This is a genomic window from Gluconobacter japonicus (assembly GCF_002723975.1).
Taxonomy (GTDB): Bacteria; Pseudomonadota; Alphaproteobacteria; order Acetobacterales; family Acetobacteraceae; genus Gluconobacter; species Gluconobacter japonicus.
On sequence record NZ_BEWO01000003.1, the window covers coordinates 57,672 to 173,014 of the forward strand.

The following is a 115,343-nucleotide window of genomic DNA, read 5'->3' on the forward strand; positions in this document are numbered from 1 at the left end:
TAAAATATACGGAGAACCAAGATGGCAGCTTCATTGGTTAGTGTGAATGCAGGGGTCGCTACGGTCTACAGTTCGGGTGACCTCTCTGCTTTAGCTGGCGTTTCTGCACTCAGCTCTATTGTTGTCACAAAGAACAGCAATACTCCGGCGGGAGACAATGTTGTCGTAGACCTGACAAGTGGGCTGGCTGGCGTAAGCGCCCTTTCATCCGTCACTGTCCAGAATGGAGCAACCGCTAAGGTGGGTGGTGGTCTGCTCGATGCTGGTGTCGGGACATCCGTAACCGTTAACGGCGGCATTCTTGACCTTCAGGGCAGCGTGATTGGGGTCAAAGCTTTGAACGGTGTTACCGTAGGGCCCGCAGGAGGGGAGATTAAAATTGAACCGACCGGCCTTAGCGTAGGCGTTCTTAATCTTCCCGTCACATTCGTTGATGCCAACGGCAATACTACCACCACCATCCCAAAGAATTTTGTGATGGATTTTCCAAGTTCTTCGTCAATACCAGCCACCTATAATTCTCTGACAAACACAACAACAATTGGCGATGGAATTAGTTTACTTGGTATTGTGGGGGCTGGCCGTACTATAACCCTTTCAGGGGACCCATTTGATCTAAAGGCAACAGGAAGCCATTTTCCTTTCACAACATATTATAGCAAATCTTTCACCCAGTCAGACGGCAGCGGCGGTGTCATTACCTGCTATCTCGCAGGCAGCATGATCCAGACCCCCGATGGCGAAAAAGCCGTTGAAACCCTTCAGTCGGGTGACCTTGTCACAACATACCGGGATGGCCAGGAAACTGTGGCTCCCCTCGTATGGACGGGCAAAGCCCGCGTTACAGTCGATGCAAACCTGCCTGATGATACCGCAGGCTACCCAGTCCGGATCATCAAAGACGCACTTGCAGATGGCGTTCCTTCACGTGACCTGCTCGTAACCGCCGAGCATTGCCTTTTCCTGAATGGCGCCTTCACACCCGTGCGGATGCTGGTCAATAGAAAGTCTATTTTTTACGATCGCAGCATCACCAGCTACGATTATTTCCACATCGAGACCGAAGCACACGCCATTATCAAGGCAAACGGCATGTTAACGGAGACGTATCTCGATACAGGAAATCGATACAGCTTCCGTCAAGGCGGAACAGTGATCCATCTTGGTAGCAAGCCTCTGAGCTGGGACACAGATGCAGCAGCACCGCTTTCCGTCTCACAAGACAGCGTGCAGCCTCTTTTTCGTCAAATCTCCGATCGCCTGCCGCTTCTTGGTGTTTCCAAGAGTGCACACCAACAGAACCTCGTTCAGGATCCTGACTTCCATCTCGTGACCAATACGGGCGTGGTCATACATAAGACACGTGAAGTTGGCGGCCGAATCATGTTCATGATCCCAGCCTCGGTCAAATCTGTTCATCTGGTTTCCAGAGCAAGTTCACCACATGAGACGATCGGTCCCTTCATGGACGACCGTCGCAAACTCGGCATCTGCGTCGGAGACATCACGTTCTATGACTCCGGGCGTTCGATCTGCTTGACGGCCCTGAACGACGAGCATGCACAGAATGGCTGGTACGGACGTGAAGCGGGCGGTCGCCGGTGGACGAACGGAAACGCTCTGCTCGTTCTCAACAACAGACAGCCGAACAGCTTGGGCATGCTGGCCATTGAGGTGGTCGCTGGAGGCCCGTATCTGGCAGACAGCAAACAGGAAGCTGATCTGGTAACTCTGTCAGCCTGATAGTCCCAGACGATAATGCCGGGGGCCTCTTTCCCCCGGCATTTTTTTAGTCAATCCGCAAAAGGATAATCGGTATAACCATGCTCTCCACGGCTGTACCAGGTTGTCATATCATCCGGCTGCAAGGGTAATCCCTTGGCGAAGCGGATCGGAAGATCAGGATTCGAAATAAATTTGCGACCGAAGGCGATTGCATCAGCACGACCCTGCTGAACCTCCTCTTGTGCGGCTTCGAAAGTATAATCCTGATTCAGAACCAGCGGTCGGCGAAACGCCTTCCGGATTTCCGGGGACAATTTGGGCTGGTCCGTACTTCCGAAGGTTCCTTCCGGACCAACTTCACGCAGCTCAAGCCACGCCACCCCTAAACGCTCAAGCTCTGCAGCAGCCGGGACGAAAACAGTTTCAGGCGCTGAGTCCAGACATCCCTGCGTGTCTCCATTGGGAGAAAGGCGAACACCGGTTTTTTCCGCACCAATCGTCGCGATAATACGACTCACAACCTGCGACAAAAAACGAATACGGTTTTCGGGCGAGCCGCCATACTCGTCAGTGCGATGGTTCGTCCCATCCCTCAGAAATTCATCAATCAAATAGCCATTGGCCGCATGAAGCTGAATACCGTCAAAGCCCGCCCTGATTGCATTCCGCGCTGCCGTTTCATAATCCGACACTATCCGCGAAATGTCCTCCAGTTGCAGAGCTCTGGCTGTCTCGTATGGCATCTTTCCATCATATGTATGGGCATAGCGTGGGGCCGTCGTGGCAGAAGGTGCAACCGGCTGTAACCCCGTCACTGACGAATGGACCATCCGGCCCATATGCCAAAGCTGACAGACAATACGGCCGCCCTTGTCATGAACAGCTTTTGTAATCGGCTTCCAGGCCTCAACCTGTTCATCAGACCAGATTCCCGGTGCATAGGGCCACCCCAGTCCTTCCCGGGAAATGCCAGTTGCTTCGGAAATGATGAGACCTGCGCCTGCCCGCTGCTCGTAATACTTTGCCATGATCGGCGTTGGCACAGCATCACGCCCCGCACGAGCACGCGTGAGGGGAGACATGAAAATGCGATTTTTGGCTGAAAAGTCACCAAGTTCAATGGGATCAAAAAGATCGGGCATGAAAGGGTACTCCTTGATCGAAACTTCTATAGTTCGATAGCGATCGAACTATAGAAGTGTTGCGTCAATTCTACAAGGAAGGGATAAGACGCCGTATGCCCTGCCATGACTCGCCTGATTTGGAAAAACTTGACCTGATAACGGTCCTGCGCGCCCTGGCAGATCCTGTGCGCCTGGACATTGTCCAACGACTGTACGTACTGGGCGAAGCGAATTGCGCTGCCCTGATCGGATCACGCCCTAAATCCAGCATGTCCCATCATTTTCAGGTCCTAAGGGAGAGCGGTATTCTGCACACCCGGATCGAAGGTGTGCAGCACCATAATTCCCTGCGCCTTCAGGAACTGGAGATCCGCTTCCCGGGCCTCATGGATTCCATTCTGAAGAACACCGAAGCAGCTCAGTTGCGGCGCCAGACTTCTTCCTGAACAAAGACGGCAAATGTCAGCCAGACAAAGAATGGGATCTGAAGCTTTGCAGCACAACGATCCACCTTTTTGGCAGTGCAGATTGACGCTCCAGACGTCACAACCAAACCAATACAGATCGCAAGACCTGCATCAAGCCGACGTTTACGGAAAACGGCAAACGGAAACCCTGCCACACCCGCAACACAGATCGCCCAGAGACATAGAGCCAGCGTCCGCTTGCAAGACGTTTCCGCTCTGAGCAAGCGATAACCCGACCACGCCAGAAGACCGTCAAGCAATGTCCAGACGACAGCGTAAACAGGAGCTGGCGGCGAAAACGCTGGCTTGTTCAGATGATGATACCAGCGTCGTGTTGAGCCGTCTTCGACAGGGCTGATTTCCCGTCCGAAATACTGCGCGCCGAAAACAGTTGCTGTTGCCAAAGCGGCGTCAAGGATGCGTCCCATAATCTCTGTCCCGATATAATCTCGAACATGGGAAACGCATCAGCGCCTGGAATGTTCAGGGAACTCCTGCCACAGCCCCGAAATCAAGCTCCGCCGCCACATTCCCAGCTTCCGGATTCCACAGCAGAACGCGCTCAGCTCCAGGCCTGCCAAGGGTCACAGCCATCATGCCATCCCCGCGCGCCGTCACGCTGAGAATATGCTCCCCCTCCCCCAGCGGCAAAGTCAAACGAGCCGGCCCCTTTGGGGCCTGCGTTTCAAGAGCCGGGCCATGGTGCGGATGCATGGCACGGTAGCCAATCACGCCAATCATGACGGCAACCCCCACGACAATCATGACACCCATAATGATGACGGCCGCAAACAACGCTTTTGAAGCCCCTGACTCGCTGCCCGCCCGATCCTCGGCTAAACCCTGATTCATGTCAGATCCTGAAACCCCGTTCCGCCTTGTTGTTGATGCCAGTGTGGCAGGCCAGCGCGTAGATCGCGCCCTTGCTGACGCCATCGGCACGATTTCCCGCTCCCGGGTCAAGACCCTTATCGAAGAGGGACATCTGGCCCGCAACGGACAGATCGTTCGCGAACCTTCCGATATACTGCGGGAAGGAATGGATCTGATCCTTTCCTTCCCCACCCCGCTCCCCGCCCGCCCGATGGCCGAGGATCTGCCGCTCACGATTCTTTATGAAGATCGGGATCTGATCGTTCTGGACAAACAGGCCGGCCTCGTCACGCATCCGGCTCCGGGCAATGAAACCGGTACTCTGGTCAATGCCCTCCTGGGCCATTGCGGCGAAGGTTTCGAAGGCATTGGGGGCGAAAAACGACCGGGAATCGTACATCGTCTGGATAAAGATACGTCTGGACTGATGGTCGTCGCAAAGAACGCCATGGCGCATAATGCTTTGTCTGAAGCCTTCGCAGCCAGAGATATAGACCGCGCCTATATGGCTCTGGCCTGGGGCCTCCTACCCGCGTCTGGCGAGTTCGACGGCGCCATCGGACGAGACAAAAAAGACCGCAAGCGCATGGCTGTCGTACAGTCAGGCGGAAAACCTGCACTGACCCGCTTCAAGCTTCTGGAACCCATTCATACGAGCGTATCGCTCATCGAATGTAAGCTGGCCACGGGACGGACGCACCAGATTCGTGTTCATCTGTCTCAGGCCGGACATCCGCTTCTGGGAGATCCGGTTTATCTACGTCGTATCCCTGCTGCGGCACGCGGGTTGCCACAGGATGCAAAGGATGCTGCTCTGGATTTTCCAAGGCAGGCCCTCCACGCAGCTCGACTCGGCTTTATCCATCCCCGGACCAAACAGCCCCTTTCTTTCGAAACTGCCCCCCCTCAGGATTTTCAGGACTTGAAAAATCGCCTAACAGGCTCAACCTTTAAAAGTTCTTGACCTTTTCGGCTGAACCTGTCATAAACTGAATTATCCGACGAGTTGACGCGCCGCCGGAACGGATCGTACCACCGTACGTCGCCCAATTCGGGGGCAAACGGCTGGGGACGTGATAGTCCTTCCCAATGCGTCACCTGGGTGTGAGGAACCTTCCTGCCGCCAGTTCGTATGAGTCATCACCTCATCGAGCCAGGCACACCCCGGGCGAAAGGAGTCGAAGACCATGGCATCTCCAGCTGTCATTTCTGTAGGTCCTGAAAACAACCTCACCCGGTATCTTCAGGAGATTCGCAAATTCCCCCTTCTGACCCCACAGGAAGAGCTTGATCTCTCCCGTGCCTGGCGGAAGAACGAAGACACCAACGCCGCACATCGACTGGTCACATCTCACCTGCGCCTCGTTGCCAAGATCGCCATGGGCTATCGCGGCTACGGATTACCGGTGAATGAACTGATCAGCGAAGGCAATATCGGCATGATGCAGGCCGTCCGTCGCTTCGATCCAGAGCGCGGCTTCCGCCTCGCAACTTACGCGATGTGGTGGATCCGTGCCGCTATGCAGGAATACATCCTGCATAGCTGGTCACTGGTAAAAATGGGTACGACCGCCTCGCAGAAGAAGCTGTTCTTCAATCTGCGTCGCCTGAAGGGGCAGATGCAGGCAATTGACGACGGCGATCTCAAGCCAGAGCAGGTCAATTCCATCGCAACGACGCTCGGCGTGCCTGAGCAGGATGTTGTGTCCATGAATCAGCGCCTCTCCGCACCGGACCATAGCCTGAACGCTCCTTTGCGCATTGACGGCGAAGGGGAATGGCAGGACTGGCTGGTAGACGACACGGAAAACCAGGAACAGACTTACGCGGCTTCTGAGGAATTCAGTGGGCGGAAGGCTCTTCTGGACCAAGCGATGATGACCCTGAACGAGCGTGAACGTCACATTCTGGCAGAACGTCGTTTGAAGGAAGAGCCATCAACGCTCGAAGATCTGTCTCACCATTACAATGTTTCCCGTGAGCGGATCCGGCAGATCGAGGCCCGTGCGATGGAAAAGCTCCAGAAAGCCATGGCTTCCGAAGTGGAACATCGCCGTCGCGAGAACGGCCTTCAGAACTAACTGACCATTTCCTTTTCTCGGTAAAAAAGGCTGCCAGCATTACGCATGGCAGCCTTTTTTATAAGCTGTTTGTGCCCTGATGAAAAAAATCCAAACGAACGCTCGTAAGCACAATTTTATAAAATTGTCTTATTGAATTATTTTTTACATTCAAGAAACGCGTTTTCCAGATAGTTACAAACAAATATACAAGGAAATGATATCGCTGATAAAATTGTATGCAGACATCATATTGGCCATTTTGATTTATGTTTGAACGCCACAAGACACTTATACTGAATTTTATTTTGGTCGGGTTTATTTTCGTCAGCAGGCTTCAGACATTCGGCAATCCCCTACTCCATGTTGATGAAGAATTTTATCTTTTTGGCGGTGGACGCCTCTTACACGGAGATCTGCCCTATCTTCAGGTCTGGGACAGAAAGCCGTTCGGGATCTTCCTGCTTTATGCCGTCTTCCACCTTTTCGGATCTTACAGGGTTCTCGCTTATCAGGCAGGCGCTATGGCAGCGGTATGGGGAACCGCATGGCTTCTGTTCCGTATGGGGAAAACTATCGCTCCTGCGACAGGAGCATTCGTTTCAGCACTTCTGTATGTCGCGCTCCTCAATCTTTCACAGGGCGAAGGCGGTCAGACGCCCGTTTTTTATAACCTTCTTGTAACTGCAGCAGTCGCGCTCGTTCTGCGTGGTATTACACAGCCAGATAGAAAAAACCCGGACAGACACCCCCTTCTCGGAATGCTTCTGTTCGGCCTCGCCATGCAGTTGAAATATACTGTGGTCTTTGAAGGTATTTTCGTTGGGCTCTATAGCGTTGTCTGGAGTTGGCTAAAATGCCGATCCTTGTCGAAAACGCTTCAAAAATCCGTATTATTTGCAGCTGCAGGTCTTCTGCCAACATTTGCTGTCTTCTGTTTCTACGCGGCTATCGGGCATAGTTCCGAATGGGTTTTTGCCAATCTGGAATCCATCTTCCTACGTGGCCACGGACCCAGTGAAGAAACTTACCATCTGCAGTTACGCATGCTGAGAGCCATTTTGCCTCTCATGATCGGACTCATCGCAACAGGCTTCCTTGCATATAAAAAAGCTTCCGATCCTCAATATCTTTACCTCATGCTCTGGGCCTGCGTTGCATGCTTGGGAGTCCTGGTTTTCGGGGGTTGGTACCCTCATTACGCCCTTCCCCTCTACGCTCCTCTGGCGTTGACCTCCGCTCCTTTATGGCGATGGAAAGAGGGACGAGCATGGGTGGTTGCCCTCCTCTGCGTTATTTCATTAACAGGGCAGTACAGCCTTCGAAAACATCGCCTTGAGAATGGAAATCGACAGACGTTTCAGGCGATGCTGGGTGTCATGAGCCAAAAGCCCGGCTGCGTCTTTGTCTATCAGGGACCGCCCGCACTCTACGACACTCCTTACTGGTGCCCTCTGACAAACCACCCTTTTCCAGGACATTTCCACGAAAAAATCGAAGCCCATGCAACAGGCGTAGATGTCATGCAGGAAACCCACAGGGTTCTCGCAGCAAGGCCAGAATATATTGTTACGGAAGATCCATTACCACTTCAGGAAAATCTCCTCGTACGAAAAGAAATTTTCCTGGAAATCACTGCAGACTACAAATTAGCTTATAAATTCCAAGGTCTAAATCATTCGATTTACATTTACCGCCACACCTGACCGTAGCCGATCTTACTGCGAAAGTGGAACGGCCAGTGCCAGTCCTCCGGCGACTGTGCCTGCGCCTTTTCGATGTTGGTCTGCATGATTTTCTGCTGCCGCGTCGTCAACTCGACCGACCTTATCCGAAAAGAAATCAGGTTTGAGATACGCGTCCGACTGAACCGCATCCCGAGGACCTTCAATATTTTCGTCCGGCAACGGGGCTGCGCCAAAACTTGAAGACATCTGCTCCGCCACCATACTGGCCCGATGCTTCTCCAGACCTCGCATAAGCGCAGCACCTTGTCTGGGGTCAGCGGAAACCGTCTGAGACAACGAGGCGTCAAAAGGATGCGCAAAAGCTGAAAGCGGCTGTTTCGGCGATACCCCCGATGGCACAGAATCTGCTGCCAGCGCGTTGCACGTTCCCGTTGCCATAATCAGCACGGGGAAAGACCTCATCAGGACAGTGAGCAGGCGCATCAAGCGGATTCCAGCAAAGCGAAGGGCTGGATATCAGTGTGCGGAGTCAGACACCAAAATTACAATTGAAAAAGTTAGAAAGTTTCATGACGTCACGAAACGTGATCGGTACACATGGCAAGTTTGGATTCCTTATGTAAAGCCTGCTTGACATTTTCACTCAAAAAGTAAAGCATCCTTTACATTAAAGGGAATGAGAGATGCTCTACGGTCGACGATATCTTATTGAACTTGGCAGTGCTGTGACCCTGTATGTGGTGTTGCTGTTTGGAGCCAATTACCTGGAACGCGCACTCCATCCTGCGTTCCCCGCAAGAATGGTTCTGGCGCTCACACCCATGCTAGGAGCTTTAGCCGCAGCATCCGCCATCATGCGTGCAATCTGGCGAATGGATGAATTGCAACGACGCATTCAGCTGGATGCGATCGCAATGTCTTTTCTGGGAACTGCCCTGCTAACTTTTGCTTGGGGCTTCGCTGAAAGTGCTGACCTGCCTCATCTCAGAGCTTTTGCGGTCTGGCCGATTATGTGCGCGTTCTGGGGGATCAGTGGCATTGTCGCTCAAAGGCGTTATCGGTGAACAATTGCCTCAAAGAACTTCGGGCGGAACGCAGCTGGAGTCAGGCAGATCTGGCCTCAGCACTGGATGTTTCAAGACAAACGGTCAATGCTATCGAAAAAGGGCGCTATGATCCGAGCCTCCCTTTAGCTTTTACGATCTCGCAGCTTTTCGAGCGCAGAATTGAGGAAATTTTCTTTCCGTAAGGCCAAGGCAAAAAAAGCGGGGAGGTTACACTCCCCGCCTTCTGATAATCAGTCCAGACCGAGTTGCTGTCCTGTCGTACGAAGCACTTCGATACCCGGAAGAATTTTGCCTTCCAGCCACTCCAGAAACGCACCGCCAGCCGTCGAGACATAACTCATCTGGCCAGCCACACCGGCATGACGCAGAGCAGAGACCGTGTCACCACCGCCTGCAACCGTGCGCAGCTTGCCGTCCTGTGTCAGACGGGCCGCTTCCTGTGCAACCTCAACAGTTGCGCGATCAAAGGGCTCAATCTCGAACGCCCCCAGAGGACCATTCCAAACCAGCGTCTTCAAAGTCGCCAGACGTTCGTTGATCAGTTCCACCGTGCGCGGACCGGCGTCGAGAATCATGGCATCGGCCGGAACTTCACCAATCAGGCACACTTCGCTCTCGGCACCAGCCTTGAACTCACGCGCCACAACGGCATCAACCGGCAGAACGATTTCACAGCCCTTTTCCTGCGCAAGATGCGCAATCTTACGGGCTGTTTCGTGCATGTCCGCTTCCTGCAGAGACTTGCCCACAGCAATGCCTTCCGCCGCCAGGAACGTGTTGGCCATCGCACCGGTGATGAACAGCGTGTCCACCTTCTCGATGACGTTGCCAATCAGATCCAGCTTCGTGGAAATCTTGGAGCCACCAATGATGGCACCAACCGGACGTTCCGGGTTTTCCAGCGCGGCCGACAGAGCAGAGAGTTCGGCCTGCATCAGCCGCCCAGCGAAGGACGGTAGATCATGCGCCACACCTTCTGTGGAGGCGTGGGCGCGATGAGCCGCTGAGAACGCATCATTGACGAAAATATCGCCATTTTCTGCGAGAGCCTTGGCGAAAGCCGGATCATTGGCTTCCTCACCCGCGTGAAAGCGCGTGTTTTCCAGAACCAGCACATCGCCATCCTTGAGGGCAGCAACAGCCGCCTCAACGGTTGGACCAACACATTCAGAAACGAAAGCCACTGGCTTGCCCAGCACTTCGCCAAGCTTCTCGGCGATTGGGTGCAGAGACATACTCGGAACGACCTTGCCCTTCGGGCGGTCGAAATGGCTCAGGACCACAACGCGCGCGCCTTTGCCGGCGAGTTCACTGATGGTCGGGGCAACGCGCTCGATGCGCGTGGCGTCAGTAATGACGCCGTCATGCATCGGCACGTTCAGATCAGCCCGGACGAGCACGCGCTTACCGCGTGCCTCCAGGTTATCGAGCGTGCGGAACACCATGGTTCAGAGGCTCCCGAAAGCGGCGGCCGTATCCGCCATACGGTTGGAGAAACCCCACTCATTGTCATACCAGGCGCAGATGCGAACAAGCTGGCCACCATCGACCAGAGCCGTCTGCGTGGCGTCGAACGTGGAGGATGCCGGAGAATGGTTGAAGTCCGTGCTCACCAGCGGGTCCGTGTTGTACTCAAGGATCCCCTTGAGCTTGCCTTCGGACGCAACGCGAATGGCTTCATTCACGGCCTCAGCGGAAGCCGGAACGGTCTTCGGTACGAAGTCGAGGGAGACGAGAGAGACGTTCGGCGTTGGAACACGAATGGCTGTACCGTCCAGCTTACCCTTCAGGTGCGGCAGAACCAGACCAACAGCCTTGGCAGCGCCCGTTGACGTCGGGATCATGTTCAGAGCCGCTGCGCGGGCACGACGCGGATCCTTGTGGAGCGTATCCACCGTGCGCTGATCACCTGTGTAGGAATGGATCGTGACCATGTAGCCACGCTCGATGCCGAATGCTTCATCCAGAACGGACGCAACAGGTGCAAGGCAGTTCGTGGTGCAGGAGGCGTTGGAAATCACCTTCATGTCCGGCGTCAGAACGTCGTTGTTCACACCGAAGACGATGGTCGCGTCCACATCCGTTGCCGGAGCGGAGACGATCACACGCTTTGCGCCAGCTTCGAGCAGAGCAGCAGCCTTTTCACGCGTCGTGAACAGGCCCGTGCATTCCATGGCAACATCAATGCCTTCGAACGGTACCTTGGAGGGGTCGCGCTCGGCAGACACCGTGATCGGACCATAAGTGCGACCATTCGCTTCGATGATGAGCGTATTGCCTTCCGCGCGGACCTTGCCCGGCAGGCGACCATGAACGCTGTCATGACCCAGCAGATGAGCGTTTGCTTCTACCGAACCCAGATCGTTGATGGCTACGACTTCAACGTCCGTACGACCACTCTCGATGATGCCGCGCAGAACGAGACGTCCGATACGTCCGAAACCGTTGATTGCGATTTTTACCGCCATGCCTGCCTACTCCGCTATTCTGACGAAAGGGCATCATCCATAGCATCGCTACAAAGAAGCAACAGGGGGTTGGCACAGTTTTTCATGAACTTGATGCGCTTAATCTTGCCCAAACCGTCCGTTCCTGCGACGGTCCCGCACAATATGGCTGCAATTCTCCGCAATTTTCGTTCCTTTCGAGGCATCATGGCTCCACGTGCCCTTCTTCTGGCGGGAAGCATCCTGCTGGTGACTCCCCTGCTGGCTGGCTGCAAGCTGATCGATCAGCGCACGTTCAACCCGCAAGCCAGCAGACCACCCAAGCCGTATGTTCCACCAGCGCCCCCTGCACCGAAGCCCAAATCTCCCTTCCTGCAGATTGAGGGCGGGACACCCGAAGCCGAATATGGGCCTACCGTGGACAAGGCCGTGAAGGCGGCACTCGCCCGCAAGGAGAATGTTCTGTTCATTGTGCAGCTTCTGGTTCCGCTACAGAGCGATCCCGCAGCGCAGGCCAAGGCCATGACAGAAGCAACTCAGGCAGATCTGGAACCCGTCGCCCATCGGATCAACACGGCAGGGGCACAACCAATCCAGATCGAAATGCACGCTGTGGCAGACGGCTCAGTCACGCACCCTGTGGTGCGCGTCGACGTTCGCTAACACGCCAGCGCAAGAGTTTTCCGGCCTGATACTCCACACAGCCTGATACACCTGCCTCGGCCTTTCGAGGCAGGCGTTATCCAAAGACAGATGGGGCTTTCCAGAAATCAGAAAAACCTTGGGAGCAGCCATCCCAGTAGCAACCCTAATCCCAGCAAGATCAGAGCATTTCTGAGCCTTGTTCCCAGAGCCGGACCAGGGGGCGCCACCGCCATGGATGCAGCGCTTTCCCGCAGGGCGACAATTTCTTCCTGCTGAGCGCGTGCTTCTTCCTGCTGTTGCCAGAGGCGACCGCTCATCCTGCGAATATAATGCCCCGCATCAGCCGGCGTCGTGGCAGCATGGTCGACGAGACGCTCGGCCAGCGTCCGGTTGGCGGTGTGTCCCACACCCAGAACCCGGTGCGCCTGACAGGTGGCCAGTGCTTCCAGAACGAGTGGATGCTCAAACACCGCAAATTCTGACATATCTCCGCCACCACGGATCAGAACAATAATGTCTTCCCGACACGTCCCAACGGCATCAGCAATCCGATGCGGGTCCGTCATGGCTACCGGCAAAGACCGAATACGTTCTGATCGCCAGCCGCCTCCGAGCCCCTGAAGAAAGTCTTCCGCCACAAGAGCATTGGATGAGGCAGAGTGAATGAGCAGAAGTCTTGCCTCCCGCCGCTCAGGATACGGATGGAACTCCCAGCTCAATCCCCGAAGAACATCCAGAAGGGACTTTTCAGCGCGATCAACCTTCTGTCGTCCGGGATCGTAAGGGTCAACCGCCAGCGCTTCAAACCGAAGAGCCACCTGCCCCCTGAGATGTCGCGCCCTCAAAAAGCCCGTCACCCGTACATAGTCGCCTGCGCGAACATCTGCCGCAGCCAGAATGGATTTGGTCGCCTCAAGCGCAATAGAGGTTCCAAGTTGCGGGTCGATTAAGGGAAGCTGATAGTATTTCCGGTAAGCATTCGGCGCCACATCACCCAGTTGCCCGGCAACAACAAGCGGAAAGCCCCACTCTTCAAACTGGCCACAAATCTCGTCCAGACGGGCTGTGAACAGATCCTGAACCTGAAGAGGGGACAGGACCGGCAGGCTGGCCATATCGCCAGATGCAGAATCAGTTCGGGTGCGTCTCGGAAAAGCGTCCATCCGGCACCATATGGAGTAAGAACAGATGTTCTCACAGAGGGTGAAAGCGCCCTCACAACATTTTTTTTGCGTATTTTCAGAAGGTTGATCCGTCTTGAGCGTTTCTTCTCCCGAAGAGCTTCTCCTGAGACTTCAGAAATCCCGGTTCCGTGCCCGGTTCCACCTCGATGAACAGGCGCAGCAATATCTGGAAAGCCGTGGGCTTGATGCCGTCATGGAGCATGGCGCGACATTCATCCGCGATCGTCTCGCTCCGGCTTATCCTGCGCAGGATGGGAAACAAACGCCCATGCGTGGCCACCCCATTTTCATTGCCCAGCACGCCACCGGGTCATGCTGCCGTGGCTGCCTTTCAAAATGGCACGGCATCCGCTCCGGCAAGTCTCTGACCGAAGACGAACAGCAGGCTATTCTGGCCGTTCTTCGCGCCTGGATTTTGAAGGATACAGGCGCGGACGTTCCATTGTCGCCAGCTCAGGGGGCGTTATTCTGAAGGCTTTTAGCCCGGGGCAGAAAGCGCTCTGCCAGAAGAATTACTATAATCGCAAAGGCACCCATCTCAATCTGTGAGCGCGTCTCGGGCTGAATCATCATGGCGATAATCGCCATGGCAATCAGGGCCAAGGCAACATAAGCACCAACAGGCTTCCGGGGCATGATCTTCAAGCGCCCCAACACAAGAAGCGCGTTATTGAACAGCATGAAACCGCCCGTCAGGCTGACAAGAACAGCAAAGATCAGACCCGGCGACAGAACAGCCGTTGCTGCAACAAAAATGGATGACCCTACACTCGCCAGAAGGGCACGACGGGGAAGCTGCGTTTTAGGTTCGACGACCAGAAAAGTGGATGGTGCATCGCCTGTCTCTGCAAGCTCATACAGAATACGGGACGTCACATAGATGCCGGAGTTCAGGCTGGATAGCGCAGCAACAAGAATGACGACCCCCATAGCTAGCCCGGCAAAGGGAACATGAAACCGGTTCAGCACCAGCAGAAACGGGGACTGTCCCGGCACAATATCTGTCCATGGGACGAGGCACAGGATGAGCGAAATGGTAACGAGATAGAAAACACCGATCCGCAAGGGAATGGTGCGGGTCGCGCGCGCGATATTCCGCTCCGTATTGTCGGATTCAACCGCAGCCACCGTCGCAATTTCGCTTCCGCCCATGGAGAACAATACGGTTGGAATAACCGCCAGAAGAGCAAGAAGGCCGTGCGGCAGAACACCGCCATGACTGAACAAATTCTCCTTCACGGGAATGGAATGAACTCCAAGCGCCCAAAAACCGATCCCGCTGAATACGATGATGGCCAGAACCTTGATGGCTGAAAACCAGTACTCGAATTCGCCATACCCTTTGACGGACAGAAGATTGACAGCCGTCATGGCACCAAGAACCAGAAGTTCCAGAACGGCATAGGGAACGGGAATATAGGGTGTGAGCATAGACGTGACAGCAATCGCTTCCACACCAATGACCGTCACCCACGTCAGCCAGTATGTCCAACCCGCCACGAAACCAAAACGATCTCCAAGAGCGTGACGGATCTGCCCGAGAAACGACGCACGCCCTGGCGTAACAGACGCCAGATCCCGCATCATGCTGTTGACCAGCCAGACCAGAAGTCCCGCCAGAACATATGACACGATAACCGCCGGGCCACCCATTGAGAGAGCGGCTGATGAGCCGATGAAGAAACCCGCACCGATCACACCACCCAGAGCAATCATGACAATATGCCGTGTTCTCAGGCTTTGGGCGAGCTGGTCCGGTTCAGTCATGAAAGATCCCTGTCAGTAATGTATCAGACCGGAAGATCCCTGTTATCCGCCAGGGTTTCCATGGTCATGTATGAGGTAATGGCATCCAGCTCGACCTTGCTGATGATCTGCTGATAGACACGATCAAAATCGTTCATGTCACAGGCCACAACCTTGAGAAGGTAATCATACTCACCGGCAATCCGGTAAAAATCAACGATGTTTGGGATCGAAACAACCACTTTGCGGAACGTTTCGAACCATTCGCGTGAATGGTGGCGCGTTCGCATCAGAACAAAGACCGTCAATGTCAGCCCCAGCGCCTGCGCATTGAGGCGCACGGTGTCGTGGCTGATAATTCCGCTCTCCCGCAAGGCGTTCAGGCGACGCCAGCAGGCATTCTGGGACAGGCCGACCTGTTCAGCCAGTTCACGCTGGGAGGGCGTTCCCTGCTTCTGGAGGATACGGAGGATGGCACGGTCCGTTTGATCGATGATTCTGCTCATATCGATGTAAATGACAACAAAAAACCCATTCTCGTCTACAATAAAGGTGCGGTTTTCCCCATTCCGGTGAGGTATTTTCCTTTTATCGGCTCAGGGAAGGATCAGGGACCATGGAAACGATCGGCAGTCTTGAAAACAGCGCAACAGCATTGGCGCAGTTCGAGCAAACCCTACGCGCAACAGGACGGGATGCCCTGCGCAAGGGCGTGCTTGGAGATGGCACGAAGTTCATGAGCCCCTTTGGCGTGCAGTCCATGCTATATGCAGACTATGTGGCATCGGGCCGCGCACTGGTTCAGGTCGAAACCTTCGTGATGAACGAAGTCCTCCCTTACTATGCCAACAGCCACACTGAAGCTTCACTATGTGGCGCATACATGACCCGGATGCGCAATTCAGCCCGCGCCATGATCGCCCGTCTATGCCATGCGCCGGAAGATCGGTTCACGACCATCTTTATGGGGAACGGCGCCACCGCCGGTCTGAACCGTCTTGTGCATCTTCTGGAAATTCCCGCCCGCTGTGCGGCTGGCAATCGTCCGGTCATTTTCATCGGCCCCTACGAGCACCATTCCAACATTCTACCCTGGCGGGAAAGCGGTGCCGAAATCATCGAGATCCCGGAAGCCGCAGAAGGTGGCCCGGATCTGGCCATTCTTGAAAAAGCCCTGACCTCCTGCGGCGAAGAACGTCTGAAAGTCGGTTCGTTCTCGGCTGCATCCAACGTCACCGGCATCATGACGGACGTGGACGCCGTCACGGCCCTCCTGAAGACACACGGCGCGCTTTCGATCTGGGATTATGCCGGTGCCGCCCCCTATCTGCCCATCGACATGAAACCCGGAACAACCGTGGAGAAGGATGCCGTTGTTGTCTCCTGCCACAAATTCATTGGTGGACCTGCAGCCTCTGGTATTCTGATCGTTCGCAATGACGCCGTTACGCGATGTGGTCCTGTCCTCCCGGGTGGGGGGACGGTCAAATTCGTTTCTCCCTGGAACCATGATTACTCAAACAGTCTGGCCACTCTTGAAGAAAGCGGAACACCTGACGTCATTGGCGATATCCGCGCAGCACTGGCATTCATCGTCAAGGATGTGATTGGTCAGAACTTCATGGATGAACGCAATGCCGAACTGCGGGCACGGGCTATCGCGCGCTGGAGTAAAAATCCAAATATCAGGATTCTCGGTCACGCTACGGCAAAAGCCCTGCCGATTTTCTCATTCCAGATCCGCGACACCGTAACCGGCGGCCTCATCCACCAGCAGCTTTTCACGCGCATGCTGTCCGACCGTTATGGCATTCAGGTCCGCGGCGGCTGCGCCTGTGCCGGCCCCTACGCCCATCGTTTGCTGGGTATTGACGAAGCTGCGTCAGATGCGATCCGTCAGGCCATTCTTTCCGGGCAGGAAATCGAAAAACCAGGCTGGACGCGCCTGAACTTCAGCGTGCTGATGGATGACGCCAAGGTAGAGCGTATCCTGGATGCGGTGGACGAACTGGCGCTTGATCCCCATTCCGTTGCCGCAGCCTATGAATGCGATGTCTCGACAGCTCGCTTCCGGCCCAAAATCGCCGCCTGATCCAAACCGACTTCCCCACCCTCTTCATTTTTAACTCCGAACAGGGCACCTTCCCAAGCAAGAACAGGAAGGTGCCCCGTGAAGACTTTGACCGCCGCTGAAACACGTAAGCTGCTTCCATTTTCTCATCTCGTGGAAGTGCTTCGCCAAGCAGTCGTGGATTATCATAACGATCAGATATCCTGCCCTGAACGTATGGTTGTCCGAACGCTTGATCGCACCGGCGCTGTCATGTCCATGGTCGCCTGCGCACCAGACATTGTCGCAACGAAATTGCTGACGCTCTATAAGGACAATGCAGCGAGGAACCTTCCGGCCATTCAGGGTCAGGTCACGTGCATGGATGCCATTAACGGGCGTTTTCTTTTCTCACTTGATGGCGTTACCACAACAGAACGTCGCACCGCTGCGATGTCTATGCTTGGGCTGGAGTGCTTCCGCCCCCCAGTGCTGGAAACAGTTCTTCTCATTGGCACCGGCGTACAGGCCAAAGCCCATCTTGAAGCTCTGAATACGCTTTATCCGGGTCTCATCGTTTATATTCAGGGCCGATCCCCTGAGCGCGTCAGCACCCTCACAAAAAGCAACGCATACCCAGCGCTACAACTTCGCATTGCCCCTCTGGAGCACTTTGCGCCGGATGTCGTGATAACCGTCACCAGCAGTCAGACCGTTCTCTATGATGAGCCTCCAGTTTCTACCCGACTGGTGATTGGCGTTGGTGCTTATCGGCCTGAGATGATTGAAATCGGCCCGACCATCGTTAACGGAAGCACCTGTATTGTGGATGACCCTATTGGAGCCCCCTCTGAAGCTGGTGATATCCTTCAGGCAGCCAAAGACTGGAAACAGGTCAAGTCTCTGGCGGCGTATCTAACAGGAGAGAAGAAACCGGAAGAACCAGTATTTTTCAAAAGTGTCGGCTGTGCCGCATGGGATCTGGCCGCTTGTCGCTTGGCCCTGAAAACATTCGGAATGTAGAAAGCTTCAAATTGGAACCGAATCCTATAGAGAACTTAACGTAACCATCAATCTGCAAAGATGCTCATTTGTCCAAGCCGCAAAAGCTTCCAAAGGAAACTCGCAAACGCCGAGAGAGGTATTAATTTTTTGAGTATAATTATTTAACTCATTACCATGACATGTAAATATCTTTTCTTCTACTATGTTTAATTTTTCCCAATTTTTAGCCCATTTGGCCGTCGATATACCGCCATTCGGATGAAAGCTACGTAAAGACGTATTGTCTGCTGAAAGTAATATTATTGAATTCCGCCCTAGCCGTACGGCAACGCAAATATCTTTAGATGGTTTTTCATGAATTACAAAACCGTTTTTATCAAGGGTATTATGCAAAAACCCTCTCTGCCCTTTTACTGCCAGAAGGTCGATCCCTTCAGGATATATTCTTTGAATAGAATTAATAATTGAAAGTATACCAATAGAGCTCTTATCTCCATTAGCATGAATTACTGAAGGCCAGCTTCCGGTTTGGCTATTACGTACTGAACCACCAGAATAATGATAAAAATTCAGCGACCCTCCGAGCGTACCAAATATCTTACACTCCACATCGACAGAAATCTTCAAATTATGACGTTCAGCAGCATTAATCATAAATCGGCATGCAAGGCGCTGGTCATCATGATCCCCGTCTTCCTGGGACCAAGCCAAACATTCAGACAGCATTTTTTTGATTGCGCCAGCATAGCCAATATAGCAGCCACTATTTAGATAACGGCATAACTTATCACTATAATTATCAAAATATGCTTGCAGTGGATCATCGGGCGAAGTAGCAGGTGGCCAGAAGGTAGTCTCACCATTAAAAATAATATCGTCTCCGCTTGTTAGAAAAGCACGACCGATCTCATTCGCTCCACCAATTACCAACGTATCGTAAGCATCTGTGAACAGTATGATATCATGTGACCGAATAGATGGCTCATTCAAAATTTGAGCAAACGTGACGTATTTATCAATGAAAATAATACGCTCCCGCTCACCAGCAGGGCGAAGCGCACGAAAACGCAATCCTGCACGCTCTGCACTCTCTTGAAGATCAAGCATGGCACGCGTGCGCGGATGACCAACAGTGACATGAAGCATATTTAATCAATCCAATTCTTATCAAAAGAATGATTGGCAAAAATACAAGAGAAACTCAACCCAATATCTATTCGATTTTCTCTATCCCTTACCGACGATCCGTATAACACAGCTATACATTGTAAGACGTTTGACCCTGCATGCCCAATAATCAGCAACCAAAGAAAAATATTTTTATAGAGTAGAAATTCTCACTCGATGCGCAAAAATCCGCGACTCAATGAGGATTGATCTCACCAAAGATAAACAAGCTTCATGTAATAAGCATTCGTCTCAGGCACATTTCGACCGTCAACGGAGTGTGAATATCGCCCGGTCAGGGAGACGCGCTTGGAAATGTTGACCATAGCACCCACGCCAAGCGCCACTTCACGACCACTGGATTCACTTACCCAGCTATTTGCCGTATTATCACGCATTCCGGCAGTATTCTGCCAGTCAAACGCGAAGAATGGTTCAACAATCTTGCTCGCTTTCCAGCTAAAGCGCAGGTTGGAATGGAAAACCGTTCCTGGCGAGAAGCTGTGTTCGCCCGTCTTATGCTTGGTAGAAGCTACGATTGCACCTAGATCGCCATCAAAGCTGAAATGCTTCCATTCATAATCGAACATAAAACTGGACAGGTTTGACCAGTAGTTCGGAGACAGCGCATCTCGGGTGCCGACCGGCGTTTGCATGAAAGTCTGGATACCAAAGGTGCTGTGCGCATTCGGCTTGAACCAGACCGCAGGCCCCACGATGGTTGGACCCAGACCTCCATAATTTGTGCCCTGCGCCAGCACAAAACTTTCCGACTGAATGACTTCAAACGCAAATCCGACATGCGGGATCGCATCAAAGCTTCGGAAATGCACATATTTGGTCATGCCTGCCCAAGTATGACTTCCACCAGTTGGCTGGCGCCGACCGCCGCTGTCATAGGTATTACCCGCAGCATTCCCGTCACCATACTGCACCAGGACGTTGAACGGCTTGAAATCGACTGGCAGATCGTATTCGTGAGGCCCAATGATGGCCAGCGGGATGTCGGCTGCATGGGCCGCAACGGCTGGCAGAAGGGATGACGCGGGCAATAGGATACTCAGGGCCCGGAGACACCCTCCGGACCAGATCGTGCGAACCATGACATTTATTTCCGCTGGAGAAGTACTGAGTGTGGAGCGCCTCTCCTAAGAGACGCGCTCCACGGTAACGCGGTCAGATCAGTTCGCGGCTGCGCCCTGCTGTCCGTCAATCGTGTAGGCGATGATATAGTCACCGCTGCGGGTGCCAAGCCCCCCATGACCACCAGCGGCGATCACAACATATTGCTTCCCGCCCATTTGATAGGACATCGGGGTTGCCTGTCCACCAGCCGGCAGACGGTCACGCCAGATCACCTTACCGGTCGAGACATCGAAGGCACGCAGGTAATCATCAGCCGTCGCACCCATGAAGGATACGCCACCCTTTGTGATCACACTGCCGCCGATGTTGTACATGCCGGTCGGGAGCGGAAGGTTGTTATGCGTCCGGAAAGGACCCGTGTCGCGCGTTGTGCCGACAGGATGCTGCCAGACGATCTTCTTCGTCACCAGATCAATCGCCGTCACCGTACCCCAGACCGGGCCCTTGCAGGGGATCTGAAGCGGGTTCAGCCATGGGCTGGTGTAAGCAATGTAAGGTGTACCGTAGTCAGGAGAGACACTCAGAGCATCGCCCTTGGCTTCCGGCTTGTCACCCTTGCCGTCCCACTTCGGTAGAATACCGGAAGCTTCAGCATGGTTACGCTTTTCCAGACGGATCCGGAACGGCAGGTAGCTGGCGTTGGCGATCAGCAGCTTGCGCTGCGGGTCGATGGATGCACCCTGCCAGTCAACCACACCATAGAATGCCGGATAGACGATCGTCGTCTTGCCAACATGCGGCGGCGTGAACTGACCTTCGTAAGCGGACTGACGGAACTGGATGCGGCAGATCATCTGATCCAGCAGCGTCGCGCCCCACATGTCGCTTTCCTTCAGGTCAGGCGGCGTCAGGGACGGCAGACCAACAGCGAAAGGCTGCGTCGGCGTCACATGGTCGTCCGGTGCAACACCAGCGGTCGGAACAGGACGTTCCTCAACCGGGTAACCCGGAACCGGCTTGCCGGTACGACGATCCAGAACAAAGAACTCACCACGCTTCGTGCTCTGGACGAGAGCCGGAATGGATTCACCGTTCTGGCCAGGCAGGTCAACCATGGACGGACCGATCGGAAGATCCATGTCCCACAAGTCATGATGAACAGTCTGGAAGGTCCAGCGTCGCTCACCCGTCTCAATGTCGAGAGCAATGGTTGCGCTGGAGGTTGCATCGTCGAACGGACGACGTGTGCCACCCCAGTTATCCGGCGGAGAGTTACCCGTCGGGATATACAGCAGGCCGAGGTCCGGATCTGCCGTGTAAACGCCCCAGGCATTTGGGGTGTCACGCGTCAGTTCGTCGTTCGGGCCGGGCTTCCAGTTTTCCGGGTTGTGTCCAGCGTCCCAGGCCCACTCGATTTCACCGGAAATCGGGTTGAACGCACGGATCGCACCGGACGGTTCGAAGTTCGCTTGGTTATCGAAGATCCAGCCACCGAGAACCACACGATCCTTCACCACCAGCGGCGGAGACGTCACGAAGTGAAAGCCATGCGGCACATGACCGAGATACTGGCGCAGGGAGATGAAACCATGCTCGCCGAAGTCTTCACAGGGCTTGCCCGTTTCCGCATCGACAGCAAGGAGACGAACGTCACCAACCGGGGAGAAAATACGCTTCTGGCAGGCTTTGGAGCCATCAGGAGCCGTATAGTCGTCCGGAGCCTTGTAGTAGGAAACACCACGGCAAGCGAGATAGACGTTGGCCGCCAGATCTTCAGCCGCAGGCTTCGGATCGAACTTCCACTTCACCTTGCCGGTTGCAGCATCAAGGGCCATGACCCAGTTATGCGGCGTGCAGAGATACAGGGTGTCATCGACCTTGATCGGCGTGACTTCGAGGTTGAACTCATGTCCCTGATCTGGACCAGCGACAGTGCCTTCGTCAGCCTTCTGGACATCACCTGTACGGGTCACCCAGGCACGCTTCAGATTGCTGATATTGGCCGGTGTGATCTGACCCAGCGGGCTATAGCGATCACCGCCAACCGTACGACCATAGGCCGGCCAGTCGGACGCAGGCGTTCCCTTGCTCGTCTCATCGACCTGATTGGCAGCCGCCATACGGTCAGCCGGAAGAGTGCCGTCAATGGAATAGGACGTGAAGCAGCTTGCAACCAGAGCCACAACGGCAATAGCAGCAGAACCAACGAGTTCACGCTTGTCAGACATCCAGGATGCGCCCGAACGCCAGACCCACGGCAGCATCATCCAGCAGGCAATGCCGATCAGCGTGAACAGACGGACTTCAAGGCCCCAGATGTTGAAACCGACTTCAATGACGGACCAGATCGTCGCAACCAGCAGCAGGCCTGCGAAAATGCGTCCTGCCTGAGCCGGGTTCTTCAGGCCAACGACCGCTGCCACAAGCATGACAACGCCCATCAGCGCGTAGAACCAGGACCCACCAAGTACGAGCAGGTAACCGCCCCCACCCAGCAGGAAAAGCCCGACAAGTGCGAGCAGAATAGAGGTTACTGGCGAGAGCACCCTCTGGAGAGAAGAAGACATGACACCTCTGTTCTTCTGAAAATGGAAAACCACTTCTTCTGAAATAGTTTGTCTCTCTTAATTGTTCTGGAGGCAGGATATGGTCCGTGCCCCAAATAGCTTTGCGAGCGAGGAAAACTGGCTCGCAGGCTTGCGCCTGCTGACCGGATGATTGCCGTGAAAAGCTTTTTTCTCATCCATGAACCCATCCCCCTGCTCAAAGCGTTTCGTAAGAAAAGTGAGAGCCTTCACAGATTTGGAACCTCCTGGGGAAGCAACAGCATCTGGTCCGGCTTACGCTCTCGTTGCCTTGTTCCCGCTGGGACAGTCCGGGGGCTATCCTCAATCACGCAACTTTCACCCGAATGTGACTGCATCCCTCGCACCTGTCGCAGTTTTGGGACAGTTGGGCACGTTGGAGGCTCATCATGAACAGAATGACTCCACAGCCCGGCCTTTCCGACTCATGGGATCGTTGTTCGACCAATTATAACCTCGACCCTGCAGAACGTTGGGAAACACGCCTTCTCAGCGCGCCTGAACTCCGCTTCATCAGCAATCGAACCCGCCTGCTGATCCAGCACGCCCTGCCGGAAATGGAGCGCCTGCACTCGCTGGTCATGGCGCTCGGTTTCACCGTCATGCTGGCGGATGCCAATGGTGTCGTGCTGTCCCGGCAGACAAGTCGGGATGATCTGACGGGCTGCCGTCGCTGGGGCTTTCAGGCCGGAGCTCTGTGGGACGAGGAAAATGCCGGGACAAACAGCATCGGCACCTGCCTGCAGGAGAAAAGGCCGGTCATGGTGTTACAAAGCCAGCACTGGCGTCTGTGCTTCCGCAATCTGACTGGAATTGCCTCTCCGCTCTACAATGCCAATGGCAAGCTGGCTGGTGTCCTGAATATCTGCTCGTTTGCAGGTAATGACATCATGCCATTCTCAGGCCTTCTGATGGAAACCATGATCACCACGGCTCGTCAGATCGAAGAGAAACTCTTCCGGGAGTTTTTCCCGAACGACACCATCATTACGCTCGGCCTTGCCACAGAAAGCTCCACGCCCCTTGTGGCCCTGGACCGGGACGGACATGTTCGGGGTGCCACACATTCCAGTCGTGTGCGAATGCATTGGCCAGAAGGGGAACTGGAACATCTGCCCGCTCTTATGAGCTTCCTGGACTCAGAAGATGAACTCAGCTTCCGTAAAGCAGAGGTCCACGTCATCCGTTCCGCGTTAGCAACCACACAAGGCAATATCAGTGCTGCCGCACGCACACTGGGGATCAGCCGCTCAACCCTTCACCGCAAGATCAGAGCTCTCAACCTGATGCTCTGATCTTTCCGGCTTCAGGCCGCAAACGTCTCTTCATAATCTGCGGGGCGGAACCCGATACGCAGAACCGTTCCGTCGCGTGTCAGAACTGGACGCTTGATCATGGAAGGTTGTGCCAGCATCAGGGCAACAGCGCGTTCTTCCGTCAGATCGTCCTTTTGTTCAGGAGACAGTTTACGGAACGTCGTGCCAGCCTTGTTGAGCAGACTGGTCCAGCCAACCTGAGAGATCCAGGCGTTCAGGATGTCTTCCGAAATCCCTTCCTTTTTATAGTCATTGAAAGTGTACGGAATAGCCCGCTCTTCCAACCATGCGCGCGCCTTCTTCATGGTATCGCAGGCCTTGATGCCATATAGCACGACGGATGAGGTCATTCCGGATCTTTCCCTAAGACTATTCAACTCACATTCTAGTGGCTCCGACTGACCCTGACCAGAACGGGCGTTCAGGGGAACCATGACTTCTCTTTCCGGCACGTCTTTTTACCAAGGTTTCCGTCATGAAGCGCCGAAATGTCATCTTCAACGGAGTTGTGGCGATAACAGCCCTGTCGGTCGTGCCCACTGCCATGGCTCAGTCCTTGCAAGCTGTTCTGACAACGCCACCTCCCCTGATCTGTGCCCATCGAGGCTGGACTGATCCATCGGAAACCGAAAATAGCCTGAGCCAGATGCGCCGCACACGTCAGGTCGGCCCGTTCATGATGGAAATTGATCTGGCGAAGGATGCCAGTGGCCGAATTGTCCTGCTACACGACCAGAACGTGGATCGCACCACAACGGGACATGGTCCTCTTGCGGCACTCAACCCGGCAGATGTTCACAAACTGCTCCTGAAAAACGCCTCTGGTCCAACACAGGAGCAAATTCCAGCCTATGATGCTGTGCTTGACTGGGCCGGCAGAACGCCAGACGTCCTTCTGATGTTGGATATCAAAGATGTTCCTCCTGCTGATGCTCTGAAACCTGTCCGGCGCCAGCACCTTTCAGACCGGGTGGTCGTTCTCACATTTCAGGAGAAGCAGGCCCGCGAGGCCTTCAAAGCTGATCCGGATGCCTTGATCTCCGTGCTGGTCACAACACCAGATGACCTCGCAACTTACCGCCAAATTGCAGGACACCGCCGGTTCGCAGCTTATATTCCAAAGACCTCAAAACCGTCTTTATTCAGAATAGCGCATCAGGCCGGAGCCATCATCATAACGGATCTTCTGGGACCAACTGCCGTGACAGACATCATGTCCCCAGAAGAGGGCGCACAGCATGCACGGTCCCTGCCCATTGATATTCTGGTGACCAACACTCCGCTCCAGCTTCAGGCAGCCCTTAGAAAACATCCCTGAGCGCATTATGCCACAGGAAGCTCTGCATCCTCCGCCAGAATAGCCAGCATTTGGTCAATGATCTTACCGCTGGTTCTTGACGCAAGACGCCCGAACCCCAGTTCCCAGACGCGGCAGGCCTGACCCACCGATGGCCCCCGGCACGATGCATGGATGGCCGTGACGCCCGTTTCCTGAACCAGCTCCCGGACATTCCCGACACGCACACCGCTGCCCGCCATAATCTCAATACGGCCAGCCGAATGATTCACAATGTTCTTCAGAACAGACTGCCCCTTGGGCGCAATCACCGCCTGACCAGACGTCAGAATACGCTCGAACCCCAGATCGACTGCCTGATCAACTGCCGTCAGTGGATTGGGTGTAAGATCGAAAACGCGATGAAGTGTTCGTCCCATGCCGCCACATGCATCAGACAGCAGCTTCAACGTCTGCACATCAAGGATACGATCGCTCGTACATGCACCGAGAACGACCCCTGCCAGACCTGCAGCACGAGCCGCATCAATATCCGCCAGCATCTGATCGATTTCTTCAGCGGTAAACACGAAGCCGCCCTCTCTCGGACGGATCATGGCATAGACCGGCACTGTGGACTGGCCTGCCAGACGCATCAGTCCCGCAGAAGGGGTCAGGCCACCGAGTGCCAGAGCAGAACAAAGTTCAATGCGCGTCACTCCGGGACGCTGTGCCGTCCGCAGGCCGACGGCATCTTCAACACAGATTTCAAGCGTCGGCATACCCGTCTCCCTCCTCTGCGGCGAAAACGTTTATGCCGACAGAGTTCTCAGTTGTTCCAGCGAATTCCCGGCAGCGCCTTCTCCACTGTGGAAACGGGTTTGATCGTCCCGCAGTTTCCTTTCGGATGATGTCCTTTCAGAAGCGCCAATGCAAACGGAACGGAATCTTCAGCAGAACCGTTGACGGCACCGTTATGGGTCAACCCCGAATAGGTCTTCCACGTCACGTTCGTCCCGGCATCACACATGGCAGCAACGGCATTATACTGCTGGGCCACACCGGCTTCGTTGTCCGCAAGTCCCGTGCCAACAAACACCGGCATGGTCATGTGAGCATCAGGGATCGTGAAGGCATCCTGAAAATCTGCCTCAAGCCGGGATGTATCCCCCGCATAGGCATTGTCTTCCGTAATATCGTGCGCTTCCGTATAGCGAAACAGATCGCCAAGACAGGACTGACGGGCCTGATGCGACAGGTCCTTGCCCTTCTCCGTCATGTTCGCACGAACATCGACTTCCGGATGCAGGCTCTTGCGCGACCCTTCGACCGTGAGGATCCCGAACGCCGCAGCCATGTGAGGCGGCTCCACGTTCAGGCGCGGCAGAGGCGTGTGCTTCGGATGCTCAGGCAGCTTGAACTGCGTCACGACGCCGGTTGCCACAGTCCCAACCACATGCAGATCCGGCGCATATTGGGGAGCCAGCCAGGCCGTTCCGAGTGCTGCACCACCACCCTGTGACTGCCCCACCAGAATAATGCGGTTCTGAAGCGTCCCCTTGTACTGCGCCAGCGCAGCCCGCAGGCCATTCAGAACACTGTAGCCTTCCGGACGATACATCAGATACGGATGCGGGCCCGGCGTTCCCAAACCCTGATAATCACTAGCGACGACCGCGAAACCAGCCTTCAGCCAGTGATCCAGATAGGCGCGGTCACGCGACAGATAGCCTCTCCAGGAGGGCGCGCAGATATCCGCAATACCAGTTGTGCCGTGTTCCCATGCCACAACCGGCCATCCACCCTTCGACGGTGTTCCTTTTGGGAAAATGATCTGCCCGGAGACCGTCACTGAATCGGGCGCATTCACGCCACTGATGGACGTGTAGAGTGTCCGCACAGCCTTGGCGGCGTTTTCCGGCAACGGACGGTCTGTGATGTCCTGCGTGCGGATCATCTGACCAACCGTTGCAGGCATCTGCGCGGGAGGTGTGTAGAAATCACTAACCCCACCATCCCCAAGATCCCGGTCAACCTCGACAGCCACCTGCGGCTTTTCCGGCTGGGACGGTGTCGCACAGGCCGAGAGGGATAGAAGGGTTGCAGCGCAAAGCGCCGAACGGAGTGAAAGCTTCATGAGTGTCTCCAGCAGATCGAGGCAGATATTACTGACCGACGGCAACGCCGTCACGGTGCGGGTCGCCCCAGCCCTTGAGGCCCTCGGGGCTGATGGTAATGCCCTGAACGGCTGCGTTCATGACGTCGATTTTGGGGTGATGTCCCATGGCACTCAGCGCCGAGGCCAGCCCGGCAGCAGACGTCCCCTGTTCAAGTTCCTCGGCATGGTTCTGGGCACCGATACGGGGCTGCTCGATCGCGGTACGGATATTCTGCCCCCAGGCGAGATACCCCACCAGCGTCTGCACAACGGAATCAATGATCCGCGCACCGCCCCCTGCCCCGACAATCACTTCAGGCTGACCGTTTTGTCCGAAGACGATCGTCGGCGACATCGTGGTGATGGGGCGCTTTCCCGGTGCTGCAATATTCGCGGCAGGATAGCCGTTCACAAAAGGATGGCTGGCAAAATTCGTAATGGCATTGTTCAGCACCACGCCATCCACAACAATATCCGAACCGAAATTGAGGTTGATCGTCGTCGTGAAAGAGAGCGCATTGCCAGACGCATCACGGATGGAAAGATGCGTCGTGGCTGGTACGGTCATCGGGTCGGAGGATGGCAGAAGCGCCAGCGTTCCCTTGAGCGTCCCTGCCGTCACACGATCCGCAGCCTGTCCCTTCGCGACCAGCGCTGCGCGGCCATCCAGATAAGACGGATCAAGAAGCGCAGCCGTATCGACACGAGTATAGTCCGGATCAGCGGCATATTTGCGCCGGTCAGCTTCAGCCAGACGGGAGGCTTCCAGAAGCAGATGCGCAGCTTCAACGCTGCCCGGCGCATACTGGCCAATCTTCAACCGATCCAGAATGGCCAGTTGCTGCAATACGGACAATCCACCAGCAACTGGCAAAGCGGAAGAACAGATCCGACGATTGAACGCCGTCACGCACAACGGCGTGCGTTCATGAACCTTGTAAGCCTTCAGGTCTGCCGGGGTCAGTGTGCCGGGGTATGGGCCACTGGCCACCGCTGCTGACAGCTTTTTCGCAAAATCACCCGTGTAGAAATACTCGGCTCCCTGCCTGGCCACCTGCTCCAATGTTCCTGCCAGAGCTGCATTATGCAGAAGCGTCCCTTTCGGGAGAGGCTGCCCCTCTGCATCGAAATAGGCTGCAAACTGCGGTTCATGGGCCAGTTCAGGGCGCTCGGTCAGAACGAGATGGAGATAGCCTGCCAGCGGAAAACCATCACGAGCCGCAGCAATCGCAGGCTGGAACAGATCCGCCCATGGAAGCTTGCCGTAACGGTCATGCAGCAGGGCTAATGTCCGCAGTGTGCCAGGAACGCCAACGACACGCCCGCTCCGCTGAAGCTTGGCTTCCGGAATACGAACGCCATTCTGGTCATGCATGAAATCACGCGGCATCCGCATCGGTGCGCTGGCCAGGCCATCAAAAAAACTCAGGCTCCCTGCACCCCGATCCCAATACAGGATGGTCGACCCTCCACCAAGGCCAGATGCCTGCGGTTCCACCACAGCCAGAACCATCTGTGCCGCAATGGCGGCATCCACAGCACTCCCCCCTTTCGCCAATACATCCGAAGCCGCTCTGGACGCCATGGGATTGGCTGTCGCAGCCATGAATGTGCTGGCGACGGATGGCTGCGCGACAGAAGACACAGGCGGCAGATGATGCGCGCATGCACTCAGGCCCAGCGCGGTTGCTCCCAGCAGTCCCACAAGACCAGAGGTCCGGGCATAAACCTTTCTTTGGGAGAGAGCCGCACTTCTGATACGCATGGACACTATCAACCTTCAGTTTCTGGGAGGGGAATCTCTATCAAACCGTTACGGTCTTAGATCTTCCCGATAAATGCTGTTATAGTGCGATAATTATCAACCTTCGGTTTGCAATGAACGTTTTCCAGGCCATGACGACCTTTATTGCCGTCGTCGAAACAGGAAGCATGACCGCCGCCGCAGAGCGTTGCGGCATCTCCCCCACAATGGTGGGAAACTATGTGCGCCTTCTTGAAGAGCGGCTTGGCACCAGCCTGTTGCGCCGCACAACCAGACGCCAGAGCCTGACGGCCTTTGGGTCAGTCTATTTCGCCAAATGCCAGAAAATTCTCAGCATGCTCGACGAAACCGAGCGTATGGCCGAAGCTGCCCAGAGCCTTCCCGCAGGGACGCTCCGCATCACCGCACCCGTCACTTACGGCACGCAAAGCATTACGCCCTGCATTGCAGCCTATCTGAACGAACATCCCGCGGTTGACGTAGACCTTGTCCTGACAGAGCGCAGCGTCGATCTGACCCATGAGAAGTTTGACATTGCCATCCGTCTGGGAGTGCCGGAACCCTCTTCCCTGATCTGCCGTCGACTGGCCGATTACACGATGACGCTCTGTGCCTCGCCTGCCTATCTCGCCCGACGCGAAGAGCTTCTGTCCCCACACCAGCTTGCCGCACACGATGCTCTTGCCTTCTCGTACACGCCCACTTCCCCCTGGCACTGGGCACGGCGTGAGTGGCATTTTGAAGGTCCGCAGGGGCATGTCGCTGTCGAGATGCAGCGCAAAGGGCTGTTCAACAACACACAAGCCATGCGACGGGCAGCCCTGTCAGGCATGGGCATTGCCATGTTACCGTCCGATCTGGTCCGGGAAGACATCCGGGAAGGCAAACTCACAGCTCTGCTCCCGGATTATACACTCCCTTCCCGCCCGATTTATCTGCTGTATCACAAGGAGCGCTACAGTGCCCCGACGCTGCGGTCGTTCATCCAGTTCCTGATCCAGTCTCTCAATAGTCCGCACGCCGGATGAAAGGCGCATGGCCATCACGCAAACCCAATCAGGCGGTGATTGCCTCCATTATCGGCAATATCATCGAGTATTATGACTTCGTCATTTATGCGTATTTTTCAGCGTCGATAGGCCGTACATTTTTCCCAGACAACTGGCCGCTATCCCAGATTGGGCTGTCCCTCGCTACGTTTGGCCTAACTCTTCTGGCGAGGCCGCTCGGCGCCATTATTCTTGGAAATTACGCAGACAGACGCGGCCGCGTCTCCACAATGATGGTCTGCATTCTCCTGATGGCTATAGGCAGTCTGCTCATCACCCTGACGCCATCCTATCAGGACATCGGTATCGCCGCTCCCGCCCTGATCATCCTGGCCAGACTGCTTCATGGCTTTTCGCTGGGCGGCGAATTCGGAAGCGCTACATCCTATCTGATCGAACACGCGCCCAGACATGAAGCCCGGGCCGCAAGCTGGCAGGCTATAGGGCAGATCACGGCTTCACTCTGCGCCGCAATCGTCGTTTTAGCCCTCCAACTGACGCTCTCCCCTGCGATATTCGATATGTTTGGCTTCAGGATCGCAACGGGTCTGGGTGCTATGGCAGGAATAAGCGGCCTGATCCTGCGCATGATGCTGAAGCCGGAAAACTCCGAAATACCAGCCCGCCCCTACTCTGCACCGACACCATTCCTGCAACCCGATACACTTCTCCGGACAGCCCTCATCATGGGCTCTGTCGCGCTTGGTAGCGGCATTACGTATCTGGGGCTTTACATGCCTCATTATGCCCGCAGTCAGTACAGCCTATCCGGTCTCAGCACATCGTTGGCCCCTTTACTCACATATGGTGGTCAACTTCTCTTCACCCCGCTGAGATGGAAGCTGGCAGACCGTTTTGACAGAACACACAGTGTCAGACCAATGCTCTGGTCCTGCGCCTTACTGACACTTCTGCCGATTCCTGCCTTCCAGTTAATCAAAACCGTTCCTGCAACAGTTCTGCTCATGCCCCTTCTGTTCAACCTGAGCGGACTGTTCTATTTCGCTGCTCTAGACGGCTTCATCGGCCAGCTCTTCCCAAGTGAGCGCAGAGGGCGCGGCCTGACGATGGGATATTCTTTCGGCGTTGTGCTGTTCGGCGGTCTAGCCCCCCTCACAAACGCGGCGCTTCTGTCCTGGACCGGACTCTCTCATGTCCCGGCTCTCTATATGATCCTGACAGCGATCATCTCGTTCATCAGCGTCCTCTCGGCACGGTCGTTGCTGGACCGCCGCACGCCCTGAACATCAGAATTTCCCTGACAAAAATTGAAACTATCAATTTTTTCTTTGGAATGTTCTTATAATTATCTCCTTTATCTTAGTTTACCCAATTCATAACGCTATCGAAGCGTTGTTATCCTGCAAAACGAGTCCTCACCATGCCTTCCTGTGCTTCCTTTTCCCTGCGTTCCCGTCGTTCCGGAACATCCGTTCCGCTTAACGCTCTTTTCGGGCAGGGAAAGAAAGCTCTGGCAGCCGCAACATTCCTGAGTGGCCTGTCTGTTCTGATACCAGCCGCCCATGCAGCCACCGCTCCCACGACAGAACCCACCAGACACAAGCCTCACAACACTAGGACTGTTGAAGCCGGAAAGGAATCCATCAGCGTCACAGGCACGCGCCACCAGCCTGGCGGGGGCATGATGCGCGCTGAAACAGCCGCGCGTTCCATACAGACCGTGACGCAGAATTACATTGAGATGCAGAGCCCGACGAGCAGCCCTCTGGATCTGATCTCCAACCTGCCAAGCGTCAACATTACCACCCCTGATCCCAGCGGAAACGAGGGCGGGTCGATGCAGAGCCGCGGCCTCTATGACAACGATATCGGTATCCTGCTGAATGGCATGCCTATCGCAAATGGTGGCACATCCTCCGCGTCGAACTTCATCCAGAATTACATCGACAGCAACAACATCTCTTCGGAAAGCATGAGCCCGGGCTCCATCTCTGTAGAAGATCCTCTCACCTCTGCTGGTGCCGGCGCCCTGAGCATTACGACGCGCGCTCCTTCCAAAAAATTTGGTGGTCTGATCTCCGGCAGCTACGGCTCCTTTAACCGGACGCGCGGCTTCCTCCGCATTGATAGCGGCGAGATCGGCCACACGGGTATCACCAGTTACGCTTCCTTCTCCAACACACATTCTGACGCATGGCGTGGTTCGGGCGACAGTGACCGCAAGCACATGGATTTCCGTGCCCAGAAGCTGATCGGCAACCGCAGTTCCATTGACCTTTTTGCAGGCTACAATCACTCTGAATACTATCTGAACCGCTACCCGACGCTCGCCAACTTCCAGAATGACAAGCATGGTCGGCCCGTCTCGACCCCACTGAACTATACGGCTCAGTTCAACGCGGCTTCTCCGGGCAATTATTATGGCGTCCGCGGGACAGATAAAGACCAGTTCTATATCTCCGCTCCCATGAAATTCGCGTTGAACAACACCTTCACGCTGAATATCTCGCCTTACTACGAACGCTCGGACATCACGCTGAACAGTGCATCCCGCATGCAGGAAGGGCGCACTTACGCAGGAACGGCCCTTCAGCGGGTTGACCTGAACGGAGATGGCAAGATCAGCACATCAACGCGTGCAGCGGTATCCACAAACTCCATGTCTGTCACCCAGCAGGGAGGCATCGTGGCCGCACTGGGGTGGCACTCCGAAAACAACGATGGACAGATTGGCTACTGGCATGAGGAATATCGCTATTCCCTGCGCACCCCCCTCTCCAAGATGAACCAGACAACCGGTGCGCAGCCATCCGATACAGACAAGTCCGCCTACTACCGCACGACTAGCGGGAGTATCTACTACTCCGTGGATTATCTTGGCTCCTACAGCCTGAACTCCGGCTTTCTGGAAGACACGGTCCATCTGCTGAACCACAAGATGTCGGTCACTGGCGGTATCAAGGTTACGTCCATGACACTGGAATCGCAGGATTATCTGCCAAGCACAGCAAGCCACAGCAACCACACTTATGTCTCTCCAACACCGCGCTTTTCATGGTCGTACAATTTTGCGCCCCATCATCAGTTTTACATCAATGCTGAAGGGGACTTCCGCGCTCCGTCCCCCATCAACCTGATTTCCCGCTACAGCACGAGCAGCGGCGTGATGACGACGTCCGGCGCGAATGTGAAACCTCAGTATTCCATCAAGGAAGAACTGGGCTACCGCTACAACGACGATCTGTTTCTGGCGGATATCAGTTTCTTCAACATGAACGTCTCCAACCGTCTGCTTTCCACGACCGTCTTCAGCAATGACGTGCAGGTCAGCCAGACAATGAATGCCGGCGGAGAGACCATTCGCGGTGTAGACGTCATGCTCTCCACCCGTCCGCTATTCCATCGTTTCCGCCCGTACTTCGCATTCGAGTATCTGCACACGACGATGGACAACAACCTTCAGACAACGGCTGATGACGGATCTGTTGATTATCTGCGCACCAAAGGCAAGACAGCCGTCATGTCGCCGAAGTTCTCAGGTAGCGTGGGCCTGACCTACAACGAAGGCCCGTTCTTCCTGAATGCGAGCGTACACTATACGTCCAAGCAGGCCTCATCCTTCATGAACGATCAGTATATGCCGTCCTACTTCTCGGACTCCCTGACGCTGGGCTACCATCTGCCGAAGTTCTTCATCGCCCAGTCCCCGACGTTCAAGCTGAACTTCTCGAACCTGACGGGCCAGTACAAGCTGGGCGGCGTCTATTACTTCGCAAACAATGCCCGCGCCACCACTGGCGTTTACGGCCACAAGATCAGCGCAGACGCGAACCCAACGTATTACATCATGCCGCCCTTCGCTATGATCGGCACATTGTCTACGGCATTCTGATAGTGGAAGAACCAGTCTTCTCAGACTGGACCACCTAAAAAATGGGAGTTGGACCACATGTCCAGCCCCCATTTCTGTTTCAGGATGATGCGTCATCTTCGTGCGGATGCAGAATACGGGGAAAAGCATCCGGGCTGAACACAGCCAACAGGATTGCCGCCAACGCCACGCCTACAGCGAGAGGCGTCAGGATATTAAAGCCACTCCATGTCAGGATCTGTCCTCCCAGAGCAGACCCCAGAAGAATACCAAGATTACTGGCTCCATTGATGGCGGCACCAGCAACATCGGGGCGCGTCGCCCGGGCGCGGATCGCTCCGGACATAACAAAAGGAATGATGGCCGAATATCCCGTACACCACAGACCAACGGAAGCAACAGCCACCCACCCAGTCACAATATGCCCGGACATCAGCCCCATGCCCACCAGCATGGCAAGGCCCCCCCCGAGAAGCCCGGCTGCTGGCCAACGATCCACGACCTGTCCAGCTGCCCACAATCCGGAAATGCTCACAACTCCTGTCAGAAGAAGTGCCACACTGAGAGCCGCTTTTGGTAAACCATGCAGAAGAAGAAGGGGGGTCACGTAAGTATAGAGAAGGTTGTGAGCCACAAAGAACAACGCATCAATTGCGACGACGACCAGAAAGACGCGCATTGCCTTGCGAGACCCAATGGACGGAAGTTGTGCGCTGCCTGTTCCTGTAGGCGCGACAGGGGGAAGAAAAAACGCGATACAAATCGCCAGCAGTACGGCAAGCCCCGTCATGACGAACATCGCAATTCGCCAGCTAGCAAAATGCCCGATGGCCGCAGCCCCGGGCACACCAAGAATAGCGCCCAGAGACGTTCCGCCATACACGAAAGAAATCGCCCGACCGGTCATATTCGCAGGCACAAGCCGCGCAGCGTAAGCTGAAACGATCGACATCAACAGGGCATGGGCAACGCCCCCAACCGCTCTTCCAGCACACAAAATCAGAAATGTTGGTGCGAGAGCGACAATCAGATTGGATAGAATATACCCACCCAATGACAGAAGCATCAGCTTCTTGCGATCCACCGCAACCGTCAGAATTGTCAGAGGCACAGCCCCGAGTGCCACCATCAGGGCAAAGGCACTGACAGCCAACCCTGCCTGACCTTCAGCGATATGAAAAGCCTGCGCCATGTCGATCAGCAGGCCCACAGGCGCAACTTCACTGGTCAGGGCTGTAAACGTGCAAGCAAAGAGTGCGCACAAACCAATAATGGTCTGCGTGGGAAGGGTTTTGAAAAGCATAATTTCCCTGACCATTGTGATAACGCGATCACGTGGGATGAAATCGCCTTCTGCCATGCTTCCGGCAGGAAGAAAACGAAAGAAACAGGCCCGTAACCCGTTTTCGTTTTGTCATATTCGCATCTTTAAAAGCCTGCCCTCTCACCGGGCAACCCGCGCTTGAAAAGCTATGCGCCCCACCTCGATGAAAAGAACCAAGCCCGTCTCTTGGAATGCTCGCGAAGAAGAGAAGACTGTCCGTGCAAAGGTTGTTGATATTCATTCTGGTTTGCGACACCCTCAAGGGTAAGACAGAAACCCCTTTTGCCTGTCATCAGGAAAGAATTTTTCAATGATCACACTGAAATCAACACTTCTGGCAGCCAGCCTGATCGCAGCCCCGTCCATGGCATTCGCTGCCGAAACAGCAACCGCAAACCTCATTGATGCCAGCGGCAAGCCAGCAGGCACGGTTCAGGTCACCGAAGCGCCCAAAGGAGTTCTGCTTCACATCGAGGCCAAAGGCCTCACTCCTGGCTGGCACGGTATTCATTTCCACGAAAAGGGCGATTGCGGTATTCCCAAGTTCACCAGCGCAGGCGCTCATGTTCATACGGAAAAATCCGTCGTTCACGGTATTCTCAATGCCGATGCCAACGATTCTGGTGATCTGACAAATATTCACGCAGCAGCAGACGGCACTGCTTCAGCAGAGATCTATTCGACTTTTGTGTCTCTCAAAGGCGCTTCTGGTCGTCCAACCCTTCTGGATGCTGACGGAAGCTCCGTTGTTATTCACGCACAAGCCGATGATTATAAAAGCCAGCCGATCGGGGGTTCTGGTGCGCGCGCGCTCTGCGGCGTCCTGAAACAGGACTGATTCCTCAAAGGAATGTTCCTACAAACTTCTGCATCATAAGCTCTGGCCCCGCTGAACGGCGGGGCCACCTAAATAGATCGCTTCCCGATCCAGTTTTTTGACGATGTGCCTTAAACCCCGGTCACATATCCGACATTCCGAAGCCTTGTACCTTGCATAAGCTGCCAAAATTCCGATGACAGTCTTTTTGCTTTTCGGAAGCCTGAAGTTTGTCATTTTTTCCTGGATTTGCATCCCTCTTCCTTGCCTCGGTCCTTGGGGTCTCTGCTCAGGCCGCCTTCGCGACACCTCTTCCACCGCCAAAGGACCAACCTTCCCCGGACAGCCCGGCCTACATCGCAGAAGATCCTCACCTCTCATCCTTGATCGGCAAACCTGCTCCTGCACTTCTTCTTAAAACCCTTGATAGACAAGACATCGACCTCTCCCGCTTTTACGGACGTCAGCCTGTTTATTTGAAACTCTGGGCCACCTACTGCATTCCCTGCCGCGCTCAGATGCCGGGATTTGAAAAACTCTACGGCACTTACAAAGATCGCATCCATATTATCGCCGTGGATGTCGGGTTCGGAGAAAACCGCAACAAAGTCGCGACTTTTGCCGAACATGCCGGCCTGACAATGCCTGTAGTCATGGATGATGGAAGCCTCAGCAACTGGCTGCACATCAAAGCGACCCCTTTGCATGTGCTGATTGATCGCAACGGCCGTATTGCCTATGTCGACCATCAGGATGGCGCTGCCCTTGAGACCGCTCTGGAAAAGGTTGTGAACACTCCACGCAGCACGGATAAAATCCAGCTTTCCACGACGCAACACCGCACGTCTTTACAGATTGGCCAGAAAGTACCTCACATCGACCTGCCAGATGCTACAGGTCATGCAACAAACCTCGTATCCAACAATTCGCGTGTTCCACAGGCGATATTCTTTGGTGCAACTTGGTGTGAAAGCTATCTGAACACTGTCGAGCCCGAAACTGCCCAAGCCTGCAAACGCGCCCGCATCACCCTTCAGACACTGGCGCAGGATCATCACCTGAAATGGACTGCAGTTGCTGCCCATCTCTGGACGGAACTCTCAGATTTACCCGCTTATCAGACCCTCCTCGGCCCGGAACTCCCTGTAGTTCTCGACACAGATGGACTGGCGTTTGACACATTTGGAGTCACTCAGATCCCCGCGGTTGCCCTTATAGACAGTACAGGTCATCTGAAGCGCCTTCTTGATGCCAGACAAAGAGATATTGCGTCCCAAATTCAGTCCTTCATTCGCTCCTCTGCCAAACATTAAAAACAGGCTGTTCTGCTGGGCAGTATAATTCGGGACGTGGTCACCATGAGAGTGCACGACCACGTTCCGGGAACTTGAAGAATATTTTTTGATAGATCTTGCTTTTGCCCTGCATCGCCCTTCTACTATGTTACAGACAATGACAATGGGTAGCAGTAAACGATGAAAAAAGGCGTAATCCTCACAGTATTGGGTACAGTCTTTTTACTTTCCTTTGCTCTACTCAACGCCATCATGTCACCGCATCATAGAGCGATGCCTACTTCGGCCGCCCGGCCTGATCCCTGCCAGTCCCCCGATCCAGAGAAACGCCCGGATGATTGCCGTAACCACGGGAGTTCCAGCGGCCACGGTTTTTACTACCGTCGTTCACCAAATGACAGGAATGGCCCCTCTTCGGGTCATGGAGAAGCTGAAGCAGAGTCTGCCGGCCATGCAGGTTTTGGGGAAAGCGCCGGAGGCCACTCGGGCGGCGGTGGCGAGTAGTCTTCTCTGATGCCTCGCATCCACCGTCGCTTTTCTGAAGCCCGCCCAGACTGGATGTCACAGGCGGATCGTCTCGGATATCACTACTATAAAAATGCCGATGGCAGCTTCGCCTGGCGGGAAGACGTTCGGTACGAGTTTGATCGGTCATCTCTGACACTTATAAGATCCGTTACCGAAACGCTTCATCAGTTGTGCCTTGATATCGTGGCAGAAGCCATCCATCGCCCCGAAGGACTGAACGAATTTCATATTCCAGCCCACGTGCAGGATGTGATCAGAGCCTCCTGGAGGCGCCAGGATCCATTTCTGATCGGACGATTTGACCTGGCCTGGTGCAAAGGTCAGCTTAAACTCATCGAATACAATGCTGATACGCCTGCCACCCTGCCCGAAAGCACACGGATGCAAACCATGTGGCATCAGCAGAAAGGGCACCCCCATGACCATGCCCCACTGGAGGCCCATACACTCATCCAGCATTTGCGGGAATTACGCCGAACAGGACGTATCGATCCGATCGTTCATATCGTCCCGTATCCTGACAATATCGAGGATACAACACACGCCGTCTATTATGGAGAATGGGTCCAGCAGGCGGGCATGAAAGCCGTTCATTGCGAGTTGAAAGATCTGGACATCACCCATCAGGGGCAGCTTTTGCACCAGGGTCGGATCGTCCGAAGCATGATCCGCATGTATCCTTGGGAGCTGATGTTTCGCGATCCCGGAGCACACCATCTTCAGAACTGTGGCTGCACGTTTCTCAATCCGCCATGGACGGCCCTGCTATCCAACAAGGCCCTCCTTCCCGCACTCTGGAAACGCTTTCCGGGACATCCGAACCTGCTGGCTGCCGGATATTCTCCGCAGGATGTCACCGCTCTGCGTCCCGGACCTTATGTTGAAAAGCCCCTACACGCCCGAGGCGGCGAAAATGTTCGTGTCATGATCGGAGAAAAAGTTATTTGCGCACAGGATGGTACTTATGGTGCCTATCCTCGCATTTATCAGGAATTCGCAGATCACCGTATTGACGGAGTGACGGCGTCCATCGGGGCATGGACGATCGGGGATCGGTTTGCAGGCCTGACCATGCGGGAAAGTCCTGATCCAATCGTTCGACATACGTCACCGATCGTGCCGCATATTGTTCGGAAAGACAGTTTTCTTTCCCGCATACTGAAGTGGCGCTGACAGATTTTAATCTTCTACCCCTGCGCTGACACCATCATTGCTCCATATAACATTCCGGAACATGGAGTTTTTCAATCGGAGGCCAATAGGCAGCGGCAGCTTCATTCTGAATGGCTTCGATCTGCTCCTGAATCCAGTACATGTATTCATGCAAACCACGAATAATGATATCTTCCGCTGTTTGGTCTTCCAGCGTAGCGCGGAGTTCGGACAATCGCTCCTGAATGGCGTAATTTTGCCGTCGCAGATTATAATGTGCGGACAAGGCTGCCAGAACCGCATCCGTCTGCCGCAGATTCAGGGCCAGAGATCTGGGGAAACCTTCATTCTTCAATAGAAAGCCGACAACATTCGCCGGCGTTGTCGTTACCGGCTGCAAGCGACGAAACGCATGGTAAGCTGCCGCAGAGCGCAGAACAGAGGCCCACTGCGTCGTATCAATTTCCGACCCGACTTCTTCCTCACACGGAAGAAGCGTGTGATACCGCGTATCAATAAGGCGGGTAATCTGATCGCTGCGTTCCAGATGACGGTCGAGAAGATAAAAGAGCCACGCCTGATCGCGGTACAACGTCCCTTCCGTCACGCCCGTATGAGTCTGACAATCCTGCTTGATCCTGTTGCACAGCGCAGAAAGACCGGTTCGACGAATGTCTGACGGATCAAGATCCAGAACCCATCGTGTGAAGACGTTCAGATGCATCCACATTTCCGTGGAAATCAGCGGTCGCGCAGAGCGGGCATTCTCACGCACGGCATTCGCCATCCCTTTGATGGAGCTGGGATTGGCCAGATCGGTGATATAGAACTGGATATAATCCTGCTCCGTTGCCGCAGGATGCAGTGCCTGAAAACGCCCCTCATCGGAGTTGATCTGAACGATCGTCTCCCAAACGGTCCGGCCATCCGGTCCTCGGACGAACGCTTCCGTAACTTCAATCAGACGGGCCAGATTCTCGATACGCTCCATGTAACGCGCCAGCCACATCATGCTCTCGGCATAACGGGACAACAGCGTGTTGAGGTTGGAAAGCATCCCGGTCGAGGTTGGAGAAAGCTGTGTCATACGGACATCACCCATGTATCCTTGGACCCACCGCCCTGAGAAGAATTCACGACCAGAGACCCCTTGCGGAGAGCCACACGGGACAAGCCGCCCGGAAGAACCCAGGTCGATTTTCCAGTCAATGCAAAGGGACGCAGATCAACATGCCGCGCCTCCACACCCGCATCACACAAAGTAGGGGCTACAGACAGGTCAATGACAGGCTGGCTGATGTAATTTGACGGGTTATCAAGCAGACGCTGCCGGAAATCCTCCAGTTCGCTTTCGGTGGCGTGCGGCCCGATCAGCAGACCATATCCCCCGGATTCTCCAACAGGCTTCACGACCAGTTTTTCAAGATTGGCCAATGTAAAAGCCAACCCTTCTGGTTCGGCGCAGATATGCGTCTCTACACTTCCCAGAATAGGCTCTTCATCAAGGTAATATCGGATGATCCGGGGCATATACGCATAGACTGCCTTGTCGTCCGCAACACCTGTCCCCAACGCATTGGCAATCGTTACGTTACCGCGTCGATATGCTTCGACCAGCCCTGGTACGCCAAGAAGACTTTCCGGATTGAATGCCAACGGGTCCAGAAAAGCGTCGTCGATGCGACGATAGATGGAATGGACCGGCCTCAGGCCTGCGACGGTCCGCATGTAAACATGGTGGTTTTCGACCAGAAGATCGCGCCCCTCCACGAGAGGAACACCCATTTCCCGCGCCAGAAACACATGCTCAAAATAAGCAGAGTTATAGATCCCCGGAGACAGCAGAACGACCTGTGGGTTTTCGACTCCTTTGGGTGCCACGTCACACAAAGCCCGGTGCAATCGGAGACCATAGTCCTCAACGGAGCGCAGCGGCATACCGGATGCCAGATCCGGCATCAGCCGCAGCATCATATGACGGTTCTCGATCACATATGACACACCCGACGGGGTTCTCGCATTGTCCTCCAGAACCAGAAAACGCCCGCTCCGATCCCGGATCAGATCCGTCCCGTTGATATGAACATAAACACCTCCCGGAACATCGACGCCGACCATGGCCTGACAATAATTGGCATTTTTCAACACCAGATCAGCGGGAATCAGGCCATCCTGAAGGATCTTCCGGTCATGGTAGATGTCCCACAGAAACATGTTGATCGCTTTGACGCGCTGTTGCACGCCGCGCTCGATAAAGGCCCATTCCTCGGCTGTCAGGACACGGGGAATGACATCGAACGGCAAAACGCGGTCAATGGCTTCCCGGTCCGAATAGACGGTGAACGTAATGCCCAGACGATAGAGCTGGGTTTCAGCATTCGCGGTGCGGTGCCGCAATTCCTTGATGTCAAAATGGGCCAGACGTTCCTGAACCTGCCGGAGAGCTTCTGGAAGGTCTTCTCCACGGTTCATCAGTTCGCAAAAGAATTCAGGCCTGTGATAGGCAGAAAAAATACCGGCTTCCTGGGCCTGGGAGTGCAAGACGTTGGACTTCATCTGTGTGCCCCGCTTCCTTACCCGACGATTGTATGAAGCATACCCGGCCGGATCATTACGATTATTTATTAACCTATCAATTCCGCCCTGTTTGCCAAGCAGGAAAACACGAAGCCGTTCCGTTTTTTCCAGATCATATCAGGAGAGTTGCCGTTCCTGTTCTTCCTGTTACGATAGGAGAAGGATCAGGAACCACGCCCGCATCTTTCCAAGGCAAGAAACAGACACTCATGCGCGGCTTTCAGGAAACATGAGAGAATGAACACGCCCGTGATGATCCGTCATCACACTTCTTACCGCTATGATCGTCCCGTGTTTCTGGGTCCTCAGACGATCCGCCTGCGCCCCCCGGCCAGAGCGTCCAATACGGTTCTGGCTTACGCCCTGAGCGTCGGCCCGGGCGAGAGTCATCTTGTCTGGCAGCAGGATCAGCACGCCAACACCGTTGCCGAAGCCGTTTTCCGGGACAGGATGTCGCATTTCGATATTGAAGTCCGCATGACGGTGGACCTGACCCCTTATGATCCTCTTGCTGCTCTTTCTTCCTCTTTCGAAGAGACGCAACCGTCTTACAGACAGCCTATCGCTGACACGTCCGTTCTCGAAACCTTTCTGGCTGGATCGTTTTCCACATCCGGAGACACGGATCTCGATCGACTGATCTGGCTTAATCGTCGGATTGCAGCGACTCTTCGTTATCAACCCCGCATGGAGCCGGGGATCTGGGCACCCGTAGAAACCCTTTCCCGCCAAACAGGCTCCTGCCGGGACAGCGCCTGGCTTCTCGTCGCCCTTGCACGTCATCTTGGTTTCGCAGCACGCTTCGTCTCTGGATATCTCATCCAGCCTGCCGCGCAGGACAACAACCAAAACGCCCTGACCTGTGACCTGCACGCCTGGGCAGAAATCCTGCTCCCCCACAACGGCTGGCTCGGCTTCGATACGACATCCGGTCTGATTACGGCGCAGAACCATATTCCCCTCGCTGTTTCCGCAACGCCGGAAGACGCTGCGCCAGTTTCGGGGTTGCTGGATCACTGTCAGGCCCGTTTTGACGTTCTGATGGAAGCCGAGCATTTGCATGAAGTGGCAAAGACCTGACATCATGCTTCGGCAAGAGCCGCAAAGGTGCCGAAGCTGTGAAACTTTTCTCGTGTCAGTGTTGTCAGCAGGCTCTGTACTTCGAAAATACGACCTGTGAATCCTGCCATCATCCGGTAGGCTACCTTCCAGGCCTGTCCGTCCTGACGGCTCTTGAACCTATGGGGCACGGTCGATGGCACCCGATGGAGCCACAGGTACGAAACGCAGAACTGGTTTACTGCTCCAACCATGAGCATGACGCCTGCAACTGGCTCACGACCCCGAGCCAGACAGGCCAGCCGCCCATCTGTTTTGCCTGTAGGTTCAATCGGACCATTCCCAATCTGAAAGATCCGAAAAACCTTGAGCGGTGGCGGAAAATCGAAGTCGCCAAGCACCGTCTGTTTTACACGTTGATACGCCTGAAACTTCCGATCCGGAGTTGGCGGGAAGATCCGGATAACGGGCTTGCCTTCGATTTTCTCGACGATGCCCCGGACGGCTCAGCCCCCGTCATGACAGGCCATAATAACGGCCTCATCACCCTCGCCATCCGGGAAGCCGACGATGCAGAGCGCGAGCGCATGCGCGTTGAGATGGGGGAATATTACCGCACCCTTCTCGGGCATTTCCGCCACGAGATCGGCCATTATTACTGGAACGTTCTGGTGCGTGATGCCGGACGCCTGGAAAGCTGCCGCGCCATCTTCGGAGATGACAGTCAGGACTATCAGGAAGCCCTGCAACGCCATTATAACAATCCTCCTCCGGAAGACTGGCGCGAACGCCACGTCAGCAGCTATGCGACATCTCACCCATGGGAAGACTTTGCCGAAACATGGGCCCACTACCTGCACATCGTCTCCACACTGGAAACGGCCTGGGCTTACGGCGTCACGATCCATCCGGGCATCCCAGACCCATCCACCCTGTCGACGGATGGCCCGATGAATGACCCTTATCTGACCGCCACTTTTGACGAGATCATGGATGCGTGGGTTCCGCTGACCTCTGCCGTCAACAGCCTCAACCGATCCATGGGGCTGGCTGATTTTTACCCCTTTGTCCTGACGGTCGGCGTGCGCGAGAAGCTGGCATTCATCCACGCCCTGATCCGGGAAACACAGGCTCTTCGTTAGGACGGAATTTTAGGTGTCCCGAACTGGCGCGTCCGCATCTGGCGCGCCTGATGAATGAAGTACAGCTTGGCACCCGTCATCCTCACGGACCGATAGACAAGATAGACGGGTGCCGTCAGAGCCGTCCGGGATGAAAGGGGAATATAAGCAATCTGCCCCGCGTGATGCTGTTGCATTGAATGGGGCACGACAGAAATACCCAGTCCTCCGGCTACAAGACTGAGCGCCGCCATAAGCTGAGGTCCTTTCTGTCGGATGTTGGGCATGAAACCAGCACCCAGACAGGCATCCACAATCGTCTTGTAGAGGCCGTTGTTATACTGGCTCTGATAGAGAATGAAGTCTTCGTTTTCGAGATCCGCCAGCCTGAGGCCTTCTGCTGGTGGGTTGAGAGCCAGTGGATGCGCCCTGGGAACCGCTACCACCATCGGCTCTTCCAGAATCAGTTCCACCATCACATCCGATACATCCGGGATGGAAGCACGCACAAAGGCCACATCCACAAGATCATCCCTTAACGCGCCGAGAAGCTGGCTGGAATTACCTTCCGTCAGGGTCAGCGTCACATCCGGCCAACTCTCCCTGAAGTGCCCCAATACGGCCGGGAGACTAGGATGACACATGGCCGAATTGGTAAAACCAACAGACAGCTCACCACTTTCGCCACGCACGACCCGACGAACATCCTCAACTGTTTCATCAACCCGGTCGAGAATGTCATACGCTCCCTTGAGCATACTCCGCCCGGCAGCCGTCAGACGCATGCCTTTGGCATGACGCTCAAAAAGTTGAACACCCATCGCTTCTTCACAGGACCGTAACATCCGTGTCAGGGGAGGCTGCTGAATCCCGAGCCGTTCTGCCGCCCGTGTGAGATTCCCTTCCTCGGCGATGGCCACGACGGCGCGGAAATGACGTAACTCAACCATGCGATACCTTTAAGGTATGATGAAACCTGCAACGAAATATTGGACCTAGCAGTTTTCGTCTCTAAAGTCCGCACGCCTTCTAAGCATGGACAGACAGGATACGCCATGACCAACAAGATTCCCGCCACGCTCATCGCCGGTGACGGTATCGGACCTGAGATCATGGCCTCCGTCACGACTGTTCTGGATGCACTCGGCGCGCCCTTCGTCTGGGATCATCAGAATGCAGGAATGGGCGCTCTGGAAAATCAGGGCAGCGCTCTTCCGGATGCGACGCTCGACAGTATTGCCCGCACGGGACTGGTCCTGAAAGGCCCGCTGACAACGCCGGTCGGCAAGGGCTTCCGGTCCATCAATGTGACGCTGCGCCAGCAGTTCGATCTGTACGCCAATGTCCGCCCAACACAGACGATCGTTCCAGGTGGCCGTTACAGCAATGTCGATCTGGTCGTGATCCGCGAGAACGTCGAGGGTCTCTATGCCGCCATGGAACACTACATGCGCGTTGGCGACGATCCGGAAGCCGTGGCCTATGGCGCAGGCTTCAACACACGTGCGGAATGTAATCGTATCGTCAGGTTCGCGTTCGAATACGCTGTGAAGAACGGTCGCAAGAAGGTCACGCTGGTTCACAAGGCCAATATTCTCAAGATCCTCAGCGGTATCTTCCTGCATGAAGGCCGCCGCGTGGCTGCCGAATATGAAGGCCGCATCGAACTTGAAGAACGCATTGTCGATGCCTGCGCGATGGAACTCGTCATCAAGCCGGAAAACTACGATGTTATCGTCACGACCAACCTCTTTGGTGATATCCTCTCCGATCTGACAGCCGGCCTCGTGGGCGGTCTGGGCATGGCTCCGGGAGCCAATATCGGAGAGAAGATGGCGGTGTTCGAAGCCGTCCACGGGTCAGCTCCGGATATTGCTGGCAAAGGCGTTGCCAACCCGCTGGCCCTCATGATGGCTGCCAGCATGATGCTGGCCCATGTGGGACGTCAGGACCTGTCCGCCCGTCTTGATGGCGGCATGAAGCAGATCCTGACGACAGATGGTATCCGCACCCGCGACCTAGGCGGCACCGCGACAACAGAAGATGTTACGCAGGCTCTCCTGCGCGCCATTCACTGAACAGACGACACGACCAGCAGGGAACACAGACATCATGAAACAGGTTGGACGCGATCTTCTGGGCAGCCAGCGCGACCTGTCCGTTAACGGACAGACCTATCGCTATTTCTCCCTTCCCGTGGCTGCGGAGAAGATCGGGGATATTTCCCGCCTTCCCGTCAGCCTCAAGGTTCTGCTTGAAAACGTCCTGCGCTTTACGGACGGCACGAGCTACAAGGTAGAAGACGCACAGGCCATCGCAGACTGGCTGCGCTCTGCCGGCTCGACGCAGGAAGTGCCGTTCAAGCCGTCCCGCATCCTGATGCAGGATTTCACGGGTGTTCCAGCTGTTGTCGATCTGGCCGCCATGCGCGACGGTATCCTGTCCCTCAACGGAGACCCGCGGAAGGTCAATCCGCTCGTTCCCGTGGATCTCGTGATCGACCATTCCGTCATGGTCGATGTCGCAGGCCGTGCGGATGCGCTTCAGCAGAACGTCTCTCTGGAATTCGAGCGAAATGGCGAGCGTTATGCGTTTCTGCGCTGGGGCCAGCAGGCGTTTGACCAGTTCCGCGTCGTGCCGCCGGGTGCGGGCATCTGCCATCAGGTCAATCTGGAATACCTGTCCCAGGTTGTCTGGACCAGCACAATCGACGGCGTCACCTACGCCTATCCGGACACGCTGTATGGCACGGATTCCCACACAACCATGGTCAATGGACTGGGCGTTCTGGGCTGGGGCGTCGGCGGTATTGAAGCTGAAGCCGCAATGCTCGGCCAGCCGATTTCCATGCTCATTCCGGACGTTGTCGGTTTCCGCTTGGACGGCAAACTTCCAGAAGGCACAACGGCCACAGACCTTGTCCTGACCATCACGCAAATGCTCCGCGCCAAGGGCGTTGTTGGGAAATTTGTCGAGTTCTATGGTCCTGCGCTCGACCACCTGCCCGTTGCAGACCGCGCAACCATCGCCAATATGGCCCCGGAATATGGCGCAACCTGCGGCTTCTTCCCTGTCGATGCGCTGGCACTGGATTACCTGCGTCAGACTGGCCGGGATGAACACCGCATTACCCTTGTCGAAGCCTATCTGCGGGCTCAGGGCATGTTCCGCGACATATCCACGCCAGAACCGGTCTTCTCTTCCACGCTGTCGCTGGATCTCAGCATCGTCACGCCCTCTCTTGCTGGCCCGAAGCGTCCACAGGACCGCGTAGAACTGCGCTCTGCCTCCGAGGCTTTTGAGAAGGCTCTGACAGAGACGCTCGGCGTCAAACCGGAAAACACCATCGTCACCGCTCCGGTCGCGGGAACGGATTACGCGCTGGAACATGGCTCGGTCGTCATTGCGGCCATCACGTCCTGCACCAACACGTCCAATCCCGCTGTTCTCGTGGCCGCTGGTCTGGTCGCCCGGAAAGCGCGTGCACTTGGCCTCAAGCCCAAACCCTGGGTCAAAACCTCCCTCGCTCCCGGCTCTCAGGTCGTGACGGATTATCTGGATCGCGCGGGTCTGTCCGCTGACCTTGATGCACTCGGTTTCGAGACCGTAGGCTATGGCTGCACGACCTGCATCGGCAATTCCGGCCCGCTGGACCAGCCGCTGGTTGATGCGATTGAAGGCCACAATCTGGTTGCAACGTCCGTTCTCTCGGGCAATCGCAACTTTGAAGGCCGCATTTCACCGAACGTCCGCGCAAATTACCTCGCCAGCCCTCCGCTTGTGGTGGCTTATGCCCTGCTGGGCACCATGCGTCAGGACATTACGACCGCCGTTCTGGGACATGCACCGGACGGAACACCCGTACATCTGAAGGACATCTGGCCGTCCAATCATGAAGTCGCGGAACTGGTCGGAACGGCCGTCACGCGCGAAGCCTTTGTGGATCGCTACAGCCGCATCACCGAGGGCACGCCGGAATGGCAGGCGCTCGGATCAGCCAGCGAGTCCGCAACCTTCAAATGGCAGCCCGGTTCGACTTATGTGCAGGACCCACCTTACTTCACGGACCTGAAGGCCGATCCCCAGAACCCGACGGATATTTCCGGTGCCCGCGTTCTGGCTCTGCTCGGTGACAACATCACCACGGACCATATCTCCCCGGCTGGCTCCATCGCCGCGTCTTCCCCAGCTGGTGAGTACCTTCAGGAGCATCAGGTTTTGGTCAGGGATTTCAACTCCTATGGCTCCCGCCGAGGCAATGATCGCGTGATGGTGCGAGGCACATTCGCCAACATCCGTATCCGCAACGAGATGGCCCCCGGGACCGAGGGCGGCATGACACGCCATCAGCCCGATGGCACCCTGATGTCCATCTACGATGCCGCGACCCGTTATGCTGAAGAAGGCACACCACTCGTCGTCTTTGGTGGCAAAGAATACGGCATGGGCTCTTCCCGTGACTGGGCCGCCAAGGGCACACGCCTGCTCGGCGTTAAAGCCGTGATTGCAGAAAGTTTTGAGCGTATCCACCGCTCAAACCTCGTCGGCATGGGCGTTCTACCACTGACGTTCGAAGACGGCACAACCCGCAAAACCCTCGGGCTGGATGGTACAGAAACAATCAGCATTTCCGGTATTAGTGACCTGACGCCCCATAAGACGCTGATCATGACCATTACCCGTCAGGATGGCAGCCAGCAGCAGGTTCCCCTGCTCTGCCGTGTCGATACCGTGGACGAGGCGGATTACTACCGCCACGGTGGTATCCTGCCTTATGTTCTGCGCGGCATGGCAGCAGCCTGAGCTTCACCCCTGACGATCTGCTTCGTCCAGATCGTCAGGGGTCTCTCTCGACCAGCAAGATCTTCTCCCATGACCATTCTTTATAATCGAGCCATACCATCTGCCGAAGAATTCGCTCATCTATTGCGAAGGTCAGGTCTAGGGGTGCGTCGACCCGTCGATGACCTCGGGCGCCTGCAGCGTATGCTTGATGGTGCAAACCTAACGATTACTGCACGGGATAGTCAGAGCGGAGAACTCGTTGGAATAGCACGCTCCATTACGGACGGCGCCTATGCCTGCTATCTGTCAGATCTTGCTGTGCATGAAGATTACAAGGGTCATGGCATTGGCAAGAAACTGATCGCGACAACACAGCATCATGCAGGCCCGGAATGTGCCTGCATCCTGATTGCAGCCCCGGGCGCTGTGTCCTTTTATCAGCATATCGGGATGCCTCAGACAGATCGGGCTTTTGTTCTTCCCAGAACAGCCTGACAACTCAGACCCGGCGTGCCAAAGCGAGTTTCAGGCTGAACAGCAGGAAAACACCACCGGTCAGACGGTCCATACGGCGCACTACAACGGGGCTAGATAAAAACCGCCCCAACGGGATGGTCAGCGCGACCAGCAGCCCAAGCCATGCGAAGGAAAGCACCGCCTGAATGGCCGTGAGGAGCAAAGAAAACTCCTGAACATTGACATGTGGCGGAATGAACTGCGGCATGAACGTCATGTAAAACACGCCAACCTTCGGGTTGAGCAAATTGCTCAGAAGCCCCCGACGGAACGCAACCCCGGCTTCAGGACGGTTTGTGGGCTGTTCGGCCGCCGCTTCTTCCTGTTCATGGGCAAGGGAAGAACGAGGATGGAGCAACAGCTTGACGCCCATCCATCCCAGATACAGCGCACCCGCCCATTTGACCGCCGTGAACGCTGTTTCGGAGGCTGCGAGTAATGCAGTCAACCCAAACGCCGCGCCCAAACCCCAGACGGCAAGCCCAAGACAAATTCCCAGAACGGCCGCCAACCCGGCTTTCCAGCCTGCTGTTGTGGCAGTTCGCAGCGTCATGGCCGTGTCGAGACCCGGCGTAATTGTGAAGATTGCTGCGGTGGCAGCGAACGCAAGAAGGGGAAGCAGATAGGGATGCATGGCCAGACCATACACCGGCTTCTTCCGCCCCCCAATCCCCGATCAGGCCAGTTCAACTTCCTTTTCAATAGCCGGCATGCGGATCAGGTAATCAAAGGCCGAAAGAGATGCCTTTGCCCCCTCGCCCATCGCAATCACGATCTGCTTGTAGGGCACTGTCGTCGCATCACCGGCCGCGAAAATACCCGGTACAGATGTCGCACAATGATCGTTGATGACGATTTCGCCATAAGGGCTGAGGTCCAGAGAACCTTTCAGCCAATCTGTGTTGGGTAGCAGTCCGATCTGTACGAACACACCATCCATCTTGATATGATGCAGCCCACCATCCGCATCGCTGTAAGTCAGACCAGTGACTTCCTTGCCATTGCCTTCGATCTTCGTGGTGAGCGCACTCATCAGAACGGTGACGTTCGGCAAGCTCAGCAGCTTATCCTGCAAAACCTTGTCTGCCTTCAGATGCGCCCCACGCTGGAGAAGCGTAACGTGAGATACGATGTTGGCCAGATCAATCGCAGCTTCCACACCGCTATTACCGCCTCCAGTCACGACAACCGGGCGCCCCTTGTAGAACGGACCATCGCAATGCGGGCAATAGGCCACGCCCTTCGTGCGATATTCTTCCTCCCCAGGGACGCCAAGCTGACGCCAGCGCGCGCCTGTCGCCAGAATAATCGTCTTGGACCGCAGGGTCGCTCCGCTTTCCAGAACAATCTCGTGCAATCCACCCGGCTGCTTTGTCGGAACCAGCTTTGCAGCCTTCTGGGACGCAATGATCTGTACATCATACTGGCGCACATGGGCTTCCAGCGCCCCGGCCAACTGCGGACCTTCCGTTTCCTTCACAGAAATGAAGTTCTCGATGCCAGCCGTATCCATGACCTGCCCACCAAAGCGGTCAGCAACCAGCCCTGTCCGCAGGCCTTTACGCGCGGCGTAGATGGCGGCCGACGCACCAGCAGGGCCAGCACCCAGCACGAGCACATCAAATGGTGCCACATCCTTCAGCTTCGCAGCAGCGCGCTCAACGGAAGAGGCATCCAGTTTGGCGAGAATATCCGCGACCTCCATACGGCCAGACGCAAACGGCTCCCCGTTCAGGTACACCTGTGGCACGGAACGAATACCCAGACGCTCAACTTCTTCTGGGAAGTCCGCGCCATCAATCGCCGTGTGATGGATCTTCGGGTTCAGAACGCTCATGGCGTTCAGAGCCTGCACAACATCCGGGCAGTTCTGGCAGGACTGGGAGAAATACGTCTCGAAATGGAAGTCCCCATCCAGCGCCTTGATCTGTTCAACAAGATCGGCCTCGATCTTGGGCGGATGGCCGCTGACCTGAAGCAGGCCCAGAACCAGAGATGTAAACTCATGCCCCATGGGCAGGCCGGCAAACGTCACCTCCTCCACGGAACCGGCACGACGGATCACAAAGGAGGGGCGGCGCGATGCCGTTCCCGCATCGGAAAACGTCACCTTGTCTGACAGGCTGGCAATATCTTCCAGCAATCCGCGCACTTCAGCAGAGCGGTCGTCAGAGCCAAGCGTGGCTTCGAGCAGGACGTCGCTCCGCAGGTACTCCATATAGGCGCGCATCTGGGTTTTCAGGTCGTCCTGAAGCATCGTTTTCTCCAGCGGTTTTGTAAGAAAAAATTCTTGTTAAATCCTGCCTCCCAAAGAGAGGCAGGAGGATGGTGAGGCTGTCATGCCTCACCGGGCACGATCAGATCTTGCCGACGAGGTCGAGGGACGGCTTCAGCGTTGCGCTGCCTTCCTTCCACTTGGCCGGGCAAACTTCACCCGGGTGGCTTGCGACGTACTGCGCAGCCTCGATCTTGGCGAGCAGTTCTGTCGCGGAGCGGCCAACGCCACCAGCCGTGATCTCGATGTACTGAACCTTGCCTTCCGGATCGAGCAGGAACGTACCGCGGTCAGCCAGACCAGCTTCTTCGATCAGAACACCGAAGCTGCGGGAGATCGTGCCTGTCGGGTCGCCGAGCATCGTGTACTTGATCTTGCCGATTGCCGGGGACGTGTCGTGCCAGGCCTTGTGCGTGAAGTGCTTGTCCGTGGAGACAGCGTAGAGTTCAACGCCCAGCTTGTCGAAAGCAGCCTGGTTGTCAGCGAGGTCTTCCAGTTCCGTCGGGCAGACAAACGTGAAGTCGGCCGGATAGAAGAAGAAAACGGACCACTTGCCGCGGACGTCTGCGTCCGTGACGGTCAGGAACTTGCCGTCGCGGAATGCGTCGGTCGAAAACGGTGCCAGCGGCGAATTGATGCGAACCATCAGAAGGTCTCCTGCTTTGTCGCTCGTGTTGTGTTGCGGAACCTATGTCCCACAGAATGAGAGGGACAGGAAACAGTTCCTGTCAATATGATTGATCGGTCAAACCGAATACAGATCAAACCCTCATCACAATTGCCTATCTCATATCAGAGCCGCTGGCCAGACCTTCAAGCCCATTGCCGCTGGAAAACCTCAAGCTTTGCAAGGTAGGTTTTCCGTTGAGCCGAACTGATCCAGGACGCTTCAAAACTGTTGCGCGCCAACGTCAACAAATCCTGCTTGCTAAGGTTTGCATCCCCCTGCGCCACCACAAGGCTTTCTGCGACGTAGTTACCCTTCATGTAAGCCGGATCATCGGACGCTACCGTTACCTTCAGACCACGATCCAGCATCCCGCGGATGATATTGATATTCTCGCCATTTTCCCGCAGCCACCCACAGGCAACAGGGCAGACCGTGAAAGCCGTTCCCCGGCGTTTGGCAATGGCGACAAGATCGGGGCGTTCCAGAATATTGCCGCCGTGATCGATCCGGTCTGCCTGAATGTCTTCCAGAACCTGGCGGATGTGCTCATGCGTATCGAGCTGATTCAGATCGCAGTGCATCGTCAGGTGGAAGCCTTCCTTCCTCGCCCGGGCAAAGACCTCCCGGAACTTGTCCGGCGGATTGTTCTTCTCATCTGAATCCAGCCCAATCCCCACAATATGCTGACGGTACGGAAGCGCACTCTCCAGCGTCTTCATGGCGGATTCAGCACTCAGTTCACGCTCGAAGCAGAGCACAAGCTGAGAGTCGATTTTCAGGTTCTTCCGGGCATCTGTCTGCGCGCGGGTCAGGCCAGCCATGACCGTCGAAAAGGAAATACCACGATCCGTATGCATCTGCGGATCAAAGAACATCTCCGTGTACAGAACATTCTGGGATGCAGCCTTCGTCAGATAGGCATAGGTCAGCTCATAGAAATCCTGCTCCTTGAGCAGAACACTTTTGCCTTCATAGAAAATTTTCAGAAAGCTCTGAAGATCGTGGAAGTTGTAGCTGTCCCTCATTTCTTCCACGGTCTTGTAAGGGAGCGTCACCCCGTTCCGGCGGGCGAACCGGAATTTCATTTCCGGTTCCAGCGTCCCTTCAAGATGCACATGCATTTCGGCTTTCGGCATGGCGTAAATGAACGCCGTCAGATCGTCAGTGCCGGAAGACGGCACTCCCGCTGCTCGGGCGCCAAGTGCGAAAGTCCCCGCAAAAAGCGTTGTATTTGCCAGAAAGGCCCTGCGCCCGAACGTCATCCTGTTTTCCTTCTCATCCTGCCAGCACATTCAGCCTGACTACCTGACAGGATGTTGCGAAGGCGATCTGATAACAAGCCGAGAAAACAGGATGACCCGAATGGATTTTGCGATCAGGCGGTCAGGCCACCATCGACCGGCAGAGACGCGCCGGTGATGTAGGACGCAGCCGGGCTGGCGAGAAGCCCAACAAAATCAGCAATGTCAGCCACCTTCCCGTAAGAGTTCGTGGCTGTAAAGCTCTGGATTAGTGCGGCACCTTCGCCATCGGCCGGATTAAGATCCGTATCGATCGGGCCGGGTTCTACGACATTGCAAGTGATACCCTTTGGTCCCACATCACGCGCAACGCCCTTTGCAAAACCTTCCAGAGCAGCCTTCGTTGCTGCGTACAGGGAAATTCCCGGGAAAGGCGCACGAGCACCGAACGCAGAGCCGATATAAATCAGGCGGCCACCCTGCCCCATGTGCTTCACGGCTTCCATGGTCTCAACCATAACGGCGCGCACATTGAGGTTCAGAACCTTGTCGATCTGCTCAACGCTCATCTGATCAATCGGGCCATACGGATAAATACCGGCATTACAAACCAGAGCATCCAGACGACCAAACGTCTCAACAGCCTTGGCCACAACGGCAATATTCCCTTCAGCCGTTCCACCATGAGCCTTGATGGCCACGGCCTTACGGCCCTTGGCCTCGATCTGGCTGACAACAGCAGCGGCAGCCGCTTCGTTGCTGGCATAGGAAATGGCAACATCATAGCCGTCTGCGGCAAGACGAAGTGCGATTGCGGCACCGATACCACGGGAACCACCGGTCACAAGAGCTGCGCGCTGGGACATGGTTCTTGATCCTTCCTCTGGAAAATGTGTCGAACCTTATACGCCTCGTACTTCGGTGTGTCTTCCACGCACAGATGAACCTTTGAATTTTTTAACAGGTAAAACCGCACTTCCATATTTTTAAGTTCGATCCTATCTATCATTCCATGAGCTATGTTCCCCTTTCCGGCCTGTCCCTGCGAGACATCGAATATGTCGTGGCGGTGGACGACCTCCGCAATTTTTCCCGCGCTGCCGAACGCTGCGGCGTGAGTCAGGCGGGGCTGTCCGAACAGGTCCGGAAGCTCGAGCAGCTTCTTGACGTCACATTGTTCGAACGGTCGCGCCGTCACGTCGCGCCAACCCCCGACGGGGAACGACTCATTGCACTCGGCCGCGACGTTCTGGCAGCCGCACGCAATCTGCTGGAAGCCGCAAGAGCACATACCAGCCCGCTGGATGGTATTTTGCGGCTTGGTGTCATCCCGACGCTCGGGCCGTATTACATTCCGGGCATCCTCCCCCATTTGCGGAACGACTATCCCAACCTGCATCTTCGCCTCACGGAAGGCATGACTGACACGCTTGTTCATGCTCTGCGAAATAACGAACTGGATCTGGCCCTGATGGCGCTCCCTGCCCCTTCGGAAGCACTGGAAACCATTCCACTCTTCGAAGAGGCATTTCTGGGTGTCTTCCCTGCGACCCATGAACTTGCTGGCAAAAACAAAATCTCTCTGAAACAGCTTGGTCGCCCTGACCTTCTGCTCTTGGAGGACGGACACTGCCTGCGCGATCAGGCGCTCTCCATCTGCCCGACCGTTCCCCGTCAACGTGAGCCTCGACTGGCCACCAGCCTCGAAATGCTCTGGCACATGATCGGCGCGGGTGAAGGCTTCTCTCTGATCCCCAGACTGGCGCTCCGAAACAGAATGGATTTCGAGAGCCTCATCACCGTCCGTCCCCTCTCCGAACCCGAGGCCTGCCGGACGATCGGTCTTGTCTGGCGTGCCTCAGACCCACGCGCCTCGACATTCAGGGAACTTGGTAAATTTCTGCGTCAAAATGCGCCGGAAGGGTGCAAAATGTATCCAACTTGAACCACCAGCCCTCCATGACGTTCACACTCCGCACAACAGAACACACTCAGGCCCTTAACTACGATCTCAGGAGACAGGCCGGAGACTCTGTGTCTCATCCCGGGTCGAGTGCAAAGGAAAGAGGCTACCTGTGAAGAATGTGCTTATCGGTACATTCCTGCGGCGCGCTGGAGCACCAAGAATTCTGGGTATCATGCCCGGCCTGAGGATCAATGATCCCCTTCTGGCAGCCGTACTGGATTTCGATACGCCGCTTCTTCTGTTGCATGAAGGAACGACACATGGTGAAGGCCCTGTCTGGGATGCCGAAGGAAACCGGTTGATCTGGTCAGATGTCATTTCCCGTCGATTGATGGCATGGCATCCGGACGGTCATGTCCACACGGTTCTTGATCCGACATGGTTCATCAATGGCAATGCCCTGCTCTCTGATGGGACAATGGCTCATTGTGAGCATGGCCGCCGGTGCATCAGTGTTTCCCACCCCGGAAAAGAGGCCCTGCCTCTCATCACGCATTATCAGGGTGGAAGGCTGAATGCGCCCAATGACATCGTTGCAGGACCGCACGATACACTCTGGTTTACAGACCCCGTTTTCGGCATCACGTCCCCCCGCGAAGGGTACATCGCAGACCCCGAACTGCCTCATCGGAGCGTGTACCGATACCATCGGCCGAGTGCCACGCTGACCCGCATGGCGGATCTGGATCAGCCAAATGGTCTGGCTTTTTCACCCGACGGCCATACACTGTATGTTTCGGATACGTCGCGGGCGATTGGCGGAGCCACGCACGCCATTCAGGCTTTTACCGTTGCGGAAAACGGTACTCTTTCCGAAGAGCACCCTTTTTACAGCGTTGAACACGGTATTCCCGATGGATTGGCCGTGGATCAACGTGGCTGGATCTGGACGACGTCAGAGACCGGAATTCACATCCTGGACAGTTCAGGATGCCCTCTCGGCTTCATCCGACTCCCCTATACCCCGACCAACTGCACATTCGGCGGCTCTGACAACCGCCGCCTGTTCATCACCTGCAACCAGCACCTTCTGGCGCTGGATCTCAGGGATTAAACCAGAAGATTACTGAGACGTATCACAGGCCTTTTTTGACCCCGGAAAATCTGAACACCCAGCTTTTCCAACGCCCCACTGATAGTCCTTTTCGTCGCTCGCCATTCCGTTGGGCGTCACCTGCGTCATGACGGCGGACAGATCGGAGACACGCCCCGCCGTATATTTCAGTTCGATATATCCGTTGTAGGCACCCGGGTTTTTATTGGCGCTCTGGAAGTAGCGGGCCTTATGGTCCTTTCCGGGCACACCAAGGATCTGCGTCACCTGCGCGGGGGTTGCGTTCTGAAGGCTCCGAAGCAAGTCTTCCGTAAAGCTGCGACACGTCACATCCGGGCGCTCGTCTTCACCGGGAAGCGCTGTCCAGCATCCTTTCTGTCCAGGGAAACCAGATGCGGCGGAAGCGCTTTCCGCTGCGCAAAACAGGCTTCCTGCCACCAGCATGAAGCCCATTGCATGTTTTACTGTCATCATTCTGTCCTGCTCCCGCCAGTCCATTCATCCTCTGCCAGATCGGACCGGCAGGCCATTATCAACTGGTACTCTTCGGATAAAGCCGATTGACCACCTTCTCCATCGTCAGCCCCTGCACAATGATTGTAAAGACCACCACGCCATAACACACCGGCAGGAGTGTCTCGCGAAGGCCCCCGGGAGGCAGCCCCAGAGCCAATGCCACGGAAATTCCCCCTCTCAGTCCGCCCCAGGTCAAAACACCGAGAGCTTTCCCACGCTCCCCCTTCCGCAAATGGACAGGCATGGTGGACAGAAAAACGCTCAGCCCCCTCACCACGACCGAAAGAGGAATGATGAGAAGGGTGGCCACCAGCGTCGGAAGATGTGGTGTGATTTCAAGAAGTTCGAACCCGATCAACAGAAACAGAAGCGCGTTCAGAATTTCATCAATCAGTCCCCAGAACGTCACCAGTTCCTGACGGGAATGTTCAGGAATGGCACGCTTTCCGGCATCCGTCGCCAGCCACATCCCTGCCACCACGACGGCAATCGGCCCTGACATGTGCAAGGCACTGGCAAGGCTGTATGTCCCCGTCGCAAGCGCAAGCGAGGCCAAAAGATCAATCTGCATATCCTTGACGCCACGGATGATCTTCAGCGCAACCCAGCCAGACACACCACCCAGCAGCCCACCTCCAACGGCTTCGATCAGAAACCGAACAACGAAATCGGTCATGGCGACACTCTGGGCCTCTCCCGTCGCGACACCGATCACCGTACCAAAAATGACAACCCCCACACCGTCATTGAACAGGCTTTCACCCGCGAAAACGGCCTGTAATGAGTCCGGCAAACCCAGCCGGCGCAGCATCCCAACAACGGAAACCGGGTCCGTGGGAGCGAGAATTGCTCCCAGTACAACACACCAACTGAATGGCACCTGCATGCCCAGCAGGGGAAAAACAAACCACGCTGCCACGGCAAGAAGGGCGACAGCCAGAACCGTTCCAAAAATCGCAAGCGCTGCCACGGCTTTTCCGCGGGCGAGCAGAAGTCCCAGATTAACCTGCATGGCACCTGCAAACAGCAGGAAGGACAATGCCCCTTCAAGAAAAGTCTCGGGCAGATTGACCTGCCCGAGCAGCGAACGGGGAATATGCTGAAGGTCATAGCCGGGAATCAGCGGGTTGATCAGCATGACCATCATCGAGATGACCATGGAAATCAGCAGGATACCAATTGTCATAGGCAGTTTGAGCAGGCGCTCGTTCAGCACACCGAAACACGTCGCGCCCACCATCAGTAATGCAAAAAGCCCGAGTGAATTCATATGCCCTGCTCCATCCTGCCCTGACTTTCCGCCGTCTGCCTGACCATCCATCCCGATCCGATCCGCATTTACCACTCACTGTCAGACACAGAAGCTTCTGTAACAAGCAGAGTTTCAATCGACAGATTTCAACATATCGCTGTTCAGGGTTTTACAGCGCCATTATTGTGAAGATACGGCAGTCGGTTCGCCAGAAAGCCGGTCACCGCCGCTTCCTCGGCAGATAACCCATGCTCTGGCGTTTCCAGAACATCCTGCGCCCGCTTCTGGAACGCCGCCCGCAGAGTTCCATCCAGATGGCCATCCACCACACAGGGGTTGATATAGCTTTTCCGACAGACGGCAGGCGTATTCCCTAACCGGGCAGCTACGGATTTCACAGCCTCGACAACCTGTTTCTTGGCTTTTGCCTTCGTATCGTAATCGCTGAACGCACAGAGTGTAACGGCCGCAAGCTGCGTGGCAGCCCAGGTCCGAAAATCCTTGGCCGTAATCTCTTCGCCTGTAATCGTCTGAAGATAAGCGTTCACGTCCTGCGAATGAACTTCATGGCGCGCGCCATCTTCGTCCAGATACTGAAACAGACGTTGCCCCGGCAGATCTTCCAGTCGGGAGACAAGTCGCGCCAGACGCGTATCAGACAGATCTAGATGCTGCTCGATGCCGTGCTTGGCGCGGAAGTCAAACGTGACGTGCTTTCCACTCACATCCACATGCCGATGGCGAAGGGTTGTAAGACCATAGCTTTTATTCTCACGCGCATAGCGGTCATTGCCAATCCGCGCCATCGTCCGTTCCATGATGAAGACAATTGCAGCCAGAACACGGTCCCGATCCAGCTTCTTGCGCGCCAGATCCTTGGCAACCTGCGCTCGTACCGCAGGAAGTTTCTCGCTGAACACGAGCATCCGATCAAACTTCGCAAGATCCCGCGTTTCGCGCCATTTGGGATGATAGCGATACTGCAACCGTCCGCGCGCATCCGTGCCCACGGCCTGCAGATGCCCCTCAGGGTCCGTACAGATCCACACATCCTGATAGGCCGGCGGAATACCAAGGCGTTTCAAACGATTAATGACGTCCTGATCGGCAATACGCGCCCCAGCAGGATCGTAATAAGCAAATCCTTTGCCAGCACGCTTGCGCGTAATCCCCGGCTCCGTCCGGTCAACATAGTGAAGCCCTGCGCGTCTGGCCTGTTTCTGCTCTGGTGAAAGTCGTGCCGTCACAAATCTGCGCCCCTGTCCGTCCGCCTGTAACAGCGTGCTTCAGCAACGGGAGTTTCGTCAGATCCGCTTACGGTTCCTTATACTTCCTGACATGACACTCACCCTTTCAAAGGCGACGTAGAAAGGAACGATTTTCAGAGCAGGGAAAGCATTGTCATGAAGCGACTATTGTGGGGATGCAGCCTACTCCTGCTCGCAGGCTGCGCCTCTCATCCACCGTCTGACATGTCAGAGACTGCCGATGGCGGGGATGGTGCGTCCTATACTCAAACGGCTGGCGGCCCAGGGGGAGGACATGGCGGCGGCAATAACATCTGGTCAGACGTCTTCCGCACCGCGCTGCAAACCGGAATGGGCTTCGTCCATCACTAAACGAAGCCAAAAGCCTTACTTGTCTTCGTAAGACAGTCGCCACTCAACGGGTTCGACATTTGCCAAAGCGTACCATTCCTGCATGAGGGGATGAGCCAACAACGTGTGCACCCATGTCTTTACGACCGGATCGACATCCAGCTGATAGGTATGAATGCGGATTGCGACAGGCGCATACATGCAGTCCGCAACCGTCAGGCTGCCACCGAACAGGTAAGGCGTGGCCGTACCAGACCGCAGAAGCGCGCCCTTCAGCGTCTCGCTCAGCAGAACAATATCCTTAGCAAGATCTTCGCTGATCTCTGCGAGAGGTGCAGGAACGCGCTCCACATCCATCGGACAATTCTGACGGATCGGGCGGAAACCGGCATGCATCTGCGCGCTGATGCTCCGGGCATGGGCCCGCACCACACGGTCCTGCGGCCAAAGAGTGGGCTCATACTCAGCGCAGTATTCGCAGATGGCCAGACTTTCCCAGACATTAGCGCCGTCATGCTGAAGATACGGCACCAGTTTGTTGGGAGACAGCGCGTGAATTTCCGTGGTCTTGCCACCGCCCTTGAGAGCAATGACCTTTTCTTCCACGTCCAGCTTCGCCAGTTTAACGGCCAGCCAGCCTCGCAGGGACCAAGACGAATAACGCCGCGATCCGATCAGAAGTGTCCCCGCCATATTTACGCTCCCGCCAGAATAAACCCGCCGCCCAAAACACGGCTTCCATCATACAGAACGCACGCCTGACCCGGCGCTGGCATGGCGGGTTCCGTCAATTCAACAAGCGCCTCACCATTAGCCAATGGCTTCACAACCGCCTCCCGGAGCTTCTCACGGGCGCGGATCTGGACGCCGCAGGAAACACCTTCAGGCGGCGCATCCATCAGCCAGTTCATATCCCGCAGACGGATTGTCTTGCGCGTCTCGACTTCAGTCGCCTGAACGCGCGGTCCAACGACAATCCGGCGCTTGGGTACATCAATCCGCGTCACCATCTGGCGCTCGCCAACGGCCGTATGGATGTCTCCCAGCCGCTTGCTCTGGCCGACCGTATAGCGCGCAACACCCTCATGATGCCCAAGGACATTGCCCTGTTCATCCACGATTTCGCCCTCACCCCGAATTTCGGGACGAAGCTTTTCTACGATATCGACGTAAGACCCGCTTGGGACGAAACAGATGTCCTGACTGTCCGGCTTGGCCGCGATTTCGAGCCCAAGCTCCTGCGCCAGTTCACGCACATGCGCCTTGTCCGGCATCTCGCCCAGCGGGAAGCGCAGATAATCGAGCTGATCTTTTGTCGTCGCAAACAGGAACCAGGTCTGGTCCCGTTCCGCATCAACCGGCCGGTGCATTTCCGCACCATCCGGGCCTTCCACGCGCCGGACATAATGCCCGGTCGCCATGGCTTCACAGCCCAGATCACGAGCCATACCCAGAAGATCCGTAAACTTCACGCCCTGATTGCAGGCCACGCACGGCACGGGCGTTTCCCCGCGCGCATAGGCGTCCGCGAAGTTCTCGATCACGCTGTCCCGAAAGCGGCTTTCCGCATCAATGACGTAATGCGGAAAATCCAGCTTATCCGCCACGGCGCGGGCATCCATGATGTCGCGCCCGGCACAGCACGCACCCGGCTTCGACGCCTGACCGTGATCGTAAAGCTGGAGTGTCGCGCCAATCACCTCGTGGCCCTGCCGTTTCAAAAGCGCGGCCACTACGGAGCTGTCCACGCCTCCCGACATGGCAACGAGGATACGCATGGTCTTCAGCCCGCCTTCGGAAGCTGAACAGTCAGGCCATTCAGGTCTTCGGTCATGACAATCTGGCAGCCCAGACGCGACGTCTGCTCCAGGCCGAACGCCAGATCGAGCATGTCTTCTTCATCGTCGGTCGGCTCGGACAGCTTGCCAGCCCATTCCGGGTCCACGATCACATGACAGGTGGCGCAGGCCAGCGAACCCTCACAGGCACCTTCAAGGTCAATGTCGTGCTTGTGGGCGATTTCCAGCACCGACAGGCCGACAGGGGCGTCAACTTCACGGCGGGAACCGTCACGTTCGATAAAGGTCATCTTGGGCATGGGCTGTCCGTCTTTTTCAGTCTCTTGAAGGTTGGCAGGTACGGACAGCTTCGATCAAAAGAGCCGCCGCACGGTCAATACCGGGCTTGGAGGTAGAGCGTCCGACCGACAGGCGCAAGCACCGCGATGCTTTCTCTGCAGAAAGTCCCATCGCCGTCAGCACATAGGACGGGGTAATTTCCGCGGCCGAGCAGGCCGATCCTGTAGACATAGCAACGTCCGGAACGTGTTCAAGGATGTCCGTCGCCCGAACGCCATCCGGCAGACAGATATTCAGTGCGCCGGGTAAACGTGTGATCTCGCCACCATTCAGTTCGCAGTCCGGGAGCGCCGTTTTAATCTGGCACCAGAGATCATTGCGAAGAGCAGAAATCTGCTGAATATCAGCCTCAAGCCTCTGTGCGGCCAGCTCCGCTGCTTTCCCGAAACCGACAATCAGAGGCGTGGGCAGTGTCCCCGAACGAAACGCGCGTTCTTGTCCCCCACCAGAAAAAAGTGGCTGCAATCGCACGCGAGGCCGACGCCGCACATACAACGCACCAATCCCTTTTGGACCATACATTTTGTGCGCGGAAAAAGAGGCAAGATCGACGTCCGTCAGTGAGACAGGAAGCTTCCCGGCCATCTGCGCCATATCGGTGTGAAACAGGGCACCTGCCCCCCGTACGATTCGTGACAGAGCCGGAATATCCTGCAACACGCCTGTCTCGTTATTGGCTGCCATGATGCTTACGAGCAGGGTTGGCACCGCCAGAGCATTCTGAAGCTCAGCAGGATCAACCCGCCCTTGGGAATCTACCCCCAGAATGACAGGCTCGACCCCTTCCGCTTCCAGATCCCGGACGGACTCCAGAACGCATTTATGCTCCGTGGCGACCGTAATAACCCGGCGGCGCTCATCACCCATCCGCCTGAAATGTCGAACCGCGCCTTTGATGGCGAGGTTATTGGCTTCGGTCGCGCCAGACGTGAACACCAGTTCGCGCGCTTCCACCCCCAACAGGTCAGCCACACTCTGCCGCGCCCGCTCAACAGCCTGAGCCGCCTTCTGCCCCGGACCATGCACACTGTGCGGATTGCCATAATCCTCGGCAAACCACGGCAACATTGCGTCAACGACAGCCGGATCACAGGGCGTGGTTGAAAAGTAATCCAGATAGATCATGACTCAACCTTCCGCAGACGCGCCGCCATGCGCTCGTAGGCAAGACAGAACGCCACAACCTGCTCTTCCCGAACATTCCAGGGCAACGACACACGGATGGCCTGACTGGCGCCAGTCGTTTCTCCCATGGCGGTCAGAACATGCGATGCCGAGACTTTTCCGGAGGAACAGGCCGACCCGGCAGAGACGCAGAACCCCTCCAGATCCAGCGTCATAAGCTGCACCTGAGCCGCAACACCATCCAGAATGAGGCAGCTCGTATTCGGCAACCGCGGAGCCCCACGACCGGCAACACGCGCCCCAGCCTCCATAGCCGTCTGCTCGACACGTTCCCGCAGACGATCAACAGCGCTCCAATCCTGCTTCTGCGCCTCTTCGAATGCTGTCGCCATCCCAAGAATTGCAGGGATCGCCTGTGTCCCTCCACGGCGCCCACGTTCCTGACCTCCACCAATCATCAGCGCATCAATCGGCTCATCCTGCGGCAGAAGCAGTGCCCCCGCTCCCTTTGGGCCTCCCATCTTGTGACCGGACAGGGCGACACTGCACTCCGTCAAGTCAAACGGAACACGCCCGGCGCTCTGAACAGCATCAACATGCAGATGCGCACCCGAGTCGCGGCAGAGTGTTGCCACATCGCGCAACGGTGACAGGACACCGGTTTCGTTGTTGGCGGACATCACGCACACCAATGTCGGCACACCATCGGACAGTTTTTTCCGCAGGTATTCGAGGTCCAGAACACCCTCTTTGCTTACGGGAATGATGTCCGCCTCAGGAGCGGCCTTGCGCACCGCGTCATGTTCCGTTGCACCGATCAGAATACGCCGCCCACGACCGAATGCATGAATGGCCATCGCATCAGCCTCGGTGCCCCCGGACGTAAACACGCAAGTCCCGGAAATCCGCCCGAAACCGGCACTGATCCGGCTTCGGGCATTTTCCAGAAACCGCCTGGCCTCACGCCCCTCCGCATGGACGGAAGACGGATTGCCAGACAGCATCAATCCTTCCAGCACAGTCTCCCTCGCCGCGGGGCGCAAAGGCTCGGTTGCATTGGCATCAAGATAGGTCGGAGCGGATGCGTTCGTCATGTTCCCTAGATCGTGCAGAGTTGCAGGAATCGCAATCCCGAGTCGATTTTGGTGGAAATTCGGGCTTTCAACTCGATATACAGACGCCCACCGGAAGGCAGGGCCGTAATCCTGCCGGACATAGAGCGAGAGTATACATGCCTGAAGTGATGTTCGCCGGCCCAGATGGCCGGCTTGAGGGTCGTTACCACCATTCCAGCGAACCAAACGCTCCCCTCGCCCTGGTGCTGCATCCCCATCCGCTCCACGGCGGCACCATGAATAACCGCATTACCTACACGATGTATCGCAGCTTCGAGAAGATGGGCTTCTCGGTCATGCGCTACAATTCGCGCGGCGTTGGCCGTTCGCAGGGCCGCTACGACGGTGGCATCGGTGAGATCTCCGATGCAGCTGCTGCCCTTGACTGGATGCAGATGGTCAACCCGAACTCCAGCGAACTGTGGATCGCCGGATATTCGTTCGGTGCGTTCGTCGGCATGCAGCTTTTGATGCGTCGTCCGGAAATCAGCGGCTGGATCAGCGTTGCTCCTCCGGCCAATGACTATGACTTCGGCTTCCTCGCGCCCTGCCCCTGCGGTGGCCTGATGATTGCCGGCGGCAAGGACGAAATGGCGCCAGAGCCGGGTATCCGCAAGCTGGTGGACAAGCTGAACACGCAGAAGAACGTGACGGTCGATTATCGTATCTTCGACGATGCCGACCATATCTTCGCCAAACAGGCTGACCGCGTTGGTGAAGCACTGGAAGATCATGTCATGACCATGCGCGGCCGCAAGGCTCTCGCACTGGCTGCTGACTGAACACATCTGACAGTCTCATGAAGAAAAAGGCCTGCGCCCTCCGGGACGCGGGCCTTTTCTTTTAAGACTCTTGATAAGACTGTTGCCGGTTCATACACATTATGTAACGACTGTTACATGACTAACCCGCAAGACGTCCTCCCCGTCCGCGTGACGGACCTCACCAAGTGTTTCGGTAACTTTACGGCTCTGGAGGGTGTTTCATTCACCGTACATCCGGGTGAGACCGTTGCCCTGCTGGGAAGGAATGGCGCGGGAAAGTCCACTCTCATCGGGTGCCTGATGGGCTTCCTTGTACCGGACAAGGGTTCGGTGGACCTGTTCGGTCAGAATGTTCTGAACCTTCCAAGGGAATTGCGCGCCAGAACCGGCTTTGTTCCGCAGACCATGACGGGGTTCGGAGCGTTTACCGTTGGCAAGCTGATTGATTATATCGGCGCCTTTTATGGGTCACTTCCGCCGGTCGATTCCACCCTTCTCCGCTGGGCTGATCTGGACCCTAAAAAGTTAGTCAAAAGTCTCTCGGGCGGTCAGCGCCAGCGCCTCGCAATCCTGCTGGCCATGCGTCATGCGCCGGACTTTCTGGTGCTGGATGAACCTGTTGCCAGTCTCGACCCTCACGCCCGACGGGATTTCATGAATCTGCTCGGAGACTATGCACGCCGCACCGGTGCCAGCGTTCTGATTTCCTCGCACATTCTTTCTGATCTGGAGCGCCTGTGCTCCCGCCTGCTGTTCCTCCGGCAAGGTCAGGTTGTGCTGGATGTTCCAACCACGGTGTTCCGCGCCACAACGCGCTGGCTGGATCACGCGACACCACATATCCTCAATGATCTTCCCCTCCAGATCATTGGGCAGCGCGAGACGGGGCTTCTCGTACATGGATGGTCGGAAGACGTCATGCTGCCTGAAGGCACAACGGTTTCCGTGCCCGATTTTGAGGATGCTTTCCTGGAAATCACTGCGACACAGGCTTCCTGAGCCCATGGCAGGATTTCGTCTTTCCCCGCTGGAATGGTCCGACCTGCGCAGAGCGCTTGGCCTTTACTTCTCAGCAACATTCCTGCGCAGCAACTACATGGCGCTAATGCTCGTGGGCTGGCTGATTGCCGCTCTTTGCGCGCTCTGGAACCTGCATGGTCTGCTCAAACACGAAACACTGGCACAGGCTCTTTCGCATACCAGCATCTTCTACGTCATTCTTATCGTCATATTTGTTCAGAGCGTACTCCAGCTTCATACGAACAATCAGATCGGCGGCTCACAGGCGCCTTCCATTCCCGGACTGGCCATTGCCGAAGCCCGTGCCGCCAGTATCGTCGCGAGCATAATCATTCTGGGCTTTGCCGGTCTGATGAGACTGCTGCCCATTCCTTTTCATGACGCCCTGTTTTTTATCCTGTTCAACGCCATTCCCTCAGCCGTGCAGTGGTATGCGCCGCCCCATGAGCAATCCGGGAAAAGGCGGCTTGCCATTGTTCTGTTCGGCGTCGCTCTCATGCTCGCCCAGTTTGCACTGGTGCTCGTTTCGGACGCCACCTTCTGGATGCTGACGCGCCCTGCGGCTCTTACCGTTCCCGCGAGCATCGTTTTATTCATCGGACTGATCGGCAGTATCCTGTCTCTGCCGAACCGGCTTCATGGCAGCACGCCTCTTACACCAGCCGCACATGAGCATCCCCTCCCGTCAGCAAGTACAGGTTCGAGCGTCGCGCGTTCCGCAAACAAAGCGCTGACACCCTATCAACTCCGTCAGATGCTCCTTGCTCCCATAACCCCCGTTACGCTCAGAACCGACATTCTGATCAGCCTGTTCGTCATTCCCGTGACGCTCTCCGTCTTTGCAACGATAGAGATGTTTCTCAGCCACCGCAGTTTCAGCGCGGCATGGCTTAAATCCGTTGGCACCGGTTGCATCATGCTGGTGATTGGAGACAAATGGCTTCTGGATCGACAGCACTGGCCGCTCCTGCTGGTCACCGGGCGGTTTGGAAGCAGACTGAAATTCGTGCAGGCTGTTTTCAAAGCCAAACTGTCCCGAATGCTGATCGTCACACCGATCCGTGTCCTCAGCCTTGTTGTGCCTTATGCTCTCCTGAAACCGCTTCTTCCTACCACTGCTTTTTATGACGCGCTGGACCTGATCGTCCTGGCCGTTGGCATGACCCTCTGCTCTGCCTTGCCATTCCTGTTGTTACGCTCCCCGGCAAAATCGATTGTTTTCGCCTTTAACCTCGCCCCGGTCCTCCTGATCCAGCTTTGCTCGCCCTTCCTGCTAGGCCTTAAATATGCTGGATACCTGGCCCTGGCCGCTCTTACCTTAGGCGCCTTCAGCTATCTCGTTGCGCCATATCGGATCAGCCGTTCAGACTGGCCTTACGAAAACGAATGATGGATCGCTTAACTGGATACACAGAAACAAAATCATCCGTGGTGACCAGCAATTGGGATACCACACAGAACCGTGATAAATATTGATACTGATTATTTTCAAAAATATCTCTCCGCGCAGAACCGCGAAAAAATAACAACGGATTTATTTCTTAATATTTCCAAATCTCGTTATCTGGATGCCTGTCAAAAACCTCTCAATTTTGTCATTCAACAGTCATTTTTTATCATGAAATATGTCCCTCCTGGGAAGTGGACTTGACCATTTACCCAAACAGACAATGGGGCACGGTTCACAACCGTTAAAACTATGCAGGCGTTTGCGAGACAATGGGTGACGTCTCTGGGGCTGGTTTGTGCCATGACCTCTGGGAGCACACTGATATCCGGTGAGGCACATGCCCAGTCCTCATCAACCGGTGCAATCGAAGGCCAGACAGACTCGTCGGGGCAAAAGCCGTTTCAGTCGAAAAGCAATGCCAAAAGCCGCGTCCGAACCATTCGGCCCGGACCTAAACCTGTAACCCCCACACCTGCGGGACCAGGAACAAATGACCTGTCACAATCTTCGACGACCGACGAAGGCTTTCTGCCAGCCAGTCTGCATGACTGGATGAAACAGAGCACCATGACGGGCAACTGGGGAGGCTGGCGGCCATGGCTGACGGACAAAGGCGTCAACATCACAGGCCATTACTTTCAGGATTCAGCCGGCAACCCGATGGGCGGCAAATCCCAGAACGTGAGGTACGCGCAAGAAATCGGCCTGAATTTTGATTTCGACCTCAAGAAACTAACTGGTTACAGCATTGGTCTTTTCCACTTCATCGTGACCTCTCGTGCTGGACAGGGTCTTGGCGCCAAACTCCCGGCCCTGAACAGCCCGCAGGAAATTTACGGCTCGCCTACAGTGCGCCTGTCCCTGCTGTCATGGGAAATGCACTGGAACCGCTACGTCGCAACAACAGCGGGTGAAATCAATTCCGAAACCGACTTCGAAACATGGTCCATGTACTGGGGCATGAACAACTACTGTCAGTTCCAGACCAACGCGATCTGCGGCATGCCGCAATCCATCGCCTACAACTCCGGCTACGGCTACTATCCGACCGCCCACCCCGGCGCGTGGGTGAAATTCTACCCGGCGGGGAACGATCATTATTCCATCCAGTTCGGCGTCTATTCTGCCGACCCGACGATCGGCAACACGCATAATGGCTGGAAACTGAACCTGCATGGAGCGACCGGAACATTCCTGCCGTTCCAGCTCGTCTGGCATCAAGGCGGCAAGGACGACTACAGCGGGCCTCTCCAGACCAACATCAAGGTCGGCGGCTACTGGGATACGTCGCAGGTCAACGATGTGTATTCTCAAGGTGGAATGTTTGAAATTCCAAGTAACTATCTAGTTAGTGCACCGACAGCGAAAGTACGTGGTCGCTTCGGTGGTTGGTTCCAGTTTGACCGGATGATCCAGCGAGACGCAGCGGACTCCCATCGCGGCACATCGTTCTTTGCCTCTTTCACATGGGGTGACCCGAGAACAGCCATTGCTCCCTATTTCGTGGACTGGGGCCTCACCCGCAAAGGCACATTCAAGAACCGCCCGGACGATACGGTCAGCCTTGGCATGAAGTTCCTCTGGGTCAACGCCAAAATCAGCAACTGGGTCGCGCAACTTCAGAAGGATGGTGCCACAGGACTTTACCGCCCAAGTGGGGAACATGCCATCGAGTTGAACTATGGCTGGCGCCCTACACCCTGGCTGCTCATTCGCCCTGGAGCACAGTACATCTGGAGCACAGGCGGAACAAATCGGTACAAAAATCCATTAATACTGGATTTTGAAACCGGAATTACTTTCTAAAAATCTCAATATGGACAAGTCACTATGAAATATATCCAAAATTCATTTCACTTTGACAAAACTTCACCTTCTACAGGAGAGACTTTCCATGCCTGTCACTAATGGTAACAGGACTCTGACGGAGTGGCTGACGCTGCTTCTGGGGGTCGTCATTCTTCTCGTGGGTCTGTTCTTCCTCATTGCGGGCGCTGATCTCGCGATGCTGGGTGGCTCAACCTACTACGCCCTCTGTGGCATCATCCTGGTTGCCAGCGGCGTCTTCATGCTCATGGGCCGCACGCTTGGCGCTTTCCTGTATCTGGGAGCGCTGGCTTACACATGGGTCTGGTCTCTGTGGGAAGTCGGGTTCAGCCCCGTTGACCTTCTGCCCCGCGCTTTCGGCCCGACCATCCTCGGTATTCTCGTCGCGCTGACCATTCCGGTCCTGCGTCGCATGGAAAGCCGTCGTACCCTCAGAGGAGCCGTCTGATGCGCCGGTCTCACCTTCTCGCAACAGCCGCTGGCCTCGCTCTCGCCTGTGCGCCACTCGCTGCTCACGCTCAGTTCGCCCCCGCAGGGTCAGGTGGTCCGCCTTCCGCGACTATTCCTGGCCCCGGCAACGCAGATGAGCCAAAGGAAAATACGCCACCAAACTCAAGCTACTTTGCAGGACCTTCGCCTTATGCCCCTCAGGCTCCGGGCGTGAATGCAGCCAATCTGCCAGATATTGAGTCAATCGATGCCTCGCAGGTCCCGGCCATGGCTCCGCAGCAGAGCGCAAACCCGTCCCGTGAGGACTGGCCTGCTTATGGACGGGACGACAAGGCCACGCGTTATTCTCCACTGACGGAACTGAACCCGGAAACAGTAAAACGCCTTGAACCAGCATTCGTCTATCATACCGGCAGCTATCCTCGCCCCGGTCAGACCAATAAATGGGCCGCTGAGACCACACCGATCAAGGTGGGGGACGGCCTTTACATGTGCTCGGCCCAGAACGACATCATGAAACTCGATCCTGCGACGGGTAAGGAGATCTGGCGTCGCAATCTCGGCGTCAAATATGAATCCATTCCCTACACGGCCGCCTGCAAAGGCGTGACGTATTTCACGTCTTCCGTCGTGCCGGAGGGCGAGCCCTGCCATAACCGTATCCTTGAAGGCACGCTGGATATGCGCCTCGTCGCCGTCGATGCGGCAACCGGCGCGTTCTGCCCGGCTTTCGGGCATAACGGTCAAGTCAATCTGATGCAGGGCCTTGGTGAATCCGTTCCGGGCTTTGTAGCCATGACGGCACCTCCGCCCGTTGTGAACGGTGTTGTGGTCGTAAACCACGAAGTGCTGGATGGTCAGCGTCGCTGGGCGCCATCTGGCGTCGTGCGTGGCTATGACGCGGAAAGTGGAAAATTCGTCTGGGCCTGGGATGTCGGCAACCCGGACGATCACAACCAGCCAACGGGCAACCGCCATTACAGCCGTGGAACGCCGAACTCCTGGGCCACCATGACAGGCGATAACGAACAGGGGCTGGTTTACGTCCCGACAGGCAATTCTGCCGGCGATTATTTCAGTGGTCTGCGCAGCCCGGCGGAAAATGCAGTTTCAACATCCGTTGTAGCGCTGGACGTCAAGACCGGCTCCCCACGCTGGGTCTATCAGACGACCCGCAAGGACGTCTGGGACTATGACATGGGCTCTCAGGTCACGATGATGGATATGCCTGGTTCGGATGGCACACCCACACCCGCCCTGATTGTGCCGACCAAACGTGGCCAGACCTTCGTTCTGGACCGCCAGACCGGCAAGCCGATCCTTCCTGTTGAAGAACGCCCGGCTCCCGCAGGAAATGTGCCAGGCGACAGCCGTGCGCCCACCCAGCCATGGTCCGTCGGAATGCCGGCTCTTCGGATGCCGGAGCTGAAAGAAAAGGACATGTGGGGCATGTCCCCCATTGATCAGCTTTACTGCCGCATCAAGTTCCGCAGCGCGCATTATGATGGTGAGTTCACAGCGCCCAGCCTCGACAAACCATGGATCATGTATCCCGGCAATAATGGCGGCAGCGACTGGGGGTCCATGTCCTATGATCCCAACACCGGCATTCTGGTGGCCAACTGGAACGCCTCGCCCATGTATGCGCAGCTCATTACCCGCAAGAAGGCGGACGCCCTTGGCCTGATGCCAATCGACGATCCGAACTACAAGCCCGGCGCAGGGGCTGCAGAAGGCAACGGCCCGATGGAAGGCACGCCCTATGCGATCGCCATTGCTCCCTTCTGGGACCCTGTCACCAAAATGCTGTGCCATCGGCCGCCCTATGGCATGATTACAGCCATCGACATGAAGCATGGCCAGAAGGTGCTGTGGCAGCACCCGCTCGGTACGGCTCGCGCCAATGGTCCGTGGGGTCTGCCGACGGGTCTGTCATGGGAAATCGGGACACCGAACAATGGCGGTTCCGTCGTGACAGCCGGAGGTCTGATCTTCATCGCCGCGGCAACAGACAACTTGATCCGCGCCATTGATGAACACACTGGCAAGGTTGTGTGGAGTGCCGTCCTGCCAGGTGGTGGTCAGGCCAACCCGATGACCTATGAGGCCAACGGGCATCAGTACGTTGCCATCATGGCCGGCGGACATCATTTCATGATGACGCCGATCACGGACCAGCTTGTAGTTTACGCCCTACCAGATGCCATCAAGCATTGAAGATCCCTGCCCGCATTTCTTGATGCGGGCAGGTCAGTCCAGACTGAATACCCGGGCTGAAACAGGAGAAGCATCCGACAGGATGCTTCTCCCTTTAAAACTTCAGAAATCCACTCCGACCTGAGCAAACACATATCGACCCGGGATAAACCCCGAATACTGTGCAACTGCTGTGTTGGATGCTCCATCCACAACAAAAGGCGGCTGACGGTTGAACAGATTGTTGACACCCGTATTGACCGTCCATCGCCCCGATCGATAGCCCAGCGTCACATCCTGAAGAAAAACGCCGGGCGACCGCGTACGCCCGGCTGTCTGCGGCGCCAGGTCATTCGTGCCATCATTCCAGTGCATGCCGCCAATATACTGCACCATGTAGGTCAGGCTGAACGCACCATGCTGCCAACTGACCGTGGTGTAACTCCGCTCACGCGGCATTCCGCTGCCTGACAGATACAGCAGTCGCCCCGTGTAATTCCGCCATGCCCCACCGGGTGTGTACTGCTGGAAATAGCCGATCAACTGCTGATAGTTTTCGGACAGGAACAGGCTGTCCTGCCGCCCCAGACGCATCCGATATGTGAGATCGATATCCAAACCGTTCGTACGCAAGCCGCCAAGGTTCTGCTGAACAGCGGAAATCGCCGTAAGCTGCCCGCTGGTGGACCGTGGGGACACAAGAGAGCACAGCTGCGGCTCCGTGCCGGTATAGCATCCGTCCAGAATATACTGCGTTCCCGGTGCGGAAATCATGTTCTGCAACGTGTAGTGCCAGTATTCGACGGACAGCGAGAGATGCGGCACCCAGTGCGGTGTGACGACTGTTCCGATTGTATAGGTGCGGCCCGTTTCAGGTTTCAATGCCGCGTTCCCGCCAGAAAGCGTGGGCAACTGTCCCACGAACGCCGAACTGAACGTCTCGGGATTGATCCCTTCAGACAGACACCTTGCCCGAACCGTTCCGGCCCGCGTTCCATAGGCCCCGGCCTGACTGCATGGGTCGGACGCAGACGGATAGCTCAGCGTGCGACCACCATAGAGACTGTAAATGCTTGGCTGCCGATAGGATGTCCCCAGTGTGGCGCGGAATGCAATGTCCTGCACAGGTGCCCAGTGCAGCCCGACTTTCCAGTTCTTCGTCGTCCCGAAGGTATTATAGGCCGAGACACGACCCTGAAGATCCACAGTCAGATCCCGCGCCAGAAAAGCATGTTCGAGAAGTGGAATTTTCCCTTCGACATACCCTTCCGTCACATGAAAGCCGCCACCCGTGTAAGCCGTTGTTGCGCCCGTGGAATCCCCGCGCTCCACAACGGGATCAGGCTTGTAGCTCAGCTGCTCGCTCCGGTGCTCCATCCCTAACGCCAGGCCGATCTGGCCGCCATGCCGGTATGGCAAGCTCAGAACATGGTTGTTATGGAAACGCAGATTGACGTCCCGCATCTGGTAATCCGCGTGGTCACGTTGCGTGAACCGGACGTAATTCGCGGCCTGTTCCGAATAAGGCGCGAACGGGTTCTGCAGAACGCATCCTGACGCTGCCACGCAGATATCCGGATTATATCGCACCGCACTCGACGAATTGGACGGATCAAGCTGTTCCGTGCTGGTCGTTTCCAGCAGGTGGCGATAATTCACCATGTTCTGCGTCTGTGCCGTTAATTGACTGACGCCGTAAGTCATGGATGCATCGTACTGCCAGTCCCCGACAATGCGTCCCTTCGCCCCTCCCATGACGGTCCAGGTATCAACAGCGAAATCATTCTGCCGGTATCCGATATCCTCCATCCTCTTCGTCACGGCATAGTCCTTGCCCCACGGATTATCGGGACTATCAGCCGGAATAATCCACGAGGATGGCAGGCTGGATGGTGGAATACTGCCCTGAACTGGTGCTGGCGAGAGCTGTCGAGAAGCCGCTGTGTGGCTGTACCGGACGTTGGAATAGAGTGTGATGTGTGCGTTCAGATCATAATGGGCATCACCGGAAAGCGCCGCGTTCTGATGAGAGTTCTGAAGCATCGATCCTTCGGCGAAATTGTACAGATCCGAAGACTGGAAGGCGCGAAATCCTCCGTTTCCATCAGACACCATTTTCTTTCCCGATATGGGATTAAACGCCACGCCACCGGGAATGATGGAAGAGCCAAAACTCGGCGCACCAGATGCGGGATTGTCATTCTGCGGAAGGGCCGCCCACTGGCGATCCCTGGAGGCTATCGGCCCGGTCGTATCGTACTGACCAAACAGCGTGATATTGCCGCGCCCGTGATCGAAATTGAAGCCCTTGTAGCCGGAAATCAGCCCGGAACGGCTATCGCCATATTGTGTGATACCACCCTTGATCGTCAGGTTGCCGCCCGTCAGATCATGTTTCAGGCGGATATTGATGACGCCCGAAACGGCATCCGCTCCGTAAAGCTCGGAGCCACCGTCTTTCAGGATCTCAATCCTGTCGATCTGCTGCACAGGAATGGCATTGAGATCCACACATTCCGAACCTGCATTCATGGCCGTGCGTTTGCCATCAATCAGGATAAGGACACGCCCCTGCCCCAGATTTCGCAAGTCCGTGCAGGAGACACCTCCGCCACCATTCGTGCGCGTATTCGGCGTTCCCGATGATCCGACGGAGGGTAGTCGTGTCAGATAATCTCCAAGGGAGATGGCGGATGTTCTCTGAATATCCTTGGATGAAATGATCTGAACCGGATTGGCTGTCCTGTTGCCCGCACCTGCCAGATACGATCCCGTGACAACGATATCTTCCGACTTCGAGGACTTTACGCTCTCTGTCCGATCATCGGCAAAAAGAGCTGGGCTCCACATCATGCCGCCAACCAGAGCCGGACAGAATGGGAGAGCGGCTTTGGAGAAGAAACGGAGACGCATGGGCGGACACACATTCAGATATTATGTTACGATATAACATATCCCTAATAGTCTGATGCCTGTTTCCTCAAGCGACAAACAATGACTGGCTCTCCTCGTCTGCGCGCAGTCGTGCTTTTGCAGATGTTATGATAGACAGGCTGTCCCTTCTCTTCAGACAGTGCAGCAACAAGACCGATCCATGCCAAAGAGTCCGTTCCTTCTCGAAGCCCAGGCACGCGGCCTGATCTTCCAGTGCACCGACCTCGATGCCCTCGATGCCGCCATGCAGGCTGGACCGATCACCGCTTATGTGGGCTTCGATCCAACGGCTGACTCCCTGCATGTCGGAAATGCCATGTCCATCATGGCGCTGCGCCTGCTCCAGAAGCATGGTCATCGCCCGATCGCTCTCATGGGTGGCGGTACGGCCAAGATCGGTGATCCGTCCTTCCGTGACGAGGCCCGTTCTCTCATGACGAACGAGACCATCGCGCACAACATCGCCGGGATCGAACAGTCCCTGCGCCAGTTCATCACCTTCAACGATGAAGACCCATCCAGCGGTGCAATTCTCGCGAACAATGCGGAATGGCTGGACAAGCTCTCCTACATCAACCTGCTGCAGGATGTTGGGGTTCATTTCTCCATCAGCCGCATGCTGTCTTTCGAGAGCGTGAAGCAGCGTCTGGACCGTGAGCAGGGCCTGACATTCCTGGAGTTCAACTACTCCATCCTGCAATCCTACGATTTCCGTGAACTGAACCGCCGCCATGGTGCCGTGCTTCAGATGGGCGGATCGGACCAGTGGGGCAACATTGTCGCCGGTATCGACCTGACGCGCCGCACGGATGGCAAGCAGGTATTCGGTCTCACCACACCTCTGGTCACTACGTCGTCCGGCGTGAAGATGGGCAAATCCGCGCAGGGAGCCACATGGGTCCGGGCCGAGAAGCGCTCCGTCTTCGAATACTGGCAGTTCTGGCGCAACACGGAAGACGCCGATGTCGGCCGTTTCCTCAAGCTCTTCACGGATCTGTCCGTTGAGGAATGTGAGCGTCTGGGTGCGCTTGAAGGCGCAGACATCAACGAAGCCAAGAAAATCCTCGCTACGGAAGCGACCGCCATCTGCCATGGCCGCATCGCTGCGGAAGAGGCTGCCGAGACGGCGCGCAAGGTCTTCGAACAGGGCTCCGCAACGGCTGCCCTGCCGGAAGTCGATCTTCCCGCCAATATGCTGGCAGAGGGCCTTCCGGCCTTCCGGGTGTTTCAGGAAGCCGGCTTGGCCGCCAGCGGTGGCGAGGCCCGTCGTCTGATCCGTGGCGGTGGCGGACGTGTGAATGACGCTGTCATTTCAGACGAAAATCAGGTCTTCACGCTCGATGACCTGCGTGAAGGCACGCTGAAGGTATCTTCCGGCAAAAAGAAGCATATTCTCATCCGTCCTGTCTGAAGCTGACAGATGTCATGAGGAGTTCATGACCACCTTCACTGTTCCGGATCATGGCGCATGTCATACTCTTTCTGGAACAATGGAGTCTCTGGTCATGACACGTCAGAAGAACTGGAAAGCCCTTTTCACCGATGCCGCCGGTCTGGCTTTCGCGGCGATCTGGGCCACGCGCGGCGCCACTGCCGCCCATCTTCCAAAACCCGTCATGGTAGCGTCGCTTGCCGTTATCAGCCTGATGCTTCTGGCGGGATTTGCCTATCGTGACCTGATCCAGTGCAGACCGGAAGGTGTGCGGGATGCCGCCCTTCTGAGGCGGGTCAAGATCATGCGCATCGTCGCGATTACGGTCATGATTACGGCTGTCCGCTCTGCCCATCACGCCGAACTGCTCTACCCGCTCCTCGGCTGCATCATTGGCCTGTCCTACATTCCGATGGGCCGGGCCATGCAGGAGCCGGTCCATATCATCGTAGGCGGTGTGATCGTCGGCATCTCCGCTCTTTCTTTCCTGCTGCCAGAACCGCTACATCTTGAAGTCGCAGGGTTCGGAACCGCGCTGGCAATCTGGGTCGGGTCTGTCCTGCGCCTGCGCAATTCCGGAACCTTTTCCGTCCCGCCAAGGAACGCTCTGCCCTCATGATGGCACCAGAGACCTTCATTCCTCTTCCCGGCAACAAGGAAGACAACTGGCCGAGATTCAATCGGTATCGGGTCTCTTATCTCGTCTATTTGCTGATTTATCCCATTCCCTGGCTGATCCACGGATCAGCCACCATTCCGGCCGTCCTGTTCTCTATCGGCGCCCTCGCCGTCTTTCTGCTGCTCTACTTCGCCCCCTACAGGGACGACCGCTACTACGGCCTCCCCGAAATTGTTCTGACGGCACTCCTGGGCTTTGCCACGTCCTGGACAGAGGCGGACTGGCTGGTCTTCAACATCTATGCCACGGCCATGTGCGCCTGCTTCCAGCGCCCTCGTCAGGCTATCCTGACGATCCTTGGTCTTCAGGCCGCACTTTTCGGGTTTGTCTGGTTACAGAACAAATCCATGCTTCACGCAGCCTTTGGCGCTTTTTTCAGCATCATCACCTATATCGGCACATGGATGCAGTGGAAGCTTGGCATGCAGAACCTTCAGCTCCGCAAGGCCCAGCACGAAATCCGCACACTGGCCGCTACAGCCGAGCGCGAACGCATTGCGCGGGATATGCACGACCTTCTGGGACATTCCCTGACTGTCATTTCCGTCAAGGCCGAGTTGGCCAACCGCCTGTTTGAAACACAGCCCGACCGTGCCAGACGGGAACTTCAGGATATTACGCAGATTGCCCGAACATCTCTCAAGGATGTTCGGGATGCCGTCACCGGAATGAATGGCGCCTCCCTCCAGCATGAACTCGAGCATGCCCGCAAAGCCCTCGAAGCTGCGTCCATCACCCTGACCGTCCATCATGACAACCATCTGGCAGACCACCCGCAAAGCAGCGTTCTCGCCATGGCACTGCGTGAAGCCGTGACGAATGTGATCCGCCATTCGGGCGCCCGACACTGCATCATCAGTTTTGATTGCGATACCGCTGGCCAGCCCTGTGCCATCCGAATTGAAGATGATGGTGCGCAGCAGTCTGGCAGAGCTCCGTCCCCCCCGCAGGAAGGCAATGGCCTTCGCGGCATGAGAACGCGCCTTGCCGCTGCGGGCGGCTCCCTCATGCTCAACCACACGCCCCGCGGCCTTCGACTGACAGCGAGTATCACCCCATGATCCGTCTTATTCTGGCTGAAGATCAGGCCATGCTTCTGGATGCGTTCGAAGCTCTTCTTGGCCTGGAAGAAGACATGCAGATCGTCGGGCGGGCCGCAGACGGGCAACAGGCCCTGCAACTGGCCCAAACCCTGCGCCCGGACGTCATCATCACAGATATCGAAATGCCGCACATGACCGGCATTGAACTGGCCGAGCAGATCCGTGAACAGGGGCTTCCCAGTCGCGTCATGATCGTGACGACCTTTGGTCGGGCGGGTTATCTGCGCCGCGCCCTTCAGGCCGGCGTGCGCGGCTACATGCTGAAAGACGCTCCAATCACACAACTGGCGGACGCTATCCGCAAAGTTGCCGCAGGAGGCCGGGCCATTGCGTCCGATCTGGCAGAAGCCGTCTGGGATGCGCTGCCCGATCCGCTCTCAGACCGGGAACGGTCCATGCTGCGTCTGGCTGAGGCCGGGCGGACCAACAAGGACATTGCCGAAGAACTGTCCCTCTCAGCGGGGACCGTCCGCAATTACTTCTCGGAAATTGTGCAAAAGCTGGATGCCCGAAACAGGATCGAAGCCGGACGCATCGCAAGGCAGAACGGCTGGCTCTGACGCCAGCCGTATCTCTTTTCAGGACGGCGCAAACCCCTGTACGCCAACCTGAAGCACAAATAATGATCCCGCCGCACACATGAAGAGATGATCGCGCTTCGGGCCTCCAAAAGTCAGGTTCGAACAGCCCTGCGGCAACCGGATGCGCCCGATCAGCTTACCAGCCGGATTGAAAACAAACACCCCGCACAGGCCAAGCGGACCGGACGCGCCGCACCACAGATTCCCGAACACATCCACACGGATACCATCCGGGTTCAACTGTGCGCCATTGAGTTTCATATCCGCAAAAATGCGTCCGTTGGACAGGCCGTCACCCTTCACGTCATAGACGTGGATCGCCTGATCTCCCCCAACCTTCTGCCCTGGTCCTTTGGGCGTCGAGACAATGTAGAGCTTTTTGTAATCCGGGGAAAAACACAGACCATTCGGGTCCAGCAGGTCTTTTTCCTGCAAGACCGCCTGAAGCGTCCCATCGGGCGCAATGCGAAAGACATGATCACTCTGGCGTTTCGTTCCGCCAATTTCGCCTGTCAGTTCACGGCCAATGTTCCAGCGGATTTTACCGTCCGGATTGGTCGGTCCACCGGGTTCATCCGCATGTCCCTCTGTGATGTTCGTTCCGTATCCGGGATCGGTAAACCACAGACTTCCATCAGGATGTGGCACAATATCGTTGGGGGAGTTCAGCCCCTTCCCCTCGAACTTGTCAGCAAGAACCTTAACGCTCCCGTCATGTTCCCACCGCACCACGCGCCGGAAAAAATCCTCGCAGACAACAAGCCGACCGTCGAAATCAAAGCAGTTGCCATTGGCCGCATAGCCATCAGGCCGAAAATCCGTGATCTCTCCCGTTTCCCAGATATAGCGCAGCGCACGGGAGCGAATAACGTCGCTCAGAACCAGAAAGCGCCCTTCGCTGCTCCATGCGGGGCCTTCCAGCCAACCGCCCTGATCCCACACGCGGCGGATTGGCGCAGCAAAATACGTCAGATCACGGAAAGACGGATCAATCGCGATAACGTCCGGGTCCGGCAGGTAACTTGGCCCCGCTTTTGGCCCCCAGGCGCGTGGGGGCTGACTGATAACACTCGGTGGTTCGACCGTCCCCGGTATGGTGGCGGCCCTGGCTTTGATCGCCCCCAGACAGGCTAATCCGGCAGCACCGGACAGAACCTGCCGACGAGCCATAGAAAGAGCAGGCAGTCTTTTATCTTCAGTCTGAACCTTCGTTCCTTCAGACATCGTTCCTAACTCCAGAGAGAACGCCTCTATTCTGATGCTTTTTCTAAAGAGCGGAAATCAACATTTCGAAAGAACCGAGAAATACCAAAGACTTTTACAAAACAGTGGATGTCGTTTCCTACTGCCCTTCAATTTCGATCAACCGCACAACCCGTTCCATGATCCGCTTTTCACTATAGGATGCGACGGCACGCTGGCGCCCGCGTTCCCCCATCAGGCGAGCCATTGGCAGATCCTGCGTCAGAGACCTCAGAGCCCGAGCGAGTGGCGCAGACAGACCCGGCGGCACCAGATACCCGGTTTGCCCGTCCACGACCTGCTCCCGCGGGCCACGTACATCCGTCGCAACAACTGGGAGTTCCGTCAGCATCGCCTCGATGACGGACATGGGCAGGCCTTCGAAATGGCTCGGCAACGCGAACACATCCGCCGCAGCCAGAAGGTCCGGAACGTCTTCCCGATACCCCAGCATCCGCAAACGGTGTCCCAGGTGCTCTCGGGCTCTTTCAAAAGCCGGGCCTAAATCGTCCCCATGATCGGACGGAAGGCGCTCACCCACGACCCACAACTCAGCTCCCGGCACATCTTCCATGGCCCGGAGCAGTTCCGGGTGGCCTTTATGACGCACCAGTCGGGACACTACGATCACGACAGGCCGATCTTCCGGGACACCCAGTTCCTTGCGGATGCGCGCGCGAACCAACGGATCAGCGTGATAGCGCTGCGGGTCACGCCCGTTACCAATTGCAAGAGGATGACTGTTCAGATGCAGGCGCCGCGCATCCCGCGCCTCTTCCACAGAGACAGTCATGTAAAGCGTGGTAATGCGCCCCGCCGCCCATTCCAGAACAATAGACAGCAGACGCCGTGACAATGACCCTGGCTGATTGAACAGAAAGCCATGGCAGGTATAGGCAATAATCGGAACGCCACAGATCCGTGCGGCAAACCGGGCCAAAATCCCGCTGATTGGCATATGTCCATGCACGACATCGGGCTTTTCCCGCCGGATCAGCCGGACAAGCGCTATAAACGCCCGAAGCTGCGCCACTGGGGACAGGGACCGGGCCATCGGAACCGCGTGAACAACGAACCTATCAGCGCGCACCGGAGCCAGATGAGGCCCCTCTGCACACGCCCCCTGAACGTCATGTCCGGCGTCGCGCAGGGCTTTCATCAACGGAAACAGGAACTGCCGCAGGGAGAAATCAACATTCGTGATTTCGAGGATTTTCACAAAGCGACCTTTATTCCGGAATGCGTTCCAGCAACCATGTCACTGTCTGCGATACGGTCTGTAGCGGTTTGGTGGGCGGGGTTTCGGGTTTGGGCGCATCCGACTTCACGTCTTCCTGCTTCTCTGACCCGTGCGTCTCGGATTTTTCTACAACCGGAACCACCTTCCGAAGCGAGGCAATCACAATCTGCTTCGTCGCTTCACGTCGGCCACGCGCCAGATAGACGTCATCTTCCAGCAGCAGCATTCCGCCCTTCTGACGGAAGCGCCAGATCATGCCACCAACCTGAAGAATAATGTCCTCATCATCCCGCGTGACACGCACATCCGGATGAATGTGAAAGCGCAGGGCAAAAGGCGTTTCCCGTTCGCCTTCGAGCACCTCCTGTCCGCGCAGGTCCTCGCCATCTGCTCCCAGATATAGACGCCGCGTCCATTTTACGCCCAGCGGGGGATGATATCCATCATGGGACAGATCCAGCCAGTGCGCCTCGCCGCTGGTCTGATGTTCGCAGGTAACATGCGCCGGGCGACGGGTCACATGCCCGTTCGGACCGAAATCTGAAGAGGACAGACCATCCGCGACCAGCACCGTATGAGAGGCACTGGCCCTCAAAGCCTGCTCCCATGCGCCTGTCTGTGCGCTGCCACAGTTAACGAACAGACGATGACGCTGGTTCGAGAACTCGAAAGACAATGTCCCTGCATGCGCTGTGCGATCATATCCGGCAGGGGCTGGTGCACCGTTATCAACAATCAGAAGAGATTTCCCCAACGCCAGCCGGGTGAATTTCCCCTGCGGCATAGCGGGAGCAATCAGCTTCTGCCGCGATCCCTGCGCCAGAACATCTTCCACCGCCGCGCTGTAGCGCTCGCCAGAACCATTAAAAACGGCCAGGCCACCATCCCCATGACGCATGGCCCGCAAAACCGGACAGACCCGATCCAGCGCCATATCGAGAACTGGAGGCACGCTGGAATGGGCCGTACGAAACATGACGGACATTTCCGCCAGTTCGCGGGCTGTCTGGTACTGCGCTTCCGGTGAACGCTCGATCACGGCTCCATCCGGCAGGATTAGACGCTCGATTTCGGACGGCAGATACCGCAGAAACCGCGTCATGAAGCCGGAATGATCCGGCATGGCCAGCGCTGCCGCCAAAAGGCCACGCAGAGCCGTCAGAGCCCGCCAGCCCTGAGGTTCCAGCGGCAGAAGGGCTGCGATGGTCCGCCCTTCCACCAGCATTCGTTCCATAAGCTTCTGCTGAAGTTTCCGATCCGCAGAAGCAAGACAGAACTCATGATTGGCAAGCCAGGACGACAGACGTGCCCCGGTCACACACGCGTCTTTTACCAGTGGATCGGTCGGCGCATGAGACAGCCAGTCGGCAACCAGCGCACGCGCTGTTAAACGGGCATCGTCACTGCCAAGGGCACGAAGATCACGCAGCCACGAAAAACTGTGCAGCCACTGTTTTGCAGGCTCCGGCCAAGGGCCGCGTTCCCACTTGCCACGGGGCAGATCGTAGTCCTGACGATCAAACCGGAAACGACCCGCGACAAGGCGAGCGCCCTGCTCGGCATCCCCTTTCCACGGGTCACGATAAACATATACCGGCCCCTCAAGAGCGGCCCCACCAACAGGCAAACGTGCGAATGAAAGCTTTGCGTCCTTGATCCAGCGACTAATGGGCATCAGGCGCTGTCTTCCTTGAATGGACCTTCAAGCGCGTGAATGGCGGCATCGCGATCCGCTTTTCCGAAGATCGCAGACCCTGCGACCAGCATCGTCGCTCCGGCTTCCACCACCCGCGGCGCGGTCGTCGGGTCAATTCCGCCATCAACAGCCAGAACGATATCCCGCCCACTGTCTTCAATCATGCGGGACAGTGTGCGGATTTTTGGAAGCTGGCTTTCAAGGAAGCTCTGACCGCCAAACCCCGGGTTCACGGTCATGACCAGAATGATGTCCACCAGATCAAGAACCTGAGACAGCGCTTCCGGCGGCGTTGCCGGGCAGATCGCGATTCCCGGGCGGCATCCCAGAGCCCGAATGGTCTGGAGCGTCCGATGCACATGGGGAGCATTTTCCACATGAACCGTGATGTGATCCGCACCGGCCTTTGCCGTGGCTTCCAGATACGGGTCCACCGGATCAATCATCAGATGCACGTCGAACTTCGCGTCCGTGTGCTTTCGCAACGCAGCGATAACCGGCGGGCCGAAGGAGATGTTCGGCACGAAATGACCGTCCATCACATCCAGATGCAACCAGGGCGCACGGGAGATGGATGCAATCTCATCTCCGAGACGGGCGAAGTCGGCAGCCAGCAGGCTGGGGGCGACAATGATCGGGGATCGTTCTGTCATGATCTATGTATCGGCAAAGCAAACTCCAGACGCAAGACAGTTCCGTACGTGCCCGCGTGTTCGTGAGCGACAGTCGCTCCGGAACCCGGCGGCAGCTGATGCGTCCTCACTGACACTGTCTGATGATTACAAGCGCAGTGTGGAGTTTTTATGTCCGACCGCCTTTCTCCGATCCTTTTAAGCCGGGACGCCTGGATCCGCCGTCCGTCTCACCGGGCGTGGCTGGAAATGCAGGGACGCAGACTGCTCGATTTCAGCAAAGAAGGCTGCATCGACGGCGGCTTTGCCGGACTGGATCTGGAAGGGCATCTACCAGAAGGCGCCAAACCGGAAGCTACCCTTACAGCCCGCTGTGTCCATGCCTATGCCACCGCGGAACTTCAGGGCATTCCGGGCAGTGCGCCTCTGGTCGCGCATGGTGTGAACGCGCTCATGACGTCCTTCCGGGATCAGAAACACGGCGGCTGGAACCATTTTGCGGACCGGCCCCATGACCGCAAGCAGGCTTATCTCCATGCTTTCGTTGCGCTGGCCGCCTCGTCTGCCGTTCTGATTGGTGTGGAAGACGCAAACACGCTCCTCAAGGATGCCATTCATCAGATCGAAACACATTTCTGGTCCGAAGACGAAGGCGTCATGCGCGAGAGTTTCGCAGACGACTGGTCAGACGAAGAAAACTACCGCGGCGCCAACAGCAACATGCATTCCACCGAAGCCTTCATGGCGCTGGCGGATGTCACGGGAGACGTGAAGTGGCTGCACCGTGCGCTCCGGATCGTCACGCGCTTCGTTCATGAACTGGCGTCCCAGCAGGGCTTTGCCATGCCCGAGCATTTCAACCGGAACTGGGATCTTCTGCGTAATTACCATGAGGACAAGCCAACGGACGATCTGCGCCCCTATGGCATGACGCCCGGACATTTCGTGGAATGGTCTCATCTGACCGTGAAGCTGGAAGCTGCTCTTTTGCGTCGGGGCGAAAAAGCCCCTGGCTGGATGCTCCATGATGCGCAGGCCCTGTTCGAAACCGGCATGAAAACCGGCTGGAACGTCGATGGCCTGCCCGGCATGGTCTATACGATCGACTGGGAACACAAACCCCACGTCCGATCCCGCGTCCACTGGGCACATGCCGAAGCTCTGACAGCCGCAATCAATCTGTACAAGCGCACCGGCAATCCGCATTACGAACACTGGTACAGAACAATCTGGGATTACATTGATACGACCCTGATCGACCGCGACTTCGGAAGCTGGTTCAACGAAGTCAGCCCTGAAGGCGAACCCACCGAGCATATCTACAAGGGCAAAGGCGATCTGTATCACGCCTACCAGTCAACACTGGCCCCCATGATGCCTCTGTCACCGTCTCTCGCAACAGCCATCGAGCAGATCGGCGTTCCTTACTAAGCCCCATCTCTGGAAGGCGGCGTTTTTGTGAGGACATACACTGGCAGCGCTACAGCCTCCCGAAACAGATACCAGAGTTCCGGGAGGCGAAACTTCGCAGGATACGCGCCAGAAACGGCTGTCACGCCAGCATGGCGCAACGCCCATTCAGCCCGCATGATATGAAACCACTGCGAAACAACAATTGCGCCATTGGGAGATTCCTCGGCCACATGCAACGCTGTCAGCCAGGTATTATTGCCCCGGGAATCAACAATAATATCTGACGCGGGCACGCCATGCGCTTCCAGCCAGTGCGCCATGATTTCAGCTTCGTCCTGATGGTTTTCAGTCTCGACTGCCCCGCTGACCATCAGTGTCTGCACATGACGGGATTTCCATAGCTCCAACCCGGTCTCAAGCCGATCCCTCAAAGCCGGTTTTGGCACCCCCTGATCGGTCACAGCCGTTCCGAAAATGACAGCCATCTCGGCAGGGTGCACAGAAGCCCGGACGCCGCCCCACGCGACGACGGAACACCACCCGACCAGCACAAGACATATCCCGCACAGAACGGCCAGCGCGACTTTACCTGACAAGCGCTTCACGGCTGCGTCTCACCCTGCTGCCGACGAACATGCATGATATAGAGCAGCGCAACAGCTGCAGCCATAAACCCGGACAGCGCTCCCACGCCCATCGACCATCTCGGCCCAAAATGGTTCGCCACCCACCCAACAACAGGCGCGCCGAATGGCGATGCCCCGGCAAAGATGGCAAACCGGATCGCCAGCACACGACCGCGCATTGCAGGCTCACTGGAGAGCTGCATGAAGCTGTTGCTGGTCGCTGTAAACGTCAGAGACGACATTCCTGTAACAATAAGAGCCAGCGCAAAGATCCAGTAAGTCGGAGCCAGAGCAGCAAACAGACAGCCCACACCGAAAATCACAGAACCCTTCAGCAGGACATCAAAATCCGCATTCATCCGGCGTGCTGCCAGAAAACCGCCGAGGATTGTTCCGATCGCCATTGCGGAATTCAGAACACCATAACCATGCGCTCCAACGTGAAAAACACTGACAGCCATTGTTGCAATGAAAATCGGGAAATTCAGCCCGAATGCCCCGATGATGAACAGCATCACCAGAATGGTGCGAAGATCTTCCCGCGCCCAGACATAACGTAACCCGCTTGTCAGAGCATTCCGCTCATTCTTCTTTGCGCGTTCAAAACGGAACAGCTTGTCCCTGCGAATAAACAGGAGCGAAACCATTACGCCGAAAAATGACAGGCCATTGACCATGAACGACCAGCCGGACCCCACTTCCGCAATACAGAACCCCGCAACAGCCGGCCCTACCATTCGCCCTGCATTGTAGGACATGGAGTTGATGCCAACCGCGTTATGGAGGTCTTCTTCGCCGACAAGCTCTCCAACAAATGTCTGCCGGATCGGACTATCAAACGCCGCAACACACCCGCTGAGAAATGCGAACAAGTCCACCTGCCAGAGTCGGACCGCTCCCGTTACAACCAGAAGCCCTAACCCGACGGCGAGCGTTCCCAACGCAGCTTGCGTGAACAAAAGGAATTTATGCTTTTCCACCCGGTCTGCGACGAGACCCGTCCACAGGATCAGTAACAGTGGCGGAGCAAGCTGAAGGGCCATGACAATACCGATGGCCATAGCATCATGATTGGTGAGTTCGGTCAGAACCAGCCAGTCCTGAGTCGTGAGTTGCATCCACGTCCCAATGTTGGAGAACACAGCTCCACAGGCCCAGATACGATAGTTGGGGCGTCCCAGAGACCGGAAAGTACCACCGGTCACAGGCGACACTCCAGACTGAAAAAGAGGCAGAGAGACGGACAGACTGGCATTCACCCACTGTCAGGAATCTTCTGTTGGATGTCGAGGGTTATTCCAGCGAATAACGTCTCCAACACGGTTGTAACTCAACAATGATGCGAACTATCCCGATCCTGGAACAAACGTCTGTTTTCTGACAGGCAAAACAATCAACCTTCGAATACTCACAATGACGGACAGCCTCGCTATCCACAGTTTTTTGATATGAGGTTTTTTTGTTTTTCTCTAAAATCTGATGCGCGCATTCCACCAAAAACCCCTCTTCACGCTTTTTCCCGAAGCTTTGATACCCTCTCCAGTACGGAAAATATTGACATTGCCCTGCCTCCCATGAATGGAGTGCTGCATCACCTTGGGGTGCCCTGCCATAAGGGCTGAGAGACTGCTGAGGGTGTGTTCCGTTTCGGGACAGACCGGCGCAGTGACCCATCGAACCTGATCCAGTTCATGCTGGCGGAGGGATGGTGGCTCCTGACAGATCCATAAACTGGATTTTCGGTGTCTCTCGTCGCCCCCACCCTGCACGATGGGATCGCCAGTTTTGCAGGCGGGACACGACATTCATGAGCAACCGATTTTCATACAGGCCGCGTCCAGTTCCTGTCGTTCTGCTCGGCCTGACCGTCTGTGCCGGTACGGTGCGCGCGGCTGACACCACAGCCCTCACCCCACCTGCCTCCAGTGCCCCGAAAACCGAGCACATTACCGTTCACCGCATCTCTGACAGCGCGCCCGGACATCAGCCCGGCGGAGGCCTTATCCGCCCGGAAAACAGTGTGCGCTCCATCAGTACGGTCAGCCGCGATTACATGGACAAGCAGCCACCGATGGCGACGGCCTATCAGCTCGCCTCCATGCTGCCCGGCGCCAATGTTGCCACCTCCGATCCGTTCGGCTTTTCGCCCAGCACCAATCTGACCGTGCGCGGCCTGAACAATGATGCCATCGGTTATGTGCTGGAAGGCACGCCGCTGAACGATGTCGCCTATTATTCCGGCTATCCGAGCCAGTTCGCTGACAGCGAGAATTACAGTCAGGTCGCGCTCGCACAAGGGTCGGCCGATCTGGACAGTCCGGTGCTGAACGCTGCCGGTGGGCTGATGAGCCTGTCTTTTCTCGATCCGTCACAGAAGGCCGGGGGTTTCGCCAGCGTCTCCTATGGCTCCTTCGACACCAACCGCGAATTCATTCGCCTTGAAACGGGCAACATCGGCAATTCCGGCATTCGTGGCTTTGTATCCTATTCCCATAGCGCCAGCGACAACTGGCGTGGGCCGGGACGGGACAAACGTCAGCATGTCGATTTCAAATTCCTGAAGGACTGGGGGCAAGGCAACCACGCCAGCCTCATTGGCTCCTTCAACACCACCGTCACCAGTTATTATCCTCAGGTTACGATGGAAAGCTGGAAAGCCGATGGTATCCATGGCGCAAATAATCTTGCTGGCCATTATGACGCGTCCAACGCAGACAATGCCGTCAATTACTGGCGTCTGTGGCGCGCGCCGGAACGCACTTTCTATGCAGGCGCCCCCGTCCATCTGCACCTGACGCACAAACTGTCGCTGGACGTCACACCCTACGCACAATTCGCTTATGGCAATGTTCCCGCCGGCTCCACGTTGACGGAAACGGGCCTCTATAACGGCACGCAGCCTCTGAGTGACACGCTCACGCTGCCCAATGCACAGGATGGAACCGCTGTCGTTCGCGCCAACTACACCCAACGCAGCTATCGGTCTGGCTTCAATTCCACCCTGCATTACAAAACCGGCTGGAACGACTTCGTGCTCGGTTACTGGTACGATTACGGAGACGACAACGAGCAACAGCCCTTCACAACCGTTTCTGCGACTGGCGCTTCAGGTGATATCTGGGCGGAAAACAGCAACAGCCTGATCCATCTTGCGAATGGGCAGAAACTGCTGGGCGGCAGCTTCCACACCATTTCCCAGACCAACGCTCTGTATGTGGGCGATCACATCTCGCTCCTGCATGATCGCCTGACCATCGAAGCCGGTTTCAAGGCCGTCATGATGAGCCGGTATGGCACGAACAATGTTCCCGGCCCTCAGTATCGCGTGGCCTCAAACAGCATGGAGCCTCTGCCGCGTCTTGGCGTCCGCTGGCGCATTGATGAGCAGAACCAGATTTTCTTCAACGCCACGACCAATTTCCGCGCCCCGGATCAGACGGCGCTTTACAACACCTACGACCCAACCTCCGGCGCACTCGCCACGACTGGCAGCGCGGATGTCCACAACGAATATTCCATTTCAGAAGAACTGGGATATCGCCGCACAGGACAATGGATCATCGGCAGCCTGACGCTGTTCAACTACAACTTTACCAACCGCCAGATCTCAACGCTGGCCTCCCAGAACGGCTCCATCATCCAGACGACCATGAACGCCGGAGGCCAGACCTCTCGTGGTGTGGATGTGGAAATCGGTCTCCGTCCCTGGCACCATTTCAGTCCCTATCTTTCTGGCGAGTATCTACACGCCACCATTGATAACAACATCGCCTCCGGCGGCGACCTTCTGCCGACCAAGGGCAGAATCGCCGTTCGCAGCCCGACACTTCAGGCCGCGGCTGGCATCAGCTACGATGACGGGCATATCTTCGGCGTGGCCACCCTGCATTACACCGGCCACCAGTATGCAACATTCATGAATGATGAGCGGATGTCAGACCGCACGACGGGCGATATTTCCGTCGGCTATCGCTTCGGCGATGTGTCCCGTCTGCACAAACCAACCCTGCGCCTGAACTTCATCAACATCACCAATGAGCGCTCCCTGTCCGGCGTTGCCAGCCCAACCCTGAATGCAAAGGACACGACCGGTATTTACGGCAGCACGATCAGTGGGAGCGCCCCGAGTTATTATATCGGCGGCGGTTTCGCAGCGCTGTTCACAGCGTCCACAGGCTTCTGAACTCGTGACCGCTCCCGGACAGTTCGGCGTCAAGGGTGTGCAGGCTGAACGGCACTGGCCCCCTCTAACGCTGGAGGAAGCTGGCCGTGTTCTAGGGCGGTTTGCTCTGGCTTCCGCTCCGGATACTCTTTTATGGCACGGCCAGCGCCCCTTCTCCGCAACTGCGCTCGTGAAGCTGGCGGACGGAACCGTGCTGTTCCTCAAGCGGCATGATCCCCGCTTGCGCGATTACGCCGCCCTCATAGAAGAACACGCGTTCATGGCGCATCTCACTGCGCAGGGTCTGCCGGTACAGGTGCCGGTGAAAGATCGCGCAGGGCGTTCCGTAACGGAAGAAAATAGGTGGATTTACGAAGTCTTCCGTCCGCTTTCTGGCTTGGACCTGTATCGGGACGTTCAGTCTTGGGAGCCGTTTTTCTGCGTTGAACAGGCTCGCACTGCTGGACGGGCACTCGCGCGTCTTCATCTCGCTTCAAAGGAATATGAGGCTCCTGCGCGCCCGAATGACCGCCTGCTGCTTTCAAGTTTTCAGGCCATTACCCAGCCAGACCTTGAGGCAGGTCTTGCACAATGGGGCAAATCTCAACCCGGACTGAACGCACTCTTTCAATCACCGTCATGGGAACCAGATCTCAAAGTCCTACTCCCATTCCATGACCGTCTCAAACCCCTTCTGCCCGACATCGAACCGCTCTGGGGGCATGGAGACTGGCACCCCTCGAACCAGTTCTGGACATCCAGAGATCCCACAGCAGAAATCTGCGGAATTTTCGATTTTGGTATGTCAGACCGGACCTGCGCGGCCTATGATCTTGCCGTCGCCATCGAGCGCACGGCCATTACGTGGCTTGCTCCAGATTACACAGTGGCATGGGATCAACTGACGGCCCTGCTCGCCGGATATCAGTTCATCCGTCCGCTCTCACCAACCGAGCGCAAACTGGTCGTCGCGTTTCTCCCCTTGGTGCATGTCGAATTCGCACTTTCGGAAGTCTCGTATTACCGCACCCTCGTGCACGACGAAGCCTCTGCCACAGGGGCCTATTCGGGCTATCTGCTCGGTCATGCCCATTGGTTTACAGGGTCAGAGGGTCAAGCGCTTCTGAACTGGCTTGAAGCCACTCTAGAACAGACCGCTTCATGTCCCTAACCGAGCTTCTCGCCGCTCTTCTCAGCGCCGCAGGTGTCTGGCTGACAGCAAAGCGCCAGATGGCCTGCTGGCCAGTCTCACTGGTGGCCGCTCTGCTTTATGGATGGGTGTTCTTCACAGCACGACTTTACGCTGACGCCGCCCTGCAAGTCGTATTCTGCGGCTGCCTGTTTTACGGCTGGTGGCAGTGGAAAACAGATGGCGCCCAAGGGGATACCGCGCTCCATATCCGCTCGCTTTCTGCCTATACAGCCAGTACGGGTCTGTTGGCGGGTCTTGTCGGCGGTGGCCTCTGGGCGTTCTGCCTCGCCCGATTTACGGACGATCCCACGCCTCTGGCTGATGCCATGCTGAGCAGTTACAGCATCGTCGCACAACTCTGGGCAGCCCGACGCCACACCGCAAGCTGGCTGATGTGGATCGTGATCGACACAGCCTATGTGCTACTCTTCCTCACGCGCGGCCTGTATCCAACGGCCGTGCTGTATGCGGTTTTCATAGGGCTCGCTCTACAGGGCTTCCTGCGCTGGCGAGCCGCTGAACAGACGGATCAACGTCTGGGCTGAGCCGCAAACCAGGGCACCATACGGCGCACAGCCTCTTCAATCCGGTCCGTGGAGACCGCAAAACTGAAACGCATGAAACGGTTCCCATTTACCGGGTCAAAATCCACGCCCGGCGCAGTCGCAACGCCTGTTTCCAGCAACAGCCGACGGCAAAAAGCAAGACTGTCATCCGTGAGGTAGCTGATATCCGCGTAGATATAAAACGCACCATCAGGCGGCGCGATATGCGTTAGCCCCATCTCTGGCATGGCCTCGAGCAACAGATCACGGTTACGACGATAGGTGTCGAGATGCCTTTCCAACTCATCCACGCAATCAAATGCCACAAGTCCGGCATGTTGGCTCAGGGCAGACGGGGTCAGGAACAGATTGCCCATCCGCGCGCGGGCTGCATCAATCCGATCCGTAGGAACCACCAGCCACCCGAGACGCCACGGCGCCATGCTGAAATATTTGGAGAAGCTGTTCACCACCATGGCAGACGGCTCGTACTCCAGAACCGAATGAGCCGGATCACCATAGCTCAGGCCGTGATAGATCTCGTCTGACACCACGCGGATACCACGATCGCGGCAGACCTTTAGAATAGCCTTGAGTTCTTCATCCCCAAGAATAGTGCCCGTCGGATTAGCCGGACTGGCAATAATGAGACCGTCTGGCACGGGTTCAATCGCAGCGACTGCATCTGCCGTAAGCTGGAAACGCTCAGCCTCTCCGCACTCAATTTCGATCGCCTCCATGTGAAGCGCCCGAAGCGTATTGCGGTACGCCACATACCCTGGACGGGCGAGCGCCACCCTCTGTCCCGGGACAAAGCTGCTCGTCAGTGCCAGAACCAGAGCGGGTGAAGCACCGCATGTCAGGATGACCTGATCCGCCTGAACCGTCGCCCCGTACATGTCCTGATAGTGGCGCGCGATCCGTTCCTTCAGAGGCTGGCTTTCCCAGTAGCCCATTGGGTCAGTCGCGAGGATATGCTGTGCCCGCTCGATGGCTTTCTGTGGCGCCCCTGTCGAAGGCTGGCCGAATTCCATGTGAATGATGCTGCGCCCTTCGGCGGCCAGTTTGTGCGCCAGGCTGCTGATGGCAATGGCATGAAACTGGTCAATGTCAGGAACGGTCATCGGAAGCTCAAGAAAAACGCCAGCTTTGCCAGCAGGAAACAGGGAAAATGCATGATGGCCTGAACACTGCACACAGGCAAACCCACTACAAACACAAACGGCGGGAAACAGGCTGCACGCCCATTTCCCGCCGCGGATCAAATCCGAATGAACGAATAGTCCAGCCTCAGTTGGAGGCTGTATCGTCTTCCGGCAGAGGCTGAACATGCGTGACCTTGCCGTAGCGATCATAATAGATCACCGCATTGCCACGACGTTCCGCATACCCATCCGGCTGACCATCACGGGTACGGAAAAGCAGACGGAACGCATCCGGCTGCTCAATGACCTTGTCCCCCGGTGGCCGGTACGTGAAACGGCTGAAATCGGCGTGACTCCGGGGAAGAGAGGAGTTGCGATACAACTCGTGCATGTCCGGCTTCTTCGGGCCATCTCCATCCGCATCCTGCGCGACAGCGGTGCCCGTCAGGGCGAGAACTGCCAGTGTGGAAGTCAGGATCCTGCGCATGATGCTCTCCGGTCAGTACGTTGCGGCGGGCACTGTAGGCGAAACCGTCTTCTGGCTCCACCCACCACCGAGCGCACGATACAATGTGACAAGATTCTGGAATCGTGCCCCCTGAACCAGAATAGCGTTCTGCTGGGCTTGATACAGGCTCCGCTGCTGTTCCAGCGTTGTCAGGTAACTATCAATGCCAGCATCGTACCGCATCTTCGCCAGGTCATAAGCTTTCTGGGACTGTTCCACGAGAGACTGCATGTGACGATCCTGCGTCGTATAAGTCTCGCGCGCCGTCAGCGCATCCGAAACTTCGCGGAACGCCGTCTGCATCGTCTTCTCATACTGGGCAATATACTGAAGCTTACGCGCCTTGGAGATATGCAGATTTCCTTCATTCTGCCCCCAGGTGAAGATTGGCAGCGTGATGGACGGAGAAACCGTCCAGGTCTGCGCGCCCGGTGTAAACAGTTTGCGGAATTCCAGAGAACTGGTGCCCTCTGATGCTGTCAGAGTGACTTTCGGGAAGAACGCCGCTCTTGCCGCCCCAATATTCGCGTTTGCACCTTCAAGCGTATGCTCTGCCGCCAGAACATCCGGACGCTGCAACAAAAGATCAGACGGCAGACCCGCTGGCAGGTCGGCAATCATGGTCTGATGACCCAGCGGTGCAGGCTCGGGCAAAGTTGCGGGCAACGGTACACCGACCAGAAGCTGCAGCGCATGTTCATCATCTGCAACAGCCCGGGTATACTGCGCCTCGTTGGCGGAAGCCTGCTCAACCTGCGTCTTGACCTGAGCCAGTGTCAGCGCGTCCGTTTCGCCATTGTCATAGGAAAGCTGTGTAAGACGCAACGTATTGCTCTGGGATTTCAGCGTATCCCGCGTCACACGCAGTTGCTCACGATCGGCCAACCACTGGATGTAGGTTTCCGCAAGCTGCGAAACAGTCGTGATCAGGACGTTTCGTGAATTTTCCATGCTATTCAGCACGGTTTCAGACTGCTGCCGCGACAGGTTGCGGATACGGCCCCAGAGATCAATCTCGTAGGATGAAAACCCGATGGAGGTCTGATACAGCCGAAGTGTTGACACGTTCGTTCCAAGGCCTGGAGCAAACGAGAAACCCGCCGTGTCGGATGGAGCCAGGAACATACCCTGCCCTGTCACCCCAATCGGCGGGAACAGGGAAGCATGCTGAACTTCATACTGTCCGCGGGCTTCAGCAATCGTGGCCGCCTGTACGGCCAGATCACGATTGTTCTTCAAAGCCAGCTGGATCAGCGCCTTCAGGCGCGGGTCCGTGAAGAAATCCTCCCAGCCCAGATTTCCGGCCTTCTGCAAGGCCGGGACGTTCTGCGCCCCGGTATCAGCAGGAAAGCTGTTCTGCACAGGCTGAGCCGGCCGATGATAAGTCGGAGCAAGATTACAGGCTGACAGCATCAGCAGCGCGGCAAATCCAAGACGGGCCTTCATGCGCCGTGCTCCCCTTCAACAGCCGGTTGGGACTGTTCATTCAGATGATCATACGGGTCCTTCCGGTCCTTGATGCGGGTCACCCGGAAGAGACGCAGAACAACGACGAAGAACACAGGCACAAAATAGATCGCCAGCAACGTCGCAGACAGCATACCGCCCACCACGCAGGTTCCGATCGCCACACGGGCAGCAGAGCCGGCACCCGTCGCAATTGCCAGCGGGAACACACCACATACGAAGGCAATGGAGGTCATCAGGATCGGACGCAGACGTTCCTTGCCCGCTTCCAGAACGGACTCTTCAAGGGATTGTCCCTGCTCAAAGAAGGCTTTGGCGAACTCCACGATCAGGATCGCATTCTTCACCGAAAGACCAACCGTCGTGAGCAGGCCCACCTGGAAGTAAACGTCGTTGGAGAGACCACGCCCCAGCGTTGCAGCAATTGCCCCCAACACACCGAGTGGCAGCACAAGCAGCACCGCAAACGGAATGGCCCAGCTTTCATAGAGCGCTGCAAGACAGAACAGAATGACGATCGCAGCCAATGCATAGAGAGGCCCGGTCGCACCACTGGAAGCAAGCTGCTCGTAGGATAGACCCGTCCACTCATACCCAATGCCACGTGGCAGCTTGGCAAGGATCTTTTCCATTTCCGCCATGGCCTGCCCGGAACTGGACCCCACAGCCGGCTGCCCCTGGATTTCGTAGGAGTTCATGCCGTTATAGTCTTCGACCTTCTGCGGCCCACTCTCCCACGTTCCGGATGCAAACGCATTGAACGGAACCATCGTGCCTGTCGCATTGCGGACATACCAGCGGTTCAGATCTTCAGGCGTCATACGGGCCCAGGGTTCACCCTGAATGTAAACCTGCTTCACACGATCATCCCGCATGAACTGGTTGACGTAAATTGACCCCAGAGCGCCTTCCAGCGTCGTGTTGATGTCCGCATTGGTCAGACCAAGGGCATTCGCACGCTCACGGTTGATGTCCAGCTTGAACTGCGGGGCATCTTCCATACCCAGCGGACGCACAGCCTGAAGAAGCGGATTCTTGGCCGCTGCCATCAGAACCTGATTACGCGCCGCCAGCAGCGCCGCATGACCCAGATGTCCCGTGTCTTCCAGTTCCAGATCAAAACCCGTCGCGTTACCCAGTTCCATCACGGCAGGCGGGTTCACAGCAAAGATCTGTGCATCCGGATCCATCCAGAAATGCATCATGATCTCACGGGACACCGTCATCGTCGTATGGGCAGAACCCGGACGCTGATCCCATGGCTTCATACGAATGAAGAACGCACCCGCAGACTGTCCCTGCCCGGCAAAACTGAAGCCGTTCATGGCAAAGACGGACTGCACGTAGTCGCCATAATGCTTGAGAACGTAGTCTGTGATCTTCTGGTTGACAGCAGCGGTCTGGGCCTGTGTGGCGTTGTTCCGCATGGTCACCTGGCCGAAGATGATGCCCTGATCCTCATCTGGGAGGAACCCACCCGGAACGCGCAGGAACAGGAACACCACACCCGCCGTCAGCAGCACAAAAATGAGCATGCTGACCACCGGAACCCGGATCAGCCATTTTACGCCGCCCAGATATCCATTGGTCAAACGATCAAACGTGCGGTTGAACCAGGCAATGGGGCCCTTCTCATGGCCCGTATGCGTCGGCTTGAGCATGGAACCGCACAGGGCAGGCGTCATGACCATGGCCACGAGAACGGACAGCCACATGGCGGCAACAATGGTGATGGAGAACTGGCGGTAAATTACGCCCGTCGATCCGCCAAAAGCAGCCATCGGGAGGAACACCGCGGTCAGAACCAGCACGATACCGATCAGCGCGCCAGAAATTTCGTCCATGGATTGACGGGCGGCTTCCTTGGGAGAAAGCCCCTGATCCGTCATCACACGTTCGACGTTTTCAACCACGACAATGGCATCGTCCACCAGCAGACCAACAGCCAGAACCATGGCCAGCATGGTCAGAGTGTTGATGCTGTATCCCAGCACAGACAGCAGCCCGAACGTCCCAAGAAGAACAACCGGAACGGCAATCGTTGGGATCAGCGTTGCACGGAAGTTCTGTAGGAAGATCAGCATCACGAAGAACACGAGCACAATGGCTTCCACCAACGTCTCGATTACTTCCTTGATGGACAACGTAATGAACGGCTCGGTATCCAGCGGATAAACCAGCTTCAGCCCACCCGGGAAGTACCGCTGCAAATCGGCCATTTTGGCGCGCACTGCGGCTTCCGTGTTAAGCTGGTTGGCACCCGGAGCAAGCTTCAGAGCCATGGCGGCAGCCGGATGTCCGTTATAAACAGACCCCAGCGCATAACTCTGTGCCCCCAGTTCAACACGCGCCACATCTTTCAGGCGGACCTGGCTGCCATCCTGCTGAACCTTGAGCAGGATCTTTTCGAACTCTTCCGGAGAACTCAGGCGCGTCGGCCCGATCACCGTCGCATCAAATCCAATTCCCTTCTTGGCGGGCAAACCACCAAGTTCACCAGACGAAACCTGAATGTTCTGTGCCTGAATGGCAGACTGAACGTCTCCCACCGTCAGGCCGTAATTATAAAGCTTGGACGGGTCGAGCCAGATACGCATGGCATATTCGGAACCGAACAGCGTGTGATCACCCACACCCGAAACGCGCGACAGCGGATCAGAAATATTGGAGGCCACGTAGTCCGAAATATCCTGCCCGGACATGCTGCCGTCTTCGGAAATAAAGGCCAGAACCATCATGAAGTTCTTGGTGGCCTTCGTGACACTCAGCCCCTGAGCAGTCACTTCCGACGGCAGACGCGGCTGTGCCAACTGTAGCTTGTTCTGAACCTGGACCTGAGCAATGTCCGGATTGGTTCCCTGTTCAAAGGTCAGGTCGATTTCCATCTGCCCACTCGCATAAGACGAGGCGGACAGATATTCGAGATGATCCAAACCATACATCTGCTGCAAAATCGGGCGCACAACCGTGTTGTTCACCGTCTCGGCAGATGCGCCGGGATACATGACGGAAATAGCGATCTGTGGCGGCGCGATGCTCGGATACTGAGCAATCGGCATACGGGTGATGGCAACGCCACCCACCAGCATGATGATCAGCCCGATGACCCAGGCAAAGATCGGCCGATCAATGAAAAAGCGTGAAAGCGTCATGGGAGATTACCCGGCCTTTCCAGCAGGAGCAGGCGCTTCCTGAGGTGCCACCTTGGCACCCGGCTGAACCTTCTGAAGACCATTCACGATCACCCGGTCTCCTGCCTTGACGCCATCCGTCACAAGCCAGTCTGTCCCGATCGTACGGCTCGTCTGAATCGCGCGCTGCTGCACCTTGTTGTCAGCATCGACAAGCATGACATACGGCTCACCCTTGGAGTTCCGCTGGACGGCCACCTGCGGAACAAGCAGACCGTTCGGATCAATACCTTCCCGAACATGGGCATGGACGAACATACCCGGCAGGAGCAGATGGTCCGGATTGGGAAATACAGCTCGCATGACGAGAGTTCCTGTTGCCGGATCAACCGTAACTTCCGACAACTGCAGCTTGCCGCGCTGCGGATATTCGGAGTTGTCCTCAAGCTTCAGTCCAACAGCCGCTGCATCATCCCCCTTACGCTCAACCTGACCCGTCGCCAGTTCATGCTTCAGGCGCAGCATATCCGCCGCCGCAAGATTGACGTCCACGTAAATCGGATCAAGCCGCGTTACGACAGCAATCGGTTGTGTCTGACCCGCTGTCAGCAGAGCGCCCGGCGTGTAAAGCGTACGGCCAATACGTCCATCAATCGGCGCACGAACATGGGTGTAGTTCAGATTGACGGCAGCCGCTTCAACATTGGCTTTTGCCTGTGCAACCTGTGCTTCGGCTTCACGGGCCGTAGCCAGCGTATTGTCATAGTCCTGCGAACTGACAGCATGCGCTTTGACCAGCGGCCCATAACGACGCAACTGACCTGCCGCACGGCTTGCAGCAGCCTGTGCATTCAGAAGCTGTGCTTTGGCCTGATCGTAAGCTGCCTGATAGGGCGCGATATAGACCTGAAAGAGCTGCTGCCCTGCCTTGACGTCTGCACCCTGCTCAAAGTCACGCGAAACGATCACACCATTAACCTGTGGTCGGATCTGAGCCTGCTCATAGGCTTCCGTACGACCCGGCAGGGATGTTTCCAGCGTGACAGGCTGAGCCTGTAGCGTAAGAATGCCGACAGATTGCGGTGGCATCTGGGGCGGAGCCTGCTTCTTGTGACAGCCCGCCAGCACGAGCGGTGCAACGAACAAAGGCAACAGCAAGCCAGATTTCAGCCGCCGGTGCTGGTCTTTCTCCGAGACGGCTGCTGCTGAGGACATCAAAAATGTTTTCTGAAAAGAAGGCATGATACAGCCGCTATCCTGTGATACAGAAACCACGCAGTTTCCAGTTGAGCTGGAAACTAGCCGGTTTCTTTGATGAACGTCAATTCGGTTTGGCCGAATAATACCCGGAGTTGACCTTGAGCAGTTCTGACGCCCTGTCCGATGCCCGCAAGCTACGCTGCTGCGACCACACCGGTACGCTGGACGACGTGGAGCGCAGAACACGAATCCTGAATGCTGCCAGTTCGATGCTGACAACATATGGATATCATGCGGCTTCAATGGACAGCATTGCAGCCTGCTCCGGCATGTCCAAAAAGACGCTCTATCAGTTTTTCGAGTCGAAAAAATCTCTGTTTGAAACGCTGATCATTGAACGGCTTTTCGCCCCTATTCCTTATGCACCCGTCGAAACAGATCCACTCTCCACCCAGCTTCAAGGCATGATGCTGCTCATTGCAGAACAGCTTCTGGATGAAGAACGTCTCAGTCTGCTCAAGTCCCTCGTCACGGAGACCACACGCAACCCTGCCATCCGTCAGATCGTAGCAGACTTGTTCCACCTGTCAGGCCGCGCCCTCCCCGTCCAGGACTGGCTGACCAAACAGGTGACTACGGGCACTCTCGACATTGACGACGTCGAAGAAGCCGCGGACCTGCTGTTCAGCATGACACTCGGTGGCCCCCTTCTTGCTCATCTGACGCATTGCAAACCCCCAAAAGAGGGTGAAAATCTCACTCACTTCATCGAATATGGCGTTCAGACGTTCCTAAAAGCTCATACTGTCAAATAGGCGAAATCTTTAGCCACCTGCTGGCACAGACGAATCCTTGCCTTCTGTTAACAACTGGAACATAGCCGCCGACGGCTGGCCGCTCATTCTGGCGGAAAACTGCTTTGCCAGACTGGAAAGCATTGCGCTGTCATGGGCCCGGGACGCATCCGCCCCAATTCTCAACACAAGCTGGCTCTGCTCCGATGTCAAAGGATTTGCCGTCTCGTTTTGACCTGACAACAAGGGCTGAAGCAGGTTTTTCAGCACCTTAACTGCTCCATTCCAATCTTTTTGCTGTTCCAGAACACTCGCCTGCATTTCAAGAGCCTCCGGTTCCGAACGGTTTTTCAAATATCCCAAAGCCTTTTGCGGATCATGCTGCGCCAAGGCAATTTTTGCCCGAAGAAGCACGACCTCCGACGACTCAACATGTCCACCAGGCAAGACGTTAATACTTGCAGGCTCTTCAGGGGGAAGAGCCTGCAGAGCAGCATCCAGAGCGCCCGTTTCAAGGTTTAGACGCGCAATCTGAAGCTTCGTCTTTTGCGCGTCATCCCCTTCTTGAAGCTGCGCTAGCGCCTGAAGCGTATCCCGCTGCACCAAAGGCAAACCCAGAACAGCATAACGGTCAGAAAGCGCTTTCAGAAAATTGAGCTGGATTCTGCTCTGTCCTGTCGCTGCAAGCACTGCTTTCTTCAGGAGGTCGGCTTCTGCCAATGCGGTGTCTGGCTTGTCAGGAGCATGAGAAGCCATTCCCATAGCCACCCAAGAAAGCCGCTCCGCTCCAGGAAACTGCTCTGTTCCATAGAGTTGCTGACCATCCTGAATGGCTTGCAACGCTTTCGGCCACTCTCCCGCTTTTGCAAACGCATCTACGGTTAACAACCTCGCTTCCGGCTCTCGTCCCGCCATTCGGAAGGCGGGCATCAGTGCATCAAGACGCGCACCGACAACTCCGGGCGGTATCTGACCCGTCTCTAGCCCAAGCCTTAACGCAGCTTCCCGTGCGACCGGCCAGATCATGGGCGACGATGAACCCGCCAGCATTTCCAGTTTTTTCGAGGCACCCGGATCATGGTCCTGCGCAGCCAACAGCGCATGAGCCAGAGCCGTGTCCGAATTTTCTGGCATTTTTCGAACAACCGCACGATCTGTCTCATCGCCGTACCGCACGACCCACTCGGCAGCAGATGGCACCAGACGATGCCGCAAGGGTTGCGCATAGGACGTGATGGAAGGCAGCCCTGACGCGATCAGTTTTGCCGCCTGTCCCCGCTCAGAACCCGAAACAGAGTTTTCTTTTTCCGAAGACAATGTTTGAACCATCCCACGCCAGAACTGGTCTTCCGGCGTGGAGCCTTCTTCCTCATCTCGCAAATCTGACGAAGGGCGGTGATTCAAAACTGCCGCAATCTGCTGCAACCGTTTTACATCAGAGCGGGCAACACCTTCAGGCTGATCTTCCAGAGCCGTTTGAAGAACCTGAGCAAGTTCAGGCCCATTTCCCAGACGTGCCAGTTCCTGAGCCAGGCGAATCCTCGCGTCGAACCTCTGCCCGGCAATCGCCATCGCCGCTGATATCCATGCATGATACGCTGCAGAGTGAAGCGCTTCCGGAGAGGTCTCCCCCAGCCGAACGCCCGCCATTGAGGCACCATAGGTGGCCATCTTCCCCTGAGACAAAAGGGGCAGACTGCCCGGCCCTATCCGATCCAGAAAGAATTTTCCTGATGATTGCCGCAATTCCAACACGTCAGAATCGGCCGCAATGACAACACCCATCAGGCTTGGGCGCACTTCAAATCCGTCCCCTCTCCTGGCCATCGTCTCAGAAACCACACCTGACTGAGCCAGACCAAGCAAAAGACGACGTCCTGAATCAGGGTCCTGGACCGTAAGCACCTGCATGGCATCACTTGCCTGCGGAGGCGTAAAGGTCAGCGCCTGACCTTCCTGCCCAAGCTTCATTGCGCTGTTGGCCCGGGAAGGCACGAGGGACACTGTCCACCCTCCCGCAACTGGCTTGAGGTCCAGTGCAGCATCTACAGGGCAACTGATACGCACCACTGTGCTGTTGCCCAAAATCTGGCTCTGTACGGTTCCAAAGGGAGCAATTCCACCTAGGGCGGCTGTATCGAGAGGGTGCCGCCCTGCCGCCACAAGAACAAAACTCCCCCCTCTCCGAAACGCTGCAATCGGCGTCCGCTCGCCCAGAGGCAACCATAGTCCTGTTGCGTCCGAGACGGACGACACAGAGAAGGCAGGCCCAACGCCTACGCCCTTCATGCCTTCCTCTTTCAAGGCGGCGTTTTTTTGCTTCATCGTCTTGGGGAAAAGAGGGGACGGATCATTCAGAAACGACCATCCCTGCGGAAGAGCAGGCCCCTTGGCGGACGATACCGACGGCCCTGCAAACGCTGTTGCAGCGAAAACCATCAGCATCATTGCCGAAGCAGAAATCCGCCATCCGGTCATCCGTTGATACCGCGCGAGCCAGCATGCGCATGAATATTGGCCAGTAGTTGCGTCGCAAGAATGGCCCGTTGTGGCGACATGGCTTCCATGATTGCAGAAGCCTTGCGGGAACTCATGCGGTTCAGAAGACCTACGCCCACCCTGAGATCCAGAATATTGAAAATAACAGCCGCATCAGCAGGCTTCATGGCTTCGTAAATCTTGACGAGCCGATCCGTATCCTGATTGAGAAGTTCATCGGAATGACGTTCACTGTCTTCAATCTGGGACCGTGACGCCTGCAAGGCCGTCATCCGGCGCTGAAGTTCTTCTTCCCCTGCATCAACGAGACGCTGCCTCTCATCCAACGCCTTGGACCGCCGGTCCAGTTCCTGCTGCCGCTCATTCAGATCGGCCTTCAAAGCCGGGTCAACGGTTTCTGCTGCCACCACTCCCGAAGGTGCCTGAGGTGCGCCTTGACAGCCGCCCGCCTTGCATAGATCGGCAGTAGCAGGGACCGGCGACGCTGCGGAAGATGCGGGTTTTTTCTCCATGGGAGCGGCCGCATCGGCCTTATGTGTAGACGCTTCAGCAGAAGCCGGTGTCACAGACGGTTGAGCAACAGCAGAAGCAACCAGAGACGAGCCCGCAGGGACTTCGGCACCTACATATTCAACCAGATCGTAAACCTTGACGCCCAGAAGAACGATCATCAAACCACATGTGATGTGAAGAAGACGGAAAAACATCAGTTTTATCCCTGTCTCTGGCGAAGTGCGCGCAGAAGTTCACGTTCAGCCGCGCTTTTACCCACCGGCGTTTTGACCGTCCCCACGCTCCCCATCCGCCCCTCATCCATTCGGGGCCGAAGAGGCATGCGCGCGCCCGGAACATCCTCCTCCTCTGGCCGAATTATGGGTTTCTGGGAGGAGGCTTTCTGTGCGGAAACGCCTCCTTCAAGCACCTGCGCTACTGCTTCCGAGCGTTCACACAAAATCGTCAGTTCATTCTTGAGGGTTTTGCCGGTCTCAACAGTTTTGCCCAGTGCACGCCCAACCATTTCAGTTGTCTGACGAAGATGATCGATTCCGGATTGTGCCTGTGCGCTGCTGCTCTCCAAGCTCATGATCAATGCATCAAGCTGCCCACGGTCACGCCGGATGACAACGAGGGCTCGGCCGAGATAAAGACTGTAGAAAATCGTCACCAGCAGCAGAACTGACAGGGCAATTTCAAGCCCAAGCTGGAACCTGTCCATGAAAAATGCTCCGTCTTTTCAGCTATAGGCGGAGGGCCGTTCCGTAGCCTCTCCTCCAATAAGATTTTCTTCAATCCGGACAGCCACCTGCCCCTGTTTTTTCCCCACACGGCCTCGAAAAACAGTCTTCCCACCACATCGCATCTGCACCAGAGCGTCCGGGTCCCGACGCAGCACCAGCCGATCACCGGGAGAAAGGGTGAGAATGTCCTGAAGGTTCATGGTCTGCTCCTCCAGAACGGCATCCAGTGTGACGTCTGTGTTCCAGAGTTCCTGAGCCAGATGACTTTCCCAGATCCCGTCATGTCCGAACTTCTCACCCATGAACTGCTGGAGCAGAATTTCACGAACCGGTTCAAGCGTCGCATGAGGGAGGATCAGATCCACGTCACCGCCGCGGCTATCCATATCGATCCCGAACCGGGCCATGACCACACCATTGGTGGCCCGTGAAATGGTCGCAAAGCGGGAATTCAGCTCCAGACGATCCAGCCGGAAATTCACGGCGCAAAGCGGACTGAAACTCATAGAGAGATCGCTCAAAATCACACGAATCAGCGGCTCAATCAGTGCACGCTCAATCGCCGTATGATGCCGACCAGCAGGTCGGTCCTCGCCACTCAGGGACGCCCGAACACGGTCATGCCCACCGAGCAGGGCATCAATAATGCTGTAGATCAGGGACGAGCTGAGGATCAAAATCCCGTAATTGTCCCACTCTTCCGCCTTGAAGACCGCAAACATCGACTGCCCGGAAACATTTTCCAGATAATCACCAAAGCGCAGGGAATTGAGGCGGTCTATCGAGACTTCAACATTATCATTGGTGAAGTTCCGAAGACTGGTCGTCAAAATACGGACGAGACGGTCAAAGACCACCTCCAGCATGGGCAAACGCTCATAGGAAACGGAAGACGTCGTGATCAGTCTTTCGAGCCCATTTCCTTCGCCTCCCCCCTTCAGCGTGGCATCACTTCCAAACAGACTGTCAATTTCAGCCTGATTGAGAATACGGCCAGTACCGTCCTCATCTTCCGGGAATCCGAAATCGTCCATGGAGAGAGCAAACTTGGGAGTCGGCATGCCGCCGTCTTCTTCCAGAGCCTGATCCGGTTGTCTGCCATCCATGTTTGCCGCGTCTGCAGTCACTGCACCAGCAACTCCACGAAGAATAGATCCCGCACCGGCAGAGGCGCCAGAATATTGGAAACCTGCGCCAGCAGCGTCTCTCTGAGGCGATAGATTCCCGCACCAGAAAGCTCTTCCGGACGCATGCCATGAAGACAGGTCTGGAAAGCATCCTGGATCTGCGGCATGAGCGGCCCGATTTTTGCCGTATCTTTGCTGTCTTCAACCTGAAGGCGCGCACTGATCCGGATATAACGCGCCCTACCCTCCCCAGTATCCAGATTGGATACCATCGTGGGAATGGTAATAATCGTCAGCTTTTCGGGTTGTGGGGTAGGTTTTTCAGGATGGGACGCAGGGTGATGGAAGTGCTGCCAGGCGAATGCGCCTCCTCCAGCCAGCAGGACGCAGAGGATTGCTACAATCATGATAATCCTGCGCTTCCCGCCCCCTTTTGCAGGGGTTTCAAGTTCCGGAGTCTCCGTCGTCACCGTGTCTCTGCCTTTTCTTTCGGACAGCCCCCATCATCTGTTCAAAAGATTAACATTGGGTTTATGACGCCCCGGAAAAGGCTCCTTTTCCTCTATGCCGGAACCCTTTGTATGACCGGTTTTCTCCTTTCCGGCTGCGCCTCTCAGACATCCCCTTACAATCGGTACTATGCTGCGAACGGAGCCTATAAGGCGCCTGGAACCCCAAGTGATCCCTGGGGGCCATACATTCAGCAGGCTGCCAATCGCTTCTCGATTCCCGAAGCATGGATTCGGGCCGTGGTCCATCAGGAATCGGGGGGCCACCAGTATCTGAACGGGCAACCCATCACATCCAGCGCAGGCGCCATGGGACTGATGCAGTTGATGCCCCAGACCTATGCGGAAATGCAGAGTCGCTTCGGACTGGGATCCGACCCCTACGAACCTCACGACAATATCATGGCTGGGACAGGCTATATTCAGATCCTGTCCCGCAAATATGGCGCTCCCGCATTTCTGGCAGCTTACAATGCAGGTCCGCAGCGTCTTGAGGACTATCTTTATGAAGGGCGGTCTCTTCCCAATGAAACCGTCAATTATGTCGCCAGCATTACCCCTCATCTGGGAACACAGGTGGCTATGACGGGCCCTCTCGCGGCTTATGCGTCAACAGCCCAACTGAATGCGTCTCCAATGGAGGTAGCGGAAGCGCCCGACACGTCTCCTCAACTTGCCATGACCCAGACATCAGGCAGATACGCTGCTCCACAGCAGAGTGTGCAGCAGGCCTGGGCGGGACGACGGATCACGTCCGTTCCATCTGACACAATGCCGCCAGATCTTCCTCCTGCAGTCCCCTGCGATCCAAACAGCGCCTATGATCCAAACACAACCTGCATCCAGACACCGGCGCCATCCAGTCAACTCGCTCCGCCCTCAGCAACGCCGCAATATGCTTCTAGCACTTCCTTGCCTCCACCACCCGTCATTCCCACGCCTCCCAGAACGTCCAGAGCCTCATCTGGTCTGACATCTATGAGCGTGAGTTACCGTACGCCGGGAAGCTACGGTGACTGGGGCATTCAGGTGGGCGCATTCGCCAATCCCGGACAAGCTCGCTTTGCCGCAACAATGGCCAGACAGAGCGCCTTCTCGCCTCTTCAGGCCTCTCGCATCGAGATCCAGCCTACTGTCGCACACGGGACACGCTTCTGGCGGGCAAGGCTAGCAGGAATCAGCCGTTCTGGAGCTGCTCAGGCCTGCAATACTTTGTCAGGGCAGGGTATGGCCTGTATAGCCGTCCCTCCAGGGCATTAAGTTACTTATAAAGCAGGATTTTCGTAAGAAAACTCAATGCGCGTTGGCAACGGGCGCAGTTTGCCGTATGTTCCCATGCAGATTGGACATACCTGCCACGCATGAAGTGTAGGTGATCCCTGTCCAGACATTGTTTCACCACGCCGATCCCGGCTCTCAGGATGCGCAGATGACGACCAGCCCTGCTCACGATTACACTCCCCCATCGGAAGATGTCATCAGCGAGGAAGGGTATCACAAGGACCTCGGTCGTCGACATATCCAGATGATCGCCATTGGCGGTGCCATCGGGACTGGACTGTTCCTTGGTGCTGGCTCCCGCCTTCAGGTTGCCGGCCCTTCCCTTGCTTTGATTTATGCCGTCTGCGGTGTTTTTTCCTTTCTGATCCTTCGCGCGCTGGGTGAGTTGGTCATGTACCGCCCCACAAGCGGAAGCTTTGTGACCTATGCCCGTGAATTTCTGGGCGAAAAGGCCGCCTATGCGGCTGGCTGGCTCTCCTTCCTGAACTGGGCCATGACGGGTATCGTCGATATCACCGCCGTGGCGCTTTATATGCATTACTGGTCCGTTTTCGTGGACGTGCCACAATGGGTTTTCGCCTTGGGCGCGTTGACCATTGTTGGTGCCATGAACATGATCGGCGTTCGCTATTTTGGCGAAATGGAGTTCTGGTTTTCGCTCATTAAAGTTGTGGCGCTAGCAGCGTTCCTTATCGCAGGAACCCTTATCCTCGGCAGTCGTATGCCTGTGGGCGGACATACGACTGGGCTGCATCTGATTACCGAAAATGGCGGATTTTTCCCGCATGGCATTCTTCCGGCGTTCCTTCTGTTACAGGGCGTAGTCTTCGCGTACTCGGCTATCGAACTGATCGGGACAGCTGCTGGCGAATGTCATGATGCCCGTGAAGTTCTTCCCAAAGCCGTCAACAGTGTGATCTGGCGTATTGCCCTGTTTTATGTTGGGTCTGTTGTGCTGCTGGTTTGCCTTCTGCCATGGACTGCCTATCACGCAGGTGTCAGCCCGTTTGTGACGTTCTTCCAGGCCTTGGGGATTCCCGGCATCGGAACAATCATGAACATTGTCGTACTCACGGCAGCTCTTTCCAGCCTCAACTCCGGTCTGTACTCCACTGGCCGTGTACTCAGAGCTCTATCTCTTGGTGGCTCTGGCCCAAAAATGCTTTCCAAGATGAACAGAAGTTCTGTTCCTTATGTTGGCATCCTGACCACACTAGCCGTTTATCTTGTTGGTGTTGGCCTGAATTATCTGATCCCAGCGCGTGTCTTTGAAATTGTTCTAAATTTCTCTGCCATTGGAATTATCAGTACCTGGGGTTTCATTCTTCTCTGCCAGCAGCGTCTGCGCGCAGCCATCAACCGCGGTGAAATCGCCCCGACCACGTTTGCCATGCCGGGTGCTCCTGTCACCAACTGGTTGACCCTTGGTTTTCTGGGGTTCGTGCTGGTCATGATGGCTTTTGATTATCCGGATGGCACAATTACGATCGCAGCCATTCCCTTGATCGGATTAATCCTCGTTGGCGGTTGGATCCTTTTAGGAAAAACCCGCGCTGAAATCCGTTAAACATGCCTCTTTAAAACGCTCCTTCGGGGGCGTTTTTCAGTTTTCAGAGACAAACCAAAAGCCTCATACCATTTCAGGCTGAACAACACTCACTGGCGGCAACCAGACCAGGCATGTTGTTCCTCGCCCTGGTGCGCTTGCGACCCGCAATCGACCACCATGGCGATCCAGAATATGCCGCACAATGGAAAGACCCAAACCCGTTCCCTGCTGGGCTGGCTCAACATTATCCACAACCCGATAGAAACGCTCGGTCAAGCGTGGAAGGTGATACGCTTCCATACCGCGCCCGTTATCCTCAACGCCCAGGAGGATGCCTCCGTCCTCCGGCCAGCGATCATCCCGTTCCGGTGCCCTGCGGGCAAACAGGGTCACGGAAAAATCCCGCCCCCGCTCCCGTCCATATTTCAGGGCATTTTCGATCAGGTTCAGGAGCACCTGCACCATCTCGTCTTCATCTGCCTTGATGATCAGATCATCTTCAAGAGCCAGATTCAGCGTACACCCATCCTCATCAAACCGGGGAGCAACCTCGCCCAGAACAATGGCCATCAGATCAGCCACGTCCACAACGTCCCGCGGGCGTTGATGCTCATGAGCCTGCACACGGGATAAATAGAGCAGCCGGTCAATCAGCCGCTTCAACCGCGCTGACTGCTGTCCCATAATGTCGAGAAACTGCTGCCGCGTTCCCTCATCCATCGTGCTGCCACCCGTTCTGAGCGCGTCAATAAAACCGCTCAGCGATGCGAGCGGCGTCCGAAGCTCATGGCTGGCATGAGCAACGAAATCCAGCCGCATCCTGTCCAGAACCTGCGCCTCGCTACGATCCGACAACACCACAAGAACCCGCTTGTGACGCTCCTGCGGAGCGGGAATTCCCCTCAACGACAGATGCAGTGTCCGGGGAACAGGAACATCAAGAGTAAAAGTGGTGGAGCAGACAGGCGGAAGGTCATCTGCCCCTTCTGGTTCAGCCCTTAAGGCCGCGGAAAGCGCAGAACGGGCGGCAGGATGCCGCAGAATGGCTCCCACACTGTCTCCAAACTGCGTCACAGCCTCTTCATTAGCCTGGAGCACCGCACCAAGCCGATCCAGTAGCAGCACGCTTCCCGGAAAGAACTCGATTGGAAGAGGGGCATCCGGCAGAGAAAGCGAAAGACCCGAAGCAGGATATTCGGGTATGACAAGCTGGGGAATGGACCGACGGCGAAACGCCAAAGCCGCAGACGCCCATCCAGCAACAGCAATGCCTGCGAAAGTAAGGCCAACCCAGAGAGGCAGCCCATCATGGGGAAGAACTGCCAGACTCTCGGCCCTCACTCGTTACAGTCCGTCCGTGATTGGGCCATCATCCAGAGCATAACCAGCCGCCCGAACGGTACGGACAAGATCCGGCTCGTTCGGACCATTGATAGCCTTGCGGAGACGGCGGATGTGAACGTCGATTGTCCGAATCTCTACGTGGATGTTCTGCCCCCAGATCCGACGCAGCAGATCTTCGCGGGAAAACACCTTGCGCGGATTACGGATCAGAAGGTCCAACAAACGATACTCGGTTGGCCCCAAAGACAACAGACGCCCCGCACGCTCCACACGATGCGTTTCAGGGTCGAGGGTAATATCCGCAAACGACAACACATCGTAGGACGACTGGTGACGGCGAAGGAGCGCTCTGAGACGTGCATCCAGTGTATCGACACTGCAAGGCTTGACCAGATAGTCGTCAGCGCCAGTATCCAGTCCGCGGATCGCATCCTGCTCTCCGGAACGGGCCGTCAGCAGAAGAACGGGTAAATCCCGGAGCGCCGGATTGCTCCGGATACGTCGGCAAAGATCCAGACCGGAAAGGCCCGGCAGCATCCAGTCCAGAACGGCTGCATCGGGGCGAGCCGTTTCCAGAAACTGGAGGGCTGTTTCCGCATCAGGAGCGGATTCAACACGATAACCTCGCTGTTCGAGGTTATATCGCATCATGAGCAACAGGGCGGGATCATCCTCGACGACGAGGATGAGGCCCTTTGCTCGTACCTGCGTCGTCCCGCTCACCGGTCTGCTGGCTCGGCTGCGTTTTCAGCAGCTGCCGGACCACCGCGCGGACGCACAGCCGGCAGATTATCGCCCGTCACAGCATAAAAGACACGCTCGGCAATATTGGTCGCATGATCGCCGATCCGTTCAAGATTCTTGGCGATGAACAGCAGTTCCGTGCAGGCCCGGATATTACGGGGGTCTTCCATCATATACGTCACGAGTTCACGGAACAGCGCCGTATAATACTCGTCCACGGCACGATCCGCATGCCAGACTTCCATAGCCCGGTTGGAATCCTGCTGCGTGATGGCATCAATGGATCGTCGCAGATTGTCCTGCACCAGGCGCCCCATGCTGCGTAGCCCCGACAGGGAAATCTGGCCGTCAGAACCACGAATACGCAGAGAACGACGCGCGATGGACGACGCGTAATCGCCAATTCGCTCGAGATCACCCGTGATCTTCAGGGCCGCGACGATTTCACGAAGATCACTCGCCATCGGGCTGCGCAGAGCCAGAAGACGGATGGCGAGGCTTTCGACATCACGCTCCAGTCCATCCACATCCGGGTCCTGACGGGCGGCAGCATCCGCCGCTTCCTCATTCCGGTCCGCGATAGCCGAGAGCGCGAGAGCGACCTGGTTTTCCACGATACCGCCCATCTGGGACATCATGGACCGGAGCTGACCCAGCTCCTGCTCGTAGCTTTTGACGATATGAGATCTGTCAGCCATGGCGGATTATCCAAATCTTCCGGTGATGTAGTCCTGGGTCTGCTGCTGGCGCGGATTCGTAAAGATACGATCCGCGGTATCCACTTCAATCAGACGGCCCATGTAGAAAAATGCAACCTGATCCGCACATCGTGCAGCCTGCTGCATGTTGTGAGTTACAATCGCGATTGTGAACTCTTCCTTGAGTTCGTCCAGAAGCTCCTCGATACGCGCGGTCGAAATCGGGTCCAGAGCGGATGTCGGTTCGTCGAGCAGAAGAACTTCCGGGCGCGTAGCAATCGAGCGTGCGATACACAGGCGTTGTTGCTGACCACCAGACAGACCGGCAGCCGGGGCGTTCAGACGATCCCGAACTTCGTTCCACAGCGCCACGCGTGTCAGAACATCCTGCACGCGCGCATCCATGTCAGCCTTGTTCAGACGTTCATGCAGACGCACGCCGAATGCGATATTGTCATAGATCGACATGGGAAACGGTGTTGGCTTCTGAAAAACCATACCGATCCGGGCCCGCAGGATATTCAGATCAAGGCCGGTCTCAAGGATATTCCGCCCGTCGAACAGGACTTCTCCCGTCGCCCGCTGCCCTGGGTAAAGGTCGTACATGCGGTTGAAGATCCGCAGCAGCGTGGACTTACCACAACCGCTGGGGCCAATCATCGCCGTGACCTTCCGGGCGGGAAAGTCGATGCTGATATCATGCAGGGCGTGATTCTGTCCGTAGTAGAAATTAAGGTTGCGAACAGCGAGGGCCACCTGCGGCTTGGTCTCGGTCATGTTGAAATCCTGTAAAATCATCCGCGACGGGCCGAAAGACGGACGGCAATATTGATGGCCAGAACACCCATGGTCACAAGCAGGGCACCCGCCCAGGCAAGTTGCACCCAGTCCTCATAAGAGGCTCCTGCATACTGGTAAATTGTCACCGGCAGGCTGGCCATGGGGCGGTTCAGACTGAAAGACCAGTTCTGGTTCCCCAGAGACGTAAAGAGCAGCGGCGCCGTTTCACCGCTAACACGGGCCAGCGCCAGAAGAATACCGGTGAGAACACCCGTCTTGGCAGAACGCAGGCACAGAAACAGCGTTACACGCCAGCGCGTCGCACCAAGAGCCGCACCGGCTTCCCGCATAGCAATCGGCACAAGCCTGAGCATGTCCTCAGTTGTCCGAACAATGATGGGAACCGCCAAAATGGCAAGGGCAACCGATCCAGCAAATGCCGAAAAGTGCCCAAACGGAGCAACAAGGATCTGATAGACGAACAACCCCACCAGAATGGAAGGAACCGACATCAGAACGTCTGAAACGAAGCGGACGCAGGATGCAAAACGGTTCTGGCGATTGCCATATTCCGAAAGATAGATCCCGCAACCCAGCCCCAGAGGCGTTGCAATCAGAAGCGCCAGAAACGTCTGGATGAGACTACCGATAATGGCATTTGCCAGACCGCCACCAGAACCGGGCGGTCCCATGGGCTTCATAAGGGCTGCGGCAGAAAGACCTGTTACGCCCCGGGAGAGCAGCGTCCACAGAATGGACGTCAGAACCAGGACCAGAATACCGGCCGCAATCATTCCCAACAGGGTCGCCAGCTTATCCGTTCGACGGCGGCGCGCGCCGTTGGCGTTTGGTGCCCAGCCGCTGGAGGACGTCGTCATGTCGCTCATTTCCGGTCCTTCCGCAGCATACGCGCCAGAGACAGACTGGCGAACGACAGCAACATGAGAATGAACCCAAGAGCCAGAAGGGAAGAGAGTCTCAGAGACCCGGCCGGACTTTCCGGAAACTGAAGCGCTATCAGGGACGCTACTGTGCTGCGAGGCGCAAACAGCGACCATCCTACAGACGTTACGTTTCCGATCACGAACGTGACGGCCATGGTCTCACCCAGTGCACGCCCCATTCCCAGCACGGTCGCTCCAATCATGCCGGTCCGTGACCAGGGCACGACGACTTTCCACATGACGTCCCAGCGTGTGGCCCCCAGTCCGTAAGCGCTCTCGCGCAGCATTCCAGGCATAGCGCTGAATACATCACGCATCACGGCCGTCATGAACGGGGCGATCATCATGGCAAGGACGATGCCTGCAGTCATCAGGCCTGTTCCGAAGGGGGCACCATGGATCAGCAGGTTAATTCCCGGCACATGACGGAAATTGTGCATCATGAAGGGCTGAACATGCCGCGCCATGAATGGCACGATTGTGAAAAAGCCCCACATACCGAAAATAATAGATGGCACGGCAGCCAGCAGCTGAACCGCTGTACCAACAACCGCCGCAACTTTGGGAGGCGCAATGGCCGTGAGCCAGAAAGCCGTACCGAATGCGAGTGGCATGGCGATCAACACGCCGATCAGGGTGCTGACGATCGTGCCAAAAAGAGGTGCCCAGGCACCGTAATCATTCGCAACCGGGTTCCATACATTCCGAAACGTGAAGCCAAGCCCGAATGTTCTGAAAGCTTCCTGTCCCCCAACGCCCATCAGAAGGACCAGACCGCCCAGGGCGATAAGCACGATCAGAGAGCACCCTCCGACGATGGCCTGAAATGCGGTATCCGCACGGCTCCGCTTCTCCCTGGTTTCAGGAACGGAGACCTTGTCGGGCTGCCTGGCTGGGGCAAGTGTCATGCGTCAAAGGCTCTGGCTGTGATAACGGGTGCAAACTGGCGGCAGATGCCGCCACTTCCGTGCATTAGCCTTCTGGAACGGGAAGAACAACCGGCGCGGGCATCAGGGGGCATGAAAGATTTATGTCACGAGCGACACATTTTTTTCGATTCTTGATTTTGAGACACCCAAGACAGAGCAGAATAACTCATTTAAGGTTAATAAAAATTATCGCGCCGCCCCTATAGACTGAAACCGGCGCTGCTCGGGAGACAGAGTAAATGACGACAAAAGCCACTCCTCCTTCTCCACTTGCTGCTGCCAGCGTTTTCATTGGTCATTTCGACCAATTTGTTGAAGGACAAGCGCGAGGCTGGGTGATCGATACAAGGGGTGTTGGCGCAGCTCGCCTGCATGTTCTGATAGATCAGCAGGAAGTCATGCAGATTCTCTGTGACCAGGAACGCCCGGATGTGCAGGCTGCCCTGGGACTACCCATTTCAAATGTGGGTTTTGAATTTACCATTCCCGAGAAATTTATTGACGGAAAGCCGCACGAACTTTCCGTTCGTCTTCCGGATCGCTCTGTTCTTCCTCTGACACATCCGACAGACCCGGAAGCAGACCCTGTTCCAGTCATCAAATTTACACAGAAGTTCCAGCCCCAGTATCAAAGCTTTGTCGATGGTGTGAAACAGGGCGCCTTGCGCGGCTGGCTTTTGAAAGCGGAACGCCCCGGAGCGGAAATGCATGGCGGATGCATGATTTCCGTCATGGTCGATGGAGTTCGCATCGCTCAGGCACGCGCTGACCGGTATCGTGGCGACGTCGCGGCCGTTCTGGGCTGTGACCCGAACTGCGGTTTCGAAATTCCCATTCCGCAGCGCCTTCGCGGCAGTACACCCCGCCAGTTCAAGATTGTTACCCTGCCAGACAATACCGAACTCAACGGCAGCCCCTTCGTCACCTCGCTGGCGGATGACGCGCTTGAGACGCGTCTGGTCGATCTGCTTGGCGTGATTGATGGACTACACCGCCAGCTTTCTGCGCTTCGACAGGAAGTCCGTGATCTGGTGCCGCGTCGTGGCTATAATCTCGGCGACTACAATCGCTGGGCCCAGAAATATTACCCCCTTCTGCGTGAACGGACGGCTCGTCAGCGTCAACTGGAAGAAGGCAAGGGCTACGAGGAACCTCTGGTCTCCATTCTGTGCCCGACCTATCGCCCTCTGAAGAGCGATTTCGAGGCTGCCATCAATTCCGTTCTTTCCCAGACCTATCAGAACTGGGAACTGATTATTGTTGATGATGCTGGAAAATGTGCGCAGACAACGGCAATCATTAATGCGTTCTGCAAGGCGGATAAGCGGATCCGTGCTGTTCCCCTGAAAAAGAATGCCGGCATTTCAGGCGCAACCAATGCGGGTATGGACGCAGCACGCGGTCAATATGTCGTGTTCTTCGATCATGACGACTTGATGGTCGATGTTGCCGTGGAAGTCATGGTCCGCGCTGCCCGCGAAACGGGTGCACGCCTGCTGTATTCCGACGAAGACAAAATCGATCAGGCCGGGTACTTCCTGGAACCAAACCTCAAGCCCGATTTCAATTACCGCTATCTGCTCGGCTGTAACTACGTTTGCCATCTGACCATGGTGGAAGCCGACACCATGCGGGCTATCGGACACCTGAAGTCTGATTACGACGGCGCACAGGATCATGACTTCATTCTGCGGGCCACAGAAATCCTGAAGCCCTCCGAAATTCATCATGTTCCGGAAATCCTTTATCACTGGCGCAAGACACCCAATTCCACTGCCGTAAACGTCGCAAACAAGACCTACGCCATTGAAGCAGGTGTGCGTTGTGTTCACG

General features: G+C 56.2%; 101 protein-coding genes and 1 riboswitch (1 of these 102 only partly in view). Of the genes, 45 read left to right on the forward strand and 56 right to left on the reverse strand.

Translation table 11 applies throughout. The annotated features are described in order from the left end of the window. Positions 1-21: 21 nt before the first annotated feature. A complete protein-coding gene (locus GJA01_RS02765) occupies positions 22-1,743 on the forward strand; it encodes a Hint domain-containing protein (protein ID WP_253783374.1) in 1,722 nt (573 codons plus the stop codon). A 50-nt stretch (positions 1,744-1,793) separates the two neighbouring features. Here GJA01_RS02765 and GJA01_RS02770 read toward each other — a convergent pair whose 3' ends face one another. Further along, positions 1,794-2,867, reverse strand: coding sequence for an alkene reductase (locus GJA01_RS02770; protein ID WP_062504837.1), 1,074 nt, complete (start codon positions 2,865-2,867; stop codon positions 1,794-1,796). A 95-nt stretch (positions 2,868-2,962) separates the two neighbouring features. Between GJA01_RS02770 and GJA01_RS02775 the strand changes: the two genes are divergently transcribed. Then, positions 2,963-3,295, forward strand: coding sequence for an ArsR/SmtB family transcription factor (locus GJA01_RS02775; protein WP_062504835.1), 333 nt, complete (start codon positions 2,963-2,965; stop codon positions 3,293-3,295). On the opposite strand, the gene GJA01_RS02780 is transcribed toward GJA01_RS02775, so the two are convergent. Both GJA01_RS02780 and GJA01_RS02785 read right to left on the reverse strand, forming a co-directional pair. Then, complete coding sequence (locus GJA01_RS02780; protein WP_062504833.1) at positions 3,268-3,744, reverse strand: TspO/MBR family protein; 477 nt, start codon at positions 3,742-3,744, stop codon at positions 3,268-3,270. The two genes, GJA01_RS02775 and GJA01_RS02780, sit on opposite strands and share 28 nt — an antisense overlap. A gap of 55 nt (positions 3,745-3,799) precedes the next feature. Further along, positions 3,800-4,168, reverse strand: a complete 369-nt coding sequence (locus GJA01_RS02785) for a DUF6476 family protein (protein ID WP_172794491.1) — start codon at positions 4,166-4,168, stop codon at positions 3,800-3,802. On the opposite strand from GJA01_RS02785, the gene GJA01_RS02790 reads away from it, so the two are divergent. From GJA01_RS02790 to GJA01_RS02800, 3 genes are all read left to right on the forward strand, one after another. Then, positions 4,167-5,153 carry an RluA family pseudouridine synthase gene (locus GJA01_RS02790; RefSeq protein WP_062504830.1) on the forward strand — a complete coding sequence of 329 codons (987 nt, stop codon included), beginning with the start codon at positions 4,167-4,169 and terminating at the stop codon, positions 5,151-5,153. The two genes, GJA01_RS02785 and GJA01_RS02790, sit on opposite strands and share 2 nt — an antisense overlap. Positions 5,154-5,376: 223 nt before the next feature. Next, positions 5,377-6,270 carry an RNA polymerase sigma factor RpoH gene (rpoH, locus tag GJA01_RS02795; protein ID WP_010504308.1) on the forward strand — a complete coding sequence of 298 codons (894 nt, stop codon included), beginning with the start codon at positions 5,377-5,379 and terminating at the stop codon, positions 6,268-6,270. Positions 6,271-7,010: 740 nt separating this feature from the next. After that, on the forward strand, positions 7,011-7,955 hold the full coding sequence (locus tag GJA01_RS02800; protein WP_253783372.1) for a hypothetical protein: 945 nt from the start codon (positions 7,011-7,013) through the stop codon (positions 7,953-7,955). A gap of 12 nt (positions 7,956-7,967) precedes the next feature. Here the strand turns inward: GJA01_RS02800 and GJA01_RS02805 are convergent, their stop codons facing one another. After that, on the reverse strand, positions 7,968-8,420 hold the full coding sequence (locus GJA01_RS02805; protein ID WP_062504826.1) for a hypothetical protein: 453 nt from the start codon (positions 8,418-8,420) through the stop codon (positions 7,968-7,970). 200 nt (positions 8,421-8,620) lie between these two features. On the opposite strand from GJA01_RS02805, the gene GJA01_RS02810 reads away from it, so the two are divergent. Continuing rightward, entirely contained in the window at positions 8,621-9,001 is a 381-nt protein-coding gene (locus GJA01_RS02810; RefSeq protein WP_062504824.1) for a hypothetical protein, read from the forward strand. Next, positions 8,998-9,186, forward strand: coding sequence for a helix-turn-helix transcriptional regulator (locus tag GJA01_RS02815; protein ID WP_062504822.1), 189 nt, complete (start codon positions 8,998-9,000; stop codon positions 9,184-9,186). Before GJA01_RS02810 ends, GJA01_RS02815 begins: the two co-directional genes overlap by 4 nt. Before the next feature lie 48 nt (positions 9,187-9,234). On the opposite strand, the gene GJA01_RS02820 is transcribed toward GJA01_RS02815, so the two are convergent. Both GJA01_RS02820 and gap read right to left on the reverse strand, forming a co-directional pair. Beyond that, positions 9,235-10,449: a phosphoglycerate kinase gene (locus tag GJA01_RS02820; RefSeq protein ID WP_062504817.1), complete on the reverse strand. Its 1,215-nt coding sequence runs from the start codon at positions 10,447-10,449 to the stop codon at positions 9,235-9,237. A gap of 3 nt (positions 10,450-10,452) precedes the next feature. Further along, entirely contained in the window at positions 10,453-11,472 is a 1,020-nt protein-coding gene (gene gap, locus GJA01_RS02825; protein WP_062504816.1) for a type I glyceraldehyde-3-phosphate dehydrogenase, read from the reverse strand. Positions 11,473-11,658: 186 nt separating this feature from the next. On the opposite strand from gap, the gene GJA01_RS02830 reads away from it, so the two are divergent. Further along, a complete protein-coding gene (locus GJA01_RS02830) occupies positions 11,659-12,114 on the forward strand; it encodes a hypothetical protein (RefSeq protein WP_253783370.1) in 456 nt (151 codons plus the stop codon). A gap of 107 nt (positions 12,115-12,221) precedes the next feature. On the opposite strand, the gene GJA01_RS02835 is transcribed toward GJA01_RS02830, so the two are convergent. Beyond that, the gene (locus GJA01_RS02835) at positions 12,222-13,211 is read right to left on the reverse strand and encodes an exodeoxyribonuclease VII large subunit (RefSeq protein WP_253783368.1); all 990 of its coding nucleotides are present in this window, start codon (positions 13,209-13,211) and stop codon (positions 12,222-12,224) included. 142 nt (positions 13,212-13,353) lie between these two features. Between GJA01_RS02835 and GJA01_RS02840 the strand changes: the two genes are divergently transcribed. Next, a complete protein-coding gene (locus tag GJA01_RS02840) occupies positions 13,354-13,752 on the forward strand; it encodes a DUF4186 domain-containing protein (protein WP_062504812.1) in 399 nt (132 codons plus the stop codon). Here the strand turns inward: GJA01_RS02840 and GJA01_RS02845 are convergent. Next, entirely contained in the window at positions 13,734-15,047 is a 1,314-nt protein-coding gene (locus GJA01_RS02845; RefSeq protein WP_062504809.1) for an amino acid permease, read from the reverse strand. The genes GJA01_RS02840 and GJA01_RS02845 overlap by 19 nt on opposite strands. A gap of 23 nt (positions 15,048-15,070) precedes the next feature. After that, positions 15,071-15,532: an Lrp/AsnC family transcriptional regulator gene (locus GJA01_RS02850; protein WP_010504285.1), complete on the reverse strand. Its 462-nt coding sequence runs from the start codon at positions 15,530-15,532 to the stop codon at positions 15,071-15,073. 110 nt (positions 15,533-15,642) lie between these two features. Here GJA01_RS02850 and GJA01_RS02855 point away from each other — a divergent pair, with 110 nt between their 5' ends. Then, positions 15,643-17,118, forward strand: coding sequence for an aminotransferase class V-fold PLP-dependent enzyme (locus GJA01_RS02855; protein ID WP_062504807.1), 1,476 nt, complete (start codon positions 15,643-15,645; stop codon positions 17,116-17,118). 78 nt (positions 17,119-17,196) lie between these two features. Continuing rightward, positions 17,197-18,099, forward strand: a complete 903-nt coding sequence (locus tag GJA01_RS02860) for a delta(1)-pyrroline-2-carboxylate reductase family protein (RefSeq protein ID WP_062504805.1) — start codon at positions 17,197-17,199, stop codon at positions 18,097-18,099. A 24-nt stretch (positions 18,100-18,123) separates the two neighbouring features. On the opposite strand, the gene GJA01_RS15130 is transcribed toward GJA01_RS02860, so the two are convergent. The 3 genes from GJA01_RS15130 to GJA01_RS02875 form a co-directional block, all read right to left on the reverse strand. Further along, a complete protein-coding gene (locus tag GJA01_RS15130) occupies positions 18,124-19,227 on the reverse strand; it encodes a glycosyltransferase domain-containing protein (protein ID WP_145993781.1) in 1,104 nt (367 codons plus the stop codon). A 233-nt stretch (positions 19,228-19,460) separates the two neighbouring features. Further along, a complete protein-coding gene (locus GJA01_RS02870) occupies positions 19,461-20,351 on the reverse strand; it encodes a transporter (protein WP_023943672.1) in 891 nt (296 codons plus the stop codon). A gap of 78 nt (positions 20,352-20,429) precedes the next feature. Continuing rightward, positions 20,430-22,901 carry a membrane-bound PQQ-dependent dehydrogenase, glucose/quinate/shikimate family gene (locus GJA01_RS02875; protein WP_026017647.1) on the reverse strand — a complete coding sequence of 824 codons (2,472 nt, stop codon included), beginning with the start codon at positions 22,899-22,901 and terminating at the stop codon, positions 20,430-20,432. Between the two features lie 407 nt (positions 22,902-23,308). Between GJA01_RS02875 and GJA01_RS02880 the strand changes: the two genes are divergently transcribed. After that, positions 23,309-24,214, forward strand: a complete 906-nt coding sequence (locus GJA01_RS02880; RefSeq protein WP_023943676.1) for a helix-turn-helix domain-containing protein — start codon at positions 23,309-23,311, stop codon at positions 24,212-24,214. An 11-nt stretch (positions 24,215-24,225) separates the two neighbouring features. Here the strand turns inward: GJA01_RS02880 and GJA01_RS02885 are convergent, their stop codons facing one another. Further along, entirely contained in the window at positions 24,226-24,585 is a 360-nt protein-coding gene (locus tag GJA01_RS02885; protein ID WP_062504802.1) for an ArsC family reductase, read from the reverse strand. Positions 24,586-24,710: 125 nt separating this feature from the next. On the opposite strand from GJA01_RS02885, the gene GJA01_RS02890 reads away from it, so the two are divergent. Further along, complete coding sequence (locus GJA01_RS02890; protein WP_062504801.1) at positions 24,711-25,553, forward strand: glycerophosphodiester phosphodiesterase family protein; 843 nt, start codon at positions 24,711-24,713, stop codon at positions 25,551-25,553. Positions 25,554-25,558: 5 nt separating this feature from the next. Here the strand turns inward: GJA01_RS02890 and GJA01_RS02895 are convergent, their stop codons facing one another. Genes GJA01_RS02895 through ggt form a run of 3 tightly spaced genes read right to left on the reverse strand, consistent with a single transcriptional unit; the run spans position 25,559 to position 29,434 of the window. Further along, positions 25,559-26,293: a copper homeostasis protein CutC gene (locus GJA01_RS02895; protein ID WP_062504798.1), complete on the reverse strand. Its 735-nt coding sequence runs from the start codon at positions 26,291-26,293 to the stop codon at positions 25,559-25,561. Between the two features lie 47 nt (positions 26,294-26,340). After that, positions 26,341-27,648: a lipase family protein gene (locus GJA01_RS02900; RefSeq protein WP_172794490.1), complete on the reverse strand. Its 1,308-nt coding sequence runs from the start codon at positions 27,646-27,648 to the stop codon at positions 26,341-26,343. A 28-nt stretch (positions 27,649-27,676) separates the two neighbouring features. Next, positions 27,677-29,434, reverse strand: coding sequence for a gamma-glutamyltransferase (gene ggt / locus GJA01_RS02905; RefSeq protein WP_062504795.1), 1,758 nt, complete (start codon positions 29,432-29,434; stop codon positions 27,677-27,679). 131 nt (positions 29,435-29,565) lie between these two features. Between ggt and GJA01_RS02910 the strand changes: the two genes are divergently transcribed. The 3 genes from GJA01_RS02910 (at position 29,566) to GJA01_RS02920 (ending at position 34,336) form a co-directional block, all read left to right on the forward strand. Beyond that, positions 29,566-30,462: a LysR family transcriptional regulator gene (locus GJA01_RS02910; RefSeq protein WP_253783366.1), complete on the forward strand. Its 897-nt coding sequence runs from the start codon at positions 29,566-29,568 to the stop codon at positions 30,460-30,462. Further along, a complete protein-coding gene (locus tag GJA01_RS02915) occupies positions 30,459-31,727 on the forward strand; it encodes an MFS transporter (RefSeq protein WP_062504791.1) in 1,269 nt (422 codons plus the stop codon). The genes GJA01_RS02910 and GJA01_RS02915 overlap by 4 nt, the downstream gene beginning before the upstream one ends. Positions 31,728-31,864: 137 nt before the next feature. Next, positions 31,865-34,336, forward strand: coding sequence for a TonB-dependent receptor (locus tag GJA01_RS02920; RefSeq protein WP_062504789.1), 2,472 nt, complete (start codon positions 31,865-31,867; stop codon positions 34,334-34,336). A 79-nt stretch (positions 34,337-34,415) separates the two neighbouring features. Here GJA01_RS02920 and GJA01_RS02925 read toward each other — a convergent pair whose 3' ends face one another. Continuing rightward, entirely contained in the window at positions 34,416-35,618 is a 1,203-nt protein-coding gene (locus tag GJA01_RS02925; protein ID WP_062504901.1) for an MFS transporter, read from the reverse strand. Positions 35,619-35,949: 331 nt separating this feature from the next. Between GJA01_RS02925 and sodC the strand changes: the two genes are divergently transcribed. From sodC to GJA01_RS02945, 3 genes are all read left to right on the forward strand, one after another. Beyond that, positions 35,950-36,477, forward strand: a complete 528-nt coding sequence (gene sodC / locus GJA01_RS02930; RefSeq protein ID WP_010504251.1) for a superoxide dismutase[Cu-Zn] — start codon at positions 35,950-35,952, stop codon at positions 36,475-36,477. 209 nt (positions 36,478-36,686) lie between these two features. Then, the gene (locus GJA01_RS02935; protein ID WP_062504785.1) at positions 36,687-37,769 is read left to right on the forward strand and encodes a TlpA family protein disulfide reductase; all 1,083 of its coding nucleotides are present in this window, start codon (positions 36,687-36,689) and stop codon (positions 37,767-37,769) included. A 495-nt stretch (positions 37,770-38,264) separates the two neighbouring features. Further along, a complete protein-coding gene (locus tag GJA01_RS02945) occupies positions 38,265-39,452 on the forward strand; it encodes a glutathionylspermidine synthase family protein (protein WP_062504780.1) in 1,188 nt (395 codons plus the stop codon). 34 nt (positions 39,453-39,486) lie between these two features. Here GJA01_RS02945 and GJA01_RS02950 read toward each other — a convergent pair whose 3' ends face one another. Both GJA01_RS02950 and GJA01_RS02955 read right to left on the reverse strand, forming a co-directional pair. Next, on the reverse strand, positions 39,487-40,488 hold the full coding sequence (locus tag GJA01_RS02950; RefSeq protein WP_062504899.1) for an alpha-E domain-containing protein: 1,002 nt from the start codon (positions 40,486-40,488) through the stop codon (positions 39,487-39,489). A 26-nt stretch (positions 40,489-40,514) separates the two neighbouring features. Continuing rightward, positions 40,515-41,987, reverse strand: coding sequence for a circularly permuted type 2 ATP-grasp protein (locus tag GJA01_RS02955; RefSeq protein ID WP_062504777.1), 1,473 nt, complete (start codon positions 41,985-41,987; stop codon positions 40,515-40,517). A 258-nt stretch (positions 41,988-42,245) separates the two neighbouring features. On the opposite strand from GJA01_RS02955, the gene GJA01_RS02960 reads away from it, so the two are divergent. Further along, positions 42,246-43,088: a transglutaminase family protein gene (locus tag GJA01_RS02960; RefSeq protein WP_062504775.1), complete on the forward strand. Its 843-nt coding sequence runs from the start codon at positions 42,246-42,248 to the stop codon at positions 43,086-43,088. Positions 43,089-43,126: 38 nt separating this feature from the next. After that, positions 43,127-44,209: a zinc-binding metallopeptidase family protein gene (locus tag GJA01_RS02965; protein WP_062504773.1), complete on the forward strand. Its 1,083-nt coding sequence runs from the start codon at positions 43,127-43,129 to the stop codon at positions 44,207-44,209. Here GJA01_RS02965 and GJA01_RS02970 read toward each other — a convergent pair. Beyond that, positions 44,206-45,138, reverse strand: coding sequence for a LysR family transcriptional regulator (locus tag GJA01_RS02970; RefSeq protein WP_062504770.1), 933 nt, complete (start codon positions 45,136-45,138; stop codon positions 44,206-44,208). The genes GJA01_RS02965 and GJA01_RS02970 overlap by 4 nt on opposite strands. Positions 45,139-45,243: 105 nt before the next feature. Here GJA01_RS02970 and GJA01_RS02975 point away from each other — a divergent pair, with 105 nt between their 5' ends. The 3 genes from GJA01_RS02975 to GJA01_RS02985 all read left to right on the forward strand — a co-directional run bounded on the left by GJA01_RS02975 (position 45,244) and on the right by GJA01_RS02985 (position 49,468). Further along, on the forward strand, positions 45,244-46,266 hold the full coding sequence (locus GJA01_RS02975; protein WP_062504768.1) for an isocitrate/isopropylmalate dehydrogenase family protein: 1,023 nt from the start codon (positions 45,244-45,246) through the stop codon (positions 46,264-46,266). Between the two features lie 34 nt (positions 46,267-46,300). Then, a complete protein-coding gene (gene acnA / locus GJA01_RS02980; protein ID WP_062504766.1) occupies positions 46,301-48,991 on the forward strand; it encodes an aconitate hydratase AcnA in 2,691 nt (896 codons plus the stop codon). Positions 48,992-49,060: 69 nt separating this feature from the next. Next, positions 49,061-49,468: a GNAT family N-acetyltransferase gene (locus GJA01_RS02985; RefSeq protein WP_062504764.1), complete on the forward strand. Its 408-nt coding sequence runs from the start codon at positions 49,061-49,063 to the stop codon at positions 49,466-49,468. 4 nt (positions 49,469-49,472) lie between these two features. On the opposite strand, the gene GJA01_RS02990 is transcribed toward GJA01_RS02985, so the two are convergent. The 5 genes from GJA01_RS02990 to GJA01_RS03010 form a co-directional block, all read right to left on the reverse strand. Next, positions 49,473-50,123: a LysE family translocator gene (locus GJA01_RS02990; RefSeq protein ID WP_174694498.1), complete on the reverse strand. Its 651-nt coding sequence runs from the start codon at positions 50,121-50,123 to the stop codon at positions 49,473-49,475. 42 nt (positions 50,124-50,165) lie between these two features. Then, entirely contained in the window at positions 50,166-51,746 is a 1,581-nt protein-coding gene (gene ahpF, locus GJA01_RS02995) for an alkyl hydroperoxide reductase subunit F (protein WP_062504762.1), read from the reverse strand. Positions 51,747-51,846: 100 nt separating this feature from the next. Then, entirely contained in the window at positions 51,847-52,410 is a 564-nt protein-coding gene (gene ahpC / locus GJA01_RS03000) for an alkyl hydroperoxide reductase subunit C (protein ID WP_007281520.1), read from the reverse strand. A 167-nt stretch (positions 52,411-52,577) separates the two neighbouring features. Next, positions 52,578-53,696: an adenosine deaminase gene (gene add / locus GJA01_RS03005; protein ID WP_062504760.1), complete on the reverse strand. Its 1,119-nt coding sequence runs from the start codon at positions 53,694-53,696 to the stop codon at positions 52,578-52,580. 113 nt (positions 53,697-53,809) lie between these two features. Next, positions 53,810-54,541, reverse strand: a complete 732-nt coding sequence (locus GJA01_RS03010) for an SDR family oxidoreductase (protein WP_062504757.1) — start codon at positions 54,539-54,541, stop codon at positions 53,810-53,812. A gap of 146 nt (positions 54,542-54,687) precedes the next feature. Between GJA01_RS03010 and GJA01_RS03015 the strand changes: the two genes are divergently transcribed. Both GJA01_RS03015 and GJA01_RS03020 read left to right on the forward strand, forming a co-directional pair. Next, positions 54,688-55,620, forward strand: coding sequence for a hydrogen peroxide-inducible genes activator (locus GJA01_RS03015; RefSeq protein WP_062022709.1), 933 nt, complete (start codon positions 54,688-54,690; stop codon positions 55,618-55,620). Positions 55,621-55,750: 130 nt separating this feature from the next. Next, positions 55,751-56,695, forward strand: coding sequence for an SMP-30/gluconolactonase/LRE family protein (locus GJA01_RS03020; RefSeq protein WP_062504755.1), 945 nt, complete (start codon positions 55,751-55,753; stop codon positions 56,693-56,695). 9 nt (positions 56,696-56,704) lie between these two features. On the opposite strand, the gene GJA01_RS03025 is transcribed toward GJA01_RS03020, so the two are convergent. From GJA01_RS03025 to GJA01_RS03035, 3 genes are all read right to left on the reverse strand, one after another. Further along, positions 56,705-57,169, reverse strand: a complete 465-nt coding sequence (locus GJA01_RS03025) for a hypothetical protein (protein WP_253783364.1) — start codon at positions 57,167-57,169, stop codon at positions 56,705-56,707. A 58-nt stretch (positions 57,170-57,227) separates the two neighbouring features. Next, positions 57,228-58,481 carry a cation:proton antiporter gene (locus GJA01_RS03030; protein WP_062504896.1) on the reverse strand — a complete coding sequence of 418 codons (1,254 nt, stop codon included), beginning with the start codon at positions 58,479-58,481 and terminating at the stop codon, positions 57,228-57,230. 143 nt (positions 58,482-58,624) lie between these two features. Continuing rightward, positions 58,625-59,710 carry a DNA topoisomerase IB gene (locus GJA01_RS03035; RefSeq protein WP_062504753.1) on the reverse strand — a complete coding sequence of 362 codons (1,086 nt, stop codon included), beginning with the start codon at positions 59,708-59,710 and terminating at the stop codon, positions 58,625-58,627. A gap of 156 nt (positions 59,711-59,866) precedes the next feature. Between GJA01_RS03035 and GJA01_RS15225 the strand changes: the two genes are divergently transcribed. Further along, a complete protein-coding gene (locus GJA01_RS15225; RefSeq protein ID WP_062022698.1) occupies positions 59,867-60,082 on the forward strand; it encodes a hypothetical protein in 216 nt (71 codons plus the stop codon). Between the two features lie 15 nt (positions 60,083-60,097). Here the strand turns inward: GJA01_RS15225 and GJA01_RS03045 are convergent, their stop codons facing one another. The 5 genes from GJA01_RS03045 to GJA01_RS03065 are packed head-to-tail and all read right to left on the reverse strand — an operon-like array spanning position 60,098 to position 64,418. Beyond that, positions 60,098-60,754 carry a glutathione S-transferase family protein gene (locus GJA01_RS03045; RefSeq protein ID WP_062504751.1) on the reverse strand — a complete coding sequence of 219 codons (657 nt, stop codon included), beginning with the start codon at positions 60,752-60,754 and terminating at the stop codon, positions 60,098-60,100. 2 nt (positions 60,755-60,756) lie between these two features. Beyond that, positions 60,757-61,839 (reverse strand): tRNA 2-thiouridine(34) synthase MnmA, encoded by a 1,083-nt coding sequence (mnmA, locus tag GJA01_RS03050; protein ID WP_061932016.1) that lies wholly within the window; start codon positions 61,837-61,839, stop codon positions 60,757-60,759. A gap of 5 nt (positions 61,840-61,844) precedes the next feature. Continuing rightward, positions 61,845-62,159: a ferredoxin family 2Fe-2S iron-sulfur cluster binding protein gene (locus GJA01_RS03055; protein ID WP_010504203.1), complete on the reverse strand. Its 315-nt coding sequence runs from the start codon at positions 62,157-62,159 to the stop codon at positions 61,845-61,847. Between the two features lie 16 nt (positions 62,160-62,175). After that, positions 62,176-63,324, reverse strand: a complete 1,149-nt coding sequence (locus GJA01_RS03060; protein ID WP_062504749.1) for a cysteine desulfurase family protein — start codon at positions 63,322-63,324, stop codon at positions 62,176-62,178. After that, positions 63,321-64,418 carry a cysteine desulfurase family protein gene (locus GJA01_RS03065; RefSeq protein WP_062504747.1) on the reverse strand — a complete coding sequence of 366 codons (1,098 nt, stop codon included), beginning with the start codon at positions 64,416-64,418 and terminating at the stop codon, positions 63,321-63,323. The genes GJA01_RS03060 and GJA01_RS03065 overlap by 4 nt, the downstream gene beginning before the upstream one ends. Positions 64,419-64,555: 137 nt before the next feature. On the opposite strand from GJA01_RS03065, the gene GJA01_RS03070 reads away from it, so the two are divergent. The 6 genes from GJA01_RS03070 (at position 64,556) to GJA01_RS03095 (ending at position 72,167) form a co-directional block, all read left to right on the forward strand. Continuing rightward, positions 64,556-65,221 (forward strand): alpha/beta hydrolase, encoded by a 666-nt coding sequence (locus GJA01_RS03070; RefSeq protein WP_007281538.1) that lies wholly within the window; start codon positions 64,556-64,558, stop codon positions 65,219-65,221. A gap of 117 nt (positions 65,222-65,338) precedes the next feature. Then, entirely contained in the window at positions 65,339-66,202 is an 864-nt protein-coding gene (locus GJA01_RS03075) for an ABC transporter ATP-binding protein (protein ID WP_062504745.1), read from the forward strand. Between the two features lie 4 nt (positions 66,203-66,206). Beyond that, positions 66,207-67,613: a hypothetical protein gene (locus GJA01_RS03080; RefSeq protein WP_062504743.1), complete on the forward strand. Its 1,407-nt coding sequence runs from the start codon at positions 66,207-66,209 to the stop codon at positions 67,611-67,613. A gap of 309 nt (positions 67,614-67,922) precedes the next feature. Continuing rightward, entirely contained in the window at positions 67,923-69,479 is a 1,557-nt protein-coding gene (locus GJA01_RS03085) for a carbohydrate porin (RefSeq protein ID WP_062504741.1), read from the forward strand. Between the two features lie 88 nt (positions 69,480-69,567). Further along, the gene (locus GJA01_RS03090) at positions 69,568-69,948 is read left to right on the forward strand and encodes a hypothetical protein (protein WP_062504739.1); all 381 of its coding nucleotides are present in this window, start codon (positions 69,568-69,570) and stop codon (positions 69,946-69,948) included. Next, the gene (locus GJA01_RS03095) at positions 69,948-72,167 is read left to right on the forward strand and encodes a pyrroloquinoline quinone-dependent dehydrogenase (protein ID WP_062504737.1); all 2,220 of its coding nucleotides are present in this window, start codon (positions 69,948-69,950) and stop codon (positions 72,165-72,167) included. The genes GJA01_RS03090 and GJA01_RS03095 overlap by 1 nt, the downstream gene beginning before the upstream one ends. 102 nt (positions 72,168-72,269) lie before the next feature. Here GJA01_RS03095 and GJA01_RS03100 read toward each other — a convergent pair whose 3' ends face one another. Then, on the reverse strand, positions 72,270-75,059 hold the full coding sequence (locus tag GJA01_RS03100) for a TonB-dependent receptor domain-containing protein (protein WP_099282260.1): 2,790 nt from the start codon (positions 75,057-75,059) through the stop codon (positions 72,270-72,272). Positions 75,060-75,240: 181 nt separating this feature from the next. Here GJA01_RS03100 and tyrS point away from each other — a divergent pair, with 181 nt between their 5' ends. From tyrS to GJA01_RS03125, 4 genes are read left to right on the forward strand one after another with little or no spacing between them, the layout of a single operon-like run. Next, positions 75,241-76,491: a tyrosine--tRNA ligase gene (gene tyrS / locus GJA01_RS03110; RefSeq protein WP_062502436.1), complete on the forward strand. Its 1,251-nt coding sequence runs from the start codon at positions 75,241-75,243 to the stop codon at positions 76,489-76,491. Between the two features lie 25 nt (positions 76,492-76,516). Next, positions 76,517-77,131, forward strand: coding sequence for a hypothetical protein (locus GJA01_RS03115; protein WP_062502435.1), 615 nt, complete (start codon positions 76,517-76,519; stop codon positions 77,129-77,131). Further along, entirely contained in the window at positions 77,128-78,252 is a 1,125-nt protein-coding gene (locus GJA01_RS03120) for a sensor histidine kinase (RefSeq protein ID WP_062502434.1), read from the forward strand. The genes GJA01_RS03115 and GJA01_RS03120 overlap by 4 nt, the downstream gene beginning before the upstream one ends. Beyond that, positions 78,249-78,854: a response regulator transcription factor gene (locus GJA01_RS03125; RefSeq protein ID WP_010504055.1), complete on the forward strand. Its 606-nt coding sequence runs from the start codon at positions 78,249-78,251 to the stop codon at positions 78,852-78,854. Before GJA01_RS03120 ends, GJA01_RS03125 begins: the two co-directional genes overlap by 4 nt. Before the next feature lie 18 nt (positions 78,855-78,872). On the opposite strand, the gene GJA01_RS03130 is transcribed toward GJA01_RS03125, so the two are convergent. The 4 genes from GJA01_RS03130 to rpe all read right to left on the reverse strand — a co-directional run bounded on the left by GJA01_RS03130 (position 78,873) and on the right by rpe (position 83,706). Continuing rightward, a complete protein-coding gene (locus GJA01_RS03130) occupies positions 78,873-80,099 on the reverse strand; it encodes an SMP-30/gluconolactonase/LRE family protein (protein ID WP_099282262.1) in 1,227 nt (408 codons plus the stop codon). A gap of 118 nt (positions 80,100-80,217) precedes the next feature. Further along, positions 80,218-81,336 (reverse strand): glycosyltransferase family 4 protein, encoded by a 1,119-nt coding sequence (locus GJA01_RS03135; RefSeq protein ID WP_062503917.1) that lies wholly within the window; start codon positions 81,334-81,336, stop codon positions 80,218-80,220. A 10-nt stretch (positions 81,337-81,346) separates the two neighbouring features. Next, positions 81,347-83,032 (reverse strand): heparinase II/III family protein, encoded by a 1,686-nt coding sequence (locus GJA01_RS03140; protein WP_062503915.1) that lies wholly within the window; start codon positions 83,030-83,032, stop codon positions 81,347-81,349. Next, complete coding sequence (rpe, locus tag GJA01_RS03145) at positions 83,032-83,706, reverse strand: ribulose-phosphate 3-epimerase (RefSeq protein ID WP_010504064.1); 675 nt, start codon at positions 83,704-83,706, stop codon at positions 83,032-83,034. Before rpe ends, GJA01_RS03140 begins: the two co-directional genes overlap by 1 nt. Before the next feature lie 150 nt (positions 83,707-83,856). Here rpe and GJA01_RS03150 point away from each other — a divergent pair, with 150 nt between their 5' ends. Next, positions 83,857-85,116 carry an AGE family epimerase/isomerase gene (locus GJA01_RS03150; RefSeq protein WP_062503913.1) on the forward strand — a complete coding sequence of 420 codons (1,260 nt, stop codon included), beginning with the start codon at positions 83,857-83,859 and terminating at the stop codon, positions 85,114-85,116. On the opposite strand, the gene GJA01_RS03155 is transcribed toward GJA01_RS03150, so the two are convergent. After that, positions 85,113-85,703: a YdcF family protein gene (locus tag GJA01_RS03155; RefSeq protein ID WP_172794469.1), complete on the reverse strand. Its 591-nt coding sequence runs from the start codon at positions 85,701-85,703 to the stop codon at positions 85,113-85,115. The two genes, GJA01_RS03150 and GJA01_RS03155, sit on opposite strands and share 4 nt — an antisense overlap. Next, positions 85,700-86,929 carry an MFS transporter gene (locus GJA01_RS03160; RefSeq protein ID WP_216634303.1) on the reverse strand — a complete coding sequence of 410 codons (1,230 nt, stop codon included), beginning with the start codon at positions 86,927-86,929 and terminating at the stop codon, positions 85,700-85,702. Before GJA01_RS03160 ends, GJA01_RS03155 begins: the two co-directional genes overlap by 4 nt. A 382-nt stretch (positions 86,930-87,311) precedes the next feature. Then, a riboswitch (TPP riboswitch) is annotated at positions 87,312-87,447 on the forward strand. An 84-nt stretch (positions 87,448-87,531) separates the two neighbouring features. On the opposite strand from GJA01_RS03160, the gene GJA01_RS03165 reads away from it, so the two are divergent. The 3 genes from GJA01_RS03165 to pnuC are packed head-to-tail and all read left to right on the forward strand — an operon-like array spanning position 87,532 to position 91,623. Continuing rightward, on the forward strand, positions 87,532-89,907 hold the full coding sequence (locus GJA01_RS03165; RefSeq protein WP_062503911.1) for a TonB-dependent receptor: 2,376 nt from the start codon (positions 87,532-87,534) through the stop codon (positions 89,905-89,907). Positions 89,908-89,911: 4 nt separating this feature from the next. Continuing rightward, positions 89,912-91,057: a phosphotransferase enzyme family protein gene (locus tag GJA01_RS03170; RefSeq protein ID WP_062503908.1), complete on the forward strand. Its 1,146-nt coding sequence runs from the start codon at positions 89,912-89,914 to the stop codon at positions 91,055-91,057. Further along, on the forward strand, positions 91,048-91,623 hold the full coding sequence (pnuC, locus tag GJA01_RS03175) for a nicotinamide riboside transporter PnuC (RefSeq protein WP_062503906.1): 576 nt from the start codon (positions 91,048-91,050) through the stop codon (positions 91,621-91,623). Before GJA01_RS03170 ends, pnuC begins: the two co-directional genes overlap by 10 nt. On the opposite strand, the gene GJA01_RS03180 is transcribed toward pnuC, so the two are convergent. The 5 genes from GJA01_RS03180 to GJA01_RS03200 form a co-directional block, all read right to left on the reverse strand. After that, complete coding sequence (locus GJA01_RS03180; RefSeq protein WP_062503925.1) at positions 91,608-92,747, reverse strand: pyridoxal phosphate-dependent aminotransferase; 1,140 nt, start codon at positions 92,745-92,747, stop codon at positions 91,608-91,610. The two genes, pnuC and GJA01_RS03180, sit on opposite strands and share 16 nt — an antisense overlap. Positions 92,748-92,913: 166 nt before the next feature. Then, complete coding sequence (locus GJA01_RS03185; RefSeq protein WP_010504078.1) at positions 92,914-93,255, reverse strand: hypothetical protein; 342 nt, start codon at positions 93,253-93,255, stop codon at positions 92,914-92,916. Positions 93,256-93,267: 12 nt separating this feature from the next. Next, positions 93,268-94,722: an efflux transporter outer membrane subunit gene (locus GJA01_RS03190; RefSeq protein WP_062503905.1), complete on the reverse strand. Its 1,455-nt coding sequence runs from the start codon at positions 94,720-94,722 to the stop codon at positions 93,268-93,270. Next, positions 94,719-97,895, reverse strand: coding sequence for an efflux RND transporter permease subunit (locus GJA01_RS03195; RefSeq protein ID WP_062025797.1), 3,177 nt, complete (start codon positions 97,893-97,895; stop codon positions 94,719-94,721). Before GJA01_RS03195 ends, GJA01_RS03190 begins: the two co-directional genes overlap by 4 nt. A gap of 6 nt (positions 97,896-97,901) precedes the next feature. Next, positions 97,902-99,116, reverse strand: a complete 1,215-nt coding sequence (locus GJA01_RS03200) for an efflux RND transporter periplasmic adaptor subunit (protein ID WP_061931976.1) — start codon at positions 99,114-99,116, stop codon at positions 97,902-97,904. A gap of 116 nt (positions 99,117-99,232) precedes the next feature. Here GJA01_RS03200 and GJA01_RS03205 point away from each other — a divergent pair, with 116 nt between their 5' ends. Next, positions 99,233-99,889: a TetR/AcrR family transcriptional regulator gene (locus GJA01_RS03205; protein ID WP_010504083.1), complete on the forward strand. Its 657-nt coding sequence runs from the start codon at positions 99,233-99,235 to the stop codon at positions 99,887-99,889. Between the two features lie 9 nt (positions 99,890-99,898). Here the strand turns inward: GJA01_RS03205 and GJA01_RS03210 are convergent, their stop codons facing one another. From GJA01_RS03210 to GJA01_RS03230, 5 genes are read right to left on the reverse strand one after another with little or no spacing between them, the layout of a single operon-like run. Further along, a complete protein-coding gene (locus GJA01_RS03210; protein ID WP_062503903.1) occupies positions 99,899-102,346 on the reverse strand; it encodes a hypothetical protein in 2,448 nt (815 codons plus the stop codon). Continuing rightward, positions 102,343-103,074, reverse strand: coding sequence for a MotE family protein (locus GJA01_RS03215; protein WP_062503902.1), 732 nt, complete (start codon positions 103,072-103,074; stop codon positions 102,343-102,345). The genes GJA01_RS03210 and GJA01_RS03215 overlap by 4 nt, the downstream gene beginning before the upstream one ends. A 5-nt stretch (positions 103,075-103,079) precedes the next feature. Then, entirely contained in the window at positions 103,080-103,583 is a 504-nt protein-coding gene (locus GJA01_RS03220; RefSeq protein ID WP_062503900.1) for a DUF6468 domain-containing protein, read from the reverse strand. A gap of 18 nt (positions 103,584-103,601) precedes the next feature. Then, a complete protein-coding gene (gene fliM, locus GJA01_RS03225; protein WP_062503923.1) occupies positions 103,602-104,711 on the reverse strand; it encodes a flagellar motor switch protein FliM in 1,110 nt (369 codons plus the stop codon). A 17-nt stretch (positions 104,712-104,728) separates the two neighbouring features. Then, complete coding sequence (locus GJA01_RS03230) at positions 104,729-105,202, reverse strand: flagellar basal body-associated FliL family protein (protein WP_062503898.1); 474 nt, start codon at positions 105,200-105,202, stop codon at positions 104,729-104,731. A 63-nt stretch (positions 105,203-105,265) separates the two neighbouring features. On the opposite strand from GJA01_RS03230, the gene GJA01_RS03235 reads away from it, so the two are divergent. Together GJA01_RS03235 and GJA01_RS03240 are read left to right on the forward strand one after the other, a co-directional pair. Further along, on the forward strand, positions 105,266-106,501 hold the full coding sequence (locus GJA01_RS03235; RefSeq protein WP_062503896.1) for a lytic transglycosylase domain-containing protein: 1,236 nt from the start codon (positions 105,266-105,268) through the stop codon (positions 106,499-106,501). Positions 106,502-106,670: 169 nt separating this feature from the next. Continuing rightward, the gene (locus GJA01_RS03240; protein WP_026017632.1) at positions 106,671-108,089 is read left to right on the forward strand and encodes an amino acid permease; all 1,419 of its coding nucleotides are present in this window, start codon (positions 106,671-106,673) and stop codon (positions 108,087-108,089) included. Positions 108,090-108,152: 63 nt separating this feature from the next. Here the strand turns inward: GJA01_RS03240 and GJA01_RS03245 are convergent, their stop codons facing one another. From GJA01_RS03245 to pstC, 6 genes are read right to left on the reverse strand one after another with little or no spacing between them, the layout of a single operon-like run. Continuing rightward, positions 108,153-109,412 (reverse strand): sensor histidine kinase, encoded by a 1,260-nt coding sequence (locus GJA01_RS03245; protein ID WP_062503894.1) that lies wholly within the window; start codon positions 109,410-109,412, stop codon positions 108,153-108,155. 3 nt (positions 109,413-109,415) lie between these two features. After that, positions 109,416-110,138, reverse strand: a complete 723-nt coding sequence (locus GJA01_RS03250) for a response regulator (protein ID WP_010504095.1) — start codon at positions 110,136-110,138, stop codon at positions 109,416-109,418. Next, positions 110,135-110,857 carry a phosphate signaling complex protein PhoU gene (gene phoU, locus GJA01_RS03255; RefSeq protein ID WP_010504096.1) on the reverse strand — a complete coding sequence of 241 codons (723 nt, stop codon included), beginning with the start codon at positions 110,855-110,857 and terminating at the stop codon, positions 110,135-110,137. Before phoU ends, GJA01_RS03250 begins: the two co-directional genes overlap by 4 nt. 6 nt (positions 110,858-110,863) lie before the next feature. After that, positions 110,864-111,634 carry a phosphate ABC transporter ATP-binding protein PstB gene (gene pstB / locus GJA01_RS03260; RefSeq protein ID WP_010504097.1) on the reverse strand — a complete coding sequence of 257 codons (771 nt, stop codon included), beginning with the start codon at positions 111,632-111,634 and terminating at the stop codon, positions 110,864-110,866. Between the two features lie 17 nt (positions 111,635-111,651). Beyond that, complete coding sequence (gene pstA / locus GJA01_RS03265; RefSeq protein ID WP_010504098.1) at positions 111,652-112,524, reverse strand: phosphate ABC transporter permease PstA; 873 nt, start codon at positions 112,522-112,524, stop codon at positions 111,652-111,654. Beyond that, a complete protein-coding gene (gene pstC, locus GJA01_RS03270) occupies positions 112,521-113,489 on the reverse strand; it encodes a phosphate ABC transporter permease subunit PstC (RefSeq protein WP_062503892.1) in 969 nt (322 codons plus the stop codon). Before pstC ends, pstA begins: the two co-directional genes overlap by 4 nt. A 260-nt stretch (positions 113,490-113,749) precedes the next feature. On the opposite strand from pstC, the gene GJA01_RS03275 reads away from it, so the two are divergent. Further along, positions 113,750-115,343 carry the 5' portion of a glycosyltransferase family 2 protein gene (locus GJA01_RS03275; protein WP_062503890.1) on the forward strand. 938 nt of this gene lie beyond the right edge of the window, so the window shows 1,594 of its 2,532 coding nt (coding positions 1-1,594); its start codon is at positions 113,750-113,752; its stop codon lies off the right edge, out of view.

Excerpts from the sequence above, each read along its gene's own strand:
- GJA01_RS02895 (WP_062504798.1), bottom strand. The coding sequence starts at position 26,293 with ATGCCGACGCTTGAAATCTGTGTTGAAGATGCCGTCGGCCTGCGGACG.
- GJA01_RS02770 (WP_062504837.1), bottom strand. The coding sequence starts at position 2,867 with ATGCCCGATCTTTTTGATCCCATTGAACTTGGTGACTTTTCAGCCAAA.
- GJA01_RS02985 (WP_062504764.1), top strand. The coding sequence starts at position 49,061 with ATGACCATTCTTTATAATCGAGCCATACCATCTGCCGAAGAATTCGCT.
- GJA01_RS03130 (WP_099282262.1), bottom strand. The coding sequence starts at position 80,099 with ATGTCTGAAGGAACGAAGGTTCAGACTGAAGATAAAAGACTGCCTGCT.
- GJA01_RS03190 (WP_062503905.1), bottom strand. The coding sequence starts at position 94,722 with ATGAAGGCCCGTCTTGGATTTGCCGCGCTGCTGATGCTGTCAGCCTGT.
- GJA01_RS02875 (WP_026017647.1), bottom strand. The coding sequence starts at position 22,901 with ATGTCTTCTTCTCTCCAGAGGGTGCTCTCGCCAGTAACCTCTATTCTG.
- GJA01_RS03070 (WP_007281538.1), top strand. The coding sequence starts at position 64,556 with ATGCCTGAAGTGATGTTCGCCGGCCCAGATGGCCGGCTTGAGGGTCGT.
- fliM (WP_062503923.1), bottom strand. The coding sequence starts at position 104,711 with ATGGATGGCAGACAACCGGATCAGGCTCTGGAAGAAGACGGCGGCATG.
- GJA01_RS03150 (WP_062503913.1), top strand. The coding sequence starts at position 83,857 with ATGTCCGACCGCCTTTCTCCGATCCTTTTAAGCCGGGACGCCTGGATC.
- GJA01_RS02990 (WP_174694498.1), bottom strand. The coding sequence starts at position 50,123 with ATGCATCCCTATCTGCTTCCCCTTCTTGCGTTCGCTGCCACCGCAGCA.
- GJA01_RS02960 (WP_062504775.1), top strand. The coding sequence starts at position 42,246 with ATGAACACGCCCGTGATGATCCGTCATCACACTTCTTACCGCTATGAT.
- GJA01_RS03100 (WP_099282260.1), bottom strand. The coding sequence starts at position 75,059 with ATGCGTCTCCGTTTCTTCTCCAAAGCCGCTCTCCCATTCTGTCCGGCT.
- GJA01_RS03195 (WP_062025797.1), bottom strand. The coding sequence starts at position 97,895 with ATGACGCTTTCACGCTTTTTCATTGATCGGCCGATCTTTGCCTGGGTC.
- GJA01_RS02780 (WP_062504833.1), bottom strand. The coding sequence starts at position 3,744 with ATGGGACGCATCCTTGACGCCGCTTTGGCAACAGCAACTGTTTTCGGC.
- GJA01_RS03200 (WP_061931976.1), bottom strand. The coding sequence starts at position 99,116 with ATGCCTTCTTTTCAGAAAACATTTTTGATGTCCTCAGCAGCAGCCGTC.
- GJA01_RS03080 (WP_062504743.1), top strand. The coding sequence starts at position 66,207 with ATGGCAGGATTTCGTCTTTCCCCGCTGGAATGGTCCGACCTGCGCAGA.
- GJA01_RS02870 (WP_023943672.1), bottom strand. The coding sequence starts at position 20,351 with ATGGTTCGCACGATCTGGTCCGGAGGGTGTCTCCGGGCCCTGAGTATC.
- GJA01_RS03010 (WP_062504757.1), bottom strand. The coding sequence starts at position 54,541 with ATGTCCCAGCGCGCAGCTCTTGTGACCGGTGGTTCCCGTGGTATCGGT.
- GJA01_RS02820 (WP_062504817.1), bottom strand. The coding sequence starts at position 10,449 with ATGGTGTTCCGCACGCTCGATAACCTGGAGGCACGCGGTAAGCGCGTG.
- GJA01_RS03095 (WP_062504737.1), top strand. The coding sequence starts at position 69,948 with ATGCGCCGGTCTCACCTTCTCGCAACAGCCGCTGGCCTCGCTCTCGCC.
- GJA01_RS02805 (WP_062504826.1), bottom strand. The coding sequence starts at position 8,420 with ATGCGCCTGCTCACTGTCCTGATGAGGTCTTTCCCCGTGCTGATTATG.
- GJA01_RS02950 (WP_062504899.1), bottom strand. The coding sequence starts at position 40,488 with ATGCTTTCCAACCTCAACACGCTGTTGTCCCGTTATGCCGAGAGCATG.
- GJA01_RS03115 (WP_062502435.1), top strand. The coding sequence starts at position 76,517 with ATGACCACCTTCACTGTTCCGGATCATGGCGCATGTCATACTCTTTCT.
- GJA01_RS02855 (WP_062504807.1), top strand. The coding sequence starts at position 15,643 with ATGGAAACGATCGGCAGTCTTGAAAACAGCGCAACAGCATTGGCGCAG.
- pnuC (WP_062503906.1), top strand. The coding sequence starts at position 91,048 with ATGTCCCTAACCGAGCTTCTCGCCGCTCTTCTCAGCGCCGCAGGTGTC.
- GJA01_RS15225 (WP_062022698.1), top strand. The coding sequence starts at position 59,867 with ATGAAGCGACTATTGTGGGGATGCAGCCTACTCCTGCTCGCAGGCTGC.
- GJA01_RS02910 (WP_253783366.1), top strand. The coding sequence starts at position 29,566 with ATGACGACCTTTATTGCCGTCGTCGAAACAGGAAGCATGACCGCCGCC.
- phoU (WP_010504096.1), bottom strand. The coding sequence starts at position 110,857 with ATGGCTGACAGATCTCATATCGTCAAAAGCTACGAGCAGGAGCTGGGT.
- GJA01_RS03085 (WP_062504741.1), top strand. The coding sequence starts at position 67,923 with ATGCAGGCGTTTGCGAGACAATGGGTGACGTCTCTGGGGCTGGTTTGT.
- rpoH (WP_010504308.1), top strand. The coding sequence starts at position 5,377 with ATGGCATCTCCAGCTGTCATTTCTGTAGGTCCTGAAAACAACCTCACC.
- ahpF (WP_062504762.1), bottom strand. The coding sequence starts at position 51,746 with ATGCTTCAGGACGACCTGAAAACCCAGATGCGCGCCTATATGGAGTAC.
- GJA01_RS02890 (WP_062504801.1), top strand. The coding sequence starts at position 24,711 with ATGAAGCGCCGAAATGTCATCTTCAACGGAGTTGTGGCGATAACAGCC.
- GJA01_RS02920 (WP_062504789.1), top strand. The coding sequence starts at position 31,865 with ATGCCTTCCTGTGCTTCCTTTTCCCTGCGTTCCCGTCGTTCCGGAACA.
- GJA01_RS02975 (WP_062504768.1), top strand. The coding sequence starts at position 45,244 with ATGACCAACAAGATTCCCGCCACGCTCATCGCCGGTGACGGTATCGGA.
- GJA01_RS03235 (WP_062503896.1), top strand. The coding sequence starts at position 105,266 with ATGACGCCCCGGAAAAGGCTCCTTTTCCTCTATGCCGGAACCCTTTGT.
- GJA01_RS02925 (WP_062504901.1), bottom strand. The coding sequence starts at position 35,618 with ATGCTTTTCAAAACCCTTCCCACGCAGACCATTATTGGTTTGTGCGCA.
- GJA01_RS03015 (WP_062022709.1), top strand. The coding sequence starts at position 54,688 with ATGAGCTATGTTCCCCTTTCCGGCCTGTCCCTGCGAGACATCGAATAT.
- tyrS (WP_062502436.1), top strand. The coding sequence starts at position 75,241 with ATGCCAAAGAGTCCGTTCCTTCTCGAAGCCCAGGCACGCGGCCTGATC.
- GJA01_RS03210 (WP_062503903.1), bottom strand. The coding sequence starts at position 102,346 with ATGACCGGATGGCGGATTTCTGCTTCGGCAATGATGCTGATGGTTTTC.
- GJA01_RS02785 (WP_172794491.1), bottom strand. The coding sequence starts at position 4,168 with ATGAATCAGGGTTTAGCCGAGGATCGGGCGGGCAGCGAGTCAGGGGCT.
- GJA01_RS02775 (WP_062504835.1), top strand. The coding sequence starts at position 2,963 with ATGCCCTGCCATGACTCGCCTGATTTGGAAAAACTTGACCTGATAACG.
- GJA01_RS02800 (WP_253783372.1), top strand. The coding sequence starts at position 7,011 with ATGCTTCTGTTCGGCCTCGCCATGCAGTTGAAATATACTGTGGTCTTT.
- GJA01_RS03120 (WP_062502434.1), top strand. The coding sequence starts at position 77,128 with ATGATGGCACCAGAGACCTTCATTCCTCTTCCCGGCAACAAGGAAGAC.
- GJA01_RS02880 (WP_023943676.1), top strand. The coding sequence starts at position 23,309 with ATGAACAGAATGACTCCACAGCCCGGCCTTTCCGACTCATGGGATCGT.
- GJA01_RS02850 (WP_010504285.1), bottom strand. The coding sequence starts at position 15,532 with ATGAGCAGAATCATCGATCAAACGGACCGTGCCATCCTCCGTATCCTC.
- GJA01_RS02830 (WP_253783370.1), top strand. The coding sequence starts at position 11,659 with ATGGCTCCACGTGCCCTTCTTCTGGCGGGAAGCATCCTGCTGGTGACT.
- GJA01_RS03025 (WP_253783364.1), bottom strand. The coding sequence starts at position 57,169 with ATGATGACAGTAAAACATGCAATGGGCTTCATGCTGGTGGCAGGAAGC.
- GJA01_RS03165 (WP_062503911.1), top strand. The coding sequence starts at position 87,532 with ATGAGCAACCGATTTTCATACAGGCCGCGTCCAGTTCCTGTCGTTCTG.
- GJA01_RS03125 (WP_010504055.1), top strand. The coding sequence starts at position 78,249 with ATGATCCGTCTTATTCTGGCTGAAGATCAGGCCATGCTTCTGGATGCG.
- GJA01_RS02835 (WP_253783368.1), bottom strand. The coding sequence starts at position 13,211 with ATGGCCAGCCTGCCGGTCCTGTCCCCTCTTCAGGTTCAGGATCTGTTC.
- GJA01_RS02765 (WP_253783374.1), top strand. The coding sequence starts at position 22 with ATGGCAGCTTCATTGGTTAGTGTGAATGCAGGGGTCGCTACGGTCTAC.
- gap (WP_062504816.1), bottom strand. The coding sequence starts at position 11,472 with ATGGCGGTAAAAATCGCAATCAACGGTTTCGGACGTATCGGACGTCTC.
- ahpC (WP_007281520.1), bottom strand. The coding sequence starts at position 52,410 with ATGGTTCGCATCAATTCGCCGCTGGCACCGTTTTCGACCGACGCATTC.
- GJA01_RS02945 (WP_062504780.1), top strand. The coding sequence starts at position 38,265 with ATGCCTCGCATCCACCGTCGCTTTTCTGAAGCCCGCCCAGACTGGATG.
- GJA01_RS02790 (WP_062504830.1), top strand. The coding sequence starts at position 4,167 with ATGTCAGATCCTGAAACCCCGTTCCGCCTTGTTGTTGATGCCAGTGTG.
- add (WP_062504760.1), bottom strand. The coding sequence starts at position 53,696 with ATGACGTTCGGGCGCAGGGCCTTTCTGGCAAATACAACGCTTTTTGCG.
- GJA01_RS15130 (WP_145993781.1), bottom strand. The coding sequence starts at position 19,227 with ATGCTTCATGTCACTGTTGGTCATCCGCGCACGCGTGCCATGCTTGAT.
- pstC (WP_062503892.1), bottom strand. The coding sequence starts at position 113,489 with ATGACACTTGCCCCAGCCAGGCAGCCCGACAAGGTCTCCGTTCCTGAA.
- GJA01_RS02845 (WP_062504809.1), bottom strand. The coding sequence starts at position 15,047 with ATGACTGAACCGGACCAGCTCGCCCAAAGCCTGAGAACACGGCATATT.
- GJA01_RS02900 (WP_172794490.1), bottom strand. The coding sequence starts at position 27,648 with ATGAAGCTTTCACTCCGTTCGGCGCTTTGCGCTGCAACCCTTCTATCC.
- pstB (WP_010504097.1), bottom strand. The coding sequence starts at position 111,634 with ATGACCGAGACCAAGCCGCAGGTGGCCCTCGCTGTTCGCAACCTTAAT.
- GJA01_RS03220 (WP_062503900.1), bottom strand. The coding sequence starts at position 103,583 with ATGGACAGGTTCCAGCTTGGGCTTGAAATTGCCCTGTCAGTTCTGCTG.
- acnA (WP_062504766.1), top strand. The coding sequence starts at position 46,301 with ATGAAACAGGTTGGACGCGATCTTCTGGGCAGCCAGCGCGACCTGTCC.
- GJA01_RS03065 (WP_062504747.1), bottom strand. The coding sequence starts at position 64,418 with ATGACGAACGCATCCGCTCCGACCTATCTTGATGCCAATGCAACCGAG.
- GJA01_RS02970 (WP_062504770.1), bottom strand. The coding sequence starts at position 45,138 with ATGGTTGAGTTACGTCATTTCCGCGCCGTCGTGGCCATCGCCGAGGAA.
- GJA01_RS03215 (WP_062503902.1), bottom strand. The coding sequence starts at position 103,074 with ATGTTTTTCCGTCTTCTTCACATCACATGTGGTTTGATGATCGTTCTT.
- GJA01_RS03090 (WP_062504739.1), top strand. The coding sequence starts at position 69,568 with ATGCCTGTCACTAATGGTAACAGGACTCTGACGGAGTGGCTGACGCTG.
- GJA01_RS03180 (WP_062503925.1), bottom strand. The coding sequence starts at position 92,747 with ATGACCGTTCCTGACATTGACCAGTTTCATGCCATTGCCATCAGCAGC.
- ggt (WP_062504795.1), bottom strand. The coding sequence starts at position 29,434 with ATGCGTATCAGAAGTGCGGCTCTCTCCCAAAGAAAGGTTTATGCCCGG.
- GJA01_RS02810 (WP_062504824.1), top strand. The coding sequence starts at position 8,621 with ATGCTCTACGGTCGACGATATCTTATTGAACTTGGCAGTGCTGTGACC.
- GJA01_RS03060 (WP_062504749.1), bottom strand. The coding sequence starts at position 63,324 with ATGATCTATCTGGATTACTTTTCAACCACGCCCTGTGATCCGGCTGTC.
- GJA01_RS03140 (WP_062503915.1), bottom strand. The coding sequence starts at position 83,032 with ATGCCCATTAGTCGCTGGATCAAGGACGCAAAGCTTTCATTCGCACGT.
- GJA01_RS03240 (WP_026017632.1), top strand. The coding sequence starts at position 106,671 with ATGACGACCAGCCCTGCTCACGATTACACTCCCCCATCGGAAGATGTC.
- rpe (WP_010504064.1), bottom strand. The coding sequence starts at position 83,706 with ATGACAGAACGATCCCCGATCATTGTCGCCCCCAGCCTGCTGGCTGCC.
- GJA01_RS03055 (WP_010504203.1), bottom strand. The coding sequence starts at position 62,159 with ATGCCCAAGATGACCTTTATCGAACGTGACGGTTCCCGCCGTGAAGTT.
- GJA01_RS03030 (WP_062504896.1), bottom strand. The coding sequence starts at position 58,481 with ATGAATTCACTCGGGCTTTTTGCATTACTGATGGTGGGCGCGACGTGT.
- GJA01_RS02915 (WP_062504791.1), top strand. The coding sequence starts at position 30,459 with ATGAAAGGCGCATGGCCATCACGCAAACCCAATCAGGCGGTGATTGCC.
- sodC (WP_010504251.1), top strand. The coding sequence starts at position 35,950 with ATGATCACACTGAAATCAACACTTCTGGCAGCCAGCCTGATCGCAGCC.
- mnmA (WP_061932016.1), bottom strand. The coding sequence starts at position 61,839 with ATGCGTATCCTCGTTGCCATGTCGGGAGGCGTGGACAGCTCCGTAGTG.
- GJA01_RS03045 (WP_062504751.1), bottom strand. The coding sequence starts at position 60,754 with ATGGCGGGGACACTTCTGATCGGATCGCGGCGTTATTCGTCTTGGTCC.
- GJA01_RS02955 (WP_062504777.1), bottom strand. The coding sequence starts at position 41,987 with ATGAAGTCCAACGTCTTGCACTCCCAGGCCCAGGAAGCCGGTATTTTT.
- GJA01_RS03075 (WP_062504745.1), top strand. The coding sequence starts at position 65,339 with ATGACTAACCCGCAAGACGTCCTCCCCGTCCGCGTGACGGACCTCACC.
- GJA01_RS03185 (WP_010504078.1), bottom strand. The coding sequence starts at position 93,255 with ATGCGCAGGATCCTGACTTCCACACTGGCAGTTCTCGCCCTGACGGGC.
- pstA (WP_010504098.1), bottom strand. The coding sequence starts at position 112,524 with ATGAGCGACATGACGACGTCCTCCAGCGGCTGGGCACCAAACGCCAAC.
- GJA01_RS02885 (WP_062504802.1), bottom strand. The coding sequence starts at position 24,585 with ATGACCTCATCCGTCGTGCTATATGGCATCAAGGCCTGCGATACCATG.